Source organism: Nitrosomonas sp. sh817 (assembly GCF_030908545.1).
GTDB lineage: Bacteria > Pseudomonadota > Gammaproteobacteria > Burkholderiales > Nitrosomonadaceae > Nitrosomonas.
The window spans coordinates 2,075,402-2,190,744 of record NZ_CP133083.1 but is presented as its reverse complement, the minus strand read 5'-3'; the positions used below and the strand labels follow the sequence as shown (position 1 = coordinate 2,190,744).

Genomic DNA, 115,343 nt, shown 5'->3' with positions numbered 1-115,343 from the left:
AGGAAGCCGGTGATACCACTTTGTATTGGCTTTATATTCCACCGTATCCCAATAAAGATCTGGCTAATCGTGAAATCAACAAACTCAGGAATCTGGGCATTGTGAGTTTTCGTGTTAAAGACGGCAGTCAGTGGGAGAATGCCATCTCTTTAGGAATGTTTTATGATCAGACCGACGCGCTCAAACAGCTTAGAGAAGTGGAAAAGAAAGGGATTGGCATTGCAAAAATCGAGCATCGTACGGTTCTCCTAAAAAAAATGGTGATCCGCGAGCCGACACCCGATATCAAGGATTCGATGCAAAAGCTGGTAGAACAGTTTGACGATACGCAGTTACATTTTGGTAAATGCGAACGTTAAATTCGATAATCTCTTAATATTGAATGGTAGCGGCATTTTGAATATTGATATTTCAGGATGAATCCATCCGGATGAAACATTTATTTATGAAGGTAACCATTAAAACACCGCAGGAAATCGAGAAAATGCGCATTGCGGGGCGATTAGCCTCGGAGGTTCTGGATTTTATTTCTCCCCATGTTACCGCCGGCATTACGACGGAAGAACTGGATACGCTCTGTCACAACTATATGGTGGATGTACAGAAAACCATCCCGGCTCCGCTGAATTATGCGCCATCCGGACATACACCCTATCCAAAATCGATTTGCACGTCAGTCAATAATCAAATATGTCATGGCGTGCCCGGCAAAAAAATACTTAAAAACGGCGATATCATCAATATCGACATTACCGTCATCTACGAAGGCTATCATGGCGATACCAGCCGGATGTTCTATATCGGCGAGCCGTCGATTCAAGCCAAACGATTGTGCGAAGTTACTTATGAAGCCATGTGGCGTGGCATTGATCAAATTGCGCCGGGTAAACATTTGGGCGATATCGGTCACGCCATTCAAAAATTAGCCGAGGGTGTGGGTTACAGCGTAGTCAGGGAATTCTGCGGCCACGGTATCGGCGCGAAATTTCACGAAGATCCGCAAGTGTTGCATTACGGTCGTCCCGGAACCGGATTGGAACTCAAATCCGGCATGATTTTTACCGTGGAACCGATGATCAACGCCGGAAAAGCCGCTATCCGTCACTTGCCGGACGGCTGGACGGTTACCACTAAAGATGGCAGCTTGTCCGCGCAATGGGAGCACACCATTCTCGTGACTGAAAACGGTCATGAAGTGTTGACCGTGTCGGCGGGCGCTCCAGCCAAACCAACCTATCGTTTCGCATCTTAACCTCATTACACAAGAATTCTATGACACGCAGTTACCAACGCACACCGGCGCAAATCCGCCCGGTCAAAATCACGCGCCATTACATCAAACATGCCGACGGCTCGGTGCTCATCGAGTGTGGCGATACCAAAGTCGTCTGCACTGCAACGATTGCCGAGCAAGTGCCATCGTTTTTGAAGGGGCAGGGCCAGGGCTGGCTGACTGCCGAATACGGCATGCTGCCGGGTTCGACGCATTCACGCATGCAGCGCGAAGCCGCTAAAGGCAAGCAAACCGGACGCACCATGGAGATTCAACGGTTGATCGGCAGGGCTTTGCGCGCTGCGGTGGATTTAAAGAAACTCGGTGAACGCACCATCCAAATCGATTGCGACGTGATTCAGGCGGACGGCGGCACGCGCACCGCCAGCATCACCGGCGCTTACGTCGCGCTGCACGATGCCGCGCAAAAACTGCTCGATCAGCAACGCATCGGTTCTTCGCCGATCCTTGATCACGTCGCAGCGGTTTCGGTGGGTATTTTTGAAGGCACGCCGGTATTGGATTTGGATTATGCGGAAGATTCCGCCTGCGACACCGATATGAACGTCGTCATGACCGGGCGATTGCATCTGATCGAAGTGCAGGGAACTGCCGAAGGCGCTGCTTTCAGCCGCGATGAATTGAACACCATGCTCGATATGGCGCAGCAGGGCATCCAGGAATTAATCGCGGTCCAAAAAGCGGTGCTGAGTCAATCGTGAGCATGCTGGAGAAATTGGTTGTCGCCAGCAATAACCCCGGTAAATTACGGGAAATCGGCGAATTGCTGGCGCCGCTTTCAATCGAGGTTATCCCGCAATCGCAGTTTGCTGCCGGTGAAGTTGACGAGCCGCATCCGACGTTTGTCGAAAATGCTTTGATTAAAGCGCGGCATGCGAGCCGTTGTGCCGGATTACCCGCGCTGGCGGACGATTCCGGCATTTGCGTCAGCGCGCTGGGCGGTTCCCCTGGCGTAAATTCCGCTCGTTATGCCGGAGAACCGAAATCCGATGAGCGCAACAATCAAAAATTAATTTCTGCGCTGCAAGGCAAAGCGGATCGCCGTGCTTATTATTACTGCGTGATCGTTCTGCTCCGGCATGCCGAAGATCCGCAGCCGATCATTGTCGATGGCGCGTGGCATGGAGAAATCGTCGATCAACCGCGCGGCGCCGGTGGATTTGGTTACGACCCCTATTTTTGGGTGCCCGAATTCGGCAAAACTTCCGCGGAATTGACAGCCGGACAAAAGAATCGCATCAGCCACCGTGGCCAGGCACTGGCGAAACTGGCGGAGATATTGCGTTCCGGGAAGTTTTAGACAGAGGGTTTTGATCCGGTATTTCCGGCGGATTCTTTGGGAAGCGTTAATCAATCGATGGTGTTGGGGGAAAAACGGATCGATACGATGCGCAACAAGGTCAGCATGGTAATGACGGCGATGTGAAGGCCGACTTCAACAAAGGTGTATTCTTTGTACCATAACCCGATCAGTTCCCCGATCAATACGACCAGTGCGACATCCAGAATAAAAGTCACTTTGACGCGCCCCAGCGATAAGTACGACTGCAGGATTCGAATCAGTTCGAGCATGGCCAGGATCAGCACGATATCGACGATGATGTGCTCGGCAATTTGCGCCCAGCCGTTTTTCAGAATTTCCGGCAAGTTCAGCAATAAACTCAGCACGCCCGCCGCAATCCACACATACAGTGCCAGCATCAAAACACCGACAATGAACTGAATCGTGCGCGCGTGCCAATCGCTATCAGTCAATAAAAAAACATTCTTTCTTTTTTCAATATCCTGACGAATCATGATTTTCTCCCGTTTAAGCATGATGACCATTGAGATGCGTCAATGCTAACGCGGCAATATAAAAGTTTCGTGACACGACGGCTACGTTCCATTTAACCGGATCGCGGCAATGAGGGTTACAAGGCGTATGCCGGGGATTGTAAAAAAGGGGGAAGAATGGCGTTATGCGGCGCAGCTTGTTCGATCAGCAAGAGCGCCAGGTGCTTCTCCAGCAAACCGTCTTTGGCGTATTTTGCAGTCAAGCGCCGTGCATCCCGAACCCAGCGCATATCGCCGGTGAGCTGGTGCATCCTGAGTAATGCAAATACCCGAAGCACCGGATCTTTGGGTTTCTTTGCCAGTAGCGCGCGCGCTTTGTAATGCGGTTGCGCCAGAACATCATGCGCCAGCGACCAGAGCCATATGTGCCCCTTTTGTGCTTTGCCGAATGCTTCAAGCCGGGCTGTCAGATCGGTTGGAATGGCCGCGGCGCCGCACTGGATAAGCGCCAGTATCGCCATCAACCGGAGCGGTTCTGTTGAATCATCAACGGTTTTGCGAGAACCGGCGGCCGTCTGGAATGACTCAAGGCTGCGCGAAGCCCAATCGGCCAGAGGCGTTACGTCGATGTGGCGGAAACTGCTGCCGCTAATCATGGTAGCTGCCGCCAGAATGGCAGTGAGAACCGCGGATTCATCCGTCAATAATCCTGCTGCCGCCACGAATTTTTCAATCGCCTGCCGCTCGGCGACCGTGTCCGAACGCGCTCGCGCAATCCGGGCGGCAACTGCTGGTGTCAGCCAGCCGGACTCGGTTTGTCCTATTAAAACATCGGCGGCTGCCAACAGCTCGGTGTCTTCCAAAGTCACAGCGGCTCGCAGCGCGAACCAGGCGCGATGCAGCGGAAGCTCCTTGGATGGCTGGAGATTACGTGTTTCTTCAAGCTTTGCCTCGAGCAGGGAACCAGTGGCATCAGGCCAGCGCCGAGGCATTCTCCGTTTCCAATCTGCTGCGGCAAAAGCCTGCGCCAACTCTGCAACTGCCGGGAAACGCTGTTCGGGTTGTTTTGCTAACCCCCGGTTAATGACGGTTTCGACAGGGGGCCAAGCGGCTACGCCGCGGCTGGCGAAAGGCAGCGGAGGGCGTTCCGCGATGTTGCGCAGCAGTTCCCCTTGAACTGCCGGTGTTTCGATCGGGTGCAAGCCGGTCAGTAAGAGATATGTCATGACGCTGATGGCGTACTGTTCCGAGGCCGGGCTTGCAGCGGGCGGGATCCGTCCGTCCAATAAAGCGCTTGCCATCTGCGGATCGTAGAATTGCGGAATGCCGGTTCGCAACGGATCGGTCGCATCAGTAGCTCGATCAAGCAAGCAGGCGTTTCCAAAGTCAAGAATGACGATACGTCCGTCGTCACCAGCCAAACAGTTGCCGGTGTGTATGTCGCCATGAAGGATGCCGCCGGCATGGAGTCTGGCGTATGCTTGCAGCATTTTTGCGACGATTCCGTGAAGTCGGCGCCAGTCGCGGGCAGCGCGAGCGCGTTGCGCAGCGATTGCGATCGACACGCCGTCACACCATTCCATCGCGATAAATGCACGTTCCTGTTGGATGCCGTGTTCCAGCAACCGTGGACTATCGATTCCCCGCAGCCGGTTCAGTATCTTTGCTTCCTTCTCGAATAGGCCGAAAATTGCTGGCCGGTTCGCCTGAGAAATTTTCAATGCAATCAATGTGCCGTCAGTTTGCCGGGCGCGGTAGATCTCGGTGTCCTCCAGTGAACGCACCAGTGCTTCGATTTCATAGCCTGCAAATTCCTGCCCGGCGCCGAAACCCGGTTCCGGAGATTGCGTATCAGGAGAGTCGTGCGGAACCAGAATTCTAATCTCGACCAGAGTCGCCAGCGCGTCAAACGCCATATCGAGCATTGCCATCGGGTTCTGGCCGTGCGTCTGGCTGAAACGCAAAATTGCATCGGTCAGTAGACTCGGTGTGTGAAATTCTTTAATCAGTTCGGCAAGGGGACGGGGTAAAAGCCGCGTAGTGATGCGAAATCCCGGGCGAGTGACAACGAATTGATCGTCCTCAACATAACCGATTTTAGCTTGCAGCCGGGGTGACAACCCGGAAACCGGCAGCAGTTTTGCATCCGGCGGCAACACAAATAGCGTGGTCGTAAAATCAAATGACCCTGGAATCACGACGGGTTCATTTTCCAGAAATCTTGGGCAACTGGAACCCAACGGTCGGAATCAATACCGGAATTGCGAAGACCGGTTAATGCGATAGCGACGTGATCGGCGCCGGGATCCGCAGCGGATATAACCAGACTGGCCGCCAGGCGTTTGGTTATCCAGGATCGCCAACTGACCGCCGATGCTCCCACGGGAGGATCGATTCCAGAGGAAACCAAACCGTTTCCGGCAATTTCTGCAGTGAATGGTACGCCTTGCACCGGACAATCTTGCAATGATTGGTCAAGCGCTGCCGCGACCTGCAGCATGTGAGCATCGTTATCAAAGTAAGCGACGATTTTATCGGGTCGCAATAACCCTTCGATGCCTCGTCCGACTTTAAAAGACCGGACTTCGGTGCGAACAAACTGTTCAGCGATGATAGGGAAAGCATCGCTTAAGGCTTCCGGTTTTGGACTGACATACAGCTTGCAAGCGGTGGAAAGCTGCTGCGGGAGCGCCGTTCTCGCAAAAGAATACCAGCCGGAGAGTGAATGAGCGTCATAACCGGCTTCCAGCAGGCGGCGGATATGCGCGCCTTTTGTTAAACTCAAAATTGCCAGCGGATCGTCATCGGGACCGAAATCGCGTTCAATTGCCGGAGTGCATGGCGCGGTACCGAAACGATAGAGCCAGCGCGCGACCACTGCAGGTTCAGTGCAGGTGCCTGCAGCGGCCATGCGGATAGCGGCCAGAGACAATGCCGCGATACGATTGCACACCGCCATGGCCGGATTCGTCTAACCTAGACTCTTCAATGCCTCTTGCAATTGCGTGCGGACAGTGTCCACTTCAGCGCCCCGGGGTGCCTGTGCAGCCGCGACCTTATCGACATACGCCACGGTCTGCGCCAGTTGCTTTCTGAGCCGGTGCAATTCCGTTACCCGGTGAACCGAAATGCCGGTATGAACCACTGGGGTCAAGGTCGGCGGTATGGTTTCGTAAGAAGTCCCTCCACAATCGGGATTGGGCAACCCGACGCTGCCTCCGCCGCCGAGCGATGCGAATGCGGCGCTGGCAACCACGGCAGCACCGATCTCATGAATGGCTGAACGGATAATAGGATTGCCGCCGACGTCGTTTTGCACGAATGCGCGCGCAACTTCGTCAAATTTTTTGGCTTTAACAGCTTCGGTAATCGTTCCGCGAACGGCTTCGATCAATCCGAGATTCACGAGAACACTGGCAACCGGTGAAATCGGCGAGGGCGGTGTTTCGTCATCCGGTCCGGGCAGCCATGTTCCGCCACGGCCTCCGCCACTGATACTGATTGCTAAATCTTTGATGAGAAAATCTTGTTTGGCGAATTTCTTGCTCATGACAACCTCCATTGTTGTATGGTTACATGTACATAAAGCCACAGGTAGGATAGGAAAAAGCTTTTCCTAAGATTGAACATACTGAAAGTCTCTAGTGTTGTCAAATAATTGGCGCGGTAAACGGATAATTTCCTTGAACTGCCGTTAGCCGCGTCAATTAACCCGTGATACGATGCGCAAGTTTTGACAACGATTGATCAGCCATGACCATTGATCCCGGGATACTCGCGTTGCATGCCGACATGCAACGCTGGCGCAGACACATCCACCAGCATCCGGAAACGGCTTTTGAAGAAGTCGCGACGGCCCAACTGATTGCGAAGCAACTTCACAATGCCGGTATCGAAGTGCATCAGGGGTTGGCGAAAACCGGCGTCGTCGGCGTGCTGTGCCGTGGCAACAGCCGCAACAGCATTGCGCTGCGCGCCGATATGGATGCGCTGTATATCCAGGAACAAAACCGCTTCGATCACGTGTCATGTCACAAAGGCAAAATGCACGCCTGCGGCCACGACGGGCATTGCGCCATGCTGCTCGGTGCCGCTCACTATTTGGCTAAGCATGGCCGTTTCGACGGCACCGTGTATTTTATTTTCCAGCCGGCGGAAGAATGCCGTGCCGGGGCGTTGCAAATGATCGACGAAGGCTTGTTCGAACAATTTCCGGCGCAGCGGGTGTTTGGCATGCATAACTTTCCGGATGTGCCGGTGGGGCATTTTGCCGTCAAAACCGGGCCGATGATGGCGTCGTTCGATTGCTTTGAAATCACTCTGAAAGGCCAAGCCACGCATGCCGCCATGTCGCATCTCGGCAACGATGTGCTGGTCGCCGCGGCGCACTTGGTCACGCAACTGCAAACTATCGTCAGCCGCCGGATCGACCCTGCCGATGCTGCGGTGGTCAGTGTCACGCAAATACACGGCGGCAATACCTGGAACGCACTGCCGGATTCCGCCGTCATTCGCGGTACTTTCCGCAGCTTCAAAAATTCCGTGCGCGAGCAACTGGAACAGGGTATCCGCCAATTGGCGCAAAGTGTCGCGCAGGGTTTTGGAATTCACGCCGGTATCCTGTTTAACCCCGAAAATCCGGGTTATCCGGTTACTATCAACAGCCCCGCCGAAACCGCCGGCGCCATTCGTGCCGCAATTGCCGTCGCCGGTGAGCAATGCGTCGATACCGCACCAACTCCCAGCATGGGCGCCGAGGACTTCGCCTTCATGTTGCAACAAAAGCCGGGTTGCTACATCTGGATCGGCAACGGCAGCTCGGAAGGCAGTTGCTTGCTGCACAATCCTAATTATGATTTTAACGATGACATTCTGCCGCTGGGCGCGGCGTACTGGGTCCGGCTGGTGGAGAATGAATTGCCTGGCTAGGAGAGCACTGATTAATTGACTATACGAGCGAATCACTTTGTTGCGCGGCACTCGCTTCCTCGCCTATCTTGTTGATATGTCTCGATTGCTGCGTTCCGTGCGCCTCGCGCTTCATCTCGTTCGTCGAATTAATTAGCGTTTCCTTAAGCCATTACCAATAGCCCGGCTAAGTCAGGCATCATGCGGAGAAAGGAGTGGAATGCAAAATCGGAAAGCTATTCTGAAAGCAGGTGCTTTCGCGGGTTTTATGGGTGCGGCGGCATTTGTTGTGTATGCCGTTTTTAGCTCCAGCAGCTCAACAGCCGCGATTGGTCTGATATTTATCCCTTTTTATGGTTTCTTGGGAGCGGGTATATGCTGGGCTTTGGTTTACAGCGCTTTTGCTTGGTATGATCTACGTTCCGGCAATGCTTCGTGGCGTAGCGGGCATGTGCTTTTTGCATGGATGTTTTCGGTCTCGCTCTTGCTTGCGGGACTGGGTTTATTTATGCAACAGAGCGCGCATTCGATTGCGAAAAATCCGGCTTCCACTGCGGATGCTCTGGAACAGGTGAGCCAACGCTGGATTCCCTGGGGACGCCGGGAGATCGATACCGCGTTGGCGCAGCATCCATCGGCGCCGCAGGAGCTTCTCGGCAGACTGGCGGATTCCGGCGACGATGCCGTGGTGCAACAGGTTGGCGCAAATCCCAATACGCCGCTAGTGATTCTGGAAAAGATCGCCGCCGGGCCGCTCACGTATGGGCGGGTTGCGGGATTGGCAGGCAACCGCAATATTTCACGGGCGATCATGGAAAAACTGCTGGCGGCAGCGAATCATGATGTTAACGTTGCCGATCCGGTTCGTCTGAGTTTATACAAAACCTACGTATTGGCTGCGCTCGCCGCCAATGCCGCGCTACCGCAAGATCTCTTCGACCGGCTGGCTGCAATCGATGCGCCGGTGCATTTTCTGGTGCTCGCGATCGTCAATGCGCCCCGCGCTAACTGCGAGCAACTGTCCCGGTTGCTGAGTTCCGGACCTTCGCTGGAGAATGCCAGTTTATATCATACCGTGGTGAGAAAACTGCGCGAGAAGGCTTGCCCGGAAGAAGATTCATCGGAACGCTGATTAATTGACTGCACCAACAATTTCGCGGCAGGGCGTGGCTTCTGAAGCGTAATGCAGCAGGTAATAAACAATTTCCGGCGGATTCATATTCGTCGAATGGTACTTTACGGAATTGCATAACAAGGGGATTGAAATGAATCTTGCGAGGATACTGTTTTTCTTGTTGTTATTTCTCCTGATCCGTGGCGCGCATGCGTATGCGCAGGCGGACGATGGACGAACAAGCGACTCAGTGATAAGTATCGAGAAAATCTCTTTGTGGAATCCGCAACTCAGAGGAATCAGAGTCGAGAACGATGAACCGGAGACTCTGATCCGGATAGGAATTAATGACCGGTTGGTATTGACGGTGCGTAATCTGAAAGCCCTATTGGAAGCGAAAGAGAGCTGCGCGGCGCAATCGAATTGCAAACGGAATATTGTTCTTTATCTGAACGATCTCAAAATAAGTGAGCTTGCGGCAATTAATTTAAGAGAGGGTTATCGGGACGGAACGATTACATTCGACCTTAAATACGGTTCCAGGGATTCCGGGAACAAGCAAAATTGGATCAGCTTGCTCGGCGCGCCCATTCCGAATTTCGGTTCGGCTGAAGATCCGGAAAATGGCAAGCCTAAGCCCGGTTTTTTTACCCGCCCGGTGAATGTTGCAATTGGATTGGATGATGGTTCCAAATGGATTCCTTTTGAAAATATTGTTAGGCAAAATGACAAGGAAACTCCGCTTTACGTATTACTCGAGCAGGTAAATCCGCTTAAATTCATAATTTTCGTTTCTCTCTTGATCATTATGATCGGGTGTATCTGGTGGTTTGAGCCGCTCCGGGCAGCGTTGAAAGAATCGCTGTCCGATATCGGTACTAAACCGGAAACGGGTTCCAAACCGTGGAGTCTGGCGCGCTGCCAAATGGCTTTCTGGTCTGTGCTTGTAGCCGTATCCTTTGTTTCCATTTGGGTAACGACCGGTGCATTGAATGAAATCAGCGATAGCGCGCTGGCACTCATCGGGATTGGCACCGGCGCCGCGTTAGGGTCCGCCGCCATTGATGTTTCCGGGGATTCTCAGTCGAAACGCATTGATGATCTCGAATCAAAACTGATTACGATGCAAGGAGAGGCGCAAACTATTGAACAGGAGCTCCTGCAGAATCAGACTTTTACTGCGGATCAGAAGAGATATAAGGAAAGAATGTTGAATGCATTGCAACATAATCAAGCATTGCTGAGAGAAAGGATTCTGAGAATCGCGGAAAATAACCTAAGCCAGAGTTTCCTGAGAGACATACTGAGCGATCCGGAAGGCAATACAGCGTTTCATCGCGTACAAATTTTAATCTGGACGCTCATTCTCGGCATTATCTATGTTCATTCGGTTTGGGAAACTCTGGCGATGCCTGAATTCAGCCCGACTTTGCTTGCATTGCAAGGGTTGAGCGCAGGGGCTTATTTGGGATTTAAGATTCCTGATAAAAAATCTTAATAGCTACCGGGCTGCGTTATCAGAGTTAAAGTAATGTGAAAAGACTGAGCGGGATGAATTGCCCGGCGGACGGTGCGGAATTAGCGGACAATGAAAGATTCTGGCGGCGCCTTATACTGAAATTTCAGACAGCGCAGTTGAGCGAGTGATATGCTGTAAACCGGTTTCCGGGCTACCGAAAGTACGCTGATAGATTCAATCTGTTGACCAATGATTGGGAGAAAAACAAAATGATGGATAAAATTATCTATGGTGCGGCAGCCATTGGAATGATTGTCGCCATTGCCTATGGCGGATCATGGCTGTATCAATTTCTGGTTGAATTCTTCAAAAAAGCGATATAGCCTGAAAAAAAACTCCGGAGGGGATGCTTTCATGAAGGTGCAGATTAACGAGAAATTCATGATTCCTTTAACGGCGGGCAATGCGGTCGGCAAAGGGTGGACCAGTGCGACGCAGCATCGGCCGATGGGAGTGACCTGGCATTGGACGGCGTCGTGGGATCTGCAAGGTTGCCGGGATACCATCGGCGGCAGCCACCCGGCGCAACAGGGAATTGCTTCGGCGCATTACGGGGTGGGACGGAGCTTTTCGGAAGGCATTGACCGTTATGTATCGCTGGATAACCGGTCATGGCATGCGGGGAAGAATCAGCTCTTGCGCTGGGATGGACAGCCATCCAATGACCGCACCAAAGGCGCGCGCGCCACCATTGGCGTTGAGACCGTGAATATCGGTTACGCGCGCGACGGGGTAAAGGCTGGCGCGGATTGGATCAAGGCGCATTCTCCCAATGGCAAGCAAGCGATGTTGATTCAGCCTTGGACGGAAGAGCAGATCGCAATGATGATTCAAGCCGGGCGTGAGATTGTCGAACGCTGGCCTGCGATTACCTGGCAGGATCATCACGGTCATCACGATGTTTGTCCCGGATATAAAGTCGATGTGGCGGGATTTCCTTTTGCCCGGGTGTTGCGCGGCATTTATGAGGATCCCGGTATTCCGGACATTTGGTCGCCGTTCTGGACGGCAACACAACGGCAGCGAGCGCTGGTTAAGCTGGGTTACGATTTGGGCCGTTTCGGTCCGAATGGCGATGGAGTCGATGGCGATTGGGGGCGCGCGAGCGATGTCGCGCTTTCGGCTTTTCAGAAACAGAATGACCTGGTCGTCAACGGTTATTGGACGACCTTTGTTTCACGCGCTGCTTGGAATGTGCTCGTGGCTCGCGGTATCGATCCGGATTCGCTGATTTAGCGTTGCGGCGCTTGCCGGAGTTCTGTTCATTATCTGCACAGAGGAGTGACATGATGCCTTATCCCGCGTTGCAACTGGTGTCCGACGGTATCAAACGGTTAGCGGTGTACCGCGATCCGCTTACGAAACCAGCAGATGCGGTCATTTGGCTGCACGGCGGTAATGGCGATGCAGTGGAATTTCTGAATGGTATCCGCCCGCGCGTCGATGTGATGGATATTGCTCCACAAGGATTGGTGACCGGTTCCAATCCGGGATGGACGAACCCTTGGGAATCCGATATTCCCGAGGAGGCGATTGACAACTTGATCGATGTGCGGTTTATGGCTTCGCTGGAAGCTCAAGTCCGCATTCAATTTCGCTTTGTCAAACGTGTCTGGCTGTGCGGATTTTCCGCAGGCGGCGGCCTGGTCTGGTCGGTTTGGGCGATGCAGCCGGTAATTCCGCAAACATTCAGCGGTTTGTGCGCAGTTGGCAAAAAGCTGCGCCGTACCCCGGAGAATGCCTGGAAATGGAACGCGGCGGCGGTACCGGCTATTCCCTTTGTCATGATAAATGGCGCCAACGACTCACCGGATGATGAATCAACCGGATCCGGCGAGCATTTTTCCTGGCAGGAAAGCTATGCGCAGGCACGTTTAGTGAATGGAAACACCGTCAATGAGCCGGTTGTTTCCGGTTATTCCGTTTGTGGTGAACCGTCCAATCTGGTACGCTTAAAAATTGCTTCCGGCGGGAAAGCACCCGCTGCCCGCTATGTCGTGGAAGGTGTGGGGCATGTCTGGCAATCATGCGAGTCGTGCCATACGGATGACCTGGTGATTGAACGCTTCCGGGCTTTTGGACTGGGCTGGTAGTTTTGTTCGCAAAAATGATCGATGTGTGGCTGTGAAGTAGGGCAGACTGAGTCTGTTTTAAGAAATTATTGATCGCCGCCGGGGTCGTGTTTGACAGTATCTGCCGCCTTCAGTACACTGATTCAAAGCAATCAATTGCTTAGTCCCCTTTTAATTTCCTTCGAGAATCACAAAATTTAATTTCATGGATATCAGTTCAATTCCCGTTGGCGCGAATGTGCCTGACAACGTTAATGTCATCATCGAAGTGCCGACCGGCGGCGAGCCGGTTAAATACGAATTCGATAAACGTTCCGGTGCATTGTTTGTCGATCGTATCTTACATACCCCGATGCGTTATCCGGCGAATTATGGTTTTATTCCGCACACACTGTGCGATGACGGCGATCCGCTCGATGCGCTGGTAATCGCCCGTTCGCCTTTCCTTGCCGGTTGCGTGGTTCGCGCCCGGCCGATTGCATTGCTGCACCTTGAAGACGAACATGGTGGCGACGAGAAATTGATTTGCGTGCCGGACAACAAAACCTTTCCCTATTACGCGCATGTTTGCGAGCGCGATGATTTGCCGGATATTGTATTTCAGCAAATCGAACATTTTTTCACGCATTACAAAGACCTTGAACCGGAAAAATGGGTGCGCGTCGGCCATTGGGGAACTGCAGCCGAGGCCCGGGATATGGTGATGCGCGCCATCGAAATGGCCAATGTCGCGGATAACAATGGATGATAACGAGACCGGATTGCCATGTGTCATCCGGATTTGATGATTAACGGGGAGGACAATCATGAAAATTGTACGAAGCATGTCGTGGCATCCGGGGTTTTTAGCGGCTGTTTCCTTAATATTGGCACTGGTGCTGACGGGTTGTACCGTAAAACTGATCAGCAGTTATGACGAAGCGACCGACCGGGCGGTCACGGATTTGCAACGGAAGACAGAGGCGCATTTGGTGGTGTTGGAATCGGTGGAAGGGTTGCCGGAATGTACTTTTGATCATCATAAACAATTTTATGACGAGGCTAAGGTCGACGTGAGCGCGATTACCGTTCGTGCCGCGGCAATTCCCAAAAACGATATCACCACCCAACAAACCGCGTTGCTTGCCAGTAACTTTGATAACCTTGAAAAGCTGCATAGAATCGCTTGCTTGTCGAAAGATCAAATCACGCTCGTGCGTTCACATTTCAATACCAGTTTTACAGCTATCTTGAAACTGGAGCTTGCCAAACGCCGTGGCGAGTGATTTTCCATTTAGCAGTTCTAATTTGAGTGTAAGGAGAACAACATGAACCTTGATGCGGTTAAACTGGGAAAAGACATCGTGGCTGCATTGAATGGCAGCCTGGGTGATAAATGGCCGGATGTGAAGGATTATGCGGAATCCGAAGCGAAGAAACTGGCACAAACGCTGGTGATGATTGGAACATTGCGAGCAGCCGGTAAAATTAACGACGAACAAGCGGCGCTTCACCTCGAGATGCAGAAAAATGCGTCACGCATGGTGTTGATGACAATCGAGGGATTGGGCGTGCTGGCTGCGGAAGCGGCGATCAATGCGGCGCTCGGCGTCATCAAGGATACCGTTAACAAAGAAATCGGGTTTATATTGCTGTAACGATGCGTAATGATTGTTTGACGGGACGGCAAAACCGCAATTAAACCAATCCCAGCAACATCCGGATGCCTAAACTATAAAGCAAAACCACAAAGATTCCTCTCAAAATTCCGGTTCTGGTCGAGTGCGTGAGTTTTGCACCGAATGGCGCTGTCAGCATACTGGCGGCCACCAGCATTGCCAGTGCCGGTAAATAGACGTATCCCAAGCTGTATTCCGGCAGATTTTCTCCATGCGCTAATCCGTTGGCTATGTAGCCGGCAGTACCGGCCAATGCGATTGGAAAACCGATTGCAGCAGCCGTGCCGATAGCATGTTGCAGCTTGACGTTACAGAGCGACAAAAACGGTATCGATAACAATCCGCCGCCAATGGCAACCAGGCTCGATAAGGCGCCGATGATACCACCGGCAAGGAACATGCCGGCTTTCCCCGGTAACTGGAAAATCGCGCTGGGGCGGAATTGCAGCAGCATTTGTGTGGCCGCGTAGAAAATAAAGATAACAAAAACCAAGCTTAGAAACTGTCCCGTTAGCGAACCTGCCAGAGTCGCGCCGCTGAAGGTGCCAACAACAATGCCGGGAGAAATGTTTTTTACGATTTGCCAGTCAACCGCGCCATGACGATGATGTGTTCGCAAGCTGGCTATCGATGTGAAGATGATGGTCGCCATGGTGGTGCCGAGCGCCATGTGAATGATGCGATCAGCTGGAAAATCTTGAGCGGTGAACAACGAAATCAATACCGGAACGATGATCAAACCGCCGCCGATACCGAGCAAACCCGCGAAGAATCCGACAAATCCCCCGGTCAACAAATAAATTACCCACCATTCCATGATTGAGCCGCTAAGAAAAAAGATCGGATTATAGAATGGTCAGAATGAATTGCCACTCTGCCGGATCAACCGGCGTGATTGAAAGCCGGTTACCGGTTTGCAGCACGCGCATTTTTTGCAATTCAGGATACCGTCTGAGTTCCTTGATCGGAACCAAGCGGGTTCGTTGTACCAGCGTAAGTTCAACATTAAACCACCGCGGATTGTGAGGCGAAGCTTTAGGGTCGAAATATTTGCTGGCAGGATTGAATTGCGTTGCATCCGGGTACGCCGGTTTGCTGACCCTTGCGATTCCCAGAATGCCGGGATCTTTGCAGCAGGAATGATAGAAAAATACTGAATCGCCGATGCTCATTTGATTACGCATGAAGTTGCGCGATTGATAATTGCGCACGCCTTCCCAGGCAATGGTTTGGTTGGGTTGCGCCAAAAAATCCTCGATACTGAATTCGTAAGGTTCTGATTTCATTAACCAGTAGCGCATTTTTAGAAAAACTGTAAATTGGAAGGAAGTTTGTCTCGATAAAATCTTTCAATGTGTTCTCGCAAATATGCTATTTTGGCTGCATTATGGATGCACATTCTAACTTCTTTTGCGATGAATAATCACACACTTTCTGATATTACGGTCGATGTATGGGTTCAGGGTGGGCCGCTTACACTTCCTGATTTGTTGGGTTCGGTCGTTTTGATCGAAGTTTTCCAGGTCAATTGCCCCGGTTGTTTTATTTATTCGCTACCGCGCGCGATTGATTTGCATCAGCGCTATCACCAGCAAGGATTAGCGGTGATCGGTCTGGCCACTGCCTTTGAGGATTACGATAAAAATACGTTGGAGAATTTGCGGAAATTGGTGACCACCGGTGAAGTAATCGGTGAAACACTAAAAGCATTGGATCAGTATGGCATGCTGTCTGAAGGCAAGCTGGCCTGGAAAATACCTTTTGCCGTGGGAATGGATCGTGTCGTGGCGGAAACCGAACCCGTTACCGACGAACGAGTGCAGCAGTATGCTCATGAATTCTTGCCGAATTTTGAAAATTTTACCGACGATCAAAAAAAATCGGTGTTGCAGCAGGTCAGGCATTATTTGGAACAAAAATCAATGCGCGCTGAAACTTTTGAACGCTTTGCTTTGCAAGGAACGCCGTCTTGTATTTTGTTCGATCGCAAAGGCGAGTTAAAGGATGTTTCATTTGGTCAGATCGACTACAAGCAAGCCATGGTCGAGCATTTCTTGGCGGAAAAATAGCCGTTGCTGATTCCAATATTACCTGCCCAAGGTTGTTAATTTATCCTCAAGCCAGTTTTCAAAAGCTGGGTGATTATCAATGTTGTACTGCCAGCATTGCAGGTTCAGTGTTTTACCAATGAGGATATTCTGCGGTTGATCGTCGATATAAACGGTTAATGCTGGGTTGAGCCGGAATGTGTTTATGGCGTGCCGGTAGATTGCAGGATCAGGTTTCAGAAAACCGACTTCAAACGATAACACTCTATGCTGAAAAAAAGAAAACTCGGGGTATCTTGTGAAGATCCATGGCGAGTGAATGGCATTGATATTGGATATCAAGATCAATGTGTAATTGGCGGCGGCAAGTTTGCGAACGCACTGCCACATGGGTTCATTGACCGTGAAGATTTGCTGCCAGGTTTGATAGAACTGTTCCTGGGATGCGTTGCTTCCGAGAGCTTTCAGCGCCCAATCGGCGTAGCTGCCCGGATCAATGAATCCGGTTTCAAGTGCGTTCTTTCGTTCGAGTACGTGACGGATCCGTTCATGGGGATTGGAAACAGTGTCCGGGATCAATCGAATCAGCGAAGATTCAAAATCAAAATCCAGTAACACTTTGCCAATATCAAACAGAAACGTTGTTGGTGCAGGAAGAGGGGAGAGGGTGTTTTGCTGCATGATGAGATTTTATGATGTCGCAGATGAGAAGCGTAAAATCAAAAGGACAAGAAACATTGATTCAATATTTCTTGTCCCGAAATGGCTCCCCACATATGCCGTCAGGCTATCATCTTGAACCATACGGTTCAAGGCGGCTGTTTCATGGATACATCAGGCACATCCCCTAAAGGCGCGCACAACAGTATCACTAAATTCCACAGCCAGTTTCCAACAATTGGTTCAAAGAATATAAACCTTAACAAACATCGCAGGGATTAACTTTAACCGCGATAACATTAATTTTCCTTCAATGTTATCGCTTCATCAACTTTCTTTTTTAACGCTACAATTCTACGCTTAAATTCTTCTATGTCAAAACCGCTTCCGTGGCGGAGCGATAATAATTCGTGGGTTATTTTTAACGCCGCTATAATCGCAATTCTATCGGAATCGACAACTTTCCCTTCGGCCTTGATTTCCTGAATTTTATTATCAAGATAAACTGCCGCTAGTTGAATTTCTTCTCGTTCTTGTTCTGGGCAGTTAATTTGAAACTCTCGTCCCATGATATTGATTTTTAGCAATTCATTATTCATTTTTTGGAATAGTCGTCAAAAGTGTTTCAAGCCGGTCTGCGGCAACATGAATTTTCTCATTGAGCTTTTCACATTGCTCGTGAGAAGCTGCCAGCTCTTTGCGCAGCTTACTGTTTTCGGAACGGCTATCCTGATACAAACGAATGAGCAGATAAACCCTTTCTTCCAGAAATTTCAATTCTGTTTCCATGTGACACTAACTCTCGAATAATTAACAGGTTATAGAATATGTAACCAATTTACAATTCTGTTTATGTGCCCTAGAAACATTATATTTTAGTTGTTGAATTATTATTTATTTGGTTATGCAAATATCTTGCAGATTAAAGTTTATTATGGGTCCCATCGCAAAACGGACGGTTGCCGGTTTTTTTGCAAGTGCATAGCCAAGCGGTTTTATTTTCGCTGACAGAAAATTTATGAGGCGTAAATCCGGTGCCTCTGTGGGAGCCATCGCAAAAAGGTTGCGATTTACTCTGACCGCAGGAGCACCAAAAGTAATCTTTTCCTGATTCAAGTTTTACTTCTATTGGTGAAAAACGTTGTGCTTGATTTGAAGATTCGCTCATTTCTATATCTCTTTAACAAAATATTAATATCAGATCGTTTAAATAACCATGTTTACATTAGAAAGATGTATTTCTTAGAGATTTATCTTTTTTATTAATAAGATATATCATTATTCTATTTTTTTTCTAATAAGATTCTCTAATAGATTGTAATAAAAAGGTTAAGCATAAGTTCCAATTTGATAGCGATTACGGATGCTTACGTCATTATCTTTAGTTTTGGGTTGAAAAAATTTAAACAAACAGCCGTAATGCGCTTGGACTACCAGCCAAAATATGGTTATTTTTCATTACATTCTGTATTTCAATCAGTTGCTGTTTGCTTCTTTGAATTCCACTATCGCTAAGTGGCACGCGGTTATCATCAACCATAATTCCCCCCAGCGTATTTGAGAAGATTTTTGCAAGGTGTGTCATTTGATCAAAAACTCTCTCTCCATGCGCCACTCGTGGAACATCCAACAAAAATGTGACGCCGTGTGTGGTTAATGATTTCATGTTATCCGGCAGGAATGGCGAGGATTCATAGTTACTGAGCGTGAATAGGGTATTGTTGCTATCATCGCGATATTTAAACAATCCGTCTGAATCAAGCTTGAATCCGGACGCTTCCGCTAACGCGCGAATTTTGGTGCCGACAAAAGCACCGTCATCTCTACTAATGATATTGATACCGATCATGACATCGACGTCAGCGCAAAATTTGTCAAGCGCGACGGCTTTCTCGTGGGTGCTGACAATATCCGGGCATTCGGCCGTGGCTTGTGTTTGCGATGCGAAGTCAAGCACCAAATCGCGGAATTTGGATAAATTCACTTCACTGATCGGGCCGGCTCTATCCGCCAGCTGCAGACAGCCTTTGATATGGCCGTAACCATCGCTGTCAACGTTGGATTCATTGGTGATTTCCTCCCAAGGCTCATCTTTGTCGGGTTGTCCCAGCCAATAGACAGGTTTTCCAAAATCGAATTTTCTCTGTAGTAATTTTGCGATATGCGTATTAGGTATGACTGAGTCCGAGCGGATATTGACGATATAACTGGTATTGTTGTCATAATCAAGCAAAGGCGAAGTTGCGGCTGAACTACTCACGATATTTGCATGAAAAGATGGGGCGGTGTGAACGGCCGGAGGAATTGATACTTTTTGGGATTCGTTGAGCGGTAATTCTTTTTGCTGCTCGAGCATATCGGATTGCGGATCCGGTGGCGCTTTATTAAATTTGGGCTCAATACGCTGGAATGGATCTTCGGTATTCTGCTTGTCCAATAGAATGTCATCGTGCTCATGATCGAATGCGGCTTGCACCTTGCGGCGGTAACGCAGCTGTTGCAACCAATTGAAAACCACTACACCAGCAATAACGATGATACCGATGATGATTAAACTTATTTGCAAATCACTCATGCTTATTCTCTCCAAATTTCCTTCTGCTTTTTCTAAAACGGTTGCATTCATCTGCCAAGAAAAGATTACGTCAGCAATCAATGATTGACAACAATCATTGATTAATTGTTACTTTATCCCGCTTTCCCATCTTAATAGCATCTGCCAGATCGACAGCGACTATTCTTGAAACTCCTTGTTCTTGCATTGTAACTCCGATTAGGCGCTGTGCCATCTCCATTGTTATTTTATTATGGCTGATGAAAATGAATTGCGTGCGTTCCGCCATCTTTTTAACCAGTTCGCAAAAACGGCCGGTATTACTGTCGTCGAGCGGGGCGTCGACTTCGTCCAATAAACAAAACGGTGCTGGATTTAGCCGGAATAAAGAAAAAATCAAGGCGAGCGCGGTCAAGGCTTTTTCTCCTCCCGACAATAAATGAATAGAGCTATTTTTTTTACCGGGCGGTTGCGCCATCAGTATCAAGCCGGCATCAACCGTTTTGTCTTCATAAAGCGTAAGCCTGGCATTTCCGCCGGAAAATATTAACGGGAAAATTTCGCATAGATGTTGATTGGTCAAATCCAATGTCTCTTGCAGGCGCAATTGTGTTTCGCGATCGATCTGCTGCATGGCGTGGTCTAATATTGTGATTGCATCGCTCAGATCTTGAATTTGGATCAGCAAATTAGATTCTTTTGCTTTTGCGGCTTCAAGCTCGTCTAACGCGGCAAGATTCACAGCTCCTAACGCCGCAATTCCTGCATTCAGCTGGCGAATGTCGGTTTGTAACGCGGCTGCTTTTTTGTTTTTGAGCAGCGGTATTAGCTGCTCGGTATCAATTCCGGTTTTCTGAATCATTTCATCGAGTTGCCGGATTGCTATTTCTGCGGCTTGTTCTTGAAGGCGGGCTTGGCTGATATCTTCTCGCAAGGCATAGGATTTTTGTTCAAATGCCATGCGGGCATCGCCGATCTGCCGTAACTGACCCGCGATACTTTCGGCCTCGGTCCGGATTCGCGCGGCATCCAGTTTGATTGCGTGGCGTTTTGCCACTGCCGTATTTAAAGTCTCTTGGAGCGGTGACAATTCCACTTGGCTTCTTTCCAGCTGCAAGGCATTGTATTCTTCGTTCAGTCTTTGATAGTTCTCATCAATAGTCAGTAAGCTGTTTTCGATCTCGGTAATTTTGTTTTGGCAGGTCTGCAAATAAAACGCAGCATCCTGTAATTCTTTCGAGGTTTGCAGCATTTTTTGCTGTTGACCGGAAAACTGTTGATTTGCGGCTTCCCATGCAAGCTGAGCTTGGTGCGCGATGGATTTGGAGTTTTCGATTTGTTTCAGATTTTTTTGATACCGTTCACTAGCCGATTGCTGCTGGGCAAGCTCGCTATTCAATGCTTGTTCGATTTCATGTAATTCCTGGCTGATTTGATCACTGCGGTGGATGGCGCGCTCGTGGATTTGCGACTGCTTCACCCACTCGAGTTGCAGTTGGTGGCATTCCTGCTGTAAGCGCTTACTTTTCTCACCCGTTTTGTGAATGACCTGTTTCAACTCATTGCATTGGCGATCCGCTTGAATCATCAATTGCTGCTGTTTTTCGAATTGTGAATCGAGCCGGGCAATTTCTTCACGCAGTTGAATCAGCTCTTTCTGCCGGGATAAAACGCCATGCAAGTGCGAATCGGGGGCATAGAACGTGATGCCGTGACGGGTAATTCTATGTCCTTGCGGTGTTACCAATATTTCTCCGGGAGTGAGCGATGATCTGTGCGCCAAGCCTTGTTGAAGATTCTCAGCGACGTACACATGGCTCAGCCAATTTTCCAGCACCGGCTGGATTCCGGATTGGCCGCAGTTGATATAGGCGAGCAATCGCTTGCAGTTCCTGGCTGTGGAATTGATTCCGGTCACCGGATCAAGAGCGGCGGGGCGGTTTTTTTCAAAAACTGCCCATTTTCCGGTTGGCGCTTCCTCAATCCAGTCCTGTATTTGTTCTAATTGTTCGATCTCAATGCTGTTGAGAAACTCGCGTAATATTGCTTCTAAAGCGACTTCCCACGCAGATTCGATTTGGATTTTTTGCCATAACCTCGGTAAGCCATGCCAATGACGTTGATTCAGCCATGCGTTGAGGTCCTGATTCTCTTCCAGTTTACGTTGTAAGTTTTGTAATGCTTCGAAGCGCGCCGTTGCTTGTGATATGGCTTGTTGAAGTTCCAGAATTTGAGCTGCCGTTTGTTCCTTACTTGCTTGCGCAGCCGACAGTTCGTTCTGAGTATTCCGGGAGGCTAGATTTTCAGCGTTGAGCGTGTTTTCCGTTTGCTTGATCGCGGTTTCAAGCTCGGCTAATTTCCGTGGGTCGATGTATTCCAATTCATTTTTTTCATGGATTAGGCGGTCTCGGCGTATTTCAAGTTGCTGGATATTTTTAATCGAATAAGTTTGATGGTTTTCTTCCAGCTGATTGGCTTGCTCGATAATTAAGAGATTGCGCCGGCTCTCGTTCAATTTATCCTGGCAGTCGCGAAAGCTTGCTTCGATTGCCGGTAGTTCCGCATTCTTCCGGTTATTATTAATAATGCACTGCTGATGAATGGCTTCGGCTTTGTATTTTTCTTGTTGCCAATAGACAAGCTCGTCATTTTTTATGACTGTATTTTCGGCGGATGCCTGCAACCGGCTTTCAATCTGCAGCATCTGTTGGGTGATGCGTTCATGTGTGCTTTGCAAATGACCGATTTCCAGCTCCAAACGCCCGATTTCCGCATCGGCGGCGTACAATTCTCCCTGGACTTGGAGCTGTTTCTCATTAATGGCACTCTCATTTGTACGAGTGTCTTCATATTTTTTTTCTGCATCGCGTTGGTTGAGCAGCGTGCTTTCAAGCTCGGTTTCCCGTTGCAGGATGGTTTGTTGCGCCGAGTTGCGCTGGGCGATGGCTTCGGTTTTATTCAGCAGCCAGAGCAGGGTTTGCGATGTTAACAGTTTTTCTTGTAATAACTGGTACTGCTGCGCCTTCTGCGCTTGAATCTCCATCTGTTGCAGCTGGGTTTCCAACTCTTGCCGGATATCTTCCAATCTTGTGAGATTTTTTAGTGTTTCAGCAAGCCGCGAAGCAGTTTCTTGCTTTCTTTCCCGGTATTGAGAGATACCGGCGGCTTCTTCCAGAAAACTTTTTAATTCTTGCGGCCTGGCCTCTATGATTCTGGAAATCATGCCTTGCTCAATAATGGCATAACCGCGTCCACCGACGCCGGTACCGAGAAAAAGATCCGCAATATCGCGGCGCCTTACGTGTAAGTTATTGATGTAATAGTTTGATTGGCCATCTCGCTGCAAGACTCGTTTAATGGCAATTTCAGCATAGCTGGACCATTGACCGGTTATCTGGTTTAAGTGATTGTCAAAAACCAGTTCAACACTTGCACGGCCAACGGCTTTCCGGTGATCGGATCCTGAAAAAATAACATCTTGCATCGAGTCGCCTCGTAATGCCGAGGCTTTGGATTCACCGAGAACCCAGCGGACCGCGTCGATGATATTGGATTTGCCGCAACCATTCGGTCCCACAATGCCTACGAGGTCTTGCGAGATGGAAATTGCAGTGGGTTCGACAAATGATTTGAAGCCGGCGAGCTTGATTTGTGCTAGTCGCAATTTTTTGTTTAGCGGATTAGGCGGTTATAATAGTCGGCAGCGCTATCTGCGCTTTGTTTAATTTTACCATGAGCAAGAAGAATGACTAGCAAACCCCAGAAGTCTCTTGAAACATTCCCTAATCCCTATGCTGACCGGGATTACCATATTCATATGGAAATCCCGGAGTTTACCTGTTTATGTCCCAAGACAGGGCAACCGGATTTTGCAACTTTGATTTTGGATTATGTCCCCGACAAAAAATGTATTGAGTTGAAAAGCCTCAAACTTTATATCTGGTCATACCGGAATGAAGGGGTTTTTCATGAAGCGGTCACCAACAAAATTCTCGATGATTTCGTCGCTATCCTGAAGCCGAGATACTTGCGTCTAATCGCGCGTTTTTATGTCCGGGGAGGCATTTTTACCAATGTTGCCGTTGAATACCGAAAAAAAGGATGGAAAGGTAAGTCGATGATTTTAAATGATGAATCTTTGAGTGGATCTAATATTCGCGAATGAGTATTGATTATTATTTTAAGTTGATGAGCATAACTTATTGATTTTAAATGACTGTTGCTATTTAATAATTTTCTTATATGAAAAAAATAGTTTGCAAAGACGAATTTTTTATATATCCTGTAGGACGGTATGGATATAAAAAATTTTATATAGATGATTTTAAAAAGAAATAGCTTAATTGTTTTATTGTTTTCGCTAATTTTCTGGTCTTTTTTGTTCTCGTCAATAAGCGCTTACGCTGATAAATTAGTTCCGATCAAAAAAAACCAGCACCATGAAAATTTATGGGATCGCATCCGCAACGGGTTCGCACTGACTCTCCCGCCTGACAATAAAGCGATTCGAAAAATTGAAGCGCCATATACGCAGAATCCTCATGCATTCAATCATATCGTTGCTAGCAGTGAACGTTATTTGTTTTATGTAGTAGAGGAGATCGAACGCCGCAATATGCCGATGGAGATCGCATTGATTCCGGTGATTGAGAGTTCCTATAATCCACTGATTAAATCGGATAACCGATCGGCCGGTTTGTGGCAATTTATCCCGGAAACGGCCAAGATATTGGGTTTGACACAAAATGTGTGGCATGATGATCGCCGGGATATCGTCGCGTCAACGCAAGCGGCTCTTGATTATCTTCAGTATCTGTACCGGAAGTTTGACAATTGGAAGCTAGCGATTGCCGCTTATAATGTCGGTGAGGGGGTTGTCAGTAAAGCGCTTGCCAGGAACTTGCATAAAGGCAGGCCGGTCAGTTTTTATGATTTGAATTTGCCGATAGAAGCCAAGCATTATGTTTATAAGTTATTGGCGATAAAAGATATCGTTACCAATTCTAAGAAATATGGTATTCAACTTCGACCGATACCGAATCGACCGTATTTTGACGAGGTAAAAATACATGAACACATCGATATCTCTCTTGTTACCCGCCTAGCTAATATCTCCGACATTGAATTTACCGCACTCAACCCAGCTTACAACCGTTTTGTCATAAAAGTTTCGGACGAACCGAGGACATTATTGTTGCCAAAAGATAAGAAAGAAATTTTTGTCCAAAATTTGGAAACATATCAAGATCCCCGGTTTTCGTGGCGAATTTACCATGTCCAAAAAGGCGAGAGAATTAATGACATTGCCGCTCGCCATGGAACTACAGTAAAACAACTGCAAACCATCAATGGAATCGCGCGGAATAAAAATCTTGTCTTTGGTCAGAGAATATTGGTGCCACAGTCAGTCTTAGTCGCTGAAAGTAAGAAGGATGGGATTGTTCAGAAGAAAAGGCAGTTCTGGAATGATAAATCCGATGTGCATATTGTGAAAAAAGGCGATACGCTGTATCACATCGCCAGACGTTACCGTACTACGGTTGACCAAATAAAACAGTGGAACAATAGCAATGATAATCTGTCGATCGGTCAAAAACTGTATATCGTAAAAAGCTGATGGGGAATAGACGAAGGCTCCGCTTTCTGATCCTAAAAGCCATTAGCTGTAAAGTTCTCTTAGTAATTCAATTCCCCAACTGACGCCGAATCCGGTAATTTCACTATCTACGGCGCCCAATCCGCCTTTGTGACTGCTGGCGGATAAATCCATATGCAACCACGGTGTATCATCGGCAACAAATTTTTGTAAGAAGCAGGCAGCGAGAATGTGATCGAACTCACCATCCAGTTCGCATTGTTTGATATCTGCGATTGTGCTCTCCAGACTTTCTTCATAGTCCTTGTCCATAGGAAACATGCAAACGCGTTCTCCGCAATTGCTGCCAGCCGTAACCGCTTTTTGGGAGAGCTCGCCGAGATTGCTAAAAACTCCGCTGTAACGCGATCCCAGCGCGGTTTTCATGCTGCCTGTCAGAGTGGCGAAATCAATAATCAGATCAGGTTTTTGTCTGCTCGCTAGGGTCAGCGTGTCAGCCAGTACCATTCGCCCCTCTGCATCGGTATGAACGATTTCAATCGACAATCCGCTGAGTGCTGTAATTACGTCACTTTGTTTATAGGCGCGAGGACTGATATGGTTCTGCGCGATCGCCAGCCAGCAATCGATGTTAATAGGGATCTCAGCACGCGTAGCCGCCAGTAAAATGCCCAAAACAACCGCCGATCCGTTCATGTCTTCGTGCATACCTTGCATGTAACGCGCGGGTTTTAAATTGTGACCGCCGGTATCAAAGCAAATACCCTTACCAACTAACGCGATGCTTTTGTGTTGCGCGTTTCGATTGACGTGATGCTGCAAATGTACAATTGCAGCATCTTCGGTGTCACTGCCTTGAGCTACGGCGACGAAAGCGCCCGCTTCCATTTCCTTGAGCTTGTTAAAATCAAATTCCTGATATTTCCAGCCTTCACTGTCTGCCAGTTTTTTTATTTGCTGGCGGTAAGTCTTGGGCGTTAATTCATTAGCAGGTAACACCGTGAGGCCGCGGGCCAATAAATTTCCCTCAGCCAATGCCCGTTGCATTTTGAAGTTTCCGTTATCTTTATATCCATATAAGTTAATTTTGGTTAGCGGTTTTCTGACGGGCTTATTTTTTCTCACGGGTAAAGTGGCGCCATTGACCCATGCAACATACAATGCGCATTCCGCAAAACTTCTTTTTTGTTGTGTGGTACCAAGCGTCACAATGTGTATTTCCGCCGGATTTTCCTGTAGCAATAATTTCATGGCTTTGCGCATGGTGGTCTGCTGGTTAAAAACCGGTTGGGCGCTATCCAGCATGACCCAGCTGCATAGTTCGCCATTCTGTAAATTTGCGCATACGGGGGTTTCACAGAGATCGGTCAATTTCATATCGCGCCGCAGTAGCAACTGATGCAATGATTCCTCGCCGGGAATCGGATGTTTTTTGGAGAGCTTCTCTTGTTTGGGTAAAACTACGAGTATGTAGGATGCTTTAATAGATGGGTGATCAAATAATGATATATTCTGATTCTGGTGAAGTGTTGCCAGCATTGAAAACTTTCCTGTCGAGTATTATTTTTAGAGTGACAATATCGGAAGTCATTGCATTAAGAATGATTGCAGATAATGTTGCTATTATATACGGGTTACGGGTGTTTGGGCTGCGTAGCCAGTTGCAGAAAAGTGTATCCTTCCGTGTGAAAAATGGAGAATAAAATTAATGCGCCAGTATCTCGAGCTAATGCAGCATGTGATAGACCATGGTTATCGGAAATCCGACCGGACCGGGACTGGCACGCTGTCTATTTTCGGGCACCAAATGCGTTTCAATCTTGCCGATGGCTTTCCATTGGTGACCACTAAGAAATGTCATTTAAAATCGATTATCTATGAATTGCTTTGGTTTCTCAGGGGTGATACAAATATCCATTACTTACACGATCACGGTGTTACAATTTGGGATGAATGGGCTGATGAGAATGGTGATTTAGGGCCTATCTATGGCCATCAGTGGAGATCCTGGACGACTGCGGATGGCCGTTGTATTGATCAGCTCCAGCAAGTGATCGAACAAATCAGAAGCACTCCCGATTCGCGGCGCATGCTGATTTCTTCCTGGAATGTCGGGGAACTCCACAAAATGCGGCTGCCTCCCTGTCATGCTTTTTTTCAGTTTTATGTAGCAGGTGGCCGGTTGTCGTGTCAGCTTTATCAACGTAGCGCGGATATTTTTCTGGGTGTACCGTTCAATATTGCATCCTATGCTCTGCTAACAATGATGATCGCGCAAGTTTGCGAGCTTGACGCCGGTGATTTCGTTCATACCCTGGGCGATGCGCATTTGTATCTGAATCACCTGGATCAAGCGCATGAGCAATTATTGCGTGAACCGAGAGCGCTTCCCATGATGAAATTAAATCCTGAAATACGAGAGATTCATGATTTTAAATATGAAGATTTTATTTTGGAAAAGTATGATCCCCATCCTGCAATTAAAGCAGTGGTAGCCGTATGACGCCTTTGCGTTTCTCCATACTGGTTGCGATGGCTAACAACCGGGTGATAGGCAGGGATAATCGATTGCCTTGGCATTTACCGGCGGATTTAAAACATTTCAAGTTTCTGACAATGGGACAGACCATTGTCATGGGCAGAAAAACTTACGAATCCATCGGTAAACCCCTACCTGGACGCGCCAATGTCATTGTTACCCGCCAGATGGACTATGAAGTACCAGGCGCCGTAGTGGTTAATTCCATCGAAGATGCATTGCAAGTTTGTGAGGAGACAAGCATGGGAAATGCCGAAAATTTCATTATCGGCGGAGAGAAGTTATACCGGCAAGCGCTGAAATTTTGCCAGCGCATGTACGTCACCGAGATTTTGAGGGATTATGAAGGCAATGTTTTTTTTCCGGAATTTGATAAGAGCGAATGGGAAGAAAAACAGCGAGACAAGCATATTTCAGCAAAAGACGACGATCTGGAGTATCACTTTGTCATTTATGAACGGAAAATATAAAGCAAATTCAATTTCTTAAAAATTGCATTCAGAAATAATAAAGGCGCAGTGAACAAAAATTGTTCATTGCGCCTTTTAGCTTGAGTTGGATTTCGCGGCTATGCGAGTGATAGCTCAAGAATCATATTACTTTTACATCCGGCAGCGGAAAACCGTTGAAATTGCTGGCGTAGGCAGTGGTGTAAGCGCCAGCATTCGGAATATAAATAAAATCTCCTTCCTGGATATCGTTAGGCAGCATTAGATCCTGCATCAGAATATCGACGGAATCGCAGGTTGGCCCGGCAACTGACCATGGGATTGGGTTGCCTTTCCGGTCCGTTAGAATGTCATAACGCAAACCTTCGGTCATCTCGATAACACCGCCAAACATACCGGCATCCCAATACATCCAGCGTTTTCCATTGCGAGTTGCTGTACCGACTACACGGCAAACGAAATAGGCCGAATCGGAAACCAGATAACGTCCCGGTTCCGCCATGATGCGAATGCTATCGGGTAAATCAGCGATGGCTTCGTTGATGACTTCCGCGATAATTTCAATCGATGGAATCGGCTTGACATGGCGCACTGGATAGCCGCCGCCGATGTTTAATAATCTTGGATTCAGGCCGGCTAATTGCATTTCGGCAAAAACTTTTTTAGCACGCTCAATACCTACACGCCAATTTTGCGGATTACGACATTGCGAGCCGACATGAAAGGTGACCCCCGCAAGATCTGCTTTGAGTGATGCGGCTTCCTGGATGATCTCATTGATGTCACCCAGATGTGTTCCAAATTTCCCGGCCAGCGGCCAATCACTGCCAATGTTGGGCGTGTCGATGCGCAAATACAGTTTTGCATCCGGTTTAACGCTGAAGATTTTACGCAGTTCTTCAACGCTATCGAGTACATACCATTCAACACCTTTTGCCGCTGCGTACTCAAGATAAGCTCTTGACTTCATCGGGTTGCTGTAAAAAATTTCGGCTGCCGGCACTCCGATGCTAAGCAATAAATCAAGCTCGGCAATTGAGGCGATTTCAAATCCCGCGCCCTCTTCAATCAAGGTTTTTAAGACGCGCTTATCGGGATTCGCCTTGACGGCATAGTGAGGGTGCACTCGTGGCATGGCCGCTTTAAATCGTCGGGTTTTATGCCGGATAATGTCGCTGTCGACCAGCAAAAACGGTCGTTGATAACCTTCTCGCAGAGCATTTCGTACATGCTCAAAATTCAGGCTTATTTCAGGATGGGTGTCAAACAGAACTTCTGACTGATTGGTTTTTTGAAGTGTAGATAGTGTAGGCATGAGCGTGCTCCTTTAAAAAACGCTACGTTTCAGGAATATGTATATTTACTAAATCAGCCGGAGCAAAAAAGTTCTTGGTGCTTCTCATGATGACCTCCTTATCGGTAAATTATCGATTTTTAATTTGCACGCATTATAGTCCGCATTTCATGCAAATCAAGTGTTTTTTTAAACTTTTAAAATCTTTTTTTCGTTAGAATAATTTTATTAAAAACAATGCGTTATGTGTATCTAATTTTATGCGGCATTAGACGGAAATTTTTAAAGAAAGTTTAGTGCTTATCCTGGAAAAATTGATAACCGGACTGGCGGTCTAAACTTGTCGAGTAATGATTTTTTTAAGAATCAATGACGTACTTTCTGGAGAGTGCAGAATAAACAATTCAGTTCCATTGCAATCGCAGATAACCATCTATTTTTTCATCAAAATTAATGTGAAGTAGATTTTCACCGCGGCGGATCGGTGCTTGCCGCGCGATGGGGTGAAAAGGACCTGCGGCAGAGGTTGATTTGTCCATTCTAAGCCGTCCGGCGCGCGGGGAAAAAACTTTAAGTTCAACGCGGCCAGGAGCGGTTTCACGCAAAGTCGGCGCAAACGGCTTGGCAAGAGGTTCTCCGATAAACACACCCTGACCCGGCCAGGCAACGCTTTTCCAGTAAGCTTCGATAACGCTGGCGCCGGCTGCATAGTAGAACATGGCGACTGCCGGAGCCGGAAACTTTTGCGGAAAGCTGCAGGGTTCCACGACGGTGCCGTAACTGGCGGTTGCACCGGCTTCCAGCCACCGCAAGCTGCTCATTTGCAGCGAGTCCGTCAGCATACCGCCGAAGGATGTCAGATGGTCCGCTATCGCGCCCGGTAAAAAATTCAGCGTGTCGAGCATGGGGATTCTGATGAGTCCGGTAAAATAAAAGAGTACATCGTCACGATCGGCGATGTGATCGGTTTCGAGGATTTGTATCGGGAATACACCGGAGAATTCATCTTTGATCAACTGGAAACCGGGTGCGCGGCTGTTGCGAGCGGTATCGGAAGTACTCAATAGATAAGCCTGACCTTTCGGAAAAGTCCGGTCGGAACGAATACCCCGGTCAATCATTGCCTTGACGTGTTCGAAAGTAGTGCCGGCCAGCATCATGGCAGGGCGGATTCGATAGTCGTTGTAGGGTTTAGTACCGGGTGAATTGAAATAAGGATTGAGCGCAGTCGGTGCACAAGTATCAGCGCAATATTTCTGATCGAAACCGAAAGCCAATGCGGATGTTAACGACATGCAGCCAACCCGGTACGGAGCAGTCCAGGCAACGGCAAATGCCTGTACGTAATCCGGCGTTTTTTGATCGATACTGGCTTTCAGTATTGCAAATTCATCAGGTGTGATTTCGCTGTGACCGGGCTGGAAACGGACACGAATGATATTGACTGGCGGAATATTTCGCGCTGATTGATAGTAATTACCGATCTGACGGGACAACGGATCGCTGTCATTGATGATGACGGCGATATCTTTCGGTTCCAGGCCGGTGCGTGGCAATGAGATGTGCTTGAGCGTATCCGCCGGGCATGCGGTAGAGGCTAGTAATAGTATCAGCAGCCATAGGGTAGAAAGTTTCGGGATTAACGGCAATCGTTTCAGCGTCAACATGAAAGCGCGCCTCCATAGGATTAAAAACCTCAAATTTTGGGCAGCGTGACGCCATGCTGCCCCTGGTATTTGCCGCCGCGATCCTTGTAGGACGTTTCACAAATTTCGTCCGACTCAAAAAAGATTACTTGCGCCACCCCTTCATTGGCGTAAATTTTTGCGGGCAGGGGAGTCGTGTTGGAAAATTCCAAGGTTACATAGCCTTCCCACTCCGGCTCGAACGGGGTGACGTTGACAATGATGCCGCAACGCGCATAGGTTGATTTTCCCAGACAAATCGTCAGTACATTGCGCGGGATGCGGAAATACTCGACGGTGCGCGCCAGCGCAAACGAGTTTGGCGGAATGATGCAGACATCGCTTTTGATATCGACAAACGAATTGGGATCGAAATTTTTCGGATCGACGATGGTGGTGTTGATATTGGTGAACAGCTTAAATTCATTGGAACAGCGGATATCGTAACCGTAGCTCGATGTACCGTACGAGACGATGCGTTGATCGTCCTTGTGACGGATTTGATCGGGCTCGAACGGCTCGATCATGCCATGTTCCAGCGCCATGCGCCGGATCCACTTATCTGATTTAATCGTCATATCACGCGATTCCTAATTGTCTTCCATGATAATTTTAGCGAACAGTTCCGAATGATCTTCCGCTGATTCGGCGATCTTTACCGCGACCCGCCGCGCGATCAGTTTATAGATTTCCGCAATTCTGCCGTCCGGTTCGGCAACCACGCTGGGTTTGCCGGTGTCCGTATGTTCTCGGATTTTGATATCGAGCGGTAATGCACCGAGTAATTCGACGTGATAGTCCTGACACATTTTTTCGCCGCCGCCGGTGCCGAAAATCGGTTCGGTATGACCGCAGTTCGAGCAAGTATGCGTGCTCATGTTTTCCACGATTCCCAAAATCGGGATGCCGACTTTCTCAAACATTTTGAGTCCTTTGCGCGCATCGAGCAAGGCGATGTCTTGCGGTGTCGTGACAATGACGGCACCAGTGACCGGAATCTTTTGCGCCAATGTCAATTGGATGTCGCCGGTGCCCGGAGGTAAATCCACCACCAGATAATCCAGATCCTTCCAATTGGTATCGTTCAGCAATTGTTGCAAGGCTTGCGTTACCATCGGCCCGCGCCACACCATCGGCGTTTCGGCATCGATGAGTAAACCAATCGACATTGCCTGGATACCGTGCGCATGCATCGGTTCCATCGATTTGCCGTCGAGCGATTCGGGGTGTCCGGTAATCCCCAGCATCTGCGGTTGCGACGGACCGTAAATATCGGCGTCCAGAATACCCACGGAAGCACCTTCGGATGCCAACGCCAGCGCCAGATTGACCGCCGTTGCCGATTTGCCGACGCCGCCCTTACCCGAAGCCACGGCGATGATGTTTTTAACGCCGGGAATCAACTTGACGCCGTGCTGCGCGCTGTGCGGGATGATTTTGCTGCTGACTGTAACCTGGATCGTCCCGATGTCCGGAACCGCACGCAACGCGTCGGTGATTTGTTGTTGTACTTGATGCTTCACGCTGTTGGCGGGGTAGCCCAGCGCAATGGTCACGGCGACGTTGTTTCCGGTAATTTGAATGTTGCTGACCGAATTTGCGGTTACATAATCTTTGTTCGTGGTGGGATCAATGGTTTGTTTCAGTATGGATTGAATCTGCTGCTCGGAAATAGTCACTACAAAACTCCTTTAATACGGCCTGCTTGAGGCGAACAATTTAATGGGTGGATGGTAACAAATATCGGGAATGCGCACACAGTTTGTTACAATTGGCATTTATTTGACCCGGTGCATTTAGAGCGAATGAACAAGCGAAAAATTCTGGTGACTTCCGCATTACCTTATGCCAACGGCAGTATCCACTTGGGGCATTTAGTGGAATACATCCAAACCGATATTTGGGTGCGCTTTCAAAAAATGCGCGGCCATACGGTTCACTATGTGTGCGCCGACGATACTCACGGCACGCCGGTCATGCTGCGCGCGGAAAAAGAAGGCATCACACCGGAAGCGTTGATCGCACGCGTTTATGCGGAACATCTTGGCGATTTTACCGGTTTTAATATTCATTTTGACAATTATTACAGCACCCATTCGCCGGAAACGCGGTATTTCTCCGAAGACATTTACAACAAATTGAAAGCCGCCGGTCTGATTGCGGTGCGCGGCATCGAACAACTCTACGATCCGGTCAAAAACATGTTTCTGCCGGACCGTTTCGTCAAAGGCGAATGTCCGAAATGCGGCGCCAAGGATCAATACGGCGATTCCTGCGAAGCGTGCGGTGCGGCCTATGCGCCGACCGAACTGAAGAATCCGTATTCCGCCGTATCCGGCGCGAAACCGGTCAACAAATCGTCCGAACATTATTTCTTCAGTCTATCCGATGCGCGCTGCGCCGATTTTCTGCGGCAGTGGGCGTGCGATGGCGATCACTTGCAGCCGGAAGCCGCCAACAAAATGCGCGAATGGGTCGGCGAAGCCGGGGAAAACAAATTGTCCGATTGGGATATTTCGCGCGATGCGCCGTATTTCGGTTTCGAAATTCCCGGTGCGCCGGGCAAGTATTTTTACGTCTGGCTCGATGCGCCGATCGGTTACATGGGCAGCTTCAAGAACTTGTGCGAGCGCGAAAACATCGCCTTCGACGAATTCTGGCAGCCGCAATCGCAATCGAATACTGAACTGTATCATTTCATCGGCAAGGATATTTTGTATTTCCACGCGCTGTTCTGGCCGGCTATGCTGCAAAACGCCGGCTACCGCACGCCGACCAAAATTTTCGCGCACGGTTTCTTGACCGTAAATGGTGAAAAAATGAGCAAATCGCGCGGCACGTTCATTACCGCCGAAAGTTATTTGAAACAAGGCTTGAATCCCGAATGGCTGCGCTATTACTACGCCGCCAAGCTGAACAGTACCTTGGAAGACATCGACTTGAACCTGGACGATTTCGTCGCGCGCGTCAATTCCGATCTGGTCGGCAAATTCATCAACATCGCCAGCCGCTGCGCCGGTTTCATCACCAAGCGTTTCGGCGGCAAATTGGTTGCGGGAGAGCAATACCAAGCCTTGCAAGCGATGATCGATGCGCAGTTTTCGAGCTGGCGTCCCGATGCCATCGAACAAGCGTTCGAGGCGCGCGAATTTTCCACCGCGATCCGCCAGATCATGAAATTCGCCGACGAAGCCAATGAAACGATCCACAATCTGGCGCCGTGGGAAATCGCCAAGCAACCGGATCGCAGTGACGATTTGCACCGCGCCTGCAGTCTCGGCATTCAACTGTTTTATCTGCTGGCGCGGTATTTGAAACCAATCCTGCCCGGCACGGTGCAGCAGATCGAGGCGTTTCTTAATTGCGAACCGTTGACCTGGCCGCAATTGCGCGCCGATCAACCGATTTCCGATCTGTTACTGCCCGCAGGACATACCATCAACACTTATCAGCACTTGATGACGCGCATCGACAACAAACAAATCGACGCATTGATCGCCGCCAATACCCAAAGCCTGAGCGCTCCGCCGCCGCAATCACCGGCCCGTCATGCGGAAAAACAACAGCGTGCCATCACGCCGATCGCCGAAACCATTTCCATCGACGACTTCAGCAAAATCGACCTGCGCATTGCTAAAATCGTCAACGCCGAGCATGTGCCAGGCGCGGAGAAACTGTTGAAACTGACGCTCGATATCGGCAGCGAACAGCGCACGGTATTCGCCGGTATCAAATCCGCTTACGATCCGGAGCAACTGAAAGGGCGTTTGACTGTGATGGTCGCCAACCTCGCGCCGCGACAAATGAAATTCGGTTTGTCGGAAGGCATGGTACTCGCCGCCGGTGGCGGCAATCCCGGTGAATTGTTCATTCTGTCGCCGGATAGCGGCGCGCAACCCGGCATGCGGGTTAAATAATCCAGAAATGGAAGTCAGCACACTGACCGGAATCATCCAGCGCCTGGAACTTCGTCTGCTGCAAAGCGATCTGAACGCGCATCCCGAATTAATCGACGAATTGCTGGCGCAAAATTTCGAGGAAATCGACAACCAGGGACAACCGCATACCCGCGCGGATGTCGTCGACTGGTTGCAACGCAAAGACTCGCAACAGCATTGGGCTTTTGAACATTTCCGTGTCAATGTATTAGCCGACGATTGCGTGCTGGCGATTTACGCGCTGCAAAAACCGCCGCAATCCAGCGCACCGGGATCGATCCGCACCTCGCTGTGGCAACGCCAGGGCAACGATTGGAAAATGGTATTTCATCAAGCAACGAAAATAACAGGAACATCCGCATCATGAACCAGGAGACCGCCGTGGAACTCAACGCCGAACAACAACTCACCGACATCAAAAACAACCTCGCCACCGTCAAGCAGCGCATCATTGATGCGTGCAAGAAAGCCGGGCGCGACCCCGCCAGCGTGCGGTTGTTACCCGTGACCAAAACCGTTTCCGCGGAGCGGCTGCGTATCGCTTACGCCGCCGGTGTTCATGAAATGGGCGAAAACAAAATCCAGGAAGCGCGCGAAAAATCCGAAGTGCTGGCCGATTTGGGCATCAAATGGTCGATCATCGGCCACCTGCAAACCAACAAGGCCAAATACCTGGCGCGCTTCGCCAACGAATTCCAGGCACTCGACAGCCTCAAAGTTGCAGAGGAACTCGACAAACGGCTGCAAAACGAAGGCCGCGCCATCGATGTCTACGTGCAAGTCAACAGCTCCGGCGAAGAAAGCAAATTCGGTCTGCCGCCCGAAGCCGTGCGCGACTTCGTGCAACACCTGCCGCAATTTTCATCGCTGCGCATCAAAGGTCTGATGACCCTCGCCATCTTCTCCGCCGATCACGACCGCGTGCGCGAATGCTTCGTCAAAATGCGCGACATCCAAGCCATGCTGCGCCAGGAAGCCCCGGCCGGATTAACGTTCGACGAACTGTCGATGGGCATGTCGGGCGACTACGAACTCGCCATCGAAGAAGGCGCCACCGTCGTACGCGTCGGCCAGGCTATTTTCGGCAAACGGCCGCTGCCGGATAGTCATTACTGGCCGGGTTTGGGGTGATGAACAAAATGCACGTTTTAGGGAAACGCTGATTAATTCGCCACACCCCAAGGGCAAAGCGAGCAGTTCTGGGATATTGGGTTAAAATTTGCCATATTCTGGGTTGAATTGCGTTATTTCTTGCCTTATTCCGCTCATTTCTTGTCTTTAAGACGCAATCTGGCTGTCAGAGCTACATAACCACCGGCGAGCCAGCAGCAAGTTGGCAAGCCCAAACAGTGAAAACATCTGAGCATTATTTTTGGCCATTCCTTTGTAGCGAGTTTTGCGATGCATGAACAGATTCTTTACGACATGAAAGGGATGCTCAACTTTGGCACGAATGCTGGCTTTTGCATGTTCAAGCTTCTCCATCAGTTCGCCTGCTGTTGTTTTGGGCAATGCCTTGCGCTTGGAAGGGCGCATCGCGATATGCCAGGTTACGGGCAATTCAAGATTCTCTTCTCGTTTCTCAACGCCCAGATAGCCCGCATCACCAAATACATCGGTTTCATCACCATGCAGCAGCGCCTGTGCCTGAGTAACATCGTGGACATTGGCTGCCGTTCCGATCAGGGTATGAACAAGCCCTGATTGCGCATCGACACCGATGTGTACCTTCATGCCGAAGTGCCACTGCTTGCCTTTCCTGGTTTGATGCATTTCGCTATCGCGTTTTCCTTCTCTATTCTTGGTCGAAGGAGGCGCTGAGATCAGCGTAGCATCAACAATCGTACCTTCGCGAAGAAATAGTCCGCGTTCAGCCAAATGTGCATTGATTGCATCAAAAATGGATTCCGTCAGATGATGCGCTTCCAGCAAATGGCGAAATCTCAGCAGAGTCGTCGCATCCGGTACTGCTTCCCGATTCAGATCAATACCAACAAAGCAGCGGATTGCTTGACTGTCGTATACAGCATCTTCCGCGCCTTCATCCGAAAAACCAAAGCACTGTTGCACAATATACATCCTCAGCATCCGTTCCAAACCAATCGGTGGATGACCTCGCCTACCGCTAACCGGATAATACGGAGCTATAACATTCAGCAGGGATGTCCACGGTGTTGCAGCTTCAATCTCAACCAGAAAACGATCACGCCGGGTTTGTTTCTTCTTTGCCGCATATTCCAGCTCAGAAAAGCTTGATTGCATCGCTCTATTCCATGTTTATCAATAGCAAGGTATTTTATCTAACCTTTGCAGGTCTATCTATTTGATCGAATAGATCAGTGTTTCCTTAGCAAAAAGCGTGCAATTCTCCGATAACGACATGATCGTCTCGCTTGTCGATGGAAGAACTATCGCAGTTCCTCTGGTATGGTTTCCACGTTTGTCGTCAGCCAGCCAAAAGCAACTTGCCAACTATGAACTGCTGGGAGATGGCGAAGGCATTCATTGGCCCGATGTTGATGAAGATATCAGCGTAGCTGGGTTGTTGCGCGAAAATCGTTAGTTATAAACCGAACATCGTTTTCTACTGAATAATCTGATTTTTGATTATTTGCGAATCTAACAAAGCGTGTCATATTGAAAATCAAACTGACATGGTTTTTAATAAAGAACAATGATTTAATGTGATACTTTCCGGTTTATACTTCATCGCTGACGTATTATATTGTGTCATTTCGGACGCTTGATTGTAGTTAGCCATCTTTTCCGCCATGGAGGCCCTCATGAGTAACGTAGTTTTGTTAGGCGTAAACCGCCGACTCGACAACAGATTCGAGAACCTTCCGGACGACTCACCTCGCGCCATCGAACTCCACAACCGGCGGCGAGACGCACTTCATTCAGTCTTCGATGACATAAGCGAGATTGAGGTACGAAGTTGGGGTGATACTGACGATACCAAACCACACGAATTCGTCGAGTTGAGTCTAGCCGGCGTGGTTGGCGCTGTGTTCACCTACGCAATTGTCCCCGGATTGCAGTGGTTAGGAAAGAAGCTCGCGGAAAAGGCGGTTGACACAGCTTTGTCGGAGTTGGCAAAGGCAGTCGTTGCAAAGCTCCGCCCGAAGCAGGAAGCGAAGCAGCTTCTCGACTTTCAGGTCACATTGCCGGACGGCACCCGGATTTCCGTTGACCCTCCGGACCGTGCGGCAACGATCACAATTGCCTTCAAGGATGGCAAAGTATCGTCACTGAACTACTCATCAGGAATAGAGGCCTGATGACGGCTGACGTTGAGCACTAAGTTGAAGGAAAGACGATAGTCACGTACTGCTGACAGTATACGATTCAGGGATTCTTGTATCAATTTAACAAGACCGCGTTGGAGATACTAAGCGCACAAGATGATGACAAAATCACAGTTGAGGGCATTATCGAAGACATCGAGGTGGCTACCTCTACGACATTGAAGGCGGTTCAGCCCGGTAGGTTAGGCTGCCGAAGAAAACCCAACGTCACTCTGAGGGAAGTTTCGGTTATGGCGAACGCCATCGGTAAAGGTTGCGTTTCCTTTGTCAGCTTAACCTACACTGAATTCTCATTGCCTATCGATACCCGCCTGTTTTGATCATATCGTCGAGAATCCAAACGAATAATTTGAAAAAGATATTTAAAACGATAATAAACAGCACGAGTTCCAGGATGATTTTCATGGATAGATTGGTGGATGAGTTTTTTGGTTTAGCAGGCCGTTGAAAAACCCACCAAGTTGGGTAAAATTTGATGTAACCCACTCACCTCATAAATCATGAGCGTAATTGAGTTTTGCGATTCATCACGAATCAGCATACATGGGGCCACTGACATCACAAAGTAAAAGAGTCATCCATTAGCTGTCCTGAGTCAAGAGAGGGCGTGAATGCGGATTTTGGGGCGCATAATGAACCTATGCGACAAGAAATTGAAGAAACATGAATCATTATCCCATGAGTGTAGTCGATTAGCCGCAAGTCTGTCAGGCTCCCCACCCCTTCTCAATTCCCACTATCCAGGAAGTACAATTTTCCAATGTCTATAGAAATCAAAGAAAAACCTAAGTTCGCTGTTGCGGCAGCGGTTCAATTGCCGAATGTCAGTGATATCGAGTTCGAGTCGTCGCTGGCCGAGCTGCGCGAACTCGCAAAAACACTGGGCTATATCGTCGTCAACACGTTTATGCAAAAACGTACCAGCTTCGACACGACTGCGTACCTGGGCGTTGGCAAGCGCGAGGAAATCCGCTGCTACGTGAACAACGATTCCGGATCGGATGAATTTGAGGAAATCGTCATCGAATCAGATGGCCACGATATCAGTGCTCTCTTGGTCGATCACGAAATCTCACCATCGCAGGCGCGCAACCTTGAAAACGAGGTTGGTTGCGAGGTAATGGACCGCACCATGGTGATTCTTGAAATTTTTCACCGCAATGCCCGCTCCCGTGCGGCGCGCGCACAGGTGGAAATCGCGCGCCTCGGCTACATGGCCCCGCGCCTGCGCGAAGCCGCCAAGCTTGCCGGGCCGCAAGGGCGGCAGCGCAGCGGCACTGGTGGACGGGGTGCTGGCGAATCGCACACTGAATTGGATCGGCGCAAAATCCGTGACCGTATCGCCGAACTCCAACAAGAAATTGTCACGATGGAAGCCGAGCGCAAAATACAGCGTGCGCGACGGCAAGAGCGCCAAGGGCTCGCCAGCGTGGCGCTGGTCGGCTATACCAATGCCGGCAAATCCACTTTGATGCGGGCGCTCACCGGCAGCGAAGTGCTGGTAGCCAATAAACTGTTCGCTACGCTCGACACCACGGTGCGAGCGCTCCACCCGGAAAGCGTGCCACGCGTGCTCGTCAGCGATACGGTCGGCTTCATCAAGAACCTGCCGCACGGACTGGTCGCCTCATTCAAATCCACGCTGGACGAAGCGCTGGATGCATCTCTGCTGCTCCATGTCATTGATGCCAGCGATCCCGGATTTGAGCGACAGCTCGAAGTCACCCAGCAAGTGCTAGAAGAAATCGGCGCGAATGCTGTACCGCGCATCCGCGTATTCAACAAGATCGACCATGTCGGCGACGCAGAGGCGCAAGCCGAATGCAAAACTGCCTTAGGTACCCGGTATCCGGATTGCATCGTGATGAGCGCGCGCAGCTCCGACGATGTTACGAAACTTCGCCTGAAAATCCTCGAATTCTTCCAGCAACACCTCATCGAAACTGAGTTTTTTCTGCCCTGGAATGCTCAGCAACTCCGCGGACAAATCTATACGAATTGTCAGGTACTGGAAGAACGCTCGGACAATGAAGGCACTCTCTTCCGGGTGCGCAGCGAACCCAGCGCTATCGAGAGCTTACGTGAACAACTCAATCCGGCAAACTGAGTTCGATATACACCGGCAGATTTTGCACTTTGAAATTGAATCCGCGCATCATTTTCCCGGAAAATGAATAATCCGCGCCGGGCCGTCCAGTTTCGATTTGCTGATCAGTGAGTGTAGCGCCAATGGAAATCGCGTTGTAGGCGTAGCATGATTTCGGGCATGTGGTCGCAAAAACAAGGTACCAGGTCTTGAGTTAACAGTTAACGAAAATTCTATTTTTCCCTCGTTATGCAAAAATCATATGCATCAACCAGTAGTGTCCGGTTAAAAGTTAAACAAATTTAGTTGGTTAGCGGCACCGTACTGTTCTGAAATGTAGGCAGCGCCTTGTAAGGCGTGTTGCAACTGGTTTTTCTCAAAAATAGAGACCGATAAAATCTGTAGCAAAGTGTAGAGCGAGGCATCAATTTGAAGCTCCTTTTTGACAATGGCGATCAGCACATAAGTGGCGACGGCGCACCAGATTTGCGTTTTCACCGCGTTCTCGCTGTTGCCGATGAAACGTTTGATACGCAGATGTTGCTTGATCCACTTGAAGAACAACTCGACTTGCCAGCGGCTTTTGTACAGCGCGGCAATCGTCAGTGCGGGCAAGGCTGTGTTGTTGGTCAGGAACACCAACGTCTTGCCGGTTTCCGGGTCTTTGAAGCGGATGCGCCTCAGTTGCTCGGGATAATCTTGCGAGATGTAGAAACCGTCGAGCGCGATACGCTGATCGCAGATAATGCCGGTATTCCGATCGACCTTCATCGAGTACACCCTGTGAGCGTTCATTCCACGTTTGGCGCGAGTTACGAAGAATGCACCCGACTGATGCAGCATGAACAGGCGACTGAAATCCAGATAACCCCGATCCATCACGTAGAAAGCCCCTGCCTCGAAGGACAAGGTATCCAGCACGTTGACTTCGTGGGTCTTGCCATTCGTGATGTGGATGAAAGCCGGAATATTGCCGCGCAAACCCAGCAGGGTATGCAATCTGACCGCCGCCTTGCTGACGCGAAACGGTGCCCATGGAAACAGCGACAGGCACAGGTCTATGGTCGTCGCATCCAGTGCGTAGACCGTATTGGTCAGATCGACACCGAAGCTGTCGTTGCAATACAGTTTGCGTGCGCGCCGGATCAGCAATGTAGCCAAGTCTTCCCAGATGTGCCAGTTGCGTGCTTCGTTGGCGTCGGCCAGTGTCGAACGTTTGACTGGCGCGCGGAAACCCATGCTGTACAGCTTCGTCTGGTTGGCCAGCAAGCAAGCTTCGATATCTCGCAGACTCTCGCGGTAGGTCAGCTGCGCAAAAGCCATGGCGCGGAATTGCTCGGTACAACTCAGATTTCGCACGCCCGAATCGCCACCATAACGAGCCACGATTCTCGCGAAGCTCGTCCATGGCACAAACTCCATGAGTTGTGCGAACAGCGTTTTTCCTAAGTTCATAGATCATTTCCAGAAGATTCAACTTTTGGAGATTACTCGAGCCTGAATTTTCGAAATATGATTTCAAATCGGCACCAAAATATTTTCTCTGCAATCCTCATCAATACTGGCTTCTATCGTTTCAACAGCTAATTTAACCGGACACTACTGTGCATCAACAATTTGTTAGTGATTAACCTGCTTGTTAGAAAAAGATCACTTATCAAAAACAATCGCCAGCGCGGCTTTGATTTCTGCAAGATACGACTCCTCCAACCGGCCTTGCAATTTGCCGGATCTGAATACATCGACGGCGCGCAGTTGCTTGGTTCTGTTGCCTCTGGCCGGTTCCAGGCCGATCCAGTAAATATCGAGCTGTTAAATCAGTCATTTGGCAAGCCGCCGGATAACGTATTCTCCCAGGCTTTTAGTTCTTCCTGATAATCCGGATCGGCGGCTTTTTCTTGGTCGGCTTTGATAAATGCTTGCTTGAGGAAATTCTTCTCTGTTGTTTTAGCAATTCATTGATATACGCGCTGCTATTGCATGGGAGAGTTGTCGCCTCTTGATATCGCAGTTTTATCCTCTTTCTCTTCGATTACTTCAAAATTCCTGCTTCCTGCTTGCAAAATTCCGGTTTTGTTAATTTTGTAATGTTTTATTGGTTGCGATGCAGGGTTGCAATTCAACACAGCTTCATTACTAAAGTTATTGCGAATTGCACCGTTAGCTTTTTGAAAAAAATGATTAAAGGATTGCGTAGCGGTATTGGTCAGCATGAATCGGTATTCAATACAACAAACAAGAAGTTGTGAGATTGGAAATTACCTAGGAAAGCCTGTTTCAGTTTTTGCTGTTTTAACCGCCTTGATCAAATGCATAACAAGGAGAAAAGTTATGTCAGAAACACAATCAGCAGGCATCAATAAAATCAAGGATTCGGCAAGTAAAAAAACGCTTGAGCATGCAGATTGTATTTATCGGAATGCAGAAGCCGATGAGTTTTTTATCAATATTAAGGGAGAGCTTAATCAAGTCGATAGATTGGTCAGTGATGCGGTCAACAATTTGGTCGTCAACTTTAAATTCATTAGTGAGTTGACCAAGTCGCATCACGAAATGGTTCTGGCTATTGAGAAATTGGCGGCTCCTGAAGGGAGTAAGCCCATACTTGAGCTTCTCGAGAAACAAATGGTTGTCGCTGACAAGATTGAACAAGAATTGGAAATGGCGGTTACTTCGCTTCAGTTCGGGGATTTGGTAACACAGTTACTCGCTCATACTTCCCGGCAAGTAGAAATGTTGAGCATCGAACTGCAGCGAGTTGATCGTCAATCCGGCTGGGGAAAGACAAGTAACAAGAAGATGCTTAAAAGAGTTCATGAAGGTATATCTGAAGCAGTTGCAAAAACAACGATTAAAAGCACGAGAAAACCGGTTGTTCAACAAGGCATGCAAATGGGTGATATTGAGCTTTTCTAAACAGATTAGATTTTTGTGTTTCCTAGGTTAATGATCAAAAAAGATAGAGAGGTAAGGTAAATGGCAAAGACGATTCTTGCAGTGGATGATTCGGCATCAATTAGGCAGATGGTTGCGTTTACGCTCAAGGGCGCTGGATACGAAGTCATTCAAGCTGTTGATGGTCAGGATGCACTGGATAAAGCTAATTCTCATCAAGTAAATTTAGTCTTGACAGACATTAATATGCCCCGAATGGATGGATTAAAGCTATTGGAATTGCTAAGGAAATTGGCGAGTTATAAAAATATTCCCATTTTAATCTTAACGACTGAATCTGGTGATGAAATAAAGGCTAAGGGTCGAGCAGCCGGTGCAACCGGATGGTTAGTAAAACCCTTTGATCCCAAACGGCTGTTAGAAGTCATTGGAAAAGTAATAGGCTAATAAATACTTCGTTGTAGATTAGCAAGTTGCAGCAGTTTTTCTTATTTTGAAGATTAAATGATTTTTATTAATCTGTTTCATAATTTGCTGGTTTTATTAGAGTGTTAGCCTTGAGTAGTATCCACATGAAATAGGGTTACCGATGAGTACAGATCTCGAACAGTTTTACGAAATTTTCTTTGAAGAATCTTCTGAGTTATTGGCTGAAATGGAAACATGTCTTTTGAGACTGGATGTCAATTCTCCAGACCTGGAAGATTTAAACGCTATTTTTCGTGCTGCGCACTCTATCAAAGGCGGTGCTGGTACATTTGGTTTTACGGATATGACGGAGATGACTCATATGTTGGAAACATTGCTGGATAAATTGCGTAAAGGCGAACTTAAGGTGCGTAGCGAAATGATTGATGCTTTTCTCAGAGCAGGTGATGTCATTAAGGAACAGCTAGCGGGTCATCGCGGTGAAGGTCAAGCGGATCCGGCGGTTGCGGCGGCCGTTTGTGAGGAATTGAAGAAGCTCAGTGACGGGGTACAGGAATCGGTAGTTGTTGAACCGGTAGCAGAAGAAGAATCTGGAGAGAATTTAGGGGCTACTAATCAGATTGAAACCGAAGTAATAGAATCACCAGCAGAAGATTCACTCAAAAATATTTATAGTATTGAATTCTCCAGTACCGGCATGAGTAGCGCGACGGTCGATCACTTGCTCGATAACTTAAAACGCCTCGGAGTTCTCGAGAATTTGACACCTACTAACACTAGCAATAGTTTTAAACTAAAGCTTGCAACCTCAAATTGTGAAGAAGATGTTTGGGAAACATTGGCTTTTATTGTCGATCCGGCAAATCTGAAAATAGAAACTATCGTTGTGGAAAATACTGAGGCAGGTTTGTCAGCTACTGATTATTCGGAAGAAGCCGGCAAGAATACAGAATCGCCTGTAACTGCAAATGAAGATGAATTTTCAATGACTGATTTGCCACCAGCTCCGGGCTATGGTTTTTTTCCTGGGGCACCTGCTGCACCGATTGAGAGTGATGAATCGGAAATGAATCCAAGTGTTGGGCAGCAACCCAATACAGGTTTCAGCAAAAACGAATCTTCGGGCAACATAAACAAATCTTTGAACAAAACTGCTACTGCTGCTCCAAACAGTGAAACTTCTTCAATACGTGTCAGCATAGAAAAAGTTGATCAGATGATCAACTTGGTCGGTGAATTGGTGATCACACAGGCAATGTTGGCTCAAACCGTTTCACAATATGATCCGGTGCTTTTTGAGAAATTACATAGTGGAATGAGTCAACTGGAGAGAAATACGCGTGACTTGCAAGAATCTGTAATGTCGATTCGTATGATGCCAATTAGTTTTGTATTTAGCCGTTATCCTCGAGTTGTTCGTGATTTGGCTGCAAAGTTGAACAAGCGCGTTGAATTAAAAACAGTTGGTGAAAATACGGAACTTGATAAAGGCCTGATAGAAAAAATTGCAGATCCACTGACTCATTTGGTAAGGAATAGCTTGGATCATGGTATTGAGGTTGCCGAGAAACGAGTTGCCGCCGGCAAGCCAGCGCACGGTACTATAACTTTACGAGCATTTCATCAGGGCGGCAGTATCGTAATCGAAGTCAGCGATGATGGAGCTGGCTTAAATCGGGGGAAGATACTTGCGAAGGCAAAAGAACGCGGATTGCCTGTGCATGACGGTATGACAGATCAAGAAGTTTGGGCATTGATATTTGAAGCTGGTTTTTCGACAGCCGAGAAAGTCACGGATGTATCAGGACGCGGAGTTGGTATGGATGTTGTCAAGCGCAATATTCAGAGTATGGGAGGGCGTATTGATATCGATTCGGCGTTAGGCGCCGGCACACGTATTTCGATTCGCTTGCCTTTAACGCTTGCCATTCTTGATGGACTATCCGTAACCGTCGGTGAAGAAATGTTCATTGTTCCACTTAATTACATTACCGAGTCATTACAGCCTGCGGCTGCAGATATCAAAACAGTCAGTGGTCAAGGGCGTGTGGTACAGGTACGAGGCGAATATTTGCCTGTTGTCGCATTGCATGAAATTTTCAATTTGCGTCCAAAAGTTACAGCTGTTCATGAAGGGATCCTTGTAATTCTTGAAGCTGAAGGTCACAAAGCTGCACTATTTGTGGACGATCTCGTTGGGCAACATCAAGTAGTCATTAAGAGTCTGGAAAGTAACTACCGAAGAGTGCAGGGTGTATCTGGAGCGACAATCATGGGCGATGGCAAGGTTGCACTTATCCTTGATACCGCTGCTTTAGTAATGGCATCGCAACAAGAGATCGTTTAAATAATATTTCATAGAATTTCAAAGAAACAGTTTTAACATGAATCGAGTGTTAGGGTAATGGTTAGAGAAAAAATGATATAAATTTTTTTAATATTTAAAGATATCCAGAGATTTTTGGTTATCTAATTGATAAAAAATGTTTTATTTGATTGCTTCAAATATTTTTTGTCTACAAATTAAACCTATATAACTGTCGATAATAGAATTGAATGACAACTGAGAGTTTTCAAATTTATTATCGAAGTTAAGTTTTCTTATAAATGGATTTTTGCTTACTGAAATGGAAATGGCATGGGAATAATTTCTAACTTTGATGAAAATTCAAATGACAAAACTCGCGAATATGTCTTTACGCAAGAAGATTTTGAACGAGTTAGAAAGCTGATATACAAACATGCTGGTATTTCATTGTCTTCGGGCAAGCAAAACATGGTGTATAGTCGCTTGGCTCGCCGTTTGCGTGCAACAGGTATCAATAGCTTTCACGAGTATTTGAATTACCTTGAGCGCGGAAACTCTGAAGAATGGGAAGCTTTTACTAACGCTTTAACAACGAATTTGACTGCTTTTTTTCGTGAGCAACATCATTTTCCCATTCTCGAGAAACATGTCGAGAAACGCAAGAATCAAAACAAGATTCAACTCTGGTGTAGTGCTTCATCTACCGGAGAGGAGCCTTACTCAATGGCCATGGCGATGGTACAAGCATTTAATACATTGACTCCCCCAGTTCATATTCTGGCGACGGACTTAGATACTAATGTTCTCGCAAAAGCGCAACTTGGTGTTTATTCATTGGATAAGCTGGAAAAACTTCCGAAGGAAAAATTGAAGCAATTTTTCCTTAAAGGGAAAGGGCATCATGAAGGTTCAGCGCGAGTTAGACCCGAGTTACGTAACATGATTACATTTCGGCAATTGAATTTACTGGATGACAATTGGCCAATACGAGGTCCGTTCGATGCCATTTTTTGCCGTAATGTCATGATTTATTTTGATAAGCCAACACAATATAAAATTCTAAAGAAGTTTGCACCGTTGCTTGCGCCGGATGGTCTGTTGTTTGCTGGACATTCTGAGAGTTTCCAACATGCGGTTGATTTGTTTAAGCTGCGAGAAAAAACTGTGTACGAATTAGCAAGTAGAACGAGGTAATAATCGCATGACTGAGATCATTGATGAACAACTTGCTACTAATTTTTATTTTGATAAAAATTTTAATAGTCAGGCAGTTAAACTGTTACCGGGTGAATATTATGTGACTGATAAGGATATTTTGCTGGTAACAGTTCTCGGATCTTGTGTAGCCGCTTGTATACGCGATTGCTATAGCGGAATTGGAGGGATGAACCATTTCATGCTTCCTGACGGTGGTGGTGATGCAGGGGGGCCGTTAAATGCTTCAGCTAGGTACGGAACATATGCGATGGAGATATTGATCAATCAGCTGTTGAAACTGGGTGCTCGTCGCGGCAATTTGGAGGCTAAGGTTTTCGGTGGCGGAAATGTTCTCGATGGTTTGACGGTTGCGAATGTAGGTCAACGGAATGCAGATTTTGTATTGAAATTTTTACAGACAGAAAAAATTCGAGTTGTTGCACAAGACCTAGTCGATGTGTTCCCACGTAAAGTTTACTTTTTCCCCAAAAGCAGTCGAGTGATGGTTAAGAAGTTACGCAATGTGCGTAACACGACACTTTCTCAGCGGGAAAGCGACTACAGGCAACGTTTACATCGAGTGGATTCCGGTGGAGATGTTGAACTTTTTTCTTAGAACAAGTTGACTTGTTAACCAAAATTGAGAGTTAAAGATGGATAAGACTAGAGTTCTGATAATTGATGACTCAGCGTTAATTAGGCGCTTATTAAGCGAGGTTATAAATAGCCAGCCTGACATGGAAGCCATAGGATCCGCTCCAGATCCTTTAGTGGCGAGAGAAATGATACGTGAGATGAATCCTGATGTATTGACGCTGGATGTTGAGATGCCCAAGATGGACGGTTTGGATTTTCTCGAGAAATTAATGAGGTTGCGGCCAATGCCTGTCGTGATGGTTTCAACATTAACTGAAAACGGTTCAGACGTTACTTTTCGTGCGCTCGAATTGGGTGCGGTTGATTTTGTTTCTAAACCTAAAATTGATATCGCTGCCGGCTTAAAAGAATATGGCGGTGAGATTGCAAATAAAATTCGCATTGCTAAATCTGCGCGGCTTAAAAAATCTGCAAATATAGCAGTAGCAAAGAGTGCTACAGCGGATGTGGTATTGCCTTCGGTGTCGAATCGCATCGCATCGACCGAGAAATTGATAATAGTAGGTGCGTCTACTGGCGGTACGGAAGCAATAAAGGAATTTTTAATTAGAATGCCGCCGGATTCACCTGGAATATTAGTCACCCAACATATGCCCGAAGGTTTTACCAAGTCATTCGCCAATCGATTGAATTCTCTTTGCAAAATTTCGGTAATTGAAGCACAAGGAGGAGAGCGAGTTTTACCCGGCCATGCCTTTATCGCACCTGGTCATTCTCACTTGTTACTGAGACGCAGCGGTGCGAATTATATGACGGAATTAAACCATGGAGAGCCTGTTTGTCGACATCGCCCGTCGGTTGATGTACTATTTAGGTCTGCGGCGAATTGTGCAGGTAAAAACGCGATTGGTGTGATTCTTACTGGCATGGGAAAAGACGGTGCAGCGGGAATGCTGGAAATGCACAAAGCAGGTTCGTATAATTTTGCGCAGGATGAGAGCAGCTGTGTAGTGTTCGGTATGCCGAAAGAAGCGATTGCAGCAGGTGGTGTTAATGAAATCGTTCCTTTAAAAGATATGGCTAGATGTGTTCTGTCAAAAATATCCAGCATGGGATCTCATGGTAATCGCGTATAGTTGGTATTAACTTTTTTGGATATGAAGTTATGCAAACTACATCGTCAATGACAAAGCTTATTTCTCGAATTGCTATTTTAATTGGTATCTGTTTTCTGGTTAGTTGTAGCACAGTGCAGGAAAGACCTGTATTTAAATCTGGTCCTGCAATTAAAAAACCGGCAGATTATCATCAAGTCAAAAAAGCTCTCTATTCTCAATATAATGAGTGGCAAGGTGTACGCTATCAACGCGGTGGTCTAAGTCAGCGTGGAGTCGATTGTTCGGGTTTCGTGCATATCACGTTCAAATCGAAATTGGGTCTGCATTTGCCCAGAACAACCCATCTGCAATCTCGAGTTGGAAAAGAAATTCGCAGAGAAGAATTGAGAGCGGGCGACTTAATTTTTTTCAGAACGGGACCAGCTTCGAATCATGTAGGTATCTACCTGGAAAATAATAAGTTTCTTCATGCATCTCAAAAGAAAGGCGTTATCATCTCCAGACTGGATCACGTATACTGGAAAGCCAACTACTGGAAATCGGTTCGCGTTTAATCAGTTAGTGGCACCCGTAAGTGTCTGTTGTTTCAACTCGCGATTTGCAGTGGTCTTGCCACGGGGTTGTTTATTTAACGCTGGCTTCTCGCATTACACCAATAATCTTTGCGGAAATGCAACATGGATGAAGAAATTAAACAACGTCTTCAGAATAGAAAAATATGGCAACGCGGTTTCTTCATGCTGCTTTACATGGGAATTTACGGTTTTTGCAACTTTCTGATAATCGCAATATTTTTTTTTCAATTTGTAACACTGATCGTAACCGGACAACCCAACGCGCTGCTACAGAGTTTTAGCCAAAGCCTCGGTACGTATCTCCGTCAAATTATTGCGTACATGTCATTGAATACCGATCACTTGCCATTTCCTTTTAGCACATGGCCAAATGATGATAATGCTGAACAACTCACCAAAAATTCCAACGCAAGCGATTAACATATTACTGCATCACAATTCTTCAGAAGCTTTGTCTGCTTTTTCACAATTTAATTGCAACAGGAAGAAACAATTCTAACCTCGAATGGTTTAATATTGACCGTATCAGAGCTTCTGGGTGTTTGCCCGTCAATTTGATATTTTCGGATATTACTGCATGGCTTCCTTGTTTACGCCTCTTGCATTGGGTTCACTTACGGTGCCGAACCGGATTTTTATGGCGCCATTAACACGCTGCCGTGCGGGTGAAACGCATATACCGAACGATCTAATGGTTGAGTATTACAAGCAGCGTGCCAGCGCTGGCTTAATTATCGCCGAGGCGACAATGGCGATGGAAGGACATTCGGCGTTCTGGAAGGAACCAGGCATTTACTCGGCGGAACAAATTACCGCATGGAAGCGTGTGACCGCTGCCGTTCATGCCGCCGACGGTAGAATTTTTTTGCAAATCTGGCATGGCGGGCGGGCGTGTCATCCACTGCTCAATCACGGCGCGCAACCCGTAGCCCCTAGCGCTATTGCCATAGCCGATGAAGTACGTACACCGCAAGGAAAACAGCCTTACGTTGTGCCGCGCGAATTACATGATGACGAATTGCCCGGCATTGTCGCCGGATTCAAACAAGCTGCACAAAATGCCAAAAATGCCGGATTCGATGGTATCGAAATTCACGGCGCCAATGGTTATCTGCTCGATGAATTTCTGCGTGACGGCTCCAACAAGCGTAGCGGTCCATACGGTGGTTCGATTGAGAATCGCGCGCGGCTGACTCTGGAAGTGTTGGAGGCTGTTAGTACCGTTTGGGGCAGTGACCGGATCGGTTTGCGGATTTCGCCGCTGAGCAGTTACAACAGCATGATCGACAGCGATCCGATCGGGTTATCCATCTGGCTTGCCAATCGGCTCAACGATTTTCGCCTGGCTTACTTGCATGTTTTGCGCGGCGATGTTTATCAACAGCAAAACGGTGATGTGATGACACCTATTCGTAAGTATTATCGAGGCGTGCTGATCGGCAACTTTGAATATGCGCCGGATAAAGCGGATCATGAAATTGCGGATGGTAAAATCGATGCCGTAGCATTTGGCCGGCTTTTTTTGGCCAATCCCGACTTGCCGGCACGTATCCGCTCAGGTGCAGCATTCAACGAACCCGATCCCGCGACTTTTTATACCGACGGTGCGGAAGGCTATACTGATTATTCCGCGCTCCATGCTTCGTGACATAACCATGCGACTATTAGCGATTAATGTCATACTCGGTTTCCTCAGCGGTTGCCTCTCACTTCCGCAAAATGTCGTGCCGGTCGACGGTTTTGAACTTAACCGCTATCTCGGCACCTGGTACGAAATCGCCCGGCTCGATCATTCATTTGAGCGCGGACTCGACAAAGTGACGGCAGAATATTTTCTGCGCGATGATGGTGGTGTCGGAGTCATCAACAAGGGCTTCTCAGCAGCGGAAAATAAGTGGAAAGAAGCGGAAGGAAAAGCTTATTTTGTCAGGGACTCGCAGCAAGGCTATTTAAAAGTCTCGTTCTTCGGCCCGTTTTACGGTGCGTATATTATATTCGAGCTTGATAAAGTAGATTACCAATACGCCTTCGTCACCAGCTACGACAAATCGTACTTATGGTTGCTGGCAAGAACCCCGATGGTTAACGAGGAATTAATTACCCGCTTTGTGCAGCGATCAACCGAACTCGGTTTTGAAACTGCTAAGCTGATTTATCCAAAACAAGATTAAACCAATATGCCAAGGCGTGGTTGTTTCAGTGGATTGGCCGGAACATGCAGCAAATACTTATCACCTTAGGAATCATTTTCCTCATCCTCGGTCTGTTGTGGCCGTGGCTATCGCAATTGCCATTAGGCCGCTTGCCCGGCGATATCCATATCGAACGAGAAAATTTCAGCTTTCATTTTCCGCTGATGACCGGGTTGGTTATTTCCGTTGTATTGACATTGATTCTGTGGTGGTTGCGGAAGTGAATCATTGAGGCGGCACCAGGGTTACATTAATGCTTCCTCTGATTGCAGCGTAACGTCAAAGCACGTGTCATGTAGAGAAACCTTTGCAAAATGATGTGTGAATTTTTTGTTATTCCAGGTCTCTTCGGCAGTCCTAAGCAGTTACTCATGGCTTTATTTCGGCGGAGTTAGGTATGATGCATTCGTAAGACCAGCTCATCGACTGTCTGGTATAAACGCCGCCATTGGATTCACAAGCTTCTTTGTCGTTGTTGGAAGATACAAACGATGCCAAAAATAAAGCTAATAAAAGGATGGTATATAAAACTACTTTTGTATTTTCGCTCATGAATTAACCTCATTGAATGGAGCGGGTCTATGCTCTGCATCTGAATATCACGGCTATGTCATTGTTTTATCATAGGTAACATTGGTGAGCTGTTTGAATGCAGCTTGATGTAACCACGACTCACCTTATGCAGTTACGATAGCTATTAAACGGTTATTAAACCACAAATTTTGCTAATCGCGATTGTATCGTGAGGAATCATCGATAATATATCCGGCGGGAACATTGGCATTTTCACGTTAGAAAAGTACCAAGTTGGAAAGTATGCTTACTTCTTGCCAAATATGCGGGCGGCAAGCGGCTGGTTATATTTTTTGCCGGGGAATTCGGTTGGGGCGAGCGGGTTTGTACGGAAGGCCAATAAAAAACCTCCGTCTTGAGGACCGGAGGTGAGTGTAGCTATGATACTCAACTGACTGTACTACAAGGGATCTCAGAAAAACACTTTACTACTGTACGGCTGCTGCATTTATGCTGTTACTGCTTGCGTTCTGTGCTTGTTGTTCAACGGTTAACAATTTTCTGTGCAATTCCGCTTGCGCTAAGTCTTCTGCGCGTTGATACTCATGCTCGCGGATATTGGCGCGCAAATGCGAGACTTCATCTTGTCCTCTACGGCCGTAGGCATACGCGTGATCTTCATGCTCTTCCAAATCTTGCCGGTATTTTTCCACAATGACAGCTTCTTCCATCGCCAGGCTTTCGTAGTATGCGGCAGCGGCTACATGATCATTGGAATTGATGTTGCTCGGCAGCTCAGGTACTTCAGCAAATGCGGAAGTTGTCATCAAACCGAATGCGAGGATAGACAAAATAGCGCTTATTTTCAATGCTTTCATTTTAATTCCCTCCATCATTAAAATTCTTAAGTGTTGTCATCTTAACGAAGACAAAGGAGAGCGTATATTGGGGAAACCCTGGTTTTTTTATAAGGGAAACCATTAGGTGATTTTTGTTTTGATATCAGTGTGGCAAGCGTTGCACTGGCTGGTTCTATCAGATGGAGCGGGAGTGCTTCCGGGTTGCGGAGTATGCAATCCACCCACGGTCTGCGGTGATTTATTAAGCAAGCGAACTATGCGAATCCGATTTCAAATCTGTATACTTCATGATATTCGGAATTATTTTCTGACTTGAGTTCATCAACTAACCAGCCGGAGCCAGTCTATGAGATTTTCGATTTACCGCTACGATCCCGATAAAGATGAAGAACCTTATATGCAGGATTATGATGTCCAGCTGGCGCCGACCGATAAAATGCTGCTGGATGCGTTGCTGCGCATCAAATCGATCGATGATAGTTTGAGTTTGCGGCGCTCTTGCCGCGAGGGGGTGTGCGGATCGGATGCGATGAATATCAACGGCCGTAATGGATTATCGTGCATCACGCCGCTCCATAGTTTGGCGGAACCGGTTGAAATCCGTCCGTTGCCGGGTTTGCCGGTGATCCGCGATTTGATCGTCGATATGACACAGTTTTTTCAACAATATCATTCGATCAAGCCTTATCTGATCAACAACGATCCGCCACCGGAAACCGAACGGTTGCAATCGCCGGAGGAACGCGCGGCGCTGGACGGTGTGTATGAATGCATACTGTGCGCGTGTTGCTCGACATCGTGTCCGTCGTTCTGGTGGAATCCGGATAAGTTTGTCGGTCCGGCCGGATTGTTGCAAGCATACCGGTTTCTGGCGGATAGCCGCGATCAGGCAACCGCTGAACGGCTGGATAATTTGGAAGATCCTTACCGGTTATTCCGCTGCCATTCCATCATGAATTGTGTTGATGCGTGTCCGAAGGGCTTGAATCCTACGGAAGCAATCGGCAAAATCAAGGACATGATGGTTAAACGGACGGTATGAAGGAATTCGAACGGGCGCGCTGGCGCTGCCGGCGCGGGATGCTCGAATTGGATATCGTATTGCAGCGTTTCATGAATCATTATTACGCAGATTTGGGCGCGCAGGAACTGGCGCAGTTTGAACGATTGCTGTCGTTGGCGGATAACGATTTATGGGATTTGATCACTGGCCGCAAGGTGAATGACGATCATCAGTGGCTGCCAATCTTGGAATTATTGCAAAAGAGTTAGATTTCTAGTGGTATTCTGACAGTGCGTTTGGCTGTAAGCAGCGCATACTTGTAATTATACGCATCAAGTGGAGAAGTAAATATGGCACAAAAAGGCACAGCGACTCTGAATCTGAATAATGGCAGCGCACCGATCGAGCTGCCGGTGCTATCTGGAACCATGGGGCCGGATGTGATCGATATCCGGAAACTGCACGCGCAAAGCGGCTTATTCACCTATGATCCCGGTTTTCTGTCGACCGCCAGCAATAGCTCTACGATTACTTTCATTGATGGCGATAAAGGGATACTGCTCTATCGCGGTTATCCGATCGAACAACTGGCGTTGCACTGCGATTTTGTGGATGTGTGCTATCTATTATTGCATGGGGAATTGCCGGTTCCGGATCAGAAAAAAGCCTTTGATGCGGCAATCAAAAACCATTCGATGCTGCACGAGCAATTGGTAAGGTTTTACAGCGGTTTCCGCCGCGATGCGCATCCGATGGCGGTGATGGTTGGTGTGGTTGGCGCGCTGTCGGCGTTTTATCATGATTCTTTGAATATTTCCGATCCGGCGCATCGTGAACAATCCGCGTTCCGTTTAATCGCAAAGCTGCCGACGATTACTGCGATGGCATATAAATATAACATTGGGCAGCCCTATGTTTATCCGCAAAACGGTCTGAGTTACGCGGAAAACTTCCTGCACATGATGTTTTCCGTGCCAACGGAAAAATATGAGGCCAATCCGGTGATTGTGCGCGCCTTGGACCGGATTTTGATTTTGCATGCCGATCACGAACAAAATGCTTCGACATCGACTGTGCGTTTGGCCGGCTCCAGCGGCGCCAATCCGTTTGCCTGTGTTTCCGCCGGTATTTCTTGTTTGTGGGGGCCGGCGCACGGCGGCGCCAACGAAGCGTGCTTACGGATGCTGGAAGAAATCGGCGATGTATCGCGCATTGATGAATTTATCCGGCGTGCAAAAAACAAAGAGGACAATTACCGTTTGATGGGCTTTGGCCACCGTGTCTACAAAAACATGGATCCACGCGCAAAACTGATGCGCGAAACCTGTCACGAAGTACTGAATGAATTAGGTTTGCAGAATGATCGCTTGTTTAAGCTGGCGCTGCAGCTTGAAAAGATTGCTTTGGAAGATGATTATTTCATTTCGCGCAAGTTATATCCGAATGTCGATTTTTATTCCGGTATCGTGCAACGCGCTCTCGGCATTCCGACCAGTATGTTTACCGCCATTTTTGCGATGGCGCGAACCGTCGGCTGGGTAGCGCAATGGAGCGAGATGGTATCCGATCCGGAACATAAAATCGGGCGCCCGCGCCAGCTTTATACGGGTACGACGATGCGCGACGTACCCGGTTCGTATATCAGGAAATAATCGTTTGTCCATTCGAGGGCTGCTCATTCCATGAATAAACCGTTGCTGGACGATTCCCTGTTATCTGCTGCGAATGCTGCGTTTATCGAAGCGGTCTATGATGAATATCTGCATAACGCCAACGCCGTAAGTCTTGCGTGGCGGGAGTATTTTGATCGCTTGACGAAGCAGACGGACGCAGCTGCGATTCAGTCTTCGCAGATGCCTGCAACGAGCGCGCCGGGCGGCGCTGCCGCGAAACCTTCCGGCATTGAAGCGCAAACCGCGTTACCGGAAGTGGTAGTGGCGGATACTGATGACCGTAAGCAAGTGGCTGTGTTGCAATTGATTAACATGCACCGGTATCTCGGTCTCAATCAAGCGAAACTCGATCCGCTCGGACTCAAACAGCACTCGGATATTCCCGAGCTGGATCCTGCGCACTTCGGATTTACCGAAGCGGATATGGGCAAAGTATTCAATACCGGTTCGCTGGTCGGCCCTGAGCGTGCTTCTTTGCGCGAGATCCTGCAAATTTTGCGGGAAACCTATTGCGGTTCGATCGGCGCCGAATATATGTATATTTCTTCGGTCGAACAGAAACGCTGGATTCAAGCGCGTTTGGAGGGGCAACGTTCCAATCCGGATTTTTCCGCCGACTATAAGCGGCATATTCTGGAACGATTGGTTGCGGCGGAAGGATTAGAAAAATATCTGCATACCCGTTACGTCGGACAGAAGCGATTTTCCGGGGAAGGCAATGAAAGTCTGATTCCGCTGCTCGACAGCATTATCCATCGAGCCGGCAAAACCGGCGTGCAGCAGATTGTCATGGGCATGGCGCACCGCGCCCGGCTTAACGTATTGGTTAATACCTTGGGGAAAATGCCGGAGGATTTGTTCCGGGAATTTGAAGAAAAACAGCCGCAGCATCTGCCTTCGGGCGATGTCAAATATCATCAGGGATTCTCGTCGGCGATCAAAACCGCCGACGGCATTGTGCGTTTGGCGTTGGCGTTTAATCCTTCGCATCTGGAAATTGTCAACCCGGTCGTTGAAGGCTCGGTGCGTGCGCGGCAGCATTTACTCAACGATAAATTAGGCGACCGGGTGTTACCGCTGCTGATTCACGGCGATGCCGCTTTCGCCGGTCAAGGCGTGGTAATGGAAACGCTGAATTTATCGCAAACACGTGGCTATGGTACCGGCGGCACGGTGCATATCATCATCAATAACCAAATCGGGTTTACTACCTCGGATCCGCGCGACAGCCGTTCGACGTTGTACTGCACCGATGTTGCCAAGATGATTGAAGCGCCGATTTTTCATGTCAACAGCGATGATCCGGAAGCCGTGGTAATGGTGGCCGAACTGGCGTTTGATTTCCGCATGCGTTTTCACAAGGACGTGGTGATTGATCTGGTGTGTTTCCGTAAGCTGGGCCACAATGAACAAGATGAACCGATGGTGACGCAGCCGAAGATGTATCAAGTGATCAACCGACATCCCGGTACCCGTCAGTTATACGCCGATAAGCTGATCGCCGGGAAAGTGATTCAGCCGCAGGATGCGGATGTGCTGATTCAAGCATATCGCGATGCGATGGATGAAGGCGTCAATCCGAATAAAGCCGTTTGTTACGACTATAAGTCACCGTACGCGATCAACTGGGAACCGTTTATCCGGCCGTTCAAGTGGAACAAGAAAGTTAAAACCGGTGTGTCGCTGCAAATGCTGAAGCAACTTTCCATACGGCTTACGGATATTCCCGAGGGTTTCAAGCTGCACCCCCGGGTGGAAAAGATCATGGCCGACCGGCGGTTGATGGGCAAAGGCGAATTACCGCTGGATTGGGGCATGGCCGAGAATCTGGCATACGCCGCTTTGTTGAAAGAAGGATATCCGGTTAGGTTGTCGGGACAGGATTCGGGGCGCGGGACTTTCTTTCATCGTCACGCGGAACTGCACGATCAAGTGGCGGCGGATCAAAACGAGCGGATTTATGTGCCATTGCGTCATCTTTATCCGGAGCAACCGGATTTTGTCGTGATCAATTCGATGCTGTCGGAAGAAGCGGTACTGGGTTTTGAATATGGCTATGCCACCACGCAACCGAATGAGCTGATAATTTGGGAAGCCCAGTTCGGTGATTTTGCCAACGGCGCACAAGTGGTGATCGATCAATTCATTGCTTCCGGCGAAGCCAAATGGGGGCGGCTATGCGGCTTGGTCATGATGCTGCCGCACGGCTACGAAGGGCAAGGTCCGGAGCATTCTTCGGCGCGGCTTGAACGCTATTTGCAGTTGTGCGCCGATTACAATATCCAAGTGTGCGTGCCTTCAACCCCGGCGCAAATGTTCCATCTGCTGCGCCGCCAAATGATCCGGCCGATTCGTAAGCCGCTGATTATCATGAGCCCGAAAAGTCTGCTGCGGCATAAGGAATCGGTGTCGAGTCTGGATGAATTGGCGCATGGCTATTTTTATCCGGTTATTTCGGAGGTCGACAACCTGGATCCACGCACCATCAAACGGCTCATTGTTTGCAGCGGGAAAATCTATTATGAATTGCTGGCTTACCGCAAGGAACAGCGCATCGGTGATATGGCGATCATTCGCATGGAACAATTGTATCCATTTCCGCACGAGGAGTTTCAGGCGGAAATCGACCGTTTCGTGAATGCCAAGGAAGTGGTCTGGTGCCAGGAAGAGCCGGGTAACCAAGGCGCTTGGCATCGCATTCAGCATTATTTGTTGCGCCACATGAAGCCGGATCAAGCACTGGCTTATGCATTGCGCGCATCGTCCGCTTCTCCGGCGGTCGGTTACACGGCGAGACACAAATTTACGCAAAACGAATTGATCGTTGCGGCATTCCGAGAAAAAATTTAGTAAGAGGGCGCCATGCTAATTGAAGTCAAAGTTCCCGCATTATCTGAGTCCGTTGCAGAAGCCACGCTGATCGCCTGGCATAAGAAAGCAGGCGATACCGTGAACCGGTCGGAGAATCTGATCGACATCGAAACCGACAAAGTCGTGCTGGAATTGCCCGCGCCCAGCGCCGGTGTTTTGAGTAAAATCCTGAAGCAAGACGGCGCGACGGTTATCAGCGGCGAAGTCATTGCGATGATTGATACCGAAGCTGTCGTATCGAGTGAGAAGCCGGCGGTGGCCGTTGAAACAGAAGCCGTGATTGCTACCGGCAAAAGCCCTGAGAAAGCCAGCGCGGAAGCAACCGATGCGGCGATTCCCATGCTGATGCCGGCAGCGCGTAAGCTGGCGGAAGAAAACGATCTGAAAGCAACGGAAACGACCGCGATCAAAGGTACCGGTCTCGGCGGCCGGATTACCAAGGAAGATGTGAAAGCCTATGTGGAGAACAGATCCCGCGCGATTGCACCGCCGGAAAGCAAACCTGTTTCCCCTGGGGCGGTTAGTGCCGGAGCGCGCACGGAACGCCGGGTTGCGATGTCACGGCTACGCCAGCGCATCGCGGAACGGCTGGTGCAATCACAATCGACAGCCGCCATTCTGACGACGTTTAATGAAGTCAATATGCAAGCGATCATGGATTTGCGCGCGCGTTACAAAACCGAATTCGAGAAAGAGTATGGCGTGAAGCTTGGTTTCATGTCATTTTTCGTCAAGGCGGCGGTCGCGGCGCTGAAAAAATATCCGATCGTCAATGCATCAGTCGAAGGTAACGAAATCGTCTACCACGATTATTACGATATCGGTATTGCGGTCGGCAGTCCGCGCGGGCTGGTAGTGCCTATCATTCGCAACGCTGACAAGCTGTCGATGGCTGAGATTGAACTGCAGATTGCCGATTTCGCCAAGCGCGCGCAAGACGGCAAGCTCGGTATCGACGAACTCAGCGGCGGTACGTTCTCGATCACCAACGGTGGTGTGTTCGGTTCAATGCTGTCGACTCCGATCATCAATCCACCGCAAAGCGCCATTCTCGGGATTCATGCCACCAAGGAACGCCCGGTCGTGGAAAACGGCCAGATCGTGATCCGTCCGATGAATTATCTGGCGCTATCGTACGATCATCGCATCATCGATGGCCGCGAAGCGGTATTATCGCTGGTGGCGATGAAGGAAGCGCTGGAATATCCGATGAGTCCGCTGCTGGAGAAATGAAAATAAACAAGAATTAATTCCTTGTTTCAGATGGTTATTTTTCAAGGTTAAAGTAATCAGAATTTCTTTCTTCTCAACTATTGTTGTATTGACTGCGTTTCAGTGAAATCAACTGCGTGAATCCAGATGCTGGATTTATCAAGATACGCCGGTGAGCTCGGCGATTCCTGCCGCGATAAGCCATGAGAGCGCATTTTGAATCCATGTTCCAAGGATCTTCATGAAGTTATTCCACACATTCAGACTCTTCTATTGTTTCTTCTTTTTGTTATCCGCTTGTCAAGGCGGCAATAATCCGATAGCCACCCGCCAGCAAGCGCCAGCACCGATTGCATTGCCTGCCGCGATAGAAAGACCGGTTTCGTATCATGATGAGATCCGTCCGATTCTGGAAGCCAAATGTTTGTCGTGCCATAGCTGTTTCGATGCGCCGTGCCAGCTCAAGCTGGAGAGCACGGAAGGATTGTTGCGCGGCGCTTTCCGCGAATCCATTTATGTCGGCGCGCGGGCCGAGGCACTGTCGCCGACCCGGCTCGGGATCGATGAGTTGACCGTTTCAGGCTGGCGTGAACGCGGTTTTCATTCGGTATTGCAATCTCACGATGCGAAGTCCGAACCGTTGATCGCGGAGATGATATCGCTGGCGAAACAATATCCATTCCCGCCGAACAGCAAAATACCGGATTCGATTGACCTGAGCATTACCCGGAAAAATCAGTGTGTCACCGGGGAAAAATTTTCCGGTTATGCGCAGGACTATCCTCTCAGCGGCATGCCGTTTGCCGTGACCGGATTGAGCGACCGCGAATATGCGCTGCTGGCCGGGTGGGTCAAGCAGGGCGCGGTGATTCCCGATGAACCGGTAACGCTGACCGATGGCGAGAAAGAATCACTGCGGCAATGGGAATCGCTACTCAACCGTGATGATAATCGCGGCAAACTGGTGGCGCGCTGGTTGTATGAGCATTGGTTCATGGCGACGCTGTATTTTCCGAATCTGGGCGGGGAGTTGCGTTTTTTTGAGTTAATCCGGTCTGCAACGGCGCCTGGCAAAGACATTATCCCGATCCCCACCGTATTTCCCAACGACGATCCCGAACAGCCGTTTTTCTACCGCATACGCCCGATTAGCGGCAGCATCCTGCACAAGCGGCGGATTCCTTATCCGCTCAGCCCGGCAAAGCAGCAACGTATCAATGAGTTATTTTTCGCCGGTGAATGGACGATGAGCGATTTACCAGGATACAGCTATGCCGAGCGGGTCAATCCGTTCGCGACCTTTGCCGCCATTCCGGCGTATGCGCGTTACCGGTTCATGCTGGACGACGCCGAATTCTATGTGCGCAATGTCATTCATGGACCGGTATGCCGCGGTCAGATCGCCACCGACGTGTTACACGATCGTTTCTGGGTTTTATTCCAGAGTCCGGAGTCCGATCTGTTCACTACGAATGACGCCTATCAACGCCAGGCCATACCATTGCTGGAGATGCCCGGACAAAACGATGATTTGCTGGCGATGGGCGAGGAATGGCTCTGGTATCTCGGTCATCATAATGATTACCTGGCGCAACGCCGCAGCCAGTATGTTTTGCAACATCCTGAAGGCGCTTCGCTGGATCATCTGTGGGATGGCGATCAGCGGAATCAAGATGCTTTGTTGACCATCGTGCGTCATTACGATAGCGCTTCCGTTGCCAGGGGATTGATCGGCGATATACCGCAAACGCTATGGCTCATGGACTATCCGTTGCTTGAACGCACCTACTACATACTGGTAGTGAATTACAACGTGTTCGGCAATGTGGCCCATCAGCTCTTGACCCGGCTGTATTTCGATCTGATACGCAATAGCTCGGAACATAATTTTTTGCGCTTGATGCCCGGCGGCCAACGTACCGACATACTGCACGACTGGTATCAGCAAGCGGGTAAACTGAAATTCGGCATTTTTTATGAAAATATCGACGATGTTTCGCCTTCGGCGGAGCGCTTCGCAACTAAAGATCCGAAGCAAGAACTCGCTTTGCGGATTCTTGACCGCTTTCAGCCGGTCAATGCAATGGCCGATGATCCGATCAATCGTTGCCGGGTGAGCAACTGTGCGCGTCCGGATCAACCGCTCTGGATCCAAAAAGCGGACCATGCATTGTCGGCCATTGCCGCCCGTCCGGCGTCCGGTTTAGCCGGCATCGATCAATTGCCGGAAGTGACCTTCGTGAGGGTCAAGCATGACCAGGATGAACGGACGGTCTATACCTTGCTGCGGGATCGCGCGCATACCAATGTGGCATTTATTCTGGGCGAGGAATTCAGGTATCAGCCTGAAAAAGACCGCCTGACGGTTTACCCCGGTATTGCCGGGAGTTATCCGAATTTCATTTTTGATGTGCCGGCTACGGATATCGAAGAATTTGCGCTGCTGATCGGCGCGGCCAATAATGAAGCTCGCTTCGAGCATATTGTGAACACCTGGGGCGTGCGGCGCACGCATCCGCAGTTCTGGGAAATTCTGCACGACATCACGGCTTGGCAACGAGAGCGCGAACCGCTGATAGCGGGTATTTTTGATGTCAATCGTTATGAAAATTTTTAACAGGATCGGATGGGTTCCGGTACCGGTGATTCAATATTCTTGACGCTAATGAGTGCATTCTATATATTCATGTCTTTGTTCTAGAATAGAAAAATATTTATTTAAGGTGTGGTGCCAACGAGCGGTGCAAGATCGTTGCTCAAAAACACACGGTTAAATTTTTGATGGCTGTTCAAACAATGATCAATTCTAAACTTCTCACTCAATTATCATGACATTTCAAATCCGCGAACATTGTCCTTCCTGCAACGGCACCACATTCACTGAATTACATCGAACCGCTTACAATGCGCCGGAGATGTTGTCGTTTCTGACAGCTTATTATGCTGCGGTGCCGCCTGGAAAACATCAGGAAGTGCTGGGTGATGGCGTTTTTTCCATTGTGGAATGCGCGGGATGCGGACTGATTTTTCAGCATCAGTTGCCATCCGATGACATGCTCGCGGAAGTTTACGGCAATTGGCTGGGCAAGAACGATCCATTGGCGCCTTCCAAACCACCGATGCCGTTTGATTACTACACCTATTTTGCGCAAGAAATCATGCAATTGATCGTTTTCTTGCAAAAGCGTCATGGCCGCCAGCGGCGGCTGCGCTTTCTCGATTACGGCATGGGCTGGGGTAATTGGGCGGTGATGGCGCAAGCTTTCGGTGCCGACGTGTCCGGTGTGGAATTATCTCCGACCAAAGCCGCTTTTGCGGAATCGCGCGGGATCAAATTGCTGCCGCCGGATCAGTTGCCGGATAATGGCTTCGATTTTATTAATACCGAACAAGTGGTCGAGCACTTATCCTTTCCTCATGAAACCGTGATGTCGCTGAAAAATTCCCTGGCGGACGGCGGGATACTGAAAATCAGCGTGCCGGACGGCAGCGATATCAAGGCTGTTCTTCGATCATGGAAGTGGAACGATGCCATGGCAAACCGGGAAAAAATCATGCCGCTTCAACCGATCGAACACTTGAATTGTTTCACCGCGCCGTCTTTGCAGAAATTCGCCGAAGGTTGCGGACTAAAGCCGGTATCGTTACCGCTCGGCCTGGTCTATGCCTACTCGACCGACTGGAGCGGTACCCGCGCCATCGCAAAAAATCTGTTGCGCCCGGTTAAACGGTTCGTGCTGCGCAAGGGGTGCTATGGGCTGTTTGAACGCAACTAAGTGCTAGGCATTGATTTGCCTGCATAAGCGATCTGCTGCGTTGGATGGCGCTCAACAACTCGCTTGATGTGTCTCTTCTCGCGCTCCATCGGCCTTGCATCTTATTTTGCCCGGCGGATTAATCAGCGTTTCCTTAATAGTCCCGCGATTTTATTTACCTGCCATGGCAGAAAACCAAAACCCCGAACAAAAAGCGCGTGACCGCATCGATGTCTTGCTAAGGCAAGCAGGCTGGACGATTCAATCGGCCCGAAAGATCGATCTGAATGCGGGATTAGGCCAGGCGGTGCGCGAATATCAGACCGATGCCGGTCCGGCTGACTATGTATTGTTCGTGGATAAAAAGCCAGTCGGCGTGATTGAAGCCAAGCGGGAAGACTTGGGTCACAGAATCACCGAGGTGGAATTGCAAACGGCAGGCTATGCCGCCGCCAAGTTGAAGTGGATCAACAACACCCAACCGATGCCTTTTCTGTATGAAAGCACCGGCATTGTCACGCGCTTTACCGATGGCCGCGATCCCAAGCCGCGTTCGCGCGAGGTGTTCTGCTTCCATCGCCCGGAAACGCTCAAGGAATGGCTGAGCCAAGCGAACAGCCTGCGCACACGCCTGCACCACATTCCGCCGCTGAATCCAAACCATCTTCCTGCAAAAGAATTGCGCTTGCGCGATTGCCAGGAAATCGCCATCACTAATTTGGAAGACTCATTCAAAGCTGACCGCCCGCGTGCTTTGATTCAAATGGCGACCGGCGCGGGCAAAACGTACACCGCGATCACTTCCATCTACCGCCTGCTCAAGCATGCGCACGCCAAGCGCATATTATTTCTGGTGGACACCAAAAACCTCGGCGAGCAGGCCGAGCAGGAAATGATGTCTTACGTGCCCATCGACGATAACCGCAAGTTCACCGAGCTGTACAACGTGCAGCGCCTGAAAAATTCCTTCGTCGCCAAGGATAGCCAGGTATGCATCAGCACCATCCAGCGTTTATATGCCATCCTCAAGGATAAAGAGCTGGATGAGGCCACCGAAGACATCAACCCTGCCGAGCTGAAGCTGGGCAAGGAGCCGCTGCCTGTCGTCTACAACGAAAGAATCCCGCCGGAGTTTTTCGATTTCATCTTTATCGACGAATGCCACCGCTCCATCTACAACCTGTGGCTGCAAGTGCTGGATTATTTCGACGCCAGCCTGATCGGCCTCACCGCCACGCCGGACAACCGCACCTACGGCTTCTTCAAGAAAAACGTGGTCAGCGACTATAGCCATGAAAAAGCCGTGGCCGATGGCGTCAACGTCGGTAACGAAGTGTATGTGATCGAAACGCAGATCAGCCAGAATGGCGGTGTTATCCCTGCGCAGGTACAGGTGGAACGCCGCGAAAAACTCACGCGCAAGAAACGCTGGGAAATGCAGGACGAAGACGAAGCCTATTCCGCCACCCAGCTCGACCGCAACATCGTCAACCCCGACCAGATTCGCACCGTGATCCGCACCTTCCGCGACAAACTGCCGGAAATCTTCCCCGGCCGCCGTGAAGTGCCCAAGACCTTGATCTTCGCCAAGACCGACAGCCACGCCGACGATATCATCCAGACCGTGCGTGAAGAATTCAGCGAATCGAATAAATTCTGCAAAAAAATCACTTCCAAAGTGGATGACGCCAAGTCCGTGCTGGCACAGTTCCGCAACGACTACTACCCGCGCATCGCCGTCACCGTGGACATGATCGCCACCGGAACGGATGTGAAGCCGCTGGAATGCCTGCTGTTCATGCGCGATGTCAAAAGCCGCAACTATTTCGAGCAGATGAAAGGCCGTGGTACGCGCACGCTGGATTGCGACGACCTGCAGAAAGTCACGCCCTCCGCCAGCAGCGCCAAGACGCATTACGTGATCGTGGATGCCATCGGCGTCACGAAATCGCTCAAGACCGCCAGCCAGCCGCTCATTACCAAGCCCACCGTTCCGCTGAAAGATTTGGCGATGAGCGTGATGATGGGCGCGACCGACGAAGACACCGTCAGTTCGCTCGCCGGGCGGCTGGCGCGGCTCAACAAACAACTCGATGCCGATGAACAGAGACGTATCCGCGAAGCAACGGGCGGACTGGAGCTGAACCAGCTCGTGAGTAAATTGTTCGGCGCCATCGACGCCGACAACATCGAAGCCCGCGCGCTGGAAATAGCCCGCCTGCCGCTAGGTTCAGACCCCGGCGACGCCCAGCGCGAACTGGCGCAGAGTCAACTGGTGAATGAAGCGGCCAAGGCGCTCAACGGCGAGCTGGTCGAACTCATCGACAGCATCCGCCGCGATAAGGAACAGACCATCGACCACGACAACCTCGACAGCGTGCTGCGCGCCGGGTGGGACAAGGACGCTGCGAGCAACGCGCAGGCCTTCGTGGATGAATTCGCCGGTTACCTGAGAAGCCAGCGCGATCACATCGCCGCGCTCGCCATTTTCTTCGATCAACCGTACCGCCGCCGTGAAATCACCTACGGCATGATCCGGCAGGTGCTGGACAAGCTCAAGACCGACAAACCCAAACTCGCCCCGGTGCGCGTGTGGCAGGCCTACGCCCAGCTCGATCATTACAAGGGCCAGCCGATCAGCGAACTCACCGCGCTGGTCGCGCTGATCCGCCGCGCCTGCGGCATTGACGAAACGCTCACCAACTACGACGCCGTGGTGCGCCGCAACTTCCAGAACTGGATCATGAAGCACCACTCCGGCGGTGCGGAAAAATTCAACGAAGAACAAATGGACTGGCTGCGCATGGTGCGCGACCACGTTGCCAATTCCTTCCACATCGAGCGCGACGATCTCGACATGACCCCGTTCGACAGCCAGGGCGGGCTGGGCAGGATGTATCAGTTGTTTGGGGCGAAGCTGGAACCGCTGCTGGATGAGTTGAATGAGGTGTTGGTAGGGTGATGGATGAATTGGATCGGATTGACACTTGGGTGCTGCCAACATCTTGGTGCTATGCAAAATTAGAGGATGTTGGATACGGGGAAAATGCGATTGTAGATGGGCCGTTTGGATCGAATTTAAAAGTATCAGACTACATTGACGACTCGACTAATGGTGTTCCGGTTCTTACAACAAAAAACTTGGAAGGTGATTACTCCAAAGGGAGCGTTCGCTATATTTCTCAAAACAAGTACGAAGAACTGAAGAGAAGCAAAGTTCAACCAGGAGATATTCTGGTCGCAAAAATTGGCTCAATCGGAAAAACAGGCATCTATCCGAGTGGAATGAAGACCGCGGTCATTCCTGCCAATTTGCTGAAGTTCACTGTAACACCCTCAGTAGAATTCAAATACGTTTTTGCTTATCTCAATTGCTTTGACTTTCAGCAATTCATTAAGCTAATTTCAACGGCTACGGCACAACCAGCATTTAACGTAACCAAGTTTCGAAAACTTCCAATACCGCTACCCCCCATTAACGAACAACACCGCATCGTCGCCAAAATCGAGGAGCTATTTTCCGAGCTGGATAAGGGTGTCGAATACCTGAAAATTGCCCAGGGGCAGCTCAAGGTGTACCGGCAGGCGCTGCTGAAACATGCGTTCGAGGGCAAGCTCACTGCGCAGTGGCGCGAACAGCGTCGTGCCAAACAATCCGTCGCCCCCGCGAAGGCGGGGGCCCAGCCTTTGAATGACATGGATTCCCGCCCCACGCCTTCGCGGGGGCTGGCACTGCGCGGGAATGACGAAGTAGGGGGCGGGAATGACAAACCCCTCGAAACCGCCGCTGATTTGCTCAAGCGCATCCAGCAAGAGAGAGCGCAACGCTACCAGCAACAACTCGCCGACTGGGAAGCCTCCGGCAAACAAGGCAGCAAACCCAAAACCCCGAAACCCCTGCCGCCGCTCACCGCCGAAGAACTGGCTGAATTGCCTGAATTGCCAGAGGGGTGGGGGTGGGTTAAATATGGTGATTTGTGCTTGATTGTTAGAAACGGAATTTCTGCAAAACCGGAAGGCGATTCAGGTACGCCAATATTTAGGATAAGTGCAGTGCGTCCCTTGTTCTTCGATATGAAGGACATCAGGTTTATCAATAACTCGAATGGCGAATTTGATGCTTATTACCTTGAACGCGGTGATCTTGTGTTTACCCGATATAATGGGTCGCGACATTACGTTGGAGTATGTGCGGAATATCGTTCAGACAAGAAGTACCTGTTTCCAGATAAGTTAGTGCAAACCAGAGTTTTTTCAGAAAATGTATCGACTTCTTATTTGGAGAAAGCTTTAAATTCTGGAGCTTCTCGCCGGTTTATTGATTCTAAAATTCGTACAACAGCAGGGCAATCAGGAATCTCTGGTGATGACATCAGGAATATCCCAGTTCCACTTTGTTCAACAGATGAACAAATGCAAATTGTCGAAGAACTGGAATCTAAACTTTCCGAAACCGACCAACTCGACCAAACCATCACCACTTCCTTGCAACAAGCCGAAGCCCTGCGTCAATCCATTCTGAAAAAAGCCTTCTCCGGTCAATTGGTACCGCAAGATCCGAACGACGAGCCTGCTTCGGAATTGCTGGCGCGTATCAAGGTGGAACGGCTGGCTTCTCAGGGCGATGCGGTTGTCCGTCGCAAGGGGAGGCGAAGTTAACGGTGATTTGCTTGCTTGTCACGTCATTCCCCGTCACCCCCGCGAAGGCGGGGGGCCACGTTACTCTGTGAAAACCTGGATTCCCGCTTTCGCGGGAATGACGGATGTGATGAGGGGGGAGCGGATGTGATGAGGGGTGGCGGATGTGAAGATGAATGACGAACCGCCTCGGAATTGTTGGTGCGCATTAAGGCGGAGCGGTTGGCTTCTCAGGGCAATTTGGTTGTCCGTCGCAAGGAGAGGCGAAGTTAACGGTGATTCGCTTGCTTATCACGTCATTCCCCGTCAGCCCCGCGAATGCGGGGGCCACATTACTTTGAAAACCTGGATTCCCGCTTTTGCGGGAATGACGGATGTGACAGGGAATGACGGATGTGATGAGGGGTGGCGGATGTGAAGATGAATGACGAACCGCCTCGGAATTGCTGGCGCGTATTAAGGCGGAGTGGTTGGCTTCTCAGGGCAATTTGGTTGTCCGTCGCAAGGGGAGGGAAAGTTAACGGTGATTCGCTTGCTTATCACGTCATTCCCCGTCACCCCCGCGAAGGCGGGGGGCCACGTTACTTTGAAAACCTGGATTCCCGCTTTCGCGGGAATGACGGATGTGACAGGGAATGATGGATGTGACGGGGGAGCGGATGTGATGAGGGGTGGCGGATGTGAAGATGAATGACGAACCGCCTCGGAATTGCTGGCGCGTATTAAGGCGGAGCGGTTGGCTTCTCAGGGCAATTTGGTTGTCCGTCGCAAGGGGAGTGAGAGTTGACGGTGATTCGCTTGCTTATCACGTCATTCCCCATCACCCCCGCGAAGGCGGGGGGCCACGTTACTCTGTGAAAACCTGGATTCCCGCTTTCGCGGGAATGACGGATGTGACAGGGAATGACGGATGTGATGAGGGGTGGCGGATGTGAAGATGAATGACGGATGCGGCGAGCGGGGGTGGATCGGCGAGGGGTGACAAATGCGGCGAGCGGTGGCGGGGGTGATCGGGAATGATTCGTGATGAATAAAGCTGTGCCAATGGGGGCATGTGCAGAATGCGAAGATGGTTTGGATGTGAGCGGTTGACTGGGGTTGCATGATGGAAAAACAGCCGGCGGTTTACATTTTGGCGAGCAAATATAACGGTACGCTATACATAGGCGTCACCAGCAATTTGGTTCAGCGGGTGTGGCAGCACAAACATGACTTGGTTGAGGGATTTACTGAAAAGTATGGAGTACACATGCTCGTTTATTACGAATTGCATGAAGACATGCCGGCCGCGATTCAACGCGAGAAGCAACTTAAAAAATGGAATAGGCAATGGAAAATAAATTTGATCGAGAAGACGAACCCGGCATGGAAAGATTTATGGGAAGAATTAGTATGAGTAAGATCGCCATCGTTCGTCATCCCCGCGTGTTTTTACCGGGGATCCGGAATTTTAGCCAGTTAGAGACTGGATTCCCGATTAGAATCGTTTCGGGAATGACGGGGGCGTTGAATACTGACTTGCTGAGGGTCTCGGTATGAACGCAACCGCATCGATCGTTTCCAAAGTCTGGAGTTTTTGTACAGTTCTGAAAGACGATGGCGTGGGTTATGGCGATTACCTGGAGCAGCTCACCTATCTGATTTTCCTGAAAATGGCGGATGAGTACAGCCAGCCGCCGTATAACCGCCAAGTCGGCATTCCCGCTGAGTACAACTGGCAAAGTTTGAAAGCGAAGCGCGGCGCGGAGCTGGAGGTGCATTACGTGGCGCTGCTGATGGAGCTGGGCAAGCTGCCGGGGATGCTGGGACAGATTTTCACCAAAGCACAGAACAAGATTCAGGATCCGGCCAAGTTGTACCGCCTGATCGATATGGTCAACGAAACCCAATGGGTGACGATGGGTGCGGATGTGAAAGGCGATATTTACGAGGGGTTGCTGGAGCGCAACGCCGAAGATACCAAATCCGGCGCGGGGCAATATTTCACGCCGCGCGCGTTGATTAAAGCGATGGTGGCTTGTATGCGGCCGGAGCCGGGCAAGTCCATTGCCGATCCGGCGTGCGGCACCGGCGGTTTCTTTTTGGCGGCATACGATTTTCTGGTGGGCGAATACGCGCTGGATAAAACGCAGAAAGCGTTTCTGAAGCACGAGACGTTTTACGGTAACGAAATTGTCGCCAATACGCGGCGTCTGGCGTTGATGAACATGTTTCTGCACAACATCGGCGAGATCGACGGCGACAGCATGATTTCCCCGAATGATGCGCTGGTGGCCGATTCCGGCAAGCGCTTCGATTACGTGCTGGCGAATCCGCCGTTCGGCAAGAAAAGCGCGATGAGTTTCACCAACGAGGAAGGCGAGCAGGAAAAAGACGATCTGACCTACAACCGGCAGGATTTCTGGGCGACCACGGCGAACAAGCAGCTCAATTTCGTGCAGCATATCCGCACCATGTTGAAAACCACCGGCAAAGCCGCCGTGGTGGTGCCGGATAACGTGCTGTTTGAAGGCGGCGCGGGTGAAACGGTGCGGCGGAAATTGCTCGAGACCACCGATTTGCACACCATTTTGCGGCTGCCCACCGGTATTTTCTACGCCAACGGCGTGAAGGCGAACGTGCTGTTTTTCGATAACCGCGAAGCCAGTAAAACGCCGTGGACCAGGGAAGTCTGGTATTACGATTACCGCACCAACATTCACCATACGCTGAAAAAGAAACCGCTGCGCTTTGAGGATTTACAGGATTTTATCGCTTGTTATCACCCGCAAAACCGCCACCAGCGGAAGGAAACCTGGGGCGAACAAAACCCCGAAGGCCGCTGGCGCAAATACAGCTTCGAGCAAATCATGGCGCGCGACAAAATCAGTCTGGATATTTTCTGGATCAAGGATAAGAGCCTGTCCGATCTCGATAACTTGCCGGAGCCGGATGAGTTGGTCGGTGACATCATCGAAAACCTGGAGGCTGCATTGAACAGCTTTCGCGATATTGCAGGCAAGCTGGAATAATTCCCTAACGGTACCCGAATTGTATCTTGATTGAATGCGCATTTTTGCGTTCTGATTGATATGGCGCATTAACCCACGCTGTGACCCGCCTCTCAAATTTGACTTCTAAAAAAAACATGGTTACATGGTACAGTTAAGCTTAGTCCGGTCACGGCAGGCATGTGAGGTTTTATTTTGCGCTGTGTCCGGTCATCCAATGTCAATGAATTGTTGTGGTGTCACGAGAAAATTATGCTGGAATTACGCAATATTACCAAGGGTTACACCGGAGGCCGGAAAGTGCTGGCCGGTTTGAATTACACGTTGAACGCGGGTGAGTACGTCGCCGTCATGGGTGAATCGGGGGTCGGCAAGTCGACGTTGCTGAACCTGATCGCCGGGCTGGATACGCCGGATTCGGGGGAGATTATGATCAACGGCGTGGCGATTTCTTCGCTTGACGACGATGCCGCGACAAAATTGCGGCGCGAGCAGTTCGGATTTATTTTTCAGGCGTTTCATGTGCTGCCGCATTTGACGCTGGCGCAGAATATCGCGTTGCCGTTGTTGTTGAACGGCAGCGAAGCCACGGAGCGTGTCGCGCAGATGCTGGAACAAGTCGGTTTGCAGGGCCGCGGCGATGATTTTCCGCGCCAGTTGTCGGGCGGTGAGTTGCAGCGCGTGGCGATTGCGCGGGCGTTGATTCACCGGCCCAAGCTGGTGCTGGCCGACGAGCCGACCGGTAATCTCGACCCCGATACCGCGCACGAGATTCTGCAGTTGATCCGCCATGAAATCAAAGCCAACGGCGCGATGGGCATCCTGGTGACGCATTCGCATGCGGCCGCGGCAACCGCAGACCGGTTGCTGCAACTGACCAAAGCGGGGTTGCAGCCGGTCGAGCGGGGTCACCAACGATGAACGCGGCAACACTTTCGCGCTGGCTGTTGTGGGGCGAATGGCGCGCGCATTGGCTGCAGATTCTGGTGGCGTTACTGGCAATCGCAACCGGTGTTGCCATGGCGTTTTCGATTCACTTGATCAATACCGCTGCGTTCAACGAATTTTCCGCCGCCAGCAAGAGCTTATCCGGGGAATCCGATTTGCAAGTGCATGGCCGCAGCGGTTTTTTCGACGAAATGCTGTATCCGCGGCTCGCCGGTCATGACGGTGTGCAGCTTGCCAACCCGGTGCTGGAACTGGATGTGGCCGTGCCCGGCAAACAGCAGAACCGCAACGATCACCGCCTGAAAATCATGGGTATCGATATGTTACGGGCGATGGCGATTGCGCCCGATTTGGTCGGCTTGCCGGAAGAGGGCAAGTCGCTCGACCGGTTTGCGAGCGATACAATTTTTCTGTCGCCGGCTGCGATGGAGTGGCTGCAAGTGCAACAGCATGATTATTTGGAGCTGCATGCCGGATTGGAGACCGTTACGCTGCGGGTGGCCGGCGGTTTGGTCAGGGCGCGCGCCGGACAGCGGATTGCGGTGATGGACATCGGCGCGATGCAGTGGCGTTTTCAGCAATTGGGCGTGTTGTCGCGCATCGAGTTGAAGCTGGAAAACGGTGTCAATCATGCAGCTTTCAAGGCGAAACTCTCCGGTGAGCTGGGCGAGGCATTCATCGTTACCGAGCAAACCGATCAAGAACAACGCATCGCCAACATGTCGCGTGCGTACCGTGTCAATTTGAACATGCTGGCGCTGGTAGCATTGTTTACCGGCACGTTTTTGGTGTTTTCCACGCAAGCATTGTCGGTGGTGCGCCGGCGTCAGCAATTTGCATTGCTGCGGGTGCTGGGTTATACCCGCCGGCAATTGTTACGGCAGGTGATTACCGAAGGTCTCGCGCTCGGTGTGACCGGCTCGGCATTGGGGCTGGCTTTGGGTTATGGGGTTGCGGTATCGGCGATTCAATTGCTGGGCGGCGATCTGGGTACGAACTTTTTCCCCGGTGTGAAACCGGGCATTCATCTGGATCCAGCGTTGGCGTTGCTATTTTTCGGTGTCGGCGTTTCGGTGACGTTGCTGGGTAATATTGCACCGGCGCTGGAGGCGTCGCGCGCCAAACCGGCGTTGGCGCTGCGCTCCGGCAGCGAGGATACGGCGATGGCGCGATTGTCGGCGCCTTGGTTCGCGCTGATATGCTTGGCGACTGCGCTGATATTTACGCAACTGCCGCCGGTTTTTGAGTTGCCGGTTTTCGGTTATCTGGCGATTTCGCAGTTGCTGATTGGCGGTATTGCATTGATGCCGTACCTGACCGCACATCTATTCACTTATTTATTGAAGTGTCAGCCGGCCAGGCCGAACGCGGTAGGGATGCTGGCGCTGGCGCGCCTGGCGCACGCGCCGAATCAAGCGGCTGTCGCGCTGGGCGGTATTTTGGCAAGTTTTAGCCTGATGGTGGCGATGGCGATCATGGTGACCAGCTTCCGTGTTTCCATTGATCAGTGGCTGGTGCAGGTGTTGCCGGCGGATTTGTATGTGCGCACGGCGGTAAGTGGCGATCAAGGCGGATTGCTGGCGGATGCGCAGCAACAGATCAAAGCGTTGCCGGATTTTCAACGTGTCGATCTGTTTCGCACCCGGCAACTGACTTTGGATCCGGGCCGGCCGGATATCACCTTGTTCGCCCGTCCGGTGGATCGCGCCGATCCGCGTAACACGCTGCCGATGACCGGCGATATACTGACGCCGGGAACGATTCCGGATCACGTCATGCCGGTATGGGTTTCGGAAGCGATGGTGGATTTATACGGCTATAAAACCGGTGAGCGCGTGCGGTTGCCGGTGGGTGAGGGGTTCAACGAATTTCTGGTGGCCGGTGTCTGGCGCGATTACGGCCGGCAATTTGGCGCGGTGCAAATGCTGCTGGCGGATTATCAAGCATTGACCGGCGATATGAGCGTCAATACCGTTGCGGCCTGGCTGCAGCCCGGCGTTACCGCCGATCAAGCCATCGCGGCGTTGCGGCAATTGGCGTTCGGCTCCGCTTTGGAGATTTCCAGTTCGAGCGATATGCGCGCGTTGAGCTTGGAAATTTTTGACCGCAGCTTCGCGGTGACGTACTTGCTGGAGATGATCGCGGTCGTAATCGGTTTGCTCGGTGTCGCGGCGAGTTTCTCCGCGCAAATTTTGGCGCGTATCAAGGAATTCGGCATGCTGCGGCATATCGGTGTGCAACGGCGGCAAGTGTTGGCGCTGCTGGGGGTGGAAGGCGGATTGTTGACGGTGCTGGGCATCATACTGGGTTTTTTACTGGGATGGGCGATCAGCTTGATTCTGGTATTTATCGTGAATCCGCAGTCTTTCCATTGGACCATGCCGATTCATATGCCGTGGCCTTGGTTGGCTTCAGTTGCCGCAATCTTGCTGGTTGCCGCGGCTTTAACAGCGGTAGTGTCCGGTCGCCGGGCGGTTTCGGCGCAAGTGGTCCGCGCGGTTCGGGAGGATTGGTAATGATACGTAAAATGTTGATGAACCCTTGGATTGCTTTGCTACTGCTGATTCTTAATTTGACCGGTTTGGAAGCGCTTGCCCAATCGAACCGGTTGAAGCCGGTAACACCCGATTATCAGCTTTCTTTCCCTCTGGATTTCGGTGCGCATGAGGATTTCCGCATCGAATGGTGGTATATCACCGGCTGGCTGGAAACGGAAGATCGCAAGCCGCTCGGGTTTCAAGTGACTTTTTTCCGCTATGCGACCGATGTGAACCATGACAATCCCAGCCGCTTTGCTGCGAAGTATTTGATTATCGCGCATTTGGCGTTGTCCGATCCGGCGGCTGGTAAACTGATGCATCGTGAACGTACGGTACGGGAAGGATTCGGGATGGCCTACAGCAAGCAAGGCGATACTGATGTGAAACTGGATGATTGGACATTGGTGCGGCAAGCCGATGGCCGTTATGCTGTCGATATGCAGGACGGCGAATTCGGTTTGCGGCTCGATCTGGCGCCGACGCAAAGCCCGTTGCTGCAAGATCAAAACGGTTTCTCGCGTAAAGGGCCGAAACCGGAACAAGCCAGCTATTACTACAGCGAACCGCATTTGAACGTGAGCGGCACCGTGTTTCGCGATGGTAAGCCGGTCACGGTTAAGGGCAGCGCCTGGCTGGATCACGAATGGTCAACGGCGTATCTCGATCCGGATGCCGACGGCTGGGATTGGGTTGGCGCTAATTTGGATGACGGCTCGGCGCTGATGGCGTTCCAGATCCGCGCCAAAGAAGGCGGTAAAGTCTGGGCCTACGCAGCGTTGCGCGATGCATCCGGAAATTTGACGTTGTTCGATCCGGAACAAGTGAATTTCACGCCAGTGCGTACCTGGCGATCGCCGCATACCGACGCGGAGTATCCGGTTGAAATGCGCGTTCGCACCGGCGATATCGAATGGCATTTAACGCCGTTGCTGGACGATCAAGAACTGGATTCCCGTCAATCGACTGCGACCGTGTATTGGGAAGGGGCGGTGACGCTGACCAGGGATCGGCAGCCCGCCGGGCGCGGTTATCTGGAACTTACCGGCTACGCGAGAGCTTTATCACTGTAAGGCTGTCTTGCACATCTTTGGCGCTGGGGAATAGGTGGTTTAGCCAGAGCATTCCGGATGGAAGAGAATAGGGTGGCATGAGTTTTTTACGAATTTTCGGGATATCCGCAATTTCAATACTTTCATTGTTGTTAAATGTGAGTTAGAATCGGCAGACGCAGTGATCTGGAAAACTGGATGATTGCGGATATACTGCTCGGTTCTAGTTACAGAGTTTGCTTTAATAGTAAGTCTGGGGAACAGAGATTGGATTCACAATCATAATTTTATGATCGTGCAAGAAGGGAGCTGATGAACTCATCGGCATTAGTTTGATAAATGGAATAGCTTAAATAAGGAGATTAATATGGGTGAAGTTAATAGAAGAGAAACAGACGCACAAGTTCTGAGATTGTTCTTCATTTCTACAGCAGCTTTTGTCGCTATTGGCGCAGTCGTTTACTTTGTTTTATAGACTGAATACCTTTCAGCGCCCTCAGGTGGTTAAGTTTTAAGTTGTGTCACGCAGCTAAAATTGCCACCGACATAAATCAAAAAAACAGGGCTGAATCAGTCAAATGTTTTCAAAAATAATAATTAAAATGCCCAGTTATCAGTAGTTTGAATTTTTCTGATAACCGGGCATTTCATTTTCCGCTGACTGATATTTTCCTTAAATCCATTTAAACGGTAATTATCCATTCACGTTTTCTGGGGGAAGCTCTTCCATGAAAACGGATGTTAAACGGATATTACTGGAGGCATTAATCCGGTTTATCTGATCATTGTTTTTAACCAACAGGGTAAAAACATAATCAATGCCGGATATAGGAATAGTTTAAGGAAAGTCAGCCGAATTGCTTTCTGTCAATCAACAACTTCAAACCCGGCATCCGTAATCGCGTCTTTGAGCCGATCGAGTTTCGTAACCGCCGAATCGAAATGGACTATTGCTTGAGGAGGCTCGAGAGTCGCTTCAATCTGGGTTACGCCCGGTACGTTCGATAGGACGTTTTTGATGCTGTTAACACAACCCATGCATGTCATGCCTTTGATTTTGATGGTAGCTGTTTCCAATGTCATAATTTCCCTGAAATTTTTCTAATGTTGCGGTTGCCAGCGTTTCAAAAGCAATGAATTGCTGACAACCGATACGGAACTCATAGCCATGGCGGCGCCGGCAATCACGGGATTAAGCATGCCTATTGCCGCTAACGGAATTCCCAGCGTATTGTATACAAATGCAAAGAAAAGATTCTGACGGATTTTTCTTAGCGTTGCGCGCGACAGCGAGATGGCGTCAGCCACGCTCATCAGATCATTACGCACCAGTGTGATGTCGGCAGCTTCAATCGCAACATCCGATCCGGCGCCGATGGCAAAACCAACATCTGCGGCAGCAAGCGCTGGCGCATCGTTAATGCCGTCACCGACCATGGCGGTGAATTGGCCGCTGGCTTTGATGGTCTTAACAGCGGAGGCCTTATCGGCCGGCAAAACTTCTGCCTGAAATTTTGTAATTCCGGCTTCCTGAGCGATCGCTGCGGCGGTTATAGCGTTATCCCCGGTCAACATGACGACTTCAATTCCCAGCGATTGCAGCCGCTCCACAGCACGGCGGGAAGTGGCGCGCAGGCGGTCGGCTATGGCGAGATAACCGAGAACTTTGCCAGTGGAAATTTCGGCAACACCGATTACGGTTTTTCCTTCAGCTTGCAAGTGATTGATTTGCTGTTCATCTGCATCAACGCCATGCTGCTTCAGTAATTTGGGGGAGCCGATCAGATAGTGGATACTTTCGATCTGCGCGGTAACGCCGCCGCCCGTAATTGCAGCAAAATCTTGAATCGATTGCAGCGTTAGCTGCATTTTCTTGGCGTGATCGAGAATCGCGCGGGCCAAGGGGTGCTCCGAGCCTTGTTCCAGGGAAGCTGCAATACGCAGCAAGTCTAATGAATGATGCGTATCAGCGGGAACAATGTCCGTTACTTCCGGTTTTCCTTCGGTCAGTGTGCCGGTTTTGTCAACGACGACGGTTTGAATTTTTTCAGCGTGCTCCAAGGCTGCAGCATTTTTAACCAGTACCCCGGTTTGCGCGCCACGCCCTGTGCCGACCATAATGGCAGTCGGCGTGGCTAGCCCAAGCGCGCAAGGGCAAGCGATGACGAGAACTGAAACTGCGTGAATGAGCGCGGTTACAAAATCTCCGGTGAGCCACCCGGTAATTGCAAAAGTGAAGAAACTGATAATCACTACAATCGGTACGAATATTCCCGAAATGGTATCCGCCATGCGCTGGATCGGCGCTTTGGAGCCTTGCGCTTCTTCGACTAAATGGATAATGGCCGCCAGCTGTGTTTGCGTGCCGACACCAGTGGCGCGGCATTTAAGAAATCCCTGCTGATTCTGCGTGGCGGCGAAAATTTTGGCGCCCGCTCGTTTGCTGACGGGCAGGCTTTCTCCTGTAAGCATCGATTCATTGACATCGGATGATCCCTCGACGACAACCCCATCGACGGGAAAATTTTCTCCAGCGCGCACTAAGAAAATATCGTTGACTTGTAAACTGCTGGCTGGTACTTCGATAATTTCGCCATGACGTTCGATACGAGCGGTTTTGGGTTGTAGTCTGATCAATGCCTCGATAGCTTCGGAAGTCTTGCTCTTGGCGCGCGCTTCCATTAATTTGCCTAGCAATACTAAAGTGATGATGGCAGCGCTGGCTTCAAAATAGACATGCTGATTCAATCCGAATATTGTAACTGCCGCACTGAAGAAGTAGGCCATGCTGGTTCCCAATGCGACCAGTACATCCATGTTGGCGCCACCGCCTCGCAGCGCATGCCAGCCACCGATATAAAACCGGCGTCCGATCCAGAATTGCACCGGGGTAGCCAGTAGCCATTGCAACCATCGCGGCAATAAATCCATGTCGTGACCGGTAAACATCGCGCCCATTTGCAAAACCAGCGGCAATGTGAGGATTGCCGAGATCTGGAATAAACGTAATTCTGTTTGATAAGCAGCTTCTCGTCTGACCTTTTGTTCGGCGTGCGTATTTTCGCTGATTTCGCTGGCTCCGTAGCCAGCCTTTACAACCGCGTCGATTAATTGCTGGACTGTCACGGCACCCGGCATGAAATTAACCCGGGCGATTTCTGTGGCTACGTTGACTGTGGCGGTGACGCCCGGCAGTTTGTTAAGCGCTTTTTCAATATGACCCGCGCAAGCTGCGCATGTCATTTTTTGGATTTGCAGTTGCACTGAACGTGGCGTGACATGGAAGCCGGCTTTTTCGATCGCTTGAATCAGTGTGCTCGCATTTACCTGACTCTCGTCATAATTTACAAGCGCTTTTTCATTGGCAAAATTAACAGCTGCTTGAACACTGGAGAGTTTGTTCAAATTCTTTTCGATGCGCGAAGCGCAAGCCGCGCACGTCATGCCTTCGATGCATAATTCAATGTGTTTGAGCGTTGGTGAGTTCACGGATTTTCCAAATCAAACCTTGCGTTAAGAAAGACTAGCTTAGCGGTCAAGAACCAGCGCGCCATCCACCCATTTCACCCGGTCCCCTTGTTGAAAATGGGTTGCGTCCGGCAGATTAACGACTGCTTGCCTGCCGTCGCTCATGGTTACGCCGATCTGATAAATGTTCCCAGGGGCGGCGATATTTCCGCCGGGATTAATAGGGTGATGGTCTCCGGTTTCCGGGTGGATTATTCCCGGATGGTGCTGCGATTGCTGCAGAACTTCACGTGCAATGGTGCCGGCTACGATTCCGCCTGCAATGGCATTGAGTCCCGGACCTTGCCCAATTCTATTAACGAAATTGACAATGCCGCAGTTGCTGCATCCGGCTGCCGGCGGTTGCCGATGGATGATGCCAGCATCGGTACTTTTAATGCTGACACTGTTGCGCGGCGCACCAATGGCCGTTCCGATGCGATGGACTGCTCGGGGCGGCTTGTCGGTGCCGGGCGGGGTTGCCGGTATGGGTTGCTGCATTGGGCTTTGTGACTGGGGGAGCGGATGCTGAGATGATTCACTGACCGGCTGCTGCGCTACCGCAATGGCAGTAGCCATGACCGTGAGAATCAATGTGATTGCTGTTTGCTTCGCGATAATTGCATTACAAATAATCGGCATTATTAATCACCATTCCGTTGGGCGTTACGACAATAATTATATTGGATTCGTTACCAACCGGATGGTTTCACTTTAACGGCATCCATGAAGCGTTCGCGGGGCAGCTACCGAACGGGATATCAATCTTCTTTCCGGGATGAGTCTTCGTGATCAAGACGGTTTTTTTCCGGTTGCTGCGGCTCTGACGGCATTTTTTCTGATTGTTGCTTCGCCATCATCATGGCGATGAAAATGCCCAATTCGTAGAGAAGACACAAAGGTACAGCGAGCATGAATTGCGAAATGACATCCGGTGGCGTGAAGATAGCCGCGATAACGAACGCACCGACGATCACATAGGGGCGTATTTCTTTGAGTTTTTCAACCGTGATAACACCTGTCCGGACCAGCACAATGACGAATACCGGAACTTCAAACGTAACGCCGAAAGCAATAAACATCGATAAAACAAAGCTGAGGTATTTACTGATATCCGTCATTACGGCAACACCATCCGGGGCAAAATAAGTTATGAATTCAAAAACCACCGGTAGTGCGGCAAAGTAAGCAAACGCCATTCCCAGGAAAAACAGCAGGCTGCTGCCGATAACGACCGGCAGCGCCAGGCGTTTTTCATGCGTATAAAGTCCGGGCGCAACGAAAGCCCAGATTTGGTACAGGGTATGAGGCAGCGTAATGACGAATGCCAGCATCATCGCAACTTGCATGGGCACAAAGAAAGGAGTTGCGACATCAGTAGCGATCATTTGCCCGCCTTGGGGCAGTTTTTCGAGTAATGGTTGCGCCAATAGCGTATAAAGTTCACGCGCAAAGAAAGCGCACGGCAAAAAACCGATCAGCAATACACCTAGGCTGCGTATGATTCTGGCGCGTAATTCGACTAGATGAGATAAGAATGAACCTTCAAGCATGGTGATTGCGGCCGGATGATTTCAATGGTTCTTGTTATTTTCAACGGAGTTAATGGGGGGTGCGGAGGTGTCGTCAGTGCGTGGTCGAGGAGACCCGGCATCGGTATCTTGCAAGGCCTGATCAACGGACGATTGTTGTTCGCTTATGCCATCGTCAATGGTCGTTTTCAGCTGATCCGCATGCTGCTGGACGGAGTCTTCAATAGTATTGACCGTGTCCTGCATGGAATGATGCATTTTTTTTAATTCTTCCATGCGCATTTCGTTGTGGATATCCGTCCGGATGCTATAAACGAAGCTGCGGCAGCGTCCATATAAATGACCGATTGTGCGGGCGACGGCTGGTAACCGCTCCGGCCCGATTACAATCAACGCGACCATCGAGATAACCAGTAACTCCATGAAACTAATGTCAAACATGATTTTTCTTAACCAGAATGATAGCGGGTGACGCCGTGGATTCAGGTGTTGCGGAATATGACCTCAACACATACAGGCCGCTAGGATTTGGAATCGATTTTATCCCCGGCATCGGTGCTCGCCGCCGGGTTGATATTAGCGGCATGTTGCGATGCCTGACGCCCGGCTGCTGCGCCAGTTTTATTTTCATTGGGTGTCTGGAAGGTAGCGTCTTTGATGGTTGAGACTTCAATCACTGCTTGTTCGGATTGCGAAGATTTATCGGCTTCCGATTCTTTCATGCCGTCTTTGAATCCTTTGATGGCGCTTCCGAGATCACTGCCAAGATTACGCAATTTTTTGGTACCGAATACCAGAGCAACAATGATCAGTACAATAATCCAATGCCAGATACTGAATGTACCCATTATTTTCTCCTTTATCCCGTGGGGCTGATAGATCAGCCGTAGTGAATCATGCCAGGTAATCGTTCACGGCCGCCGATGACATGAAAATGCAAATGAAATACTTCTTGTCCGCCGACCCGGCCGGTATTGATAATGGTGCGGAAACCATCATCGCAACCTTGTTCTTTAGCAAGCTTTGGTGCCAATAGTAGCATTTTTCCTATTAACGCTTGATGACATTCTTGGATGTCAGCAAGGGATTCGATGTGCAGTTTAGGAATCAGCAGGAAATGCACGGGAGCGGCCGGATGGATGTCATTGAAAGCGAGGATATCTTCATCTTCGTAGATTCTGTGCGAGGGAATTTCTCTTCTTGCGATTTTGCAGAAAATACAATTATCCATGTATTACTCCTTTGTGCGTGATGCCTTTTCGGTGATTCCGGAGATACCTTCCCGTCTTTCAAGTTCTCTTAATACATCATCCGGTTTGAGTCCGTGGTGAGCGAGCAGAATTAGGCAATGAAACCAGAGATCGGCGGTTTCATAGATGACTTGGTCCCGATCTCCATCTTTTGATGCCATCAATGTCTCGGCGGATTCTTCCGCAATTTTTTTAAGGATTTTATCCTGTCCGCCATGGAAAAGCTTGGCGACGTAGGAACTATCGGCGGCAGCGGATTTACGTGACTCGATCGTTTCTGCCAGACGGTGAAGAATGGTTATATCGCTCATTTCGAGTAAATTTTCTCCGGATCTTTAAGTACAGGCGCTGCGATTACCCATTCGGCACCCTCGAGTTTCTGGAAGAAACAGTTATGCCGGCCAGTATGGCAAGCGATACCACCGATTTGCTCGACCATCAGGAGTAATACATCTTCGTCGCAATCCAGATAAATCTCTTTGACTTTCTGGGTGTGCCCGGATTCTTCCCCTTTATGCCATAGTTTTTTGCGAGAGCGCGACCAATATACCGCTTCGCCTTTCTCAACGGTCATTTTAAGCGCATCGCGATTCATCCAGGCAAACATAAGGATTTTACCGCTACCGGCTTCTTGGGTGATGACGGGTACTAATCCATCTTCCGACCAATTAATCTTGTTGAGCCAGGTATCAGCATGCATGGTTTAGACAGTATCGAGCATTGATAAACAAAAATATTCCAATAATTCTAGCATTATAAACGTACTTCAATGCCGTGTTGCGCCATATACTGTTTGGCCTGTTGGATAGTATATTCGCCATAATGGAAAATGCTGGCTGCTAGCACGGCATCGGCATGGCCTTGCAAGATGCCATTGACGAGATGATCCAAATTACCGACTCCGCCGCTGGCGATGACTGGAATATCGATGGCATCAGCGATCGCGCGTGTCAGGGCAATGTCAAAACCGTTACGTGTGCCATCTCTGTCCATGCTGGTGAGCAATATTTCACCGGCGCCCAGCGACTGCATTTTTTGAGCCCATTCGATGGCGTCAATACCCGTCGCCTTACGCCCACCATGCGTAAAAACCTCCCAGCGCGGCGAACCATCCGATGAACTGACTTGCTTGGCGTCAATTGCAACGACGATACATTGCGAACCGTAGTGACCGGATGCGTCCGCCACCAATTGCGGATTCAGTACCGCGGATGTGTTGATGCTGACTTTATCAGCTCCGGCGTTCAGCAGACGGCGGACATCGTCCACTTGCCGCACGCCTCCGCCAACCGTTAGCGGGATAAACACTTGTGCTGCTACTTCTTCGATAATATGAAGAATCAGATCGCGATTATCGGAGCTGGCGGTAATGTCAAGAAAAGTCAATTCGTCCGCACCTTGCTCATCATAGCGGCGGGAAATTTCCACGGGATCGCCTGCATCGCGGAGCTCCACAAAATTAATGCCTTTGACGACACGTCCGTTGGTGACATCCAAACAAGGAATGATACGTTTAGCGAGGCTCATTTGATTTAAAAGCCGTATTTGAAAAAAGAGAGATACGATGCGTAAGACTGGAAAGTGAGTTTTTAATTAAGGGATGTTATTTTCGCTGCTGAGCTTGTCGGCCAGAATCTGGGCTTCCTTGAAATTCAACGAGCCTTCATAAATGGCGCGTCCGGTAATAGCGCCCATGATACCTTCATATTCAACTTCACATAATTTATGAACATCTTGAATGTTGGTGATGCCGCCGCTGGCGATGACAGGTATCGTAAGTTCCCTGGCCAATTCAACCGTCGCTTCGATGTTAACGCCGCTGAGCATGCCATCTCTGCCGATATCGGTATAAATAATCGCTTCCACGCCGTAGCCTTCAAACTTTTTGGCCAAGTCGACAACGTCATGACCAGTTATCTTGGACCAACCATCAACGGCTACTTTCCCTTCTTTTGCATCTAGCCCGACAATGATTTGCCCCGGGAAGGCATTACAAGCATCTTGCAGGAATCCAGGAATTTTAATGGCTGCCGTGCCGATAATAATGTAGGTAATGCCATCATCAAGGTAACGTTCGATGGTATCGAGATCACGGATCCCGCCGCCCAATTGAATGGGGATTTGACCATCCAAGGCTTCCACAATTTCAAGAATGGCTGCTTCGTTTCTTGGTTTGCCGGCAAAGGCGCCGTTCAGATCAACCAGATGAAGTCTGCGCGCGCCTTGACTGAGCCAATGGGCGGCCATTTCTCCAGGCTTTTCAGAAAATACCGTGGCATCTTCCATGACACCCTGTTTTAAACGAACACAATGCCCATCTTTAAGATCTATCGCAGGAATAATCAGCATAGCTTAATCATAATTAATAATTGATAAAAGTTAAGTGATAAAAAACGGTTTGCTGTTTTTTCTTAGCTGTGCGGTATCCATTTGGCAAAATTACTCAATAAAGTTAATCCTGCTATTTGGCTTTTTTCTGGATGAAACTGTACCGCGAAAATATTATCTTTTGCAATGGCGCAAGTAAATGGGAAAGGGTACTGGCTTTGTGCGGCAATCGATGCCGAGTCGGTAGTTTCCACGTAATAGCTATGTACGAAATAAAAGCGGGAGTCTTCGCTAATACCTTGCCACAGCGGATGCTTATTCATTTGATGGACTTGATTCCAGCCCATATGCGGCACCTTAAGTTTCTGACCATCGGCATTTTTCATTTTGGATGCAGGAAAATGTACAACTTTTCCCGGTAAAATATTTAGACCTTTGACGTTTCCTTCTTCGCTTTCTTCAAACAGCATTTGTAAACCCAGGCAAATGCCAAGATAAGGTTTGTGAGTCGCTGCTTCAATGACGGCTTCTCGCAGCCCCCGCGTCTCCAGTTCATAGATACAGTTGCGCATCGACCCCTGGCCCGGAACCACGATCCGATCGGCTTTAGAGACCTTGTGCGGATCGCTGGTAACTGTAATCGAGGCGGTCGGCGCAACATGTTCAAACGCTTTTTGCACGGAACGCAAATTTCCCATGCCGTAATCTACAATTGCAATATCAATCATACAATGAGGTGTGGTGGAACTCGGATGCTTATAACGAGCCTTTAGTAGATGGAATAATGCCGGCAGCCGCCGGATCATGTTCTATTGCCATGCGCAGCGCGCGTCCAAATGCTTTAAATATAGTTTCTGCCTGATGATGGGCATTTTTTCCAGATAAATTGTCGATATGTAAGGTTATTAGCGCGTGATTGGTAAGTCCTTGGAAGAACTCATGAATGAGATCCACGTCAAATTCACCGATCCGCGCTCTGGTAAATTCAACATTAAAGACCAATCCCGGACGTCCGGATAGGTCTATGACAACACGAGATAATGCTTCGTCCAGAGGTACGTAGGCATGTCCATAGCGGCGTAGGCCTTTTTTGTCTCCTGCTGCTTGAATCAGTGCCTGGCCCAAAGTAATACCAATGTCTTCGACCGTGTGATGCGCATCGATATGGAGATCACCTTTTGCGGCTACTTCAAGATCAATCATGCCATGCCGCGCTATTTGATCGAGCATGTGATCAAGAAAAGGCACGCCGGTTTCCAAAACTGACTTGCCGGTCCCATCTAAATTAAGATGGATGCTGATTTGGGTTTCCAACGTGTTCCGGATGATTTGTGCTCGACGCATAGAAAAGCTTGGATGGATTGAACAGTTCTAGGGGGTTTTAAGCGATTTCACTCAATATGGACTGTAATGCTGTGCAAAACTGCGCATTTTCTTCCGGTGTTCCGACCGTGACGCGTAAACAATTTTCTAATAGCGGATGCGTGCCATCAAGATTCTTGATTAATATCCTTCTCTGCTTAAGCGCTTGAAAGATTTGACTGGCTTTATTAACACGAAACAAAATAAAATTGGCTTTAGAAGGATATGTTTCAATAGATTTCATTGTAGCAAAAAAAGCGTTCATTTTTGCGCGTTCTGATTTAATAGCTTCGGCCTGCTCAGATAATATCGCCGTATGTTGTAATACTTTTTCTGCAATTAATTGCGTCATAATGCCAATATTATACGGTAAACGCAATTTTTCAAGTTGTTCCAGCCATTCCGGCCTCCCAATCAATAATCCCAATCGCAACCCCGCTAAGCCGGACTTCGAGAGTGTGCGCATTAATAACAGATTGGGATATTTAGACAATTCATCGATAAAACTGGTATCCGCGAACGCTTGATAAGCCTCGTCGACAACCACGATACCGGGGGTTGCTGAGATGATTCGTTTGATTGCTTCAGGGTCGAATAAATTACCGGTTGGATTATTAGGATAAGCCAAGAAAATTACTGCCGGTTGATGTTTCGTGATGGCACTCAGCATCAATTCCAGATCCAGCGAAAAATCTTTCTTTAAGGGCACGCCGACATAGCGGATACCGGTAAAAGTGGCGATCATCCGGAACATTACAAAAGCCGGTTCGACACTCATCAATACGGCGCCGGGCTTGGCCGCTGCCATGGCGATGATCTGTATAATTTCATCGGATCCATTGCCAAGCAGAATGTCCATGCCGTCTGGAATGGCGAGAGCCTGGCGTAATGAAGATTTGAGTGAAGTTGCACTCGCATCCGGATAGCGGTTGACAGGCGCTTGTATCATCAAGCCGGCAATTTCTTCGCGTAGTGCAAGAGGTAACGGATAAGGGTTTTCCATCGCATCCAGCTTGATCATGCCCGTCGCGGGAGGTACATGGTAGGCGGAGAGCTGAAGAATTTCAGGCCGGAAAATTTGTTCTGGATGTGCAGTGCTTGGCATAGCCGCGTATTTTAACTCAATAGAATGTTTGCGGTTTAATTTGTTACTAAGATTCTTGTCCGGATTTTAGCGGCGCTGGCAGACAAAGTTACTCTATGCGGCCAGTTCTTCAGCAAGGAGGGTAATCTCGCTTCGGCAATTTCGTACCTTTTCGGTAGTTATGATAGCTTCCGTTTCATTGATTCCTAGAGATTCCAATAATACGGATGTTTCCAGATAAGGGCATCCATCAGTATTTGAATGATTGCGGAGTAACCGGTTAGCAGCGGCAATCAGCTTTACATACCCAGCATGTTTTCCCGAATAATCAGGAAAATGTTGCTCGGCAACGGCGGTAGCAATCTCTTCCGGTAAATTCCACGATTTAATCAAATACATGCCGATCGTATCATGCGTAATGCCAAAGACCTGCATCTGAATGGAACGGATGTCTTGTTTTGGATAACGTGAAATTAAGTCATTCAAGTAGGTGAACTCTCTGGGATACAGATGTGCGAATAAGAAATAGCCAAAATTATGAAATAATCCGCCTAAATACATTAAATCTCTGTTAATCATTTGATTGTTAGAGCTAATGTGGCATAGTTCACGGCAGAGCATGGCGCATTCCAAAGTCTGATTCCAGATACGGCTTCGGCTCAGTACGCCATGATTAGGCATTTTTAGGCAGCCGGAAGAGACGATGCTCATCGATAAATTGAGCGCAGTATCAAAGCCTATAACCAGGGATATGGCGTGATGCACTGAGTGAATCCTGTTGCCGTAGCCGAAAACCGACATGCGTGCATATTTCATGATAAAGATGGACAGGCCCGGGTCTTGTTCAATCAATTCCGTCAGCTGATCGAGATTTGCATCAGGATTATTGCGAAGCCTAAGCAGTGAACGTGCGGTTTCCGGCAGCGGCGGTATCTGCCCGGCTTGTTGCAGAATGCTGCGGAAGTTCTGACTAAATTCCAATTTATTAAGAAACAATATGAATTCCGTTTCAATGTGTTGATAGAAGAGCGGATGCTAAGTCCATACTAATGCCGGAAGGCACGGGTGTTATTTTGAAAAAATTATTATGAAACAGAATCATAAATGTGAATAAGAATTTCCCCGTAGGTTTACGACACACAGTTTCTTTCCTTTATGGTTTTCATAAGCGGCGGCTCATGTCACCGGAACAAAAACCGGTAAGCGGGGCGTTAAAATTTTTTCCAAAAGCAATGACTTTGAATAACTCACCCATTTCAGCAGGGCTGACTAATTTTTGCAGTTGATTGGATTGTGGTAAGTAATGAATCGTATCCTCAGCGGAAGTTTGCGCCAAAAGTGCTGTAATGCCGCAATTGATGAGGAAATGCGCTTGCGTTGTATACCCCATAAACTGCAGTCCGGCGTTAATCGCGGTATTTGCAATCGCGCTGAAATCAACATGACTGGTAATATCTTGCAGGCCTGGCAGATAAAAAGGATCGCCATGCGCGTGATGGCGGTAATGACACATCAGCGTGCCTTGATTTCGTTGCGGGTGATAATACTCGTGCCGCCCAAAACCATAGTCGATCAACAAAATAACACCTTGCCGGAGCCGTTCCGCCAAGCTCTCGATGAAGCCGGAAGCGGCGAGATTAATTTCGCTGAGATACTCAAAATCCGGCAGTTTGTACGGATTGATCTCGGGTAATAATTCTTTTGCAATGGCATGTAACTGCGGATTCCCGATCGGGCGGTCTTGCCAGGAAAATTGATTGTCTTCGACGCAAACCCCGCGTTCCAGCGCCATGTTATCTTGCCATTTAATGATATGCACCGGCATTGCATCCAGCACTTCATTGGCGATGACAATGCCGGTAAATTGCCCGGGCAATTGATCGAGCCATTCAATTTTTTGCGCCAAATGCGGAATTTCTTGAGAGATCAGCGTTTGTTGACGCTGGCGCAGTTCAGCGCTCACTTCCAGAATCAGATATTTCTCCGGTAGCGAGCCGGATTTCTCCAGCTCCAGCATAATATCGCGCGCCAATTTTCCCGTTCCCGCGCCAAATTCAAGGATATTTGATTGCGCTAGCGACGGCAGAATTTGTTTTAACTGTTGCGCCAATGTGCGTCCGAATAGCGGGGAAAGTTCCGGGGCCGTGACAAAATCCCCCGCGCTGCCCAATTTGGTTGCGCCGCTACTGTAATAACCCAATCCAGGTGCGTACAATGCGAGATTCATGTACTGTTCAAATGAAATCCAGCGGTTTGCGGCAACAATCTGTTTTTGAATCATTGCGTGTACCAGCTGGCTGTGAGCTAGAGCTATTTCACTGGGAGGTAGCATATTTATAATCAATGATCTGACGGATTTTTTTAAAGTGAATTGTAAGGTTTTTACTTCGATTGGGCCATAGTGTAGCAGTTCTTTGATGGAGGCGTCTGTGCAAGGGAAAGTAATACTGGTCACCGGTGGGGCGAAGCGGGTTGGAGCGGCGATCTGCAGGCGGCTGCATGCGCAAGGCGCTTATCTGATCGTGCATTACCGGTCGTCGCTCGACGAAGCGAAAGCGCTATCCGACGAATTAAACCGGCAACGGCCGGGATCGGTAGCGTTGGCACAAGCCGATTTGCTTGATACCGATTTATTGCCGGGCCTGATCGACAAGGCGATTAAACGTTTCGGATATTTGGATGTGCTCATCAATAACGCCTCCAGTTTTTTTCCGACATTGCTTCAGCAATGCACGATGAATGACTGGGACGATCTTGTCGGCAGCAATCTGCAGGCACCTTTGTTTCTGACCCAGGCGGCAGCGTCTTATCTCAAGGAAAGGCAGGGCTGCGTTGTGAATATTATCGATATACATACCGAACGGCCTTTAAAGAATTATGTGATTTACAATGCCGCCAAAGGCGGGTTGCTGGCGCTGACTAAATCCCTGGCTGTAGAAATGGCGCCTGAAGTGCGCGTGAATGGGGTATCGCCGGGACCGATTCTATGGCCGGAAGTTGGAGAGTGGTCCGATGATGCGGCGCGTCGGCAGATTATTGCCAGCACCTTGCTTCAACGTTGCGGAGAGCCGGACGACATCGCTAAAACCGTGCAATTTCTAATCGCGGATGCGCCTTATATTACCGGACAAGTCATCGCAGTGGATGGCGGGCGCAGCATCTCCTTATAGAAAACTAATCCCTGTCAAGCCATGCTTGCCGTGATCATAGTTAACCTGAAACCGGCTTTCCAGCTGCAAGAATTCCTAGCGTTGTTTACAGTATTCAGGAAAATACTGTAAATGAACATACATAAACGCACTCGTTTAACTTTATTAGATCGCCAGGAAATCTGGCGGCTTTATCAAACTCGAGTCTGGAAGGTAACGCAGCTGGCGGAACACTTCTAACCAGCGGTTTAGAACATTGCAGTACGGTCTTAAACGCTTGGCCAAAGTTGAACGGGCGATCCAGGATCGCCTCAAGCGTGAATCAAAACGCTATAACAAAACTTATCCCGGTGAGCTGGTTCACTTCGATACCAAGCGCCTTCCCTTGCTGAAAGGACAATCTGCCAGCGAACCTCGCGAATACCTGTTTGTCGCCATCGATGACTTCTCAAGGGAGTTATATGCCGCGATTTTCCCTGATAAAACCCAATACAGCGCTGTGCATTTCCTCATAGAAACCGTCATCGCCCAGTGCCCTTATCAGATCGACTATACCTACTCCGATAACGGCAAGGAATTTAAGGGAACTGCCGGTCACGCTTTCGTCAAAGCATGCGCGCAACACGATATCGGTCAGAAGTTTACCCGCATCAATCGCCCTCAGACTAACGGCAAAGCCGAGCGCGTGATCCGCACGCTAATGGACATGTGGCACAACAAATTCTGAGACCTTTGCACGGTTACTACGCGGCACGATAATTGCATTAAAAATTCGCGAAAAATGCTCATTTACCCCGTGTAAACTCCGCTTTTTCGCAATTTTTTACCTTATTCTCGTACCGCTCATGACACCGTGCAAAGGTCTCATTCTGTTTTAAAGACACTACTGACCGCCGTATTCAACTTGTCCGTTTCATTAACTTCTACAATGCTGTCAAATCCCATAAGAGTTTGAATAATGCAACCCCTTATGAAATACTCAACGCTTATTTCAATCAATCTCTCTGTAAACAACCCTGAGAGTTCTTACATCATATTATTTCAAGATTTTTATGGCAGATAGCGATCCTGGTTTCAACCGGTCATTGAAACATTTGCAGCAAAGAAGCCTGCAAGCGGTATGGCATCCATGCACGCAAATGAAACAGCACGAACAATACCCGCTGGTACCGGTTGCGCGTGGTCAAGGTGTATGGCTGTACGATACTGATGGCAACCGCTACCTCGATGCCATCAGTTCGTGGTGGGTCAATTTGTTCGGGCATGCCAATCCGGCTATCAACGCCGCCATCCGCGATCAACTGGAAAAAATCGAACATGTCATGCTGGCGGGTTTTACCCATGAACCGGTGGTTACACTGTCGGAACGGCTCAAAAGAATCGCCCCTGGTTCGCTCGGGCATTGTTTTTATGCCAGTGACGGTGCATCGGCAACCGAAATTGCATTAAAAATGAGCTTTCATTATTGGTTGTTGTGCGGTAAACCTCGAAAAAACCGGTTTGTGAGCTTGCAGAACGACTATCACGGCGAAACATTGGGCGCCTTATCGGTGACTGATGTGGCGATATTCAAGGAAACCTATGCGCCGCTGTTGCGGCCGTGTACGCATGTGCCGACACCGGATTGGCGCTACGCCGAAAGCGGTGAATCGGCATGCGATTATGCCCTTCGTGCCGCCGTTGCTTTGGAAAATCATTTAGCGAAACATCACGATGAGACCGCGGCATTGATTTTGGAGCCGCTGGTGCAGGGCGCAACCGGCATGGGGATGTATCATCCGGTGTATCTGCAACGCGCCCGCGAAATCTGCGATCGCTATCAAGTGCACTTGATTGCCGATGAAATCGCGGTTGGTTTTGGCCGCACCGGTACTTTATTTGCTTGCAATCAGGCAGCGATTGCGCCGGATTTCTTATGTCTGGCCAAAGGTCTGAGCGGCGGTTATCTGCCGCTATCGGCGGTGATGACGGCCGATACGGTTTATCAAGCATTTTATGACGACTCAACCGCGCGCGCGTTTTTGCACTCGCATTCGCATACCGGTAATGCCTTGGCGTGCCGGGCGGCATTGGCTACACTGGATATTTTTGAGCAGGATCAAGTGATCGCGGCGAATCAAAAAAAAGCAGCTTACCTTAATACGCGCGCCGCAGCGCTGGCTTCCCACCCGAAAGTCAGAAATTTCCGCAACTGCGGCATGATCTGGGCGTTCGAAGTGGATTCGGATGAGTCCGATTTCGCCGCAAAATGCTTTCAAGCCGGATTGCAGCAACAGCTGATATTGCGGCCTTTAGGAAACACGATCTATTTCATGCCGCCGTATGTCATTAACGAAGCAGAAATCGATCACTTGATCGATGGCTCGTTGCGCGTGCTCGATGCCATCTGATACTGGTTTATAGGAGTTGAATGATATGCAACTGACTTTCCTGGGTGCTGCCGGTGAAGTGACCGGTTCCAGTTATTTGATCGAAACCGGATCGGTGCGGTTTCTGGTGGATTGCGGCATGTTCCAAGGCGGCCGCGAAGCCGACCGGAAAAACCGCACGGCATTCAAGTTTGATCCTCGGGCGATTGATTTTGTGCTGCTGACGCATGCGCATATCGATCATTCCGGATTGCTGCCGCGGCTTAGTACTTGGGGGTTTCGTGGGCCGGTTTATTGCACTGCGGCGACAGCGGACCTTCTTCAAGTGATGCTCAAAGATAGCGCTTATATTCAGGAGAAGGAAGTTGAATGGCGCAACCAATCGCGCCGCCGCAGTCATTCCATTCAAGATCTGGCGCCGCTTTACACTGTCACGCAGGCGGAAGCTCTGTTGAAGCAATTAGTGCGAGTCGATTATGACACTGAAATCAAGCCGCATCCGGAGGTACATTGCTGTTTTCGTGACGCCGGGCATATTCTGGGTTCGGCGATCATTGAGCTATGGGTGAAGCAGCATGCGACCAGCAAAAAAATCGTATTTTCCGGAGATCTGGGAAAACCGGGGCACCCGGTGGTGCGTGACCCCGCGATTATCCAGCAAGCGGATGTATTGTTGATCGAATCCACTTATGGTAACCGCTTGCATCGCAGCATGGCGGATACGTTGGATGAACTGGTGTTAGCCATCAACGATACGTTGATCAAGAAAGGCGGTAACGTCATCATTCCGGCGTTTACCGTCGGCAGGACGCAGGATTTATTGTTCTTGTTGATCGATTTGTACCGCCAGGGAAAACTCGGGGAAATGGATATTTACGTGGATTCGCCGATGGCGCGGGCGGCTACGGAAATCACGTTGAAGCATATCGCATTGCTCGATAAGGAATCGACCGACGCGCTGAAATGGATGAACGATAATGTCAAAAAACCCCGTATACACTTCGTGCAGGATATTGAAGAATCGATGCAGCTCAATAGCATGAAGCACGGCATCATCATCATTTCCGCCAGCGGCATGTGTGATGCCGGGCGGATCAAGCATCACCTGAAATATAACCTCGACCGGCCGGAATGCAGCATTTTGATTACCGGTTTTCAGGCTGAGCGGACTCTGGGCAGGCGGTTGGTCGACGGTGTCAGGCAGGTGAAGATCTTTGGTCAGGATGTCCGGGTCCGGGCGGCGATTTACACCATCGGCGGACTGTCGGCGCACGCCGATCAGGCGGACCTGCTTAATTGGTTGCGCCATTTCGTGAACAAGCCGGAAAAAGTTTTTGTGGTACACGGCGAATATAGCAATTCGGTGGCGTTAGCCGCGGCCATTGCACAGGAGCTCAAGTGGGCTGCCAGCATTCCGGAGTTTTTGCAGGCGGTTAAGTTGTAAGCAACCGGATTTTATACCTGGAAGAAAGTCGTGGCGGGCGCCGGCTTGCCGATGTGATAACCTTGGGCGTAATCAATGTCTAATTTTTCTATCAGCGCCAGGACCTCAGCGTTTTCGACAAATTCGGCCGTGGTGCGTTTGCCGAATCCCCTGGCAACGGTGCATAAGGCATTCACCAGGATCAAATCGTCGCTGTTTGCCGAGAGATTGCGAATGAACGAGCCATCGATCTTGACAACATCGACCGGCAGTTCGCGCAAATAATAAAACGACGAGAAGCCGACGCCGAAATCATCCAGCACAAAGCCGCAACCGAGTTCTTTGATTTCAATCATCAAGCCGCGCGCGCCGGGTAAATCTTCCAGAGCGGCGGTTTCGGTAATTTCAAACATCAAGCTGGCCGGGTTCATTTGATTCAACATCAATTCCTGCTTGAGAATAGGCAGCAATTCCGGATCGTTAAACGCATGCGCCGACAAGTTGATCGAGAACGTGGCGTGAAAACCGCTTTTATAAATATGGGCGATCTGTGTAATCGCTTTACGCAATACCATATGATCGATGGCATGGATCAAGCCGGTATGTTCCGCAGCGGGAATGAAGTCGGCGGGTGACAGCATCGAACCGTCATTATCCTTCATGCGCAGCAAAACCTCGTAGTGCGAAGTTTGCTTGGTTTTGACATGCATGATCGGTTGCAGGTACAGCACGAAGTTGTCATGTAAATGCGAGTACTCGATTTTTTCTTTCCAATAGACCAGCGTATGAATCCGTTCGCGGCTTCGATCTTGGTCCGAGAACAAATACCAGGCATTTCTTCCTTTGGCTTTTGCCTGGTACATGGCGAGATCGGCGGCCGCGAGCAGGTCGTGAATATTGGCGCCATGTTCCGGGAATAATGCGATGCCGATACTGGCAGAAATTTTGTGGGTGCGATTGTTGATCGTCAGTTGCGCCAAGCCTAATTGGGCCAGAACTTTTTTGGCGACTTCGATGGCGCCGCTGGCGTTGATTTCCGGCAGGATAATGGCAAATTCATCGCCTCCCAAACGGCCGGTAATATCATCGGCGCGAATGGTTTGGGAAAGCATGCTGGCAACCATTTTAAGCAATGTATCACCGGCCTGATGACCGCTGGTGTCGTTAATATATTTAAAACGATCCAGATCAAAAAATAACAGAGCGCCCGGATGCCGGTAGCGCTCCGCGCGGCTCAATACCTGCTCCAATTCCTCGCTGAATCGCCGCCGGTTGAACATGTTGGTCAGCGGATCATGATCGGCCAGCCATGCCAGATGGCCTTCCACGCGTTTATATTCGGTTACGTCGAGGCCGACTGACAAGATCGATGGGTCGTCTTCGGATTGTTTATCCAGGTGCGAATGCAGCCAGGCGACATGGCGGGTCGTGCCATCCTTGCAATGAGTGATCGCTTCGTGGCGCAGTTGCATTCTGTCGCCGCTGTGGATCTCTTTAAAGCGATAAAGCAAGTCTTGCGATTCGTATTCCGGGATGAGCGTTTGCAGGAAGGATTTGTTTTTCAATTCCGTTTCGGTGTAGTGAGTTAACATTTCACCGTAGGTATTCAAGGACATGATCCGGCCCTCGGTGCTTTGTGTCAGCACAATGGCTTGCGCGGTATCCAGCAGGTTTTGAATGAAATCCCGTTCTTTGCCAAGCGCGTTCTTTTGCTCAATCAGCATCTTGGTTCGCATCGATACTTCCTGTTCCAGCTTTTCGAGTTGAAATGACAGGGAAATCGCTGCTTCCGATAGCGTATCCACCTCGTCCCTGACGTGTTGCGCCTGATCGGTTGAGGTGAGCGACAAACGGAATTTCTCAAATTGCCCGTTTGCCAGAAGCGGCAGCACGAAGACGACATCTCGCAGTTTCGCCAGCAATCGCGTAAATATGAAAAACAGCAATATTTCCGAGAAAATAAGCCCTAACAGGCCAATGACAGCGATTTTCCAGATCGAGTCATGAATATTTTTTACCGCAGCGGTTACGTCGGTGATGATAATCAAATGCGCCTTACCCGGTTCATAAGAATCCAGAGGGAACAATTTCATCTGCACGTATTGGTTATTCCAGTGAATCTGGATACCGTTGTTGAGTTTATCCATGTCCGGGTACAATTGATTGACCTGATTCAGGATCTCATAATTGCGCGCTTTACTGGTGAGCGCGGAGATTTGGACATTCCAGCTTGAAATTTCCGCATCATGGTGTGATGAACGGTTATCTTTGGTTGAGATCAACAATCCGATATCCGCGCCGGAAATTCGTTTAAAGGCCAGAAATACATCCACCAGGGAAGTTCCCATAGCCACGACACCCACTTTCTTGCCTTCCACCAGGATGGGAGCAATCAGGTATTGAATGCAACTTTCGCGGCAAAGCAGCGGATTGATGGGATGCTCCGATTGATTCACATGGCTGACCCATTTGGAAAGCAACTGATTGTCGTCAATGGTGGCATCGAGGCTGTCCCAGCTGGCATTTAACTGATTGGAGGAATTATAGAAATGAATGAATTCCACGCCATTGTGGAATTGTAATAAGGCCCAATGCGCATCGAAAACGTGGCTGATGCTTTCGCCATCGTTCAGCAACAAGGCTTTCTTCATTCCATCCAGAAACGGAATCATCTCAGCGAGTTGATGTAAGTTCCGTGTGGTATTGGTGATCAAGCTATTGATCTCAAGCGAATATCGCCGGTGTTCGACTTCTTGCTGATTGGCAAAGTTGGTCATTAAACCGAGGTAGCTGACAAAACAAAACAGTGAAACGACCGCAAGCAAAATCAAGCTGCTTCCGAGTGATATTTTCCATCGTAAGCTGCGGAATTTGCGTCCCTTCGGTTGTGAGTCAACAGGCATATTTTTCAATTTAACCCCGGAACTGTTGTGCAACAGAACTTCTGCTCAATCCGGAAAACTCGGGATAATCGTTTTTGCCAGTGAACAGTCATTTTGGAAAATCCCCGGAGGTCAACGCTAAGCTATGTCTCATTTTGACTGTTACCCGCTGTGCTTCTTATGGTGCTCTAAGATGATATTGTGTTACCTAAGGCAGCGCTGATTAATTGACTGCACGAGCGAATTGCTTCGTTGCGCGGTACTCACTCCCTCGCCTATCAGATTGATATGTCTCGGTTGTTGCGTTCTGTGCGCCTCGCTCTTCATCACGTTCGTTGAATTAATCAGCGCTTCCCTAAAAGCGATAGGATGCTTGAATCGCGTAGAGATTCCAATTTTCCTCGGTGTCTTTTGCCACCGGATTATCCAGCCGCGACAGCCACCCGGTTCCGTTCACATGATGAAATTCAGCCCGCAGCATGAATTCCGGTGTGACATTCCAACGGATGCCGACGGTGATATCCCTGGCAAAACGGCTGTGTTCCAAGCCTTGGCGCAACGGGTTTTGCGCAGCCCACTGACTGCCGTTACGATCCGATCTATCAATAAAGAGTGCATCATACCGCAAAATTCCTTCAATTTTCGGGGTAAAACGATACTCACCTTGGAAATAATAGCTTTCACCCACGAAATCCAAACCGTTTAGTCCCGGATTCCTGAAATTATTGCCGTATTTAAATGGCCGGATGGCATATTCGGATGTCAATGTCCAACGCTCGGCGTTATATTGAGCCGAGAAAATGATGGGCGTAAATTGCAGCGCTCCCGGTCCCAGCGGGTCACGCAACAGGTTATTAGGATCGTAGCTCGTGTTCAACCAGATGCCGCTGACACCCAGGCGCAGCCGCTTATCGTTCGTTTCAAAAATCCCCCGGCCAATGTACCCCACTTCGCGTTCCAGATTGCCTGGCCGCACCCCGCCAAGTAACGAACTTTCGGTATCTTTGTCGTTGACAATCGGTAGTGAGACGCCGAATTGAGTCGAAAGCGTGCCCCAGTTAGATACCGCCAGATCGCTGTAGACCTGTACGGAATCACTGGAAAGTCCCAAATTGCGGGTGCGGTCAAAGTAAATCGATTGCGGCAACAGAATACTGGGGCGCGTAAATGCGACATCCCGGGTTTCATTGTAAAAACCGAAAGGATTTTTAATCCGGCCAACGCGGATGCCGAGCTGATTGGTTTCCTGGGAATATAAGCGATAATCCAATACCGCGTAATCGAGCCGCGGCATGCCGCTATTGCCTTCGCCAGCGCGCCGGGACAGCACTTGCGCCGATAACTGCAATCGCGGCAAGGGCCGGACGGATGCGTTCAATCCCGCTTCAGTGAGACCGAAGCTGCCGCCGTTATCGCTATTGCCAAAAACATTGTTATCCGAAGTCGAAATATACGCTTGGCTGACAAAGCCGTGAATCTGCAAATCGCCGGGGAGATCATTGTTACGATAACGGTCAATGGCCGACCTGATAAATCCAGGTTTTTTCTCCGGTGTTTCCGGTTGAGCGGCTGCCGCGGGTAATTCCGTCGCGAGGAATTTTCTGGCAGGTGGATTACTGGCTTCCGGCAGCGATTTTGAATTCGTACTCGTACTTTCCTGTGCCTGTGCGGAAAAAACGGAAAGCAGCGATAGCATGGCCAATCGCATGATTAGCCGTAATCCTGAACCGATCAGACGGTTACTTAATTTCGAGCACATTAACATTTTCATTGATATTTGCTTTCCATAAATAACCGATTGCTCCGGGGGTACTGGCAATTTTGGCAAGCATTTCCTCGTTTGAGCTGACTTTTGTCGGAGCTTGGCCAGTGCCTGAGAAAACCAATCGATCCCAGGTGGATCTCAATTGATAAGGAAAAACGTTTAATTTTTCCTTGGAGAAGATTTGGTGTAATTCGTCATCATCGGATAACACAAAAACCCGGATTTTAGTTCCGTCAGACCAGGTCTTTAAGCGCATGCTGAAAATTGAGCGCAGTGAATTAACCGTGAGAATTTTTTCGTTTACGCTGGGATTGGCGACAATTTCGTATGGGTTTTCCGCTCGGACCCCGGTATCCATGCACCAAAGGTATAAAGTCAAAGCCAAGCATAGGCTTGCTTTAGCCTTTAACCGAAAATAACTGGATAGTTGGCTTCGTATCGATGAATGAAATAAATTCAAGGAACAGATTCCCGGTTCAGAGTTATTCCATTAATTAGTTAATACGTATCAAACTGTAAGCGCCGCGATCGGTTACGACTTCCCAGGCATCGCGATGCTCGTTGTACATTTTCTCGAGGATATCTTCTACTTTTGCATAATAAGGCCGACGTATGCCATGATAATCAATTGGCGGTCCGATTGGATTAAAATCCAAACCGTAAAAACCCATTAGCTTATTCACTGCAGGCTCAGTGACTATTAACCAATGCCTGATATTATATTTGACCGACATGCGCATCACGCCGGACATCAGCACCAATCCGATAGTCAATCCAGAGCGGCGATCCGATGACCGGCGGTCTTGCGTGCTTCTTTTTTCGCTGGCGGCATCGGTTGTTTCTTTGCGGCGGTCTTCCCTGCGCCGCTCGTCTCTGCGCCGGTCGAATTGACTCTTGATCAGGAAACGGGAAATTTCAGCAGTTTGCTGGCGTGGTAATGCCTTGATATCGCAAAGCATGGGATCGGTTTGACTGTACAACTCGACGGGTAGAGGTTTTTCAGGTTTTGACAAAGCAGGTAGAATTAACCGCGCCGTACCGATAAAATCCCCGCTAGGCCGGTGGCGCAAAAGCACATGGCAGGAATGACTGTCGTAGTTGTCTCTTTCCTTTTCATCCGGACAATGCGCGGGATCAAATCCGGGTAAACGTTGCTCTATGCACAATACCTGATAACGGATTCTGTAGACATGTTCAAGCAATTCGGCTGTATCTGCGATAACAATCTCAAAAAACTTCTGAAAATTTTGATACAAGTCGTTCATAGAATCACCTAATTAAACAAGTAAGTCATACTCTTTTTTCACTCACGCTGGAAACCGGAAACTTTGGCTTGAAAGCAAGCGTGAAAATGGTAAACCGCCGCTACGTCATCCCATCAGTGAAAAAGCACAGAATCTCCAGTGTATTTCCTTTTTTTCGGTTATGCGAAACAAAGCTTTTTCATTCAATAAGTAATATTTATTGGATCTATCAATCATTTAAGTATATTTAAAGCGAATATTCAACTGATCTTTATTATTTAGCTTAAAAATTGCAGCATACTTAAAGACTTGTGCACAATAAACAACATTGACGCAGTGATTGATGCAACGCGGGGAATCAAACCAAGACTTCGGCCGGTTCGGGGTGCCCCAGAAAGGCAACGGGGCTGGCGCTCAATCCGTAGGCGCCGGATTGCAACACGACCACCAGATCACCCGCCGAAGCCTTCGCCATGGATAATTGTTCAGCCAGGACATCCAATGGCGTGCAAAGCGGGCCGGTTACCGAAACGATTTCGCGCTCATGGCCGTGTACTTTATTTCCGATCAATACCGGATAGTTTTTGCGGATGACCTGGCCGAAGTTGCCGGAGGCAGCCAAATGGTGGTGCATCCCGCCATCCGTTATGAGGAAGACTTGCCCGCGCGATAGCTTTCTTTCCAGCACGCGGCACACATAGATTCCCGCTTCGGCAACCAGATAGCGTCCCAGCTCCAGTGCCACCGCAGCCTCCGGCAATTGCCGCCGGACCTGTTGCATCAGAATGCGCAGATGATCGCCGACAGCCGCGATATCCAGCGGCTGTTCTCCCGGAAAATAGGGCACACCGAAGCCGCCGCCGATATTCAGCAACCGCACAGGCGAGGGCGCGTGCCGGGCCAATTCAATTGCTAGCTGAATGGACTGTTCTTGCGCTTGTTGAATGGCGGCGGCGTTTAAGTTCTGTGAACCGCTGAAGATATGAAATCCAACGAAATCCAAGTTTAGTGAACTAATTTCCCTGAGTACGCCGGGGATTTGCTCCGCATCGATTCCAAAAGGCTTGGCGCCGCCGCCCATTTTCATGCCCGCGGCCTTGAGCTCGAAATCCGGGTTGACGCGGATTGCCACTGCCGGTGTGATATCCATCGCCGCTCCTTGTTGCGCGATGGTTTTCAATTCTTGTTGGGATTCGACGTTGAGCACAGCACCGGCGGCGATCGCGCTTTGAAGCTCGTACGCTTTCTTTCCAGGCCCGGCAAAACTGATTTTGCCGGGATCGATCCCCGTGTCGAGTGCAATTTTCATTTCTCCAGCCGATGCGACATCCAGGCCATCGGTCAATCCCGCCAAAAGCTGCACCACAGCCGGCATCGGGTTTGCTTTGACGGCATAATGCAGCAGGATTTCCGGCGGCAGATGCTGGCGCAGCAAAGCCACCCGCTCGGTGATTTTTTGCCGGTCGTAGGCATAAAACGGTGTGGAGCCGACGCGCTGCGCCAGGCGGGTCAACAGCATGCCGCCGATTTGCAGGCAGTCATCGTGCACGGCGAATTGCGTCAGTGGCGCATGTTGCGGAAGCTGGCGGTTTATCATTGGGAGCCGTCAAATAGCTGTTGCAATTGCCGGGATAAAAACTTGCGGTCGACTTTGCCGTTTGGGTTTCTGGGCAGGCAGTGTTCGCGGATCTCGATATGACTGGGCAGCATATAAGCCGGTAAATGTTGTTTGCAGGCATTCAACAGCACATCCGCATCGATCCGGGAATCGTCCTTGAGGGTAACAATCGCGGCAATTGCCTGGCCCATGGCGGGGTGTGGGACGCCGCAGGCAACCGCTTCCGCGACGTATCCGGTGGCATAAATCACTTCTTCGATTTCCGTCGGGCTGACGCGATAACCGGATGTCTTGATCATTTCATCGCGGCGTTCAATGAAATACAGATAACCATCCGCATCCATGCGCACGGTATCGCCGGACCAAGCGGCAATTTCCGGGATCGTCAAGCCGCTGTGCTGTGGTTTTAGCGGCTTAAAACATGCGGCGGTTTTTTCCGCATCGTTCCAGTAACCCATCGCGACCAGCGCGCCGCGATGAACGAGTTCTCCGGGTTCGCCGGGCGCGCACGGCGTTCCGTCTTCGCGCAGCACCAATACCTCGGCATTCGGGATTGCTTTGCCGATCGAATCGGGGCGCCGGTCAAGTTCTTGCGGTTGCAGGTAGGTGGAGCGGAAAGCTTCGGTGAACCCATACATCAAAAAGATGTGCGTATCCGGCAGAGCGGTGCGCAAGCGATCCAATGCCGGGCGCGGCAGGGTGCCGCCGGAGCTGGTGATGTAGCGCAACGACGATGCTTTGCCCCAATCCAGTTGCGCCAGTTGCATCCATAGCGGCGGGACCGCTGCGATACCGGTAACCTGCTGCTCGTCAACGGCGCGGATGATGTCGCGCGGCAATAGATAATTCATCAGAATGTTGGTTGCGCCGGCATAGAATGCAGTCGTCAATTGACTTAATCCATAATCGAAACTGAGTGGCAGTACGGTCAAAATCCGGTCGTCCGCCCGGTTTTGCAGATACCGCGTGACGCTCTCGGCGCCGGCCATGAGATTGCGATGCGATAGCACCACGCCTTTAGGCTTGCCGGTACTGCCGGAAGTATAAATGATCGCCGCCATGTCGCTGTCGATGGTTGCCGGAGATAGCTTAACGCCGTCGATTTCATGCCAGTTGACGACAGCAATCCCCGGAATGACCGGAGATTCGCCTTTGCTGCCGGTAACTACGACGGTATGCAAGTCGCGGCATGACGGCAATTCCTGCTGCAGCAGCTTGAGCCGTTCCAGCGATGTCACCAGAATCCGCACATTGCAATCGGTCAGGATATGACGGACTTGCTCCGGCTTCAATACCGGATTGACCGGCACAAAAACACCCCCAGCGGCGGACGCCGCGAATAAAGCAATGACCGCCTCGAAACGCTTTTCCAGATAAACGGCGGCTCGTTCGCCGCGCGCCAAACCGAGCGCCTGAAATCCGCCGGCTTTGGCTGCGATTTCTCCAGCCAATGTTTCATAGCGCATCCATTGATTTTGATAGGACAACGCGGCCGCATCCGGTGAGCGTTCAGCGGCTGAAAAAATCAAGTCATGGATTAAACCGGTCATGGGTTGACTGCTTCATCGGATGTTCATATTTGAACATTGGGTTAAATTGCTCGCATTATAATCATGTTTAGCAATCCGCTTCGACTATCGTTTGCCAGCGGATCAAAGTCGGGCAAAGCGAACACGGCTTTTATAGAATCGCGTAAACTATGCTTCCCGTATTTATTCGCTATTAAATAATCGATTCAACAATCATGAAGGTACGCACACGTTTCGCTCCAAGCCCCACCGGTTATCTCCACATTGGCGGCGCGCGCACCGCGCTTTTTTCCTGGGCTTATGCCCGCAAACATGGCGGAGAATTCATTCTGCGCATCGAAGACACCGATCTGGAGCGCTCGACGCAGCAGTCGATACAAGCGATTCTGGATGGTATGGAGTGGCTGGGGCTGGATTACGACGAAGGGCCGTTTTACCAGATGCAGCGGTTGGCGCGTTACCACGAGGTTACCGAGCAATTATTAAAAAATAACCAGGCTTACTATTGCTACGCCAGCAAAGAAGAGTTGGAGCAAATGCGCGAGCAGCAGTTGGCCGCCGGTTTAAAGCCGCGCTACGACGGCCGCTGGCGCGATAGCAAAAAAACACCGCCCGCCGGGGTAAAACCGGTGATCCGTTTCAAAAACCCGCTGGATGGGTATGTTGCGTTCAACGATCAGATCAAGGGAAAAATCACCGTTGCCAACAACGAACTCGACGATCTGGTGCTGCTGCGCGGCGACGGCGTGCCGACTTACAACTTCAGCGTGGTCATCGACGATCTGGATATGAACATCACCCATGTCATTCGCGGCGACGATCACGTCAACAATACCCCGCGCCAGATCAATATTCTCAAGGCCTTGGGCGCTACGCTGCCGGAATACGCGCATGTGCCGATGATTTTGGGCGCCAACGGCGAGCGGTTGTCAAAACGGCACGGCGCGGTGTCGGTGATGCAATACCGCGACGACGGTTATCTGCCGGAAGCGCTGCTGAATTATCTGGCGAGGCTAGGGTGGTCGCACGGCGATGAAGAAATTTTCAGCCGCGAGCAACTGGTCGAATGGTTCGATCTGTCCTCGATCAGCCGCTCCCCGGCTAAGTTCAATCCGGAAAAACTGCACTGGATCAACCAGCAATATCTCAAAACCGCCGATAACGCGCGTTTGGCCGAGCTGGCGGTGCCTTTTCTCGCCAAGGATAACTGCCCTTTGAACGGCGGCCCGGATCTGACGCAAGTCGTCGATTTGCTCAAGGAGCGCGTCAATACTATCGAGGAACTGGCCGATGCCGCGGTGTATTTTTACCGCCCGCTGGAACCCGCCGAGGAACTGAAAACGCAGCATTTGACCGCGGACGCCAAGCCGATCGTGACCGGATTGATGGAAACCTTTAAGCAAATCGAATGGACGCGCGAAGCGATTCATCAGGAAATTAAAAACGCCGCCAAAGCGCACGACGTGAAATTGCCGAAAATCGCGATGCCGTTGCGAGTGATGGTCACCGGCGAAGTGCATACGCCGTCGATCGACGCGGTGCTGGCATTGCTCGGGCGCGATGAAACGCTGGCCCGCATGAACAATCAACTCGGCAAATTCCCCGATTGATCTTTGCTTTACAAGCCATCATCGCATCAGTATAATCCACGTTCCTTTGATCAGGGGGTATAGCTCAGCTGGGAGAGCGCTTGCATGGCATGCAAGAGGTCAGCGGTTCGATCCCGCTTATCTCCACCAGTTTCTACTGTGGATTAAGCGACGCTGTAACGACATATCACATTGTCCCCATCGTCTAGAGGCCTAGGACATCGCCCTTTCACGGCGGTAACACGAGTTCGAATCTCGTTGGGGACGCCAATAGAAACAACAGGTTATGAAAGAATGTAGCCCGTTTTTTTGATGCGTAATATCTGCAATATTTTCATTACAGCCGCATCTAATAATTCAATATAAAAGATCCGAGCTGGTGCGGCGATCATCGCAATACGCCGTAAGTTATTACTGGCATGAATTCCAGCAAGAATTTACTGCTTGGCCCAATCAATAACCCCAATCCTCATGCCTAACCGGTAAACGATTCAATTCTTCCCGGTAAAACCGCCATTTCGGCATAAATTGATCCATCAATTCAATAAAGCGGCTGTTATGCGTCGGTTCCAGCAGGTGGGCCATTTCGTGCACGACAATATATTCCAGGCAAGCCAGCGGTTTCTTCCCCAATTCGGTATTCAGCCGGATGTTGCCGGAATGAACGTTGCAACTGCCCCATTTGGTTTTCATCTGCTGCACGTAAAACCTTTGCACCGATACACCCATGTGCGATTGCCACTTCTCAATCAATGCCGGAACAGTTTGCTTAAGATTCTCCCGATACCAGGCTTCAAGAATAGCCTGTTTTTTCTCCCGGCTTGTGCCAGGGCGTACCGACAGAATCATTCTGCTGTGTTTCAATGCAACGGACGGTGGCGCGTCTTTTTCATCGACATTGAGCAGATAGCGCTTTCCCCAGACATAATGGGATTCACGGTCGATATATTCCCGCGGCGCTTCGCGTTCCTGTGTCCGTAACTTTGTTTGCTGTTTCTTGATCCATCCCAGCTTGGATATCACAAATACCCGGACGGTATCCGGCGTCATGCTGACCGGCGCCGATACTTTGACCTTGCCATCCGGCGGGTAGACGCTCAAATGCACGTTCTTGATGTTTTTATGAATCACTTCCACGTCAAGATCGTTCAGCTTTATGATGGCAATGTCAGTAGTCACTTTGCTGTTTGACGATGGCAAAAATGCGCTCGACTTCTTCAACATCGTTGACGATTTTGAAAATCGCTTGTTGGATATCGCTTTCTCTTGCCGGATTACCGCGCCAATTATCTTGCTTGCTGTCCATCACCGCGTCATTTATTTGCAGAACCAGCGCCTCATTTTTGCCTAAATTGTTATACAGCGCACGCTTGGCCTGAGTATTCAGTGACTTGGGCGTATCGTTCGGTTGTGCTGCCACCACCTTATTGGCCAGATCGGCGATCTTTTGCAGATATTCCTGATAATTGAGGGCGTTTTGTTTGCGTTGCTTGATGATCTCATCCAGCAGCTTCGACATTTTTTCAAAGTACGCCGGATCGAGCAGGTGGTTTTTGATGATATGGCTGCGCACATTGTTTTCGATGATTTCGGCCACCGCTTCTTTATTGGCTTTGATGCCATCCGGCATGGCGCCGATGGCCTCGGCGATGCCGCTTTTCACAATAACTTGCAGGATCGGCATATCGGCAAACGGTGAAATCACCACCGATTCTTCCGCCTGGATATAGCGGTCGATCAGATAACGCATGTCCGCTTCATATGCTTTCAGGTCAATTTTCTCATTGGAAGCGTTCTTGATGACATCGCGCAGTTTAAGGAAGTGATTCACGCGGTTCCGGATATGTTCAATCGTATCGGCGCTGTAACCGGCAGCGTCCATGTCGTCGCCGATATTGGCGTAGGCGCGGAGCAGGTTGGCGGTGGCTTTGTATAGCGCCGTCCGTTGCACTTCGCGTGCTTTGAGGTCTTCGGGAATTTCGGTATTGCCGCAAAAGTAATGGATATGCTCCAGATCGCCTTTGGGCGGCTCCACTTTCTCGCACAGCAGCTCCAGCGCTTCCAGCGCGTTGTCGAGCCACTCGCGGCCTTTGCTCAGCCGGTCTTGGATCAGAATATCGCAATCCTTGGTTTCAAACTGATCGTAATCCAGTTCTTCGGTGTACACCTGAATCGCGCCGGTGCCTTTCTCGTTCACCAGCTTCTTGAACAAATCCTTGTAATCCACGATGAAGCCGAATTTCTTGTCTTCGCTATCCAGCCGGTTCACCCGGCAGATGGCCTGGAACAATCCATGATCCTGCATCGATTTATCGATGTACAAATACGTGCAGCTGGGTGCATCGAAACCGGTCAGTAATTTATCGACCACGATCAACAGCTTCATATTCGCCGGTTCGTCGACAAACATTTTTTTCGCCTTGTCTTCGTAAGTCTCGGTCTTGGATTTGCCCGGTTCGGCGCTGACATCCTTCAGCAAGGCGTCATAGGTGCTATAGATCACTTGCTTATCCGTCTCGGTATTCGCGCCGGTTTCTTCGGTGGAGATGTCCCGGGTTTGCGGATTGTACGAAGTCACCACGGCGCATTTGCCTTTCAATTCGGTTGCCTGGAATAGCTCGTAATACCGGCAGGCCTCGAAAATGCTCGATGCCACCAGAATGGCGTTGCCCATTTGCGTGCTTAAGCGCGGCTTCACGCTGAAATCCCCGACGATATCGGTTACCACCTTATCCATGCGCGATTTGGAACTGAGCACGTTTTGCATCGTGCCCCATTTCTTTTTCAATTCGGCTTTCTGGAAATCGTTCAGTCCTTTGGTTTTGGCGGCGAACCATTCGTCGATTTTTTGCTGTGAACTCAGCCGCTGATCGATGTCACGCGCTTCGTACACCAGATCGAGCACCACGCCGTCTTCCACCGCTTCGTTGAATTTGTAGGTGTGGATATATTTGCCGAACACTTCCAGGCTGGTGGCTTTGTCTTTCTTCAACAATGGCGTGCCGGTAAAGCCGATGAAAACCGCGCCGGGCAGCAACGCTTTCATGGTTCTGTGCAGTTTGCCGCTTTGCGTGCGGTGGCATTCATCGACAAATATGAACAATTCGCCGACGGCATAGCTCGGCTGGCTTTGCAGTTGCTCGATGAAAGCGTCAAAGTCGTCGATATCGCGTTTGCCGAACTTGTGCACCAAAGAACACAGCAGGCGCGGCTTCGCCTGTCCCAGTTGCGTCATCAGATCACGCCCGCTGTGGGTGCGGTAAATCGCTTCCCCGGCATCCCTGAAAACGCTTTCGATCTGCTTATCCAGTTCATCGCGGTCGGTGACGATAGCGATGCGGGCGTGCGGATTGTTTTCCAGTATCCACTTGGCCAGCAGCACCATGACGATGCTTTTGCCGCTGCCCTGGGTGTGCCAGATGATGCCGCCTTCCTTGCGGCGCACATGCGCCTGCGCGGCTTTGACGCCGAAATACTGGTGCGCGCGCGGCAATTTCTTGATACCGCCGTCGAACAGCACAAAGTCGTACAGTAATTCGATCAGGCGTTGCTTGGCGCAGATTTTGGCGAGGTATTTATCCAGCTTGTAGCCACTGTTGTCCGCTTCGTCTTCTTTCCACTTCAGGAAAAACTTCTCCTGCGTGCCGATGGTGCCGTATTGCAACCCTTCGGAATCGTTACCGGCAAACACGAACTGGATGGTGCTGAAAAATGCGCCGATGAATTCCGGTTGCTGGTTCACCAGGTTTTGGCGAATGCCATCGCCGATGGAAACACGGCTGTTTTTCAGTTCCAGCACGCCGATGGCGATACCGTTGACGTACAGCACGATATCAGGGCGTTTTTCTTTTTCACCGAATACCGTGACTTCTTCGGCAATGTAAAAATCGTTCTGCTCAGGATGCCGCCAATCGATCAAATGCACGGTAACCGTTAAAACACCAGCTTCCGTTCTGACCGGCACGCCATAGCGCAGCAGTTGATAGACATCCTTGTTGTTGTGATACAGATTCTGGGCGTGATTGTTGGCCGCGCTGTGCAATTTATCCAGTGCCTTGTTGATCTGGCTTTGATCGTAACCGTTGGCGGTCAGGTAGCGCGTCAGTTGCGGCAATTCGATATTGCTGTTGTCCGGCTTGTCTTCCAGATTGCCGAGATAGCGATAGCCCAACTGCTCGCAGAACAGCTTAACGACGCGGTTTTGGGTAACGCGCTCGGATTTTCCAATATCATCCATGATTAAACCGCCTTAAGACCCTCATGCTTATCCAACATACCCTATTGTTTTCCCTTAATGTTGTCGCTATACTTCGCGCAGCTCATCTACCATGTTGTAGAAGGAGTAACGGGGGCGTCCCTTTAAAAGGGGCGCAACCAGCCCTCACCAAGGGTTCTTTTGGTAATTTTCAAATTCCCGCTGCAATTTCCGTTTTCGGTGATCTTGTTCCACTAAATAAGCCGTCCAAGGCAAGATGTAGTCTTTGCGCTCGCTGAGTATCACCAAGTAATTCTCAGCTTCCAGCCATATCAGAATACGCGTTTCCGTGCCGCGCTTATTTTTCCATAGTTTTACAGCATGGTGAGTTTCATGTTCTATCACCGGTCTTGGCCAGCGAATGCGTTCACAACGGCGAAAATCGGGTAGCCGTTCTTCTTCTACGCCACCTTCGGTAATCATGTGCCAGAATGTCGCCTCTTTACCTTGAATCATTGGGTGGCGCTTCAATCCCAATTTGATGCCGCGAAACTCAGGGCTTGAAACGATAAATTGAGCGCGGAATGCTTCATAAATGGCAGCCAAATAACAATCCCAGTCACCATTGTGATCTGAAAATAAAATTAACCCCGGCAACCATTCAATTTGCTGAGTACTCAATGCCGCCCGCCTTGGCCATCCCAAATGAATAGATTAAGCTTCTTCTCCTTATAAAGCGTCCGCTGACGCAGCGAATAATGGCTGCGCTGTTTGATGCGTTCAATCACGGTTTTTTTAGCCGCGCTGTTTCCCGGCTGGTTATGCAAATAAGAAATGGCGCCGATCAATAAATCCGCCAGTTGCAAATGCTCCACATGATGAGATTCGACAATTTGCACGCGCTCGATAATCTTCTGGGAAAAGTCATATTGGCTATTACAGAGTACCCGGTGCAACTGGCGCACTTTCTCGCCGCCCTGCGTATCCTTGATATCAAGATATATCCGATAGTGACATTCCGGGTCAAAAATCACTTTGAGCATATCAAAGTACATTTTGTAATACCACGCATCGTGATTTTGATTAAAAGCATCGTGATCCAGTATCGACTTATCCGCAACCAATACCCGGAAATTCAGATCATCATCGTCAAAAAAGTAATCGATTAAATCGAGGTATAAATCCAGCTTGGCCGCTGATACCTTGCTCCACTTCAATTCGCGGCAATGCGGTATTTGATGTTTGTGCTTGATTTCACGGATACGAACCGCAATTTCCCTGGTTTTCTCTGTTGGGCACCACAAGCCGCCCAGTACCATGAAACGGTAATGATCATTTTCCAGATGGCAAGATTCATCGCAGTAAATATTAAAAGTTTCACTCATATCAACCGGATCCTTCCAGTCAGCAGGTTTTGCATCATGCCTTGCTTGATGTGCCGGTATTTTTCGAGTTTGGCTTCAAGTGCGGTGATTTCGGCGTCCATGCCGGAGAGGATGGTGGCGATCTGAACTTGTTTCTCTGGTGACGGAAGGGAAATCTCTATGTTCTCAATAGTTCTCGCACTTAAACTTGGCACTCCGGACGCCTCATTAAACGAATACCAATCAATTAAATTAAATTGATAGAAGAGATATTTAGCATTGTTGGGTTCAAATATTTCTGTATAAAACAATGTATCTATTGACCAGAACGGATATTCCATATATCGAGGCACATCAATCGTTCCTTTTCTTCCAATCAAGACCGAAGGTTTATCGTAGAGATATTTGCTCGCTCTTCCAATTTCTCCGCTTGTAGCAAGAATTGGGTATTTCCCATTTTTATCTGCTACTTCATGCTGGCTTCTCCCATGACATACTCGAAGAATGTTTCCCAATTTCTTCACCACCCATCCCGCTTTTAACCGCCCATTTTCATAAGGATTGAGCAGGGTTTGCATGGCGCCTTGTTTGATCTGGCGTTTTTTGGCGATGAGACGGGTGAGGGATTGAATCAGGGTATCGGCATCGCTCAGGGCATTGGCAATGGCGGTTTGTTCGGTTTTGATGGGCAATGGGATTTTTAGATATTTAAAGTAAGGTAATCCAATCGTCTTGATTGTGCTGCCCATTGCGATTCGTTCAAATTCAGATTTTTTTGATTGAAGCCAATAGTAGAGAAAGTGGTTATTTAGCGAAGTACTGCAACTCCATGCAATAAAATGCTGACTCACCGCCATTTCATTTTTCATGATTGCACTTTTTCCGACGCCTGCATCTCGCGAAAGTACGACAGTTCCCTCTGGGTGCAACTTTGCTGATGAGTTGGCGATTCCTGCTGGTGTAATTTTAGCTGCTGTATCATAGATGTAGCCGTGATCAAGCCGATCAGAATCTTGCAGGGATATCCATTTTATTGTGCCCCCCCAGTACTCAGGATGCGCCTTATCAGGAGTGTGTCCGCTCCCGCGCTTTGTGACGGAATCAAGAAATACCGCTTCCCAATCCTCTGGAATCACCCCCACCTCAGTTTGCTTGTAACCCGGCTTCAGTTCCATGCAAACCCCATTTTGCGCAGGTGCGCATTGACGGCCTGTTCCAACTCTGCCACCTGCTGGTTTTGCTGTGGCAACGGTGTTTCATAGCGCTCGGCGAGTTCCTTGATGCGTTGCGTCAAGCGCTGGCTGATGCGATCCATTTCGGAATGAATGTCCTGGTCGATAGCGGCGATCCATTTGTCGTCGACCACCAGTTGCTTGATCTGTTCAGAGGTCAGTGTCGGATAAAACGCCAGTAATTTGGTATCCAGCTCCACTTCGGCGGACTGAATGGCTTTTTTGGCTGCTGCTTCCTGTTCCAGCAGTTCCAGGTATTGCCTGAGGATTTTTTCTTCGTCAATGGATTGCGGATCGTTCTTGATTTCTTTCAGGCGGGCATTGATGCTGGCTTTGTTGATCTTGTCGAGTTCGGCAAATGCGCCTCCATCGTCTGCATTGCCGCCGTGCTCTTCTTCCATTTCCGCCAACCGGCTTTGCAGCGTTTCCAATTCGGTGTTGAGCGCATCGATGGCTTGTTGCTGTGCGGCAAAGTAACGGTGAATCACAAGCGCCTTCGGAACCAGATCGCACGTCCAGCCTTTATCGAGGGTTTTGGTCACTTGGCCGTCCTTGGTTTTCTTTTCTTCCACGATGCGGTACGTAGCAGCTTGCCAGCCGTCGGCGGCGAGCAGGTAGCAATCGTCCTGCATCACGTCGAACCAGTAATTCATCAGGTGCTGGTAGACATCGTACCGGTCGATCAACGCGCGGCCTTGGTAGGTGGCGAGCAATGCTTCGCTGATGGCGTGGATGATGTGCTTCGGATGAAAACCGGGTTGCAGCGCCTTCAACGTGACGGTGGTGTTCTTTTCCCACTGACTGAAAACCTGGTTCATTCCGGTCATGTAGGCGGCAAATTCGGGGTGCGCGAAAATGGTTGGCTTGATGTCGTCCTTGCTGACTTTGAGGCTCAGATAATTCGGGCTGCGTTTAGCCTCGGCAAATAACGCCGATTTCAGGTTGGGGCACACCGCCCAGTATTCGTGCAGCGCGTCGATATCGGCTTTGGGGATATCGCCCAGCAGATGCGCTTCGATGTCTTGCAGGTCTTCGGCTTCGGAACTGTCGATATAGCGTGGAATGTTGAGGTTGAATTCGTTTTTTTCGATCTCGCTGAACGATACGATTTTACTGTAGCCTGGGATTTCGATCTGTTTGTTGAATACATCGACAATTTTGTGAATGTCCATTTCCCGCAGGCGGTTTTTGTTGCCGTCTTTCATGAAGCCCTTGCCCGCATCGATCATGAAAATACCTTTGCGGTTTTGCGCGTTTTCCTTGTCGATAACGATGATGCACGCCGGGATGCCGGTGCCGTAAAACAGGTTGGCGGGCAGGCCGATGATGCCTTTGATCAACCCTTTGCGGATGATGGCTGCGCGGATAGCCGCTTCGACATTGCCGCGGAACAGCACGCCGTGCGGCAGAATGCACGCGCCTTTGCCACGGCTTTTCAGCGAACTGATGATATGCAGCAGGTAGGCGTAATCGCCGTTTTTATCCGGCGGCACGCCCAATCCATCAAAGCGCTGAAACGGATCGTGAGCGGTATCGACACCGTTGCCCCAGCGTTTGTCGCTGAACGGCGGATTGGCGACGACGTAATCGAACGTCTTCAGCCCGCCCTGTTCGTCGAAAAACAGCGGATTGGCCAGGGTGTTGCCTTGTTTGATCTCGGCACCGGGGTTGTTGTGCAGGATCATATTCATACGCGCCAGACCGCTGGTGGCGGCGTCTTTTTCCTGACCGTACAGCGTTACCGGCGTTTTGGCGGCATCGCTCACTTTCAACAGCAGCGAACCGGAGCCGCAGGTCGGATCGTAAACGGTGGTCGACGCCGTGGTGTCGGCCTGATCGATGCCGATGATGCGCGCCATGATGCGGCTGACTTCCGCCGGGGTGTAGAACTGCCCCTTGCTCTTGCCGCTCTCGGTGGCGAAATGGCGCATCAGGTATTCGTAGGCATCGCCGAGGATGTCATCGCCTTCCGCGCGATTCTTGCTGAAATCCAGCGCCTTGTTTTCAAAAATGGCGATGAGGTTGGTCAGCCGGTCGACCATATCCTTGCCGCTGCCGAGTTTTTCCGGGTCGTTGAAATCCGGCATGCTGGATAGTTTGTTGGCATTGGCGAGCGGCGCGATGATTTTCTTGTTGATGTCATCGCCGATGGTGGGCTTGCCTTTCAACGCCACCATATCCCTGAAACTCGCGCCTGGCGGAATCTTGATCGGCGCAAACGGCTGACCGGCGTATTTGTCACTGACATATTTGATGAACAGCATCACCAGCACGTAGTCCTTGTACTGGCTGGCGTCCATGCCGCCGCGCAATTCATCGCAACTTGACCACAAGGATGAATAAAGTTCGGATTTTTTGATTGCCATAGGTTGTTATTATTTTGAATACGGTAACACGACGGAATGTACTTTATTGAACGATTCCGAAGATTCTACCAGCATGCGAAGGGGTGAGATATGGCAAGGGGCTACTCTCCAAAAACATGATTTCATAACGCACCGGATGCCATGTTGCTAATCCCTGCGCGGTGAAAATTTTTGCAGACTTACAGCAAGCTAAAACACCGTCATCTTGCGAGTAAATTCAGCACGATCAGCAAAACCGCAAAGAAAGCGGTGTAGTACGAGAATTTTTGCGCATCCTTGGCGTGGTCTTCTTTCGACGGGAATTTTATGTCGGGTGTCTGCTGGCCATATTTTGTGCGGATAAACTGATAGACGCGGTCGTAGTTTGAGTGCATGTAATGATGGTAGATCATCAATGTCAGCGAAACGATCAGGCAGATCCATCCTAATAGCTCGATCATTGTGTGTCCTTTCGTTCAGGAATTAATTTGTGTGTCAATCTGGAAAGGATACTTTATACAATATTTACAAGCTGTTCGAATACTGTTTTCATGAAACTTCGAGAAAGCGCAGATTAATTTTTCCAATGGAATTCGTCGCGGGATAAGGGCACAAGCAGCGGGGGAAGGGATAAGCGTGGCATCGAAATAGCGGCGCCGGAATTAAAGCGATGAGCGATGAGCTTTTGTTGGCAGCTTAGGCTTTTGTCATTGCCTAAGCTGATGTGATATGGCGCTTCCTTAGATAAGTACCTTATTTTTTGCGGCGCGCGGCAAACCCGAGTAATCCTAGACCTGCCAATAGCAACGCGTAAGTTTCCGGTTCCGGAACGGCGGATATCTGGAAGGCTAATTCCGTACCGTGTGGATTCCAGCTACTGCCTTCACCCAAACGGAAAGCGCTGCTGCCGGATGTTTGTGAATTTTCCCATAGCCAATCGTCCGCGTGCCCGCTGGTGTCATTGACCACCGACAACCAATACGTCGTTCCCGCTGTTAGCGTGGTCGAAGGTATCGTGGCTGAATAATTGTAAATGTCGATGTTCCAGGTCGCGTCATCAATGCCGCTATCGATCCGGTTAACGGCATTGCCGACATTGAAAGAATAAATCGGATTGGTGTCGGGAATGCCTCCCAAATCGCTAAAGATTCTAATCACGAAATTATCCGCGGCGGTAGGGTTATTGGATGCATAATAAGCACCGCTCCAGCTAACGCCGCTGAGGGTATTGCTTCCCACGCCGAGCACAAAGTTATCGGCCATTTGTTGGAATGGTTGCAGCGCGCCGTCAAAGTCGCTCCACCAACCCCTGCTGCCATCGGCGCTGCCGTTATCATAAATCACGGTTGCGGCGGTTGCTGGCAGTATCAATCCGAAAGACGGTAATGCGACAGCTAGAACCAGTAAAGATTTTAGTTGTTTACTGGTTGATTTTTCTAAAGTTTGTATCACTTTCATGGCTTTTCTCCGTTTGTGGAATTGCAACCATGATTATAGTTAAAGGCGGACATTCAGCCTAACAATATTTTTTCTTCAATAAATTGAGCGTGAAATCACCGTCGTCGAGCTGTGTACCGGAGGGAAATGGTTACTGCCTTTCCAATTAGTGCCATTGTTATTGATGGCGAATGATTGCGTCCGAATGAATGAGGTCACGCGCTATTGAAGCAATTTTAGCCGGCACATGCATGAAATTCTGCAAAAAAGCTGGCGTG

General features: G+C 49.5%; 108 protein-coding genes, 2 tRNA genes, 1 other RNA gene and 1 pseudogene (1 of these 112 cut by a window edge). 58 read left to right on the top strand and 54 right to left on the bottom strand.

Annotated elements, in window-relative coordinates; genetic code table 11:
* The 4 genes from RBH92_RS10290 to rdgB all read left to right on the top strand — a co-directional run.
* Positions 1-359, top strand: partial view of an SPOR domain-containing protein gene (locus tag RBH92_RS10290; RefSeq protein WP_292923030.1) — the 3' portion only. Its footprint begins 232 nt before the window's first position; only the last 359 of its 591 coding nucleotides appear in the window; its start codon lies off the left edge, out of view; the stop codon is at positions 357-359.
* An 86-nt stretch (positions 360-445) separates the two neighbouring features.
* Positions 446-1,252 carry a type I methionyl aminopeptidase gene (map, locus tag RBH92_RS10285; protein WP_307931967.1) on the top strand — a complete coding sequence of 269 codons (807 nt, stop codon included), beginning with the start codon at positions 446-448 and terminating at the stop codon, positions 1,250-1,252.
* A 20-nt stretch (positions 1,253-1,272) separates the two neighbouring features.
* On the top strand, positions 1,273-1,995 hold the full coding sequence (gene rph, locus RBH92_RS10280; protein WP_292923032.1) for a ribonuclease PH: 723 nt from the start codon (positions 1,273-1,275) through the stop codon (positions 1,993-1,995).
* A 2-nt stretch (positions 1,996-1,997) separates the two neighbouring features.
* Positions 1,998-2,594 (top strand): RdgB/HAM1 family non-canonical purine NTP pyrophosphatase, encoded by a 597-nt coding sequence (rdgB, locus tag RBH92_RS10275; RefSeq protein ID WP_374049969.1) that lies wholly within the window; start codon positions 1,998-2,000, stop codon positions 2,592-2,594.
* 50 nt (positions 2,595-2,644) lie between these two features.
* On the opposite strand, the gene RBH92_RS10270 is transcribed toward rdgB, so the two are convergent.
* The 4 genes from RBH92_RS10270 to RBH92_RS10255 form a co-directional block, all read right to left on the bottom strand.
* Entirely contained in the window at positions 2,645-3,091 is a 447-nt protein-coding gene (locus RBH92_RS10270; RefSeq protein WP_307931966.1) for a phosphate-starvation-inducible PsiE family protein, read from the bottom strand.
* 116 nt (positions 3,092-3,207) lie between these two features.
* Complete coding sequence (locus RBH92_RS10265) at positions 3,208-5,268, bottom strand: protein kinase domain-containing protein (RefSeq protein WP_307931965.1); 2,061 nt, start codon at positions 5,266-5,268, stop codon at positions 3,208-3,210.
* The gene (locus RBH92_RS10260) at positions 5,265-6,029 is read right to left on the bottom strand and encodes a hypothetical protein (protein ID WP_307931964.1); all 765 of its coding nucleotides are present in this window, start codon (positions 6,027-6,029) and stop codon (positions 5,265-5,267) included. The genes RBH92_RS10265 and RBH92_RS10260 overlap by 4 nt, the downstream gene beginning before the upstream one ends.
* A gap of 12 nt (positions 6,030-6,041) precedes the next feature.
* Complete coding sequence (locus RBH92_RS10255) at positions 6,042-6,620, bottom strand: hypothetical protein (RefSeq protein ID WP_292923037.1); 579 nt, start codon at positions 6,618-6,620, stop codon at positions 6,042-6,044.
* A 203-nt stretch (positions 6,621-6,823) separates the two neighbouring features.
* Here RBH92_RS10255 and RBH92_RS10250 point away from each other — a divergent pair, with 203 nt between their 5' ends.
* The 8 genes from RBH92_RS10250 (at position 6,824) to RBH92_RS10215 (ending at position 14,320) form a co-directional block, all read left to right on the top strand.
* Positions 6,824-7,999 (top strand): M20 aminoacylase family protein, encoded by a 1,176-nt coding sequence (locus RBH92_RS10250; protein ID WP_307931963.1) that lies wholly within the window; start codon positions 6,824-6,826, stop codon positions 7,997-7,999.
* 199 nt (positions 8,000-8,198) lie between these two features.
* Entirely contained in the window at positions 8,199-9,110 is a 912-nt protein-coding gene (locus RBH92_RS10245) for a hypothetical protein (protein ID WP_307931962.1), read from the top strand.
* A 133-nt stretch (positions 9,111-9,243) separates the two neighbouring features.
* A complete protein-coding gene (locus RBH92_RS10240) occupies positions 9,244-10,590 on the top strand; it encodes a hypothetical protein (RefSeq protein ID WP_307931961.1) in 1,347 nt (448 codons plus the stop codon).
* Positions 10,591-10,965: 375 nt separating this feature from the next.
* Positions 10,966-11,847 (top strand): peptidoglycan recognition protein family protein, encoded by an 882-nt coding sequence (locus tag RBH92_RS10235; protein WP_307931960.1) that lies wholly within the window; start codon positions 10,966-10,968, stop codon positions 11,845-11,847.
* Between the two features lie 50 nt (positions 11,848-11,897).
* Complete coding sequence (locus RBH92_RS10230; RefSeq protein WP_307931959.1) at positions 11,898-12,704, top strand: alpha/beta hydrolase family protein; 807 nt, start codon at positions 11,898-11,900, stop codon at positions 12,702-12,704.
* Positions 12,705-12,888: 184 nt separating this feature from the next.
* Positions 12,889-13,431 carry an inorganic diphosphatase gene (ppa, locus tag RBH92_RS10225; protein ID WP_307931958.1) on the top strand — a complete coding sequence of 181 codons (543 nt, stop codon included), beginning with the start codon at positions 12,889-12,891 and terminating at the stop codon, positions 13,429-13,431.
* 58 nt (positions 13,432-13,489) lie between these two features.
* Positions 13,490-13,948, top strand: a complete 459-nt coding sequence (locus RBH92_RS10220; RefSeq protein ID WP_307931957.1) for a hypothetical protein — start codon at positions 13,490-13,492, stop codon at positions 13,946-13,948.
* Positions 13,949-13,990: 42 nt separating this feature from the next.
* Positions 13,991-14,320 (top strand): hypothetical protein, encoded by a 330-nt coding sequence (locus tag RBH92_RS10215; protein WP_292923054.1) that lies wholly within the window; start codon positions 13,991-13,993, stop codon positions 14,318-14,320.
* A 40-nt stretch (positions 14,321-14,360) separates the two neighbouring features.
* On the opposite strand, the gene RBH92_RS10210 is transcribed toward RBH92_RS10215, so the two are convergent.
* Together RBH92_RS10210 and RBH92_RS10205 are read right to left on the bottom strand one after the other, a co-directional pair.
* Entirely contained in the window at positions 14,361-15,158 is a 798-nt protein-coding gene (locus RBH92_RS10210) for a sulfite exporter TauE/SafE family protein (protein WP_307931956.1), read from the bottom strand.
* 28 nt (positions 15,159-15,186) lie between these two features.
* Positions 15,187-15,642 carry an EVE domain-containing protein gene (locus tag RBH92_RS10205; RefSeq protein ID WP_307931955.1) on the bottom strand — a complete coding sequence of 152 codons (456 nt, stop codon included), beginning with the start codon at positions 15,640-15,642 and terminating at the stop codon, positions 15,187-15,189.
* 114 nt (positions 15,643-15,756) lie between these two features.
* Between RBH92_RS10205 and RBH92_RS10200 the strand changes: the two genes are divergently transcribed.
* Positions 15,757-16,410, top strand: a complete 654-nt coding sequence (locus tag RBH92_RS10200; RefSeq protein ID WP_307931954.1) for a thioredoxin domain-containing protein — start codon at positions 15,757-15,759, stop codon at positions 16,408-16,410.
* Between the two features lie 18 nt (positions 16,411-16,428).
* On the opposite strand, the gene RBH92_RS10195 is transcribed toward RBH92_RS10200, so the two are convergent.
* The 7 genes from RBH92_RS10195 to smc form a co-directional block, all read right to left on the bottom strand.
* A complete protein-coding gene (locus RBH92_RS10195) occupies positions 16,429-17,070 on the bottom strand; it encodes an HAD-IA family hydrolase (RefSeq protein WP_307931953.1) in 642 nt (213 codons plus the stop codon).
* A gap of 82 nt (positions 17,071-17,152) precedes the next feature.
* Positions 17,153-17,330: non-coding RNA, 6S RNA (gene ssrS / locus RBH92_RS10190), on the bottom strand.
* 18 nt (positions 17,331-17,348) lie between these two features.
* Positions 17,349-17,648 (bottom strand): cell division protein ZapA, encoded by a 300-nt coding sequence (locus RBH92_RS10185; RefSeq protein ID WP_307931952.1) that lies wholly within the window; start codon positions 17,646-17,648, stop codon positions 17,349-17,351.
* Positions 17,641-17,826, bottom strand: coding sequence for a hypothetical protein (locus RBH92_RS10180; protein ID WP_307931951.1), 186 nt, complete (start codon positions 17,824-17,826; stop codon positions 17,641-17,643). The genes RBH92_RS10185 and RBH92_RS10180 overlap by 8 nt, the downstream gene beginning before the upstream one ends.
* Positions 17,827-17,971: 145 nt before the next feature.
* Positions 17,972-18,217, bottom strand: a complete 246-nt coding sequence (locus tag RBH92_RS10175; RefSeq protein ID WP_307931950.1) for a CDGSH iron-sulfur domain-containing protein — start codon at positions 18,215-18,217, stop codon at positions 17,972-17,974.
* Positions 18,218-18,451: 234 nt separating this feature from the next.
* Positions 18,452-19,624, bottom strand: a complete 1,173-nt coding sequence (locus tag RBH92_RS10170; RefSeq protein ID WP_307931949.1) for a cell division protein ZipA C-terminal FtsZ-binding domain-containing protein — start codon at positions 19,622-19,624, stop codon at positions 18,452-18,454.
* 94 nt (positions 19,625-19,718) lie between these two features.
* Positions 19,719-23,267, bottom strand: coding sequence for a chromosome segregation protein SMC (gene smc, locus RBH92_RS10165; RefSeq protein WP_307931948.1), 3,549 nt, complete (start codon positions 23,265-23,267; stop codon positions 19,719-19,721).
* An 81-nt stretch (positions 23,268-23,348) separates the two neighbouring features.
* Between smc and queF the strand changes: the two genes are divergently transcribed.
* Complete coding sequence (gene queF, locus RBH92_RS10160; RefSeq protein WP_307931947.1) at positions 23,349-23,768, top strand: preQ(1) synthase; 420 nt, start codon at positions 23,349-23,351, stop codon at positions 23,766-23,768.
* A gap of 213 nt (positions 23,769-23,981) precedes the next feature.
* Positions 23,982-25,220 (top strand): LysM peptidoglycan-binding domain-containing protein, encoded by a 1,239-nt coding sequence (locus RBH92_RS10155; RefSeq protein ID WP_307931946.1) that lies wholly within the window; start codon positions 23,982-23,984, stop codon positions 25,218-25,220.
* A 42-nt stretch (positions 25,221-25,262) separates the two neighbouring features.
* Here the strand turns inward: RBH92_RS10155 and RBH92_RS10150 are convergent, their stop codons facing one another.
* Positions 25,263-26,738, bottom strand: a complete 1,476-nt coding sequence (locus RBH92_RS10150; protein WP_307931945.1) for a M17 family metallopeptidase — start codon at positions 26,736-26,738, stop codon at positions 25,263-25,265.
* On the opposite strand from RBH92_RS10150, the gene RBH92_RS10145 reads away from it, so the two are divergent.
* From RBH92_RS10145 to RBH92_RS10135, 3 genes are read left to right on the top strand one after another with little or no spacing between them, the layout of a single operon-like run.
* Complete coding sequence (locus RBH92_RS10145) at positions 26,687-26,902, top strand: hypothetical protein (protein ID WP_307933986.1); 216 nt, start codon at positions 26,687-26,689, stop codon at positions 26,900-26,902. The genes RBH92_RS10150 and RBH92_RS10145 overlap by 52 nt on opposite strands.
* A 5-nt stretch (positions 26,903-26,907) precedes the next feature.
* Positions 26,908-27,702, top strand: a complete 795-nt coding sequence (locus RBH92_RS10140) for a thymidylate synthase (protein WP_307931944.1) — start codon at positions 26,908-26,910, stop codon at positions 27,700-27,702.
* Positions 27,699-28,208 (top strand): dihydrofolate reductase, encoded by a 510-nt coding sequence (locus RBH92_RS10135; RefSeq protein ID WP_307931943.1) that lies wholly within the window; start codon positions 27,699-27,701, stop codon positions 28,206-28,208. The genes RBH92_RS10140 and RBH92_RS10135 overlap by 4 nt, the downstream gene beginning before the upstream one ends.
* A 121-nt stretch (positions 28,209-28,329) precedes the next feature.
* On the opposite strand, the gene RBH92_RS10130 is transcribed toward RBH92_RS10135, so the two are convergent.
* From RBH92_RS10130 to apbC, 4 genes are all read right to left on the bottom strand, one after another.
* Positions 28,330-29,502, bottom strand: a complete 1,173-nt coding sequence (locus RBH92_RS10130) for a type III PLP-dependent enzyme (protein WP_307931942.1) — start codon at positions 29,500-29,502, stop codon at positions 28,330-28,332.
* 383 nt (positions 29,503-29,885) lie between these two features.
* On the bottom strand, positions 29,886-31,148 hold the full coding sequence (locus tag RBH92_RS10125; protein ID WP_307931941.1) for a TIGR03790 family protein: 1,263 nt from the start codon (positions 31,146-31,148) through the stop codon (positions 29,886-29,888).
* Positions 31,149-31,177: 29 nt separating this feature from the next.
* Positions 31,178-31,744 (bottom strand): dCTP deaminase, encoded by a 567-nt coding sequence (gene dcd, locus RBH92_RS10120; RefSeq protein WP_307931940.1) that lies wholly within the window; start codon positions 31,742-31,744, stop codon positions 31,178-31,180.
* 12 nt (positions 31,745-31,756) lie between these two features.
* Positions 31,757-32,845 (bottom strand): iron-sulfur cluster carrier protein ApbC, encoded by a 1,089-nt coding sequence (apbC, locus tag RBH92_RS10115; protein WP_307931939.1) that lies wholly within the window; start codon positions 32,843-32,845, stop codon positions 31,757-31,759.
* 126 nt (positions 32,846-32,971) lie between these two features.
* Here apbC and metG point away from each other — a divergent pair, with 126 nt between their 5' ends.
* From metG to RBH92_RS10100, 3 genes are read left to right on the top strand one after another with little or no spacing between them, the layout of a single operon-like run.
* Entirely contained in the window at positions 32,972-35,083 is a 2,112-nt protein-coding gene (gene metG / locus RBH92_RS10110; RefSeq protein ID WP_307931938.1) for a methionine--tRNA ligase, read from the top strand.
* 7 nt (positions 35,084-35,090) lie between these two features.
* Positions 35,091-35,471, top strand: a complete 381-nt coding sequence (locus RBH92_RS10105; protein WP_307931937.1) for a nuclear transport factor 2 family protein — start codon at positions 35,091-35,093, stop codon at positions 35,469-35,471.
* Positions 35,468-36,235: a YggS family pyridoxal phosphate-dependent enzyme gene (locus tag RBH92_RS10100; protein ID WP_307931936.1), complete on the top strand. Its 768-nt coding sequence runs from the start codon at positions 35,468-35,470 to the stop codon at positions 36,233-36,235. Before RBH92_RS10105 ends, RBH92_RS10100 begins: the two co-directional genes overlap by 4 nt.
* 147 nt (positions 36,236-36,382) lie before the next feature.
* Here the strand turns inward: RBH92_RS10100 and RBH92_RS10095 are convergent, their stop codons facing one another.
* Positions 36,383-37,366, bottom strand: a complete 984-nt coding sequence (locus RBH92_RS10095; RefSeq protein ID WP_307931813.1) for an IS5 family transposase — start codon at positions 37,364-37,366, stop codon at positions 36,383-36,385.
* Positions 37,367-37,463: 97 nt separating this feature from the next.
* Between RBH92_RS10095 and RBH92_RS10090 the strand changes: the two genes are divergently transcribed.
* The 4 genes from RBH92_RS10090 to hflX all read left to right on the top strand — a co-directional run bounded on the left by RBH92_RS10090 (position 37,464) and on the right by hflX (position 40,519).
* The gene (locus RBH92_RS10090; protein WP_307931935.1) at positions 37,464-37,667 is read left to right on the top strand and encodes a DUF2442 domain-containing protein; all 204 of its coding nucleotides are present in this window, start codon (positions 37,464-37,466) and stop codon (positions 37,665-37,667) included.
* Positions 37,668-37,887: 220 nt separating this feature from the next.
* A complete protein-coding gene (locus tag RBH92_RS10085) occupies positions 37,888-38,385 on the top strand; it encodes a hypothetical protein (protein WP_307931934.1) in 498 nt (165 codons plus the stop codon).
* Positions 38,386-38,462: 77 nt separating this feature from the next.
* On the top strand, positions 38,463-38,732 hold the full coding sequence (locus RBH92_RS10080) for a hypothetical protein (RefSeq protein WP_307931933.1): 270 nt from the start codon (positions 38,463-38,465) through the stop codon (positions 38,730-38,732).
* A 440-nt stretch (positions 38,733-39,172) separates the two neighbouring features.
* Entirely contained in the window at positions 39,173-40,519 is a 1,347-nt protein-coding gene (gene hflX, locus RBH92_RS10075) for a GTPase HflX (RefSeq protein WP_307931932.1), read from the top strand.
* A gap of 264 nt (positions 40,520-40,783) precedes the next feature.
* Here the strand turns inward: hflX and RBH92_RS10070 are convergent, their stop codons facing one another.
* Positions 40,784-41,953: an IS4 family transposase gene (locus tag RBH92_RS10070; RefSeq protein WP_307931931.1), complete on the bottom strand. Its 1,170-nt coding sequence runs from the start codon at positions 41,951-41,953 to the stop codon at positions 40,784-40,786.
* Between the two features lie 162 nt (positions 41,954-42,115).
* Here RBH92_RS10070 and RBH92_RS10065 point away from each other — a divergent pair, with 162 nt between their 5' ends.
* Complete coding sequence (locus tag RBH92_RS10065; RefSeq protein ID WP_307931930.1) at positions 42,116-42,373, top strand: hypothetical protein; 258 nt, start codon at positions 42,116-42,118, stop codon at positions 42,371-42,373.
* Here the strand turns inward: RBH92_RS10065 and RBH92_RS15025 are convergent.
* Both RBH92_RS15025 and RBH92_RS10060 read right to left on the bottom strand, forming a co-directional pair.
* On the bottom strand, positions 42,316-42,453 hold the full coding sequence (locus RBH92_RS15025) for a DUF8778 family protein (RefSeq protein WP_489685296.1): 138 nt from the start codon (positions 42,451-42,453) through the stop codon (positions 42,316-42,318). The genes RBH92_RS10065 and RBH92_RS15025 overlap by 58 nt on opposite strands.
* Positions 42,454-42,471: 18 nt before the next feature.
* Entirely contained in the window at positions 42,472-42,711 is a 240-nt protein-coding gene (locus tag RBH92_RS10060; RefSeq protein ID WP_307931929.1) for a hypothetical protein, read from the bottom strand.
* Positions 42,712-42,829: 118 nt separating this feature from the next.
* Here RBH92_RS10060 and RBH92_RS10055 point away from each other — a divergent pair, with 118 nt between their 5' ends.
* The 11 genes from RBH92_RS10055 to RBH92_RS10005 all read left to right on the top strand — a co-directional run bounded on the left by RBH92_RS10055 (position 42,830) and on the right by RBH92_RS10005 (position 52,033).
* Entirely contained in the window at positions 42,830-43,414 is a 585-nt protein-coding gene (locus RBH92_RS10055; protein WP_307931928.1) for a hypothetical protein, read from the top strand.
* 60 nt (positions 43,415-43,474) lie between these two features.
* Complete coding sequence (locus tag RBH92_RS10050; protein WP_292923097.1) at positions 43,475-43,840, top strand: response regulator; 366 nt, start codon at positions 43,475-43,477, stop codon at positions 43,838-43,840.
* Positions 43,841-43,982: 142 nt separating this feature from the next.
* Positions 43,983-46,169, top strand: a complete 2,187-nt coding sequence (cheA, locus tag RBH92_RS10045) for a chemotaxis protein CheA (protein ID WP_307931927.1) — start codon at positions 43,983-43,985, stop codon at positions 46,167-46,169.
* Positions 46,170-46,460: 291 nt separating this feature from the next.
* Complete coding sequence (locus RBH92_RS10040) at positions 46,461-47,324, top strand: CheR family methyltransferase (protein ID WP_307931926.1); 864 nt, start codon at positions 46,461-46,463, stop codon at positions 47,322-47,324.
* A 7-nt stretch (positions 47,325-47,331) separates the two neighbouring features.
* Positions 47,332-47,943 (top strand): chemoreceptor glutamine deamidase CheD, encoded by a 612-nt coding sequence (gene cheD / locus RBH92_RS10035; protein WP_307931925.1) that lies wholly within the window; start codon positions 47,332-47,334, stop codon positions 47,941-47,943.
* Positions 47,944-47,980: 37 nt separating this feature from the next.
* Positions 47,981-49,060 (top strand): protein-glutamate methylesterase/protein-glutamine glutaminase, encoded by a 1,080-nt coding sequence (locus RBH92_RS10030; RefSeq protein ID WP_307931924.1) that lies wholly within the window; start codon positions 47,981-47,983, stop codon positions 49,058-49,060.
* A 29-nt stretch (positions 49,061-49,089) separates the two neighbouring features.
* Complete coding sequence (locus RBH92_RS10025) at positions 49,090-49,596, top strand: NlpC/P60 family protein (RefSeq protein WP_307931923.1); 507 nt, start codon at positions 49,090-49,092, stop codon at positions 49,594-49,596.
* A 123-nt stretch (positions 49,597-49,719) separates the two neighbouring features.
* The gene (locus tag RBH92_RS10020) at positions 49,720-50,037 is read left to right on the top strand and encodes a DUF4389 domain-containing protein (RefSeq protein WP_307931922.1); all 318 of its coding nucleotides are present in this window, start codon (positions 49,720-49,722) and stop codon (positions 50,035-50,037) included.
* 157 nt (positions 50,038-50,194) lie between these two features.
* Positions 50,195-51,265 (top strand): alkene reductase, encoded by a 1,071-nt coding sequence (locus RBH92_RS10015; RefSeq protein ID WP_307931921.1) that lies wholly within the window; start codon positions 50,195-50,197, stop codon positions 51,263-51,265.
* The gene (locus RBH92_RS10010) at positions 51,255-51,788 is read left to right on the top strand and encodes a lipocalin family protein (protein WP_489684629.1); all 534 of its coding nucleotides are present in this window, start codon (positions 51,255-51,257) and stop codon (positions 51,786-51,788) included. The genes RBH92_RS10015 and RBH92_RS10010 overlap by 11 nt, the downstream gene beginning before the upstream one ends.
* A 44-nt stretch (positions 51,789-51,832) precedes the next feature.
* On the top strand, positions 51,833-52,033 hold the full coding sequence (locus RBH92_RS10005; protein ID WP_292923108.1) for a DUF2905 domain-containing protein: 201 nt from the start codon (positions 51,833-51,835) through the stop codon (positions 52,031-52,033).
* 145 nt (positions 52,034-52,178) lie between these two features.
* On the opposite strand, the gene RBH92_RS10000 is transcribed toward RBH92_RS10005, so the two are convergent.
* Positions 52,179-52,361, bottom strand: a complete 183-nt coding sequence (locus RBH92_RS10000; protein ID WP_307931920.1) for a hypothetical protein — start codon at positions 52,359-52,361, stop codon at positions 52,179-52,181.
* Between the two features lie 449 nt (positions 52,362-52,810).
* Entirely contained in the window at positions 52,811-53,200 is a 390-nt protein-coding gene (locus RBH92_RS09995; RefSeq protein WP_307931919.1) for a hypothetical protein, read from the bottom strand.
* A gap of 328 nt (positions 53,201-53,528) precedes the next feature.
* Here RBH92_RS09995 and RBH92_RS09990 point away from each other — a divergent pair, with 328 nt between their 5' ends.
* From RBH92_RS09990 to RBH92_RS09925, 14 genes are all read left to right on the top strand, one after another.
* Positions 53,529-54,224, top strand: a complete 696-nt coding sequence (locus tag RBH92_RS09990) for a succinate dehydrogenase iron-sulfur subunit (RefSeq protein ID WP_307931918.1) — start codon at positions 53,529-53,531, stop codon at positions 54,222-54,224.
* Positions 54,221-54,454: an FAD assembly factor SdhE gene (locus RBH92_RS09985; RefSeq protein ID WP_307931917.1), complete on the top strand. Its 234-nt coding sequence runs from the start codon at positions 54,221-54,223 to the stop codon at positions 54,452-54,454. Before RBH92_RS09990 ends, RBH92_RS09985 begins: the two co-directional genes overlap by 4 nt.
* An 81-nt stretch (positions 54,455-54,535) precedes the next feature.
* A complete protein-coding gene (gltA, locus tag RBH92_RS09980) occupies positions 54,536-55,837 on the top strand; it encodes a citrate synthase (RefSeq protein ID WP_307931916.1) in 1,302 nt (433 codons plus the stop codon).
* A gap of 30 nt (positions 55,838-55,867) precedes the next feature.
* Positions 55,868-58,708, top strand: coding sequence for a 2-oxoglutarate dehydrogenase E1 component (locus tag RBH92_RS09975; RefSeq protein WP_307931915.1), 2,841 nt, complete (start codon positions 55,868-55,870; stop codon positions 58,706-58,708).
* Between the two features lie 12 nt (positions 58,709-58,720).
* A complete protein-coding gene (gene odhB / locus RBH92_RS09970; protein WP_307931914.1) occupies positions 58,721-59,962 on the top strand; it encodes a 2-oxoglutarate dehydrogenase complex dihydrolipoyllysine-residue succinyltransferase in 1,242 nt (413 codons plus the stop codon).
* Positions 59,963-60,182: 220 nt separating this feature from the next.
* Positions 60,183-62,558, top strand: coding sequence for a fatty acid cis/trans isomerase (locus RBH92_RS09965; protein ID WP_307931913.1), 2,376 nt, complete (start codon positions 60,183-60,185; stop codon positions 62,556-62,558).
* A gap of 211 nt (positions 62,559-62,769) precedes the next feature.
* Entirely contained in the window at positions 62,770-63,717 is a 948-nt protein-coding gene (locus RBH92_RS09960; RefSeq protein WP_307931912.1) for a class I SAM-dependent methyltransferase, read from the top strand.
* A gap of 163 nt (positions 63,718-63,880) precedes the next feature.
* Positions 63,881-66,658, top strand: coding sequence for a type I restriction endonuclease subunit R (locus tag RBH92_RS09955; protein ID WP_307931911.1), 2,778 nt, complete (start codon positions 63,881-63,883; stop codon positions 66,656-66,658).
* Complete coding sequence (locus RBH92_RS09950; protein ID WP_307931910.1) at positions 66,658-68,355, top strand: restriction endonuclease subunit S; 1,698 nt, start codon at positions 66,658-66,660, stop codon at positions 68,353-68,355. The genes RBH92_RS09955 and RBH92_RS09950 overlap by 1 nt, the downstream gene beginning before the upstream one ends.
* Positions 68,356-69,436: 1,081 nt before the next feature.
* On the top strand, positions 69,437-69,730 hold the full coding sequence (locus RBH92_RS09945; protein ID WP_374049934.1) for a GIY-YIG nuclease family protein: 294 nt from the start codon (positions 69,437-69,439) through the stop codon (positions 69,728-69,730).
* Between the two features lie 139 nt (positions 69,731-69,869).
* Entirely contained in the window at positions 69,870-71,345 is a 1,476-nt protein-coding gene (locus RBH92_RS09940; RefSeq protein WP_307931909.1) for a class I SAM-dependent DNA methyltransferase, read from the top strand.
* Positions 71,346-71,576: 231 nt separating this feature from the next.
* The gene (locus RBH92_RS09935; protein WP_307931908.1) at positions 71,577-72,245 is read left to right on the top strand and encodes an ABC transporter ATP-binding protein; all 669 of its coding nucleotides are present in this window, start codon (positions 71,577-71,579) and stop codon (positions 72,243-72,245) included.
* Positions 72,242-74,788, top strand: coding sequence for an FtsX-like permease family protein (locus RBH92_RS09930; RefSeq protein ID WP_307931907.1), 2,547 nt, complete (start codon positions 72,242-72,244; stop codon positions 74,786-74,788). The genes RBH92_RS09935 and RBH92_RS09930 overlap by 4 nt, the downstream gene beginning before the upstream one ends.
* Complete coding sequence (locus tag RBH92_RS09925; protein WP_307931906.1) at positions 74,788-75,882, top strand: lipocalin-like domain-containing protein; 1,095 nt, start codon at positions 74,788-74,790, stop codon at positions 75,880-75,882. The genes RBH92_RS09930 and RBH92_RS09925 overlap by 1 nt, the downstream gene beginning before the upstream one ends.
* A gap of 846 nt (positions 75,883-76,728) precedes the next feature.
* On the opposite strand, the gene RBH92_RS09920 is transcribed toward RBH92_RS09925, so the two are convergent.
* The 16 genes and pseudogenes from RBH92_RS09920 to RBH92_RS09845 all read right to left on the bottom strand — a co-directional run bounded on the left by RBH92_RS09920 (position 76,729) and on the right by RBH92_RS09845 (position 89,205).
* Entirely contained in the window at positions 76,729-76,944 is a 216-nt protein-coding gene (locus RBH92_RS09920) for a heavy-metal-associated domain-containing protein (RefSeq protein ID WP_307931905.1), read from the bottom strand.
* Positions 76,945-76,962: 18 nt separating this feature from the next.
* Entirely contained in the window at positions 76,963-79,350 is a 2,388-nt protein-coding gene (locus RBH92_RS09915) for a heavy metal translocating P-type ATPase (protein WP_489684623.1), read from the bottom strand.
* A 39-nt stretch (positions 79,351-79,389) separates the two neighbouring features.
* Complete coding sequence (locus RBH92_RS09910) at positions 79,390-80,010, bottom strand: hypothetical protein (protein WP_307931904.1); 621 nt, start codon at positions 80,008-80,010, stop codon at positions 79,390-79,392.
* 119 nt (positions 80,011-80,129) lie between these two features.
* On the bottom strand, positions 80,130-80,921 hold the full coding sequence (tatC, locus tag RBH92_RS09905) for a twin-arginine translocase subunit TatC (protein WP_307931903.1): 792 nt from the start codon (positions 80,919-80,921) through the stop codon (positions 80,130-80,132).
* A gap of 21 nt (positions 80,922-80,942) precedes the next feature.
* Positions 80,943-81,341, bottom strand: a complete 399-nt coding sequence (gene tatB, locus RBH92_RS09900; RefSeq protein WP_307931902.1) for a Sec-independent protein translocase protein TatB — start codon at positions 81,339-81,341, stop codon at positions 80,943-80,945.
* A gap of 236 nt (positions 81,342-81,577) precedes the next feature.
* Positions 81,578-81,748, bottom strand: a pseudogene (tatA, locus tag RBH92_RS09895) (Sec-independent protein translocase subunit TatA); the annotation flags it as partial.
* Between the two features lie 32 nt (positions 81,749-81,780).
* Positions 81,781-82,131, bottom strand: a complete 351-nt coding sequence (locus RBH92_RS09890) for a histidine triad nucleotide-binding protein (RefSeq protein WP_307931901.1) — start codon at positions 82,129-82,131, stop codon at positions 81,781-81,783.
* Between the two features lie 3 nt (positions 82,132-82,134).
* Complete coding sequence (locus RBH92_RS09885; protein WP_307931900.1) at positions 82,135-82,461, bottom strand: phosphoribosyl-ATP diphosphatase; 327 nt, start codon at positions 82,459-82,461, stop codon at positions 82,135-82,137.
* Positions 82,458-82,850 carry a phosphoribosyl-AMP cyclohydrolase gene (gene hisI / locus RBH92_RS09880; protein WP_307931899.1) on the bottom strand — a complete coding sequence of 131 codons (393 nt, stop codon included), beginning with the start codon at positions 82,848-82,850 and terminating at the stop codon, positions 82,458-82,460. The genes RBH92_RS09885 and hisI overlap by 4 nt, the downstream gene beginning before the upstream one ends.
* A gap of 53 nt (positions 82,851-82,903) precedes the next feature.
* Complete coding sequence (gene hisF, locus RBH92_RS09875) at positions 82,904-83,677, bottom strand: imidazole glycerol phosphate synthase subunit HisF (RefSeq protein WP_307931898.1); 774 nt, start codon at positions 83,675-83,677, stop codon at positions 82,904-82,906.
* A 66-nt stretch (positions 83,678-83,743) separates the two neighbouring features.
* Positions 83,744-84,499 (bottom strand): 1-(5-phosphoribosyl)-5-[(5-phosphoribosylamino)methylideneamino]imidazole-4-carboxamide isomerase, encoded by a 756-nt coding sequence (hisA, locus tag RBH92_RS09870; RefSeq protein WP_292923135.1) that lies wholly within the window; start codon positions 84,497-84,499, stop codon positions 83,744-83,746.
* 62 nt (positions 84,500-84,561) lie between these two features.
* Positions 84,562-85,206 (bottom strand): imidazole glycerol phosphate synthase subunit HisH, encoded by a 645-nt coding sequence (gene hisH / locus RBH92_RS09865; RefSeq protein WP_307931897.1) that lies wholly within the window; start codon positions 85,204-85,206, stop codon positions 84,562-84,564.
* A 28-nt stretch (positions 85,207-85,234) separates the two neighbouring features.
* On the bottom strand, positions 85,235-85,822 hold the full coding sequence (gene hisB / locus RBH92_RS09860) for an imidazoleglycerol-phosphate dehydratase HisB (protein WP_307931896.1): 588 nt from the start codon (positions 85,820-85,822) through the stop codon (positions 85,235-85,237).
* Positions 85,823-85,859: 37 nt separating this feature from the next.
* Positions 85,860-86,945, bottom strand: a complete 1,086-nt coding sequence (gene hisC, locus RBH92_RS09855) for a histidinol-phosphate transaminase (RefSeq protein ID WP_307931895.1) — start codon at positions 86,943-86,945, stop codon at positions 85,860-85,862.
* A gap of 93 nt (positions 86,946-87,038) precedes the next feature.
* Complete coding sequence (locus RBH92_RS09850) at positions 87,039-87,905, bottom strand: HDOD domain-containing protein (RefSeq protein WP_307933955.1); 867 nt, start codon at positions 87,903-87,905, stop codon at positions 87,039-87,041.
* A 181-nt stretch (positions 87,906-88,086) separates the two neighbouring features.
* The gene (locus RBH92_RS09845; RefSeq protein WP_307931894.1) at positions 88,087-89,205 is read right to left on the bottom strand and encodes a class I SAM-dependent methyltransferase; all 1,119 of its coding nucleotides are present in this window, start codon (positions 89,203-89,205) and stop codon (positions 88,087-88,089) included.
* A 148-nt stretch (positions 89,206-89,353) separates the two neighbouring features.
* On the opposite strand from RBH92_RS09845, the gene RBH92_RS09840 reads away from it, so the two are divergent.
* The 4 genes from RBH92_RS09840 to RBH92_RS09825 all read left to right on the top strand — a co-directional run bounded on the left by RBH92_RS09840 (position 89,354) and on the right by RBH92_RS09825 (position 93,886).
* Positions 89,354-90,094, top strand: coding sequence for a pteridine reductase (locus RBH92_RS09840; RefSeq protein ID WP_307931893.1), 741 nt, complete (start codon positions 89,354-89,356; stop codon positions 90,092-90,094).
* A 235-nt stretch (positions 90,095-90,329) separates the two neighbouring features.
* A complete protein-coding gene (locus tag RBH92_RS09835; protein ID WP_307931892.1) occupies positions 90,330-90,800 on the top strand; it encodes a DDE-type integrase/transposase/recombinase in 471 nt (156 codons plus the stop codon).
* A gap of 325 nt (positions 90,801-91,125) precedes the next feature.
* The gene (gene bioA / locus RBH92_RS09830) at positions 91,126-92,463 is read left to right on the top strand and encodes an adenosylmethionine--8-amino-7-oxononanoate transaminase (RefSeq protein WP_307931891.1); all 1,338 of its coding nucleotides are present in this window, start codon (positions 91,126-91,128) and stop codon (positions 92,461-92,463) included.
* A 25-nt stretch (positions 92,464-92,488) separates the two neighbouring features.
* Positions 92,489-93,886: an MBL fold metallo-hydrolase RNA specificity domain-containing protein gene (locus RBH92_RS09825; RefSeq protein ID WP_307931890.1), complete on the top strand. Its 1,398-nt coding sequence runs from the start codon at positions 92,489-92,491 to the stop codon at positions 93,884-93,886.
* A gap of 11 nt (positions 93,887-93,897) precedes the next feature.
* On the opposite strand, the gene RBH92_RS09820 is transcribed toward RBH92_RS09825, so the two are convergent.
* From RBH92_RS09820 to RBH92_RS09795, 6 genes are all read right to left on the bottom strand, one after another.
* The gene (locus RBH92_RS09820; RefSeq protein WP_307931889.1) at positions 93,898-96,690 is read right to left on the bottom strand and encodes a bifunctional diguanylate cyclase/phosphodiesterase; all 2,793 of its coding nucleotides are present in this window, start codon (positions 96,688-96,690) and stop codon (positions 93,898-93,900) included.
* A gap of 412 nt (positions 96,691-97,102) precedes the next feature.
* Entirely contained in the window at positions 97,103-98,518 is a 1,416-nt protein-coding gene (locus RBH92_RS09815) for a porin family protein (protein ID WP_307931888.1), read from the bottom strand.
* Positions 98,487-98,870, bottom strand: a complete 384-nt coding sequence (locus RBH92_RS09810; RefSeq protein WP_292925032.1) for a substrate-binding domain-containing protein — start codon at positions 98,868-98,870, stop codon at positions 98,487-98,489. Before RBH92_RS09810 ends, RBH92_RS09815 begins: the two co-directional genes overlap by 32 nt.
* Before the next feature lie 136 nt (positions 98,871-99,006).
* Positions 99,007-99,777, bottom strand: a complete 771-nt coding sequence (locus tag RBH92_RS09805) for a PEP-CTERM/exosortase system-associated acyltransferase (protein ID WP_307931887.1) — start codon at positions 99,775-99,777, stop codon at positions 99,007-99,009.
* A 337-nt stretch (positions 99,778-100,114) separates the two neighbouring features.
* Entirely contained in the window at positions 100,115-101,353 is a 1,239-nt protein-coding gene (locus RBH92_RS09800) for a pyridoxal-dependent decarboxylase, exosortase A system-associated (RefSeq protein WP_307931886.1), read from the bottom strand.
* Entirely contained in the window at positions 101,350-102,924 is a 1,575-nt protein-coding gene (locus RBH92_RS09795) for an acyl-CoA ligase (AMP-forming), exosortase A system-associated (RefSeq protein WP_307931885.1), read from the bottom strand. The genes RBH92_RS09800 and RBH92_RS09795 overlap by 4 nt, the downstream gene beginning before the upstream one ends.
* A 194-nt stretch (positions 102,925-103,118) precedes the next feature.
* Here RBH92_RS09795 and gltX point away from each other — a divergent pair, with 194 nt between their 5' ends.
* The 3 genes from gltX to RBH92_RS09780 all read left to right on the top strand — a co-directional run bounded on the left by gltX (position 103,119) and on the right by RBH92_RS09780 (position 104,762).
* Positions 103,119-104,513: a glutamate--tRNA ligase gene (gltX, locus tag RBH92_RS09790; protein WP_307931884.1), complete on the top strand. Its 1,395-nt coding sequence runs from the start codon at positions 103,119-103,121 to the stop codon at positions 104,511-104,513.
* Between the two features lie 53 nt (positions 104,514-104,566).
* A tRNA-Ala gene (locus RBH92_RS09785) sits at positions 104,567-104,642 on the top strand.
* Positions 104,643-104,686: 44 nt separating this feature from the next.
* Positions 104,687-104,762: transfer RNA gene (locus RBH92_RS09780), tRNA-Glu, on the top strand.
* Positions 104,763-104,945: 183 nt separating this feature from the next.
* Here RBH92_RS09780 and RBH92_RS09775 read toward each other — a convergent pair.
* The 8 genes from RBH92_RS09775 to RBH92_RS09740 form a co-directional block, all read right to left on the bottom strand.
* A complete protein-coding gene (locus RBH92_RS09775) occupies positions 104,946-105,671 on the bottom strand; it encodes a M48 family metallopeptidase (RefSeq protein WP_307931883.1) in 726 nt (241 codons plus the stop codon).
* On the bottom strand, positions 105,661-108,729 hold the full coding sequence (locus RBH92_RS09770; RefSeq protein WP_307931882.1) for a type I restriction endonuclease subunit R: 3,069 nt from the start codon (positions 108,727-108,729) through the stop codon (positions 105,661-105,663). Before RBH92_RS09770 ends, RBH92_RS09775 begins: the two co-directional genes overlap by 11 nt.
* A gap of 144 nt (positions 108,730-108,873) precedes the next feature.
* Positions 108,874-109,368: a hypothetical protein gene (locus RBH92_RS09765; RefSeq protein ID WP_307931881.1), complete on the bottom strand. Its 495-nt coding sequence runs from the start codon at positions 109,366-109,368 to the stop codon at positions 108,874-108,876.
* Entirely contained in the window at positions 109,365-110,072 is a 708-nt protein-coding gene (locus tag RBH92_RS09760; RefSeq protein WP_307931880.1) for a DUF3800 domain-containing protein, read from the bottom strand. Before RBH92_RS09760 ends, RBH92_RS09765 begins: the two co-directional genes overlap by 4 nt.
* A complete protein-coding gene (locus RBH92_RS09755; protein WP_307931879.1) occupies positions 110,069-111,226 on the bottom strand; it encodes a restriction endonuclease subunit S in 1,158 nt (385 codons plus the stop codon). The genes RBH92_RS09760 and RBH92_RS09755 overlap by 4 nt, the downstream gene beginning before the upstream one ends.
* Entirely contained in the window at positions 111,217-113,649 is a 2,433-nt protein-coding gene (locus RBH92_RS09750; RefSeq protein WP_307931878.1) for a type I restriction-modification system subunit M, read from the bottom strand. Before RBH92_RS09750 ends, RBH92_RS09755 begins: the two co-directional genes overlap by 10 nt.
* A 200-nt stretch (positions 113,650-113,849) precedes the next feature.
* Positions 113,850-114,089: a hypothetical protein gene (locus tag RBH92_RS09745; RefSeq protein WP_307931877.1), complete on the bottom strand. Its 240-nt coding sequence runs from the start codon at positions 114,087-114,089 to the stop codon at positions 113,850-113,852.
* A gap of 292 nt (positions 114,090-114,381) precedes the next feature.
* A complete protein-coding gene (locus RBH92_RS09740; RefSeq protein ID WP_307931876.1) occupies positions 114,382-115,086 on the bottom strand; it encodes an FxDxF family PEP-CTERM protein in 705 nt (234 codons plus the stop codon).
* Positions 115,087-115,343 lie beyond the last annotated feature (257 nt).

Bases quoted from the DNA above. Each gene is read 5' to 3' on its own strand.
- RBH92_RS09955 (WP_307931911.1), top strand. From the start codon at position 63,881: ATGGCAGAAAACCAAAACCCCGAACAAAAAGCGCGTGACCGCATCGAT.
- RBH92_RS10170 (WP_307931949.1), bottom strand. From the start codon at position 19,624: ATGAGTGATTTGCAAATAAGTTTAATCATCATCGGTATCATCGTTATT.
- queF (WP_307931947.1), top strand. From the start codon at position 23,349: ATGACTAGCAAACCCCAGAAGTCTCTTGAAACATTCCCTAATCCCTAT.
- rdgB (WP_374049969.1), top strand. From the start codon at position 1,998: ATGCTGGAGAAATTGGTTGTCGCCAGCAATAACCCCGGTAAATTACGG.
- RBH92_RS10005 (WP_292923108.1), top strand. From the start codon at position 51,833: ATGCAGCAAATACTTATCACCTTAGGAATCATTTTCCTCATCCTCGGT.
- RBH92_RS10200 (WP_307931954.1), top strand. From the start codon at position 15,757: ATGAATAATCACACACTTTCTGATATTACGGTCGATGTATGGGTTCAG.
- RBH92_RS09755 (WP_307931879.1), bottom strand. From the start codon at position 111,226: ATGGAACTGAAGCCGGGTTACAAGCAAACTGAGGTGGGGGTGATTCCA.
- RBH92_RS09985 (WP_307931917.1), top strand. From the start codon at position 54,221: ATGAAGGAATTCGAACGGGCGCGCTGGCGCTGCCGGCGCGGGATGCTC.
- hisC (WP_307931895.1), bottom strand. From the start codon at position 86,945: ATGCCAAGCACTGCACATCCAGAACAAATTTTCCGGCCTGAAATTCTT.
- ppa (WP_307931958.1), top strand. From the start codon at position 12,889: ATGGATATCAGTTCAATTCCCGTTGGCGCGAATGTGCCTGACAACGTT.
- RBH92_RS09740 (WP_307931876.1), bottom strand. From the start codon at position 115,086: ATGAAAGTGATACAAACTTTAGAAAAATCAACCAGTAAACAACTAAAA.
- RBH92_RS10125 (WP_307931941.1), bottom strand. From the start codon at position 31,148: ATGTTGACGCTGAAACGATTGCCGTTAATCCCGAAACTTTCTACCCTA.
- gltA (WP_307931916.1), top strand. From the start codon at position 54,536: ATGGCACAAAAAGGCACAGCGACTCTGAATCTGAATAATGGCAGCGCA.
- RBH92_RS09925 (WP_307931906.1), top strand. From the start codon at position 74,788: ATGATACGTAAAATGTTGATGAACCCTTGGATTGCTTTGCTACTGCTG.
- RBH92_RS09815 (WP_307931888.1), bottom strand. From the start codon at position 98,518: ATGAAAATGTTAATGTGCTCGAAATTAAGTAACCGTCTGATCGGTTCA.
- RBH92_RS10250 (WP_307931963.1), top strand. From the start codon at position 6,824: ATGACCATTGATCCCGGGATACTCGCGTTGCATGCCGACATGCAACGC.
- RBH92_RS10210 (WP_307931956.1), bottom strand. From the start codon at position 15,158: ATGGAATGGTGGGTAATTTATTTGTTGACCGGGGGATTTGTCGGATTC.
- RBH92_RS10185 (WP_307931952.1), bottom strand. From the start codon at position 17,648: ATGAATAATGAATTGCTAAAAATCAATATCATGGGACGAGAGTTTCAA.
- RBH92_RS09750 (WP_307931878.1), bottom strand. From the start codon at position 113,649: ATGGCAATCAAAAAATCCGAACTTTATTCATCCTTGTGGTCAAGTTGC.
- dcd (WP_307931940.1), bottom strand. From the start codon at position 31,744: ATGACGATTAAATCAGATAAGTGGATCCGGCGCATGGCGCTGGAACAT.
- RBH92_RS10135 (WP_307931943.1), top strand. From the start codon at position 27,699: ATGACGCCTTTGCGTTTCTCCATACTGGTTGCGATGGCTAACAACCGG.
- RBH92_RS09810 (WP_292925032.1), bottom strand. From the start codon at position 98,870: ATGGATACCGGGGTCCGAGCGGAAAACCCATACGAAATTGTCGCCAAT.
- rph (WP_292923032.1), top strand. From the start codon at position 1,273: ATGACACGCAGTTACCAACGCACACCGGCGCAAATCCGCCCGGTCAAA.
- RBH92_RS09825 (WP_307931890.1), top strand. From the start codon at position 92,489: ATGCAACTGACTTTCCTGGGTGCTGCCGGTGAAGTGACCGGTTCCAGT.
- hisB (WP_307931896.1), bottom strand. From the start codon at position 85,822: ATGCGTCGAGCACAAATCATCCGGAACACGTTGGAAACCCAAATCAGC.
- RBH92_RS10145 (WP_307933986.1), top strand. From the start codon at position 26,687: ATGGGTGATCAAATAATGATATATTCTGATTCTGGTGAAGTGTTGCCA.
- RBH92_RS09885 (WP_307931900.1), bottom strand. From the start codon at position 82,461: ATGAGCGATATAACCATTCTTCACCGTCTGGCAGAAACGATCGAGTCA.
- RBH92_RS10150 (WP_307931945.1), bottom strand. From the start codon at position 26,738: ATGCTGGCAACACTTCACCAGAATCAGAATATATCATTATTTGATCAC.
- gltX (WP_307931884.1), top strand. From the start codon at position 103,119: ATGAAGGTACGCACACGTTTCGCTCCAAGCCCCACCGGTTATCTCCAC.
- RBH92_RS10215 (WP_292923054.1), top strand. From the start codon at position 13,991: ATGAACCTTGATGCGGTTAAACTGGGAAAAGACATCGTGGCTGCATTG.
- RBH92_RS10260 (WP_307931964.1), bottom strand. From the start codon at position 6,029: ATGGCGGTGTGCAATCGTATCGCGGCATTGTCTCTGGCCGCTATCCGC.
- RBH92_RS09845 (WP_307931894.1), bottom strand. From the start codon at position 89,205: ATGATTCAAAAACAGATTGTTGCCGCAAACCGCTGGATTTCATTTGAA.
- hisA (WP_292923135.1), bottom strand. From the start codon at position 84,499: ATGCTGATTATTCCTGCGATAGATCTTAAAGATGGGCATTGTGTTCGT.
- hisH (WP_307931897.1), bottom strand. From the start codon at position 85,206: ATGATTGATATTGCAATTGTAGATTACGGCATGGGAAATTTGCGTTCC.
- hisI (WP_307931899.1), bottom strand. From the start codon at position 82,850: ATGCATGCTGATACCTGGCTCAACAAGATTAATTGGTCGGAAGATGGA.
- tatC (WP_307931903.1), bottom strand. From the start codon at position 80,921: ATGCTTGAAGGTTCATTCTTATCTCATCTAGTCGAATTACGCGCCAGA.
- RBH92_RS10105 (WP_307931937.1), top strand. From the start codon at position 35,091: ATGGAAGTCAGCACACTGACCGGAATCATCCAGCGCCTGGAACTTCGT.
- RBH92_RS10050 (WP_292923097.1), top strand. From the start codon at position 43,475: ATGGCAAAGACGATTCTTGCAGTGGATGATTCGGCATCAATTAGGCAG.
- tatB (WP_307931902.1), bottom strand. From the start codon at position 81,341: ATGTTTGACATTAGTTTCATGGAGTTACTGGTTATCTCGATGGTCGCG.
- RBH92_RS10130 (WP_307931942.1), bottom strand. From the start codon at position 29,502: ATGCCTACACTATCTACACTTCAAAAAACCAATCAGTCAGAAGTTCTG.
- RBH92_RS09920 (WP_307931905.1), bottom strand. From the start codon at position 76,944: ATGACATTGGAAACAGCTACCATCAAAATCAAAGGCATGACATGCATG.
- hflX (WP_307931932.1), top strand. From the start codon at position 39,173: ATGTCTATAGAAATCAAAGAAAAACCTAAGTTCGCTGTTGCGGCAGCG.
- RBH92_RS10040 (WP_307931926.1), top strand. From the start codon at position 46,461: ATGGGAATAATTTCTAACTTTGATGAAAATTCAAATGACAAAACTCGC.
- RBH92_RS10205 (WP_307931955.1), bottom strand. From the start codon at position 15,642: ATGCGCTACTGGTTAATGAAATCAGAACCTTACGAATTCAGTATCGAG.
- RBH92_RS10195 (WP_307931953.1), bottom strand. From the start codon at position 17,070: ATGCAGCAAAACACCCTCTCCCCTCTTCCTGCACCAACAACGTTTCTG.
- RBH92_RS09975 (WP_307931915.1), top strand. From the start codon at position 55,868: ATGAATAAACCGTTGCTGGACGATTCCCTGTTATCTGCTGCGAATGCT.
- RBH92_RS10175 (WP_307931950.1), bottom strand. From the start codon at position 18,217: ATGAGCGAATCTTCAAATCAAGCACAACGTTTTTCACCAATAGAAGTA.
- RBH92_RS10245 (WP_307931962.1), top strand. From the start codon at position 8,199: ATGCAAAATCGGAAAGCTATTCTGAAAGCAGGTGCTTTCGCGGGTTTT.
- RBH92_RS09910 (WP_307931904.1), bottom strand. From the start codon at position 80,010: ATGCCGATTATTTGTAATGCAATTATCGCGAAGCAAACAGCAATCACA.
- bioA (WP_307931891.1), top strand. From the start codon at position 91,126: ATGGCAGATAGCGATCCTGGTTTCAACCGGTCATTGAAACATTTGCAG.
- RBH92_RS10270 (WP_307931966.1), bottom strand. From the start codon at position 3,091: ATGATTCGTCAGGATATTGAAAAAAGAAAGAATGTTTTTTTATTGACT.
- RBH92_RS09965 (WP_307931913.1), top strand. From the start codon at position 60,183: ATGAAGTTATTCCACACATTCAGACTCTTCTATTGTTTCTTCTTTTTG.
- RBH92_RS09745 (WP_307931877.1), bottom strand. From the start codon at position 114,089: ATGATCGAGCTATTAGGATGGATCTGCCTGATCGTTTCGCTGACATTG.
- metG (WP_307931938.1), top strand. From the start codon at position 32,972: ATGAACAAGCGAAAAATTCTGGTGACTTCCGCATTACCTTATGCCAAC.
- odhB (WP_307931914.1), top strand. From the start codon at position 58,721: ATGCTAATTGAAGTCAAAGTTCCCGCATTATCTGAGTCCGTTGCAGAA.
- RBH92_RS09995 (WP_307931919.1), bottom strand. From the start codon at position 53,200: ATGAAAGCATTGAAAATAAGCGCTATTTTGTCTATCCTCGCATTCGGT.
- RBH92_RS09800 (WP_307931886.1), bottom strand. From the start codon at position 101,353: ATGATAAACCGCCAGCTTCCGCAACATGCGCCACTGACGCAATTCGCC.
- RBH92_RS10095 (WP_307931813.1), bottom strand. From the start codon at position 37,366: ATGCAATCAAGCTTTTCTGAGCTGGAATATGCGGCAAAGAAGAAACAA.
- RBH92_RS10055 (WP_307931928.1), top strand. From the start codon at position 42,830: ATGTCAGAAACACAATCAGCAGGCATCAATAAAATCAAGGATTCGGCA.
- RBH92_RS09950 (WP_307931910.1), top strand. From the start codon at position 66,658: ATGGATGAATTGGATCGGATTGACACTTGGGTGCTGCCAACATCTTGG.
- RBH92_RS10015 (WP_307931921.1), top strand. From the start codon at position 50,195: ATGGCTTCCTTGTTTACGCCTCTTGCATTGGGTTCACTTACGGTGCCG.
- RBH92_RS09760 (WP_307931880.1), bottom strand. From the start codon at position 110,072: ATGAGTGAAACTTTTAATATTTACTGCGATGAATCTTGCCATCTGGAA.
- cheD (WP_307931925.1), top strand. From the start codon at position 47,332: ATGACTGAGATCATTGATGAACAACTTGCTACTAATTTTTATTTTGAT.
- RBH92_RS09960 (WP_307931912.1), top strand. From the start codon at position 62,770: ATGACATTTCAAATCCGCGAACATTGTCCTTCCTGCAACGGCACCACA.
- RBH92_RS10010 (WP_489684629.1), top strand. From the start codon at position 51,255: ATGCTTCGTGACATAACCATGCGACTATTAGCGATTAATGTCATACTC.
- RBH92_RS10030 (WP_307931924.1), top strand. From the start codon at position 47,981: ATGGATAAGACTAGAGTTCTGATAATTGATGACTCAGCGTTAATTAGG.
- RBH92_RS09935 (WP_307931908.1), top strand. From the start codon at position 71,577: ATGCTGGAATTACGCAATATTACCAAGGGTTACACCGGAGGCCGGAAA.
- RBH92_RS10000 (WP_307931920.1), bottom strand. From the start codon at position 52,361: ATGAGCGAAAATACAAAAGTAGTTTTATATACCATCCTTTTATTAGCT.
- RBH92_RS10100 (WP_307931936.1), top strand. From the start codon at position 35,468: ATGAACCAGGAGACCGCCGTGGAACTCAACGCCGAACAACAACTCACC.
- RBH92_RS10025 (WP_307931923.1), top strand. From the start codon at position 49,090: ATGCAAACTACATCGTCAATGACAAAGCTTATTTCTCGAATTGCTATT.
- RBH92_RS10240 (WP_307931961.1), top strand. From the start codon at position 9,244: ATGAATCTTGCGAGGATACTGTTTTTCTTGTTGTTATTTCTCCTGATC.
- RBH92_RS10070 (WP_307931931.1), bottom strand. From the start codon at position 41,953: ATGAACTTAGGAAAAACGCTGTTCGCACAACTCATGGAGTTTGTGCCA.
- RBH92_RS09940 (WP_307931909.1), top strand. From the start codon at position 69,870: ATGAACGCAACCGCATCGATCGTTTCCAAAGTCTGGAGTTTTTGTACA.
- RBH92_RS10140 (WP_307931944.1), top strand. From the start codon at position 26,908: ATGCGCCAGTATCTCGAGCTAATGCAGCATGTGATAGACCATGGTTAT.
- RBH92_RS10220 (WP_307931957.1), top strand. From the start codon at position 13,490: ATGAAAATTGTACGAAGCATGTCGTGGCATCCGGGGTTTTTAGCGGCT.
- RBH92_RS10230 (WP_307931959.1), top strand. From the start codon at position 11,898: ATGATGCCTTATCCCGCGTTGCAACTGGTGTCCGACGGTATCAAACGG.
- hisF (WP_307931898.1), bottom strand. From the start codon at position 83,677: ATGAGCCTCGCTAAACGTATCATTCCTTGTTTGGATGTCACCAACGGA.
- RBH92_RS09890 (WP_307931901.1), bottom strand. From the start codon at position 82,131: ATGGATAATTGTATTTTCTGCAAAATCGCAAGAAGAGAAATTCCCTCG.
- RBH92_RS10255 (WP_292923037.1), bottom strand. From the start codon at position 6,620: ATGAGCAAGAAATTCGCCAAACAAGATTTTCTCATCAAAGATTTAGCA.
- RBH92_RS10060 (WP_307931929.1), bottom strand. From the start codon at position 42,711: ATGCTGACCAATACCGCTACGCAATCCTTTAATCATTTTTTTCAAAAA.
- RBH92_RS09945 (WP_374049934.1), top strand. From the start codon at position 69,437: ATGATGGAAAAACAGCCGGCGGTTTACATTTTGGCGAGCAAATATAAC.
- cheA (WP_307931927.1), top strand. From the start codon at position 43,983: ATGAGTACAGATCTCGAACAGTTTTACGAAATTTTCTTTGAAGAATCT.
- RBH92_RS10235 (WP_307931960.1), top strand. From the start codon at position 10,966: ATGAAGGTGCAGATTAACGAGAAATTCATGATTCCTTTAACGGCGGGC.
- map (WP_307931967.1), top strand. From the start codon at position 446: ATGAAGGTAACCATTAAAACACCGCAGGAAATCGAGAAAATGCGCATT.
- RBH92_RS10020 (WP_307931922.1), top strand. From the start codon at position 49,720: ATGGATGAAGAAATTAAACAACGTCTTCAGAATAGAAAAATATGGCAA.
- RBH92_RS10085 (WP_307931934.1), top strand. From the start codon at position 37,888: ATGAGTAACGTAGTTTTGTTAGGCGTAAACCGCCGACTCGACAACAGA.
- RBH92_RS09770 (WP_307931882.1), bottom strand. From the start codon at position 108,729: ATGGATGATATTGGAAAATCCGAGCGCGTTACCCAAAACCGCGTCGTT.
- RBH92_RS09990 (WP_307931918.1), top strand. From the start codon at position 53,529: ATGAGATTTTCGATTTACCGCTACGATCCCGATAAAGATGAAGAACCT.
- RBH92_RS09805 (WP_307931887.1), bottom strand. From the start codon at position 99,777: ATGAACGACTTGTATCAAAATTTTCAGAAGTTTTTTGAGATTGTTATC.
- RBH92_RS09795 (WP_307931885.1), bottom strand. From the start codon at position 102,924: ATGACCGGTTTAATCCATGACTTGATTTTTTCAGCCGCTGAACGCTCA.
- RBH92_RS09930 (WP_307931907.1), top strand. From the start codon at position 72,242: ATGAACGCGGCAACACTTTCGCGCTGGCTGTTGTGGGGCGAATGGCGC.